Annotated in this window: 91 protein-coding genes and 1 pseudogene (2 of these 92 cut by a window edge); 11 read left to right on the top strand and 81 right to left on the bottom strand. The window is 48.4% G+C overall.

Annotated elements, in window-relative coordinates; genetic code table 11:
* Positions 1-1,366 carry the 3' portion of an extracellular solute-binding protein gene (locus DXC51_RS02870; RefSeq protein WP_025489903.1) on the top strand. It extends 224 nt beyond the left edge of the window, so 1,366 of the gene's 1,590 nt are visible here — the last part of the coding sequence; its start codon lies off the left edge, out of view; it ends in the stop codon at positions 1,364-1,366.
* Between the two features lie 99 nt (positions 1,367-1,465).
* Positions 1,466-2,917, top strand: a complete 1,452-nt coding sequence (locus DXC51_RS02875; RefSeq protein ID WP_025489902.1) for a sulfatase family protein — start codon at positions 1,466-1,468, stop codon at positions 2,915-2,917.
* A gap of 28 nt (positions 2,918-2,945) precedes the next feature.
* On the opposite strand, the gene DXC51_RS02880 is transcribed toward DXC51_RS02875, so the two are convergent.
* On the bottom strand, positions 2,946-3,755 hold the full coding sequence (locus tag DXC51_RS02880) for a helix-turn-helix domain-containing protein (protein WP_162162474.1): 810 nt from the start codon (positions 3,753-3,755) through the stop codon (positions 2,946-2,948).
* 139 nt (positions 3,756-3,894) lie between these two features.
* Between DXC51_RS02880 and DXC51_RS02885 the strand changes: the two genes are divergently transcribed.
* A complete protein-coding gene (locus DXC51_RS02885; protein WP_117530937.1) occupies positions 3,895-5,214 on the top strand; it encodes an alpha-L-fucosidase in 1,320 nt (439 codons plus the stop codon).
* Positions 5,215-5,364: 150 nt separating this feature from the next.
* On the opposite strand, the gene DXC51_RS02890 is transcribed toward DXC51_RS02885, so the two are convergent.
* From DXC51_RS02890 to DXC51_RS02905, 4 genes are all read right to left on the bottom strand, one after another.
* On the bottom strand, positions 5,365-6,738 hold the full coding sequence (locus DXC51_RS02890; RefSeq protein ID WP_117530935.1) for an MATE family efflux transporter: 1,374 nt from the start codon (positions 6,736-6,738) through the stop codon (positions 5,365-5,367).
* Positions 6,739-6,938: 200 nt separating this feature from the next.
* Complete coding sequence (locus DXC51_RS02895; RefSeq protein ID WP_117530983.1) at positions 6,939-7,769, bottom strand: MerR family transcriptional regulator; 831 nt, start codon at positions 7,767-7,769, stop codon at positions 6,939-6,941.
* Positions 7,766-8,338 carry a chromate transporter gene (locus tag DXC51_RS02900; RefSeq protein WP_025489898.1) on the bottom strand — a complete coding sequence of 191 codons (573 nt, stop codon included), beginning with the start codon at positions 8,336-8,338 and terminating at the stop codon, positions 7,766-7,768. The genes DXC51_RS02895 and DXC51_RS02900 overlap by 4 nt, the downstream gene beginning before the upstream one ends.
* On the bottom strand, positions 8,335-8,904 hold the full coding sequence (locus tag DXC51_RS02905) for a chromate transporter (protein ID WP_025489897.1): 570 nt from the start codon (positions 8,902-8,904) through the stop codon (positions 8,335-8,337). Before DXC51_RS02905 ends, DXC51_RS02900 begins: the two co-directional genes overlap by 4 nt.
* A 273-nt stretch (positions 8,905-9,177) precedes the next feature.
* Here DXC51_RS02905 and DXC51_RS02910 point away from each other — a divergent pair, with 273 nt between their 5' ends.
* The gene (locus DXC51_RS02910; protein WP_025489896.1) at positions 9,178-10,050 is read left to right on the top strand and encodes a LysR family transcriptional regulator; all 873 of its coding nucleotides are present in this window, start codon (positions 9,178-9,180) and stop codon (positions 10,048-10,050) included.
* A gap of 206 nt (positions 10,051-10,256) precedes the next feature.
* A complete protein-coding gene (locus DXC51_RS02915; protein ID WP_117530933.1) occupies positions 10,257-11,381 on the top strand; it encodes an anaerobic sulfatase maturase in 1,125 nt (374 codons plus the stop codon).
* Positions 11,382-11,386: 5 nt separating this feature from the next.
* Here the strand turns inward: DXC51_RS02915 and DXC51_RS02920 are convergent, their stop codons facing one another.
* The 4 genes from DXC51_RS02920 to DXC51_RS02935 form a co-directional block, all read right to left on the bottom strand.
* Positions 11,387-12,235 carry an ABC transporter ATP-binding protein gene (locus tag DXC51_RS02920; RefSeq protein WP_025489894.1) on the bottom strand — a complete coding sequence of 283 codons (849 nt, stop codon included), beginning with the start codon at positions 12,233-12,235 and terminating at the stop codon, positions 11,387-11,389.
* An 81-nt stretch (positions 12,236-12,316) separates the two neighbouring features.
* Entirely contained in the window at positions 12,317-14,632 is a 2,316-nt protein-coding gene (locus DXC51_RS02925) for an FtsX-like permease family protein (RefSeq protein ID WP_025489893.1), read from the bottom strand.
* The gene (locus DXC51_RS02930) at positions 14,622-15,902 is read right to left on the bottom strand and encodes an MFS transporter (protein WP_025489892.1); all 1,281 of its coding nucleotides are present in this window, start codon (positions 15,900-15,902) and stop codon (positions 14,622-14,624) included. The genes DXC51_RS02925 and DXC51_RS02930 overlap by 11 nt, the downstream gene beginning before the upstream one ends.
* Before the next feature lie 13 nt (positions 15,903-15,915).
* Complete coding sequence (locus tag DXC51_RS02935; protein WP_021639206.1) at positions 15,916-16,572, bottom strand: TetR/AcrR family transcriptional regulator; 657 nt, start codon at positions 16,570-16,572, stop codon at positions 15,916-15,918.
* Between the two features lie 154 nt (positions 16,573-16,726).
* Here DXC51_RS02935 and DXC51_RS02940 point away from each other — a divergent pair, with 154 nt between their 5' ends.
* Entirely contained in the window at positions 16,727-17,173 is a 447-nt protein-coding gene (locus tag DXC51_RS02940; protein WP_117543652.1) for a DUF3788 family protein, read from the top strand.
* Between the two features lie 116 nt (positions 17,174-17,289).
* Here DXC51_RS02940 and DXC51_RS02945 read toward each other — a convergent pair whose 3' ends face one another.
* From DXC51_RS02945 to DXC51_RS03110, 34 genes and pseudogenes are all read right to left on the bottom strand, one after another.
* Positions 17,290-17,526, bottom strand: coding sequence for a hypothetical protein (locus DXC51_RS02945; RefSeq protein ID WP_117543654.1), 237 nt, complete (start codon positions 17,524-17,526; stop codon positions 17,290-17,292).
* Between the two features lie 135 nt (positions 17,527-17,661).
* Complete coding sequence (locus DXC51_RS02950; protein WP_181970018.1) at positions 17,662-20,712, bottom strand: fucose pyrophosphorylase domain-containing protein; 3,051 nt, start codon at positions 20,710-20,712, stop codon at positions 17,662-17,664.
* A gap of 123 nt (positions 20,713-20,835) precedes the next feature.
* The gene (locus DXC51_RS02955; RefSeq protein WP_117544012.1) at positions 20,836-21,675 is read right to left on the bottom strand and encodes a Uma2 family endonuclease; all 840 of its coding nucleotides are present in this window, start codon (positions 21,673-21,675) and stop codon (positions 20,836-20,838) included.
* A 213-nt stretch (positions 21,676-21,888) separates the two neighbouring features.
* Complete coding sequence (locus DXC51_RS02960) at positions 21,889-23,262, bottom strand: right-handed parallel beta-helix repeat-containing protein (RefSeq protein WP_117543658.1); 1,374 nt, start codon at positions 23,260-23,262, stop codon at positions 21,889-21,891.
* A gap of 79 nt (positions 23,263-23,341) precedes the next feature.
* Positions 23,342-25,258 carry a hypothetical protein gene (locus DXC51_RS02965; protein ID WP_147332330.1) on the bottom strand — a complete coding sequence of 639 codons (1,917 nt, stop codon included), beginning with the start codon at positions 25,256-25,258 and terminating at the stop codon, positions 23,342-23,344.
* A gap of 30 nt (positions 25,259-25,288) precedes the next feature.
* Positions 25,289-27,163, bottom strand: coding sequence for a hypothetical protein (locus tag DXC51_RS02970; protein WP_117543662.1), 1,875 nt, complete (start codon positions 27,161-27,163; stop codon positions 25,289-25,291).
* Positions 27,164-27,224: 61 nt separating this feature from the next.
* Positions 27,225-28,862 (bottom strand): response regulator transcription factor, encoded by a 1,638-nt coding sequence (locus DXC51_RS02975; RefSeq protein WP_117543664.1) that lies wholly within the window; start codon positions 28,860-28,862, stop codon positions 27,225-27,227.
* Positions 28,855-30,633, bottom strand: a complete 1,779-nt coding sequence (locus DXC51_RS02980; RefSeq protein WP_117543666.1) for a sensor histidine kinase — start codon at positions 30,631-30,633, stop codon at positions 28,855-28,857. Before DXC51_RS02980 ends, DXC51_RS02975 begins: the two co-directional genes overlap by 8 nt.
* Positions 30,634-30,774: 141 nt before the next feature.
* Positions 30,775-31,692, bottom strand: coding sequence for a carbohydrate ABC transporter permease (locus DXC51_RS02985; RefSeq protein ID WP_330413795.1), 918 nt, complete (start codon positions 31,690-31,692; stop codon positions 30,775-30,777).
* A 24-nt stretch (positions 31,693-31,716) separates the two neighbouring features.
* A complete protein-coding gene (locus tag DXC51_RS02990; protein ID WP_117543668.1) occupies positions 31,717-32,643 on the bottom strand; it encodes an ABC transporter permease in 927 nt (308 codons plus the stop codon).
* A 137-nt stretch (positions 32,644-32,780) separates the two neighbouring features.
* Positions 32,781-34,529, bottom strand: coding sequence for an extracellular solute-binding protein (locus DXC51_RS02995; RefSeq protein ID WP_117543670.1), 1,749 nt, complete (start codon positions 34,527-34,529; stop codon positions 32,781-32,783).
* A gap of 543 nt (positions 34,530-35,072) precedes the next feature.
* Positions 35,073-36,014 (bottom strand): acyltransferase family protein, encoded by a 942-nt coding sequence (locus DXC51_RS03000; RefSeq protein WP_181970019.1) that lies wholly within the window; start codon positions 36,012-36,014, stop codon positions 35,073-35,075.
* 30 nt (positions 36,015-36,044) lie between these two features.
* The gene (locus DXC51_RS03005) at positions 36,045-36,746 is read right to left on the bottom strand and encodes an acyltransferase (protein ID WP_025489881.1); all 702 of its coding nucleotides are present in this window, start codon (positions 36,744-36,746) and stop codon (positions 36,045-36,047) included.
* 8 nt (positions 36,747-36,754) lie between these two features.
* Positions 36,755-38,281: an MATE family efflux transporter gene (locus DXC51_RS03010; RefSeq protein WP_025489880.1), complete on the bottom strand. Its 1,527-nt coding sequence runs from the start codon at positions 38,279-38,281 to the stop codon at positions 36,755-36,757.
* Positions 38,282-39,091: 810 nt separating this feature from the next.
* Positions 39,092-40,186, bottom strand: a complete 1,095-nt coding sequence (locus DXC51_RS03015; protein WP_025489879.1) for a glycosyltransferase family 4 protein — start codon at positions 40,184-40,186, stop codon at positions 39,092-39,094.
* A 5-nt stretch (positions 40,187-40,191) separates the two neighbouring features.
* A complete protein-coding gene (locus DXC51_RS03020) occupies positions 40,192-40,920 on the bottom strand; it encodes a glycosyltransferase family 32 protein (protein ID WP_025489878.1) in 729 nt (242 codons plus the stop codon).
* Positions 40,917-42,230 (bottom strand): hypothetical protein, encoded by a 1,314-nt coding sequence (locus tag DXC51_RS03025; RefSeq protein WP_025489877.1) that lies wholly within the window; start codon positions 42,228-42,230, stop codon positions 40,917-40,919. The genes DXC51_RS03020 and DXC51_RS03025 overlap by 4 nt, the downstream gene beginning before the upstream one ends.
* 21 nt (positions 42,231-42,251) lie before the next feature.
* Positions 42,252-43,286: a glycosyltransferase family 2 protein gene (locus tag DXC51_RS03030; RefSeq protein WP_025489876.1), complete on the bottom strand. Its 1,035-nt coding sequence runs from the start codon at positions 43,284-43,286 to the stop codon at positions 42,252-42,254.
* Positions 43,287-44,317: 1,031 nt separating this feature from the next.
* Complete coding sequence (locus tag DXC51_RS03035; protein WP_117543672.1) at positions 44,318-45,361, bottom strand: Coenzyme F420 hydrogenase/dehydrogenase, beta subunit C-terminal domain; 1,044 nt, start codon at positions 45,359-45,361, stop codon at positions 44,318-44,320.
* Positions 45,362-45,406: 45 nt separating this feature from the next.
* Complete coding sequence (locus DXC51_RS03040; protein WP_025489874.1) at positions 45,407-46,561, bottom strand: polysaccharide pyruvyl transferase family protein; 1,155 nt, start codon at positions 46,559-46,561, stop codon at positions 45,407-45,409.
* A gap of 2 nt (positions 46,562-46,563) precedes the next feature.
* Complete coding sequence (gene pssE / locus DXC51_RS03045) at positions 46,564-48,135, bottom strand: PssE/Cps14G family polysaccharide biosynthesis glycosyltransferase (RefSeq protein WP_025489873.1); 1,572 nt, start codon at positions 48,133-48,135, stop codon at positions 46,564-46,566.
* Positions 48,135-48,608, bottom strand: coding sequence for a PssD/Cps14F family polysaccharide biosynthesis glycosyltransferase (gene pssD, locus DXC51_RS03050; protein ID WP_243003113.1), 474 nt, complete (start codon positions 48,606-48,608; stop codon positions 48,135-48,137). Before pssD ends, pssE begins: the two co-directional genes overlap by 1 nt.
* Positions 48,609-48,610: 2 nt before the next feature.
* On the bottom strand, positions 48,611-49,933 hold the full coding sequence (locus DXC51_RS03055; RefSeq protein ID WP_025489871.1) for a nucleotide sugar dehydrogenase: 1,323 nt from the start codon (positions 49,931-49,933) through the stop codon (positions 48,611-48,613).
* 44 nt (positions 49,934-49,977) lie between these two features.
* Positions 49,978-50,189, bottom strand: a pseudogene (locus tag DXC51_RS30515) (glutamine--fructose-6-phosphate transaminase (isomerizing)); the annotation flags it as partial.
* Between the two features lie 278 nt (positions 50,190-50,467).
* Entirely contained in the window at positions 50,468-51,217 is a 750-nt protein-coding gene (locus DXC51_RS03065) for a hypothetical protein (RefSeq protein ID WP_117530921.1), read from the bottom strand.
* A 16-nt stretch (positions 51,218-51,233) separates the two neighbouring features.
* On the bottom strand, positions 51,234-52,211 hold the full coding sequence (locus DXC51_RS03070) for a polysaccharide biosynthesis tyrosine autokinase (RefSeq protein ID WP_117530919.1): 978 nt from the start codon (positions 52,209-52,211) through the stop codon (positions 51,234-51,236).
* Positions 52,212-52,309: 98 nt separating this feature from the next.
* Complete coding sequence (locus tag DXC51_RS03075) at positions 52,310-53,047, bottom strand: YveK family protein (protein WP_117543674.1); 738 nt, start codon at positions 53,045-53,047, stop codon at positions 52,310-52,312.
* 72 nt (positions 53,048-53,119) lie between these two features.
* Positions 53,120-53,920, bottom strand: coding sequence for a CpsB/CapC family capsule biosynthesis tyrosine phosphatase (locus DXC51_RS03080; RefSeq protein ID WP_243003114.1), 801 nt, complete (start codon positions 53,918-53,920; stop codon positions 53,120-53,122).
* Positions 53,921-54,051: 131 nt separating this feature from the next.
* Positions 54,052-54,468 (bottom strand): helix-turn-helix domain-containing protein, encoded by a 417-nt coding sequence (locus tag DXC51_RS03085; protein WP_117530502.1) that lies wholly within the window; start codon positions 54,466-54,468, stop codon positions 54,052-54,054.
* 387 nt (positions 54,469-54,855) lie between these two features.
* A complete protein-coding gene (locus tag DXC51_RS03090) occupies positions 54,856-56,028 on the bottom strand; it encodes a tyrosine-type recombinase/integrase (protein ID WP_025489867.1) in 1,173 nt (390 codons plus the stop codon).
* Positions 56,029-56,769: 741 nt separating this feature from the next.
* Entirely contained in the window at positions 56,770-58,401 is a 1,632-nt protein-coding gene (locus DXC51_RS03095) for a glycoside hydrolase family 13 protein (protein ID WP_025489866.1), read from the bottom strand.
* A gap of 272 nt (positions 58,402-58,673) precedes the next feature.
* Positions 58,674-59,711, bottom strand: a complete 1,038-nt coding sequence (locus DXC51_RS03100) for a LacI family DNA-binding transcriptional regulator (RefSeq protein WP_117530503.1) — start codon at positions 59,709-59,711, stop codon at positions 58,674-58,676.
* A 160-nt stretch (positions 59,712-59,871) separates the two neighbouring features.
* Positions 59,872-61,146, bottom strand: a complete 1,275-nt coding sequence (locus tag DXC51_RS03105; protein WP_025489865.1) for a competence protein CoiA family protein — start codon at positions 61,144-61,146, stop codon at positions 59,872-59,874.
* 71 nt (positions 61,147-61,217) lie between these two features.
* Positions 61,218-63,155: a beta-L-arabinofuranosidase domain-containing protein gene (locus DXC51_RS03110; RefSeq protein ID WP_117530504.1), complete on the bottom strand. Its 1,938-nt coding sequence runs from the start codon at positions 63,153-63,155 to the stop codon at positions 61,218-61,220.
* 229 nt (positions 63,156-63,384) lie between these two features.
* Between DXC51_RS03110 and DXC51_RS03115 the strand changes: the two genes are divergently transcribed.
* Together DXC51_RS03115 and DXC51_RS03120 are read left to right on the top strand one after the other, a co-directional pair.
* Positions 63,385-64,344, top strand: a complete 960-nt coding sequence (locus tag DXC51_RS03115) for a glycoside hydrolase family 43 protein (RefSeq protein ID WP_025489862.1) — start codon at positions 63,385-63,387, stop codon at positions 64,342-64,344.
* Positions 64,345-64,407: 63 nt separating this feature from the next.
* The gene (locus DXC51_RS03120; RefSeq protein WP_025489861.1) at positions 64,408-65,427 is read left to right on the top strand and encodes a Gfo/Idh/MocA family protein; all 1,020 of its coding nucleotides are present in this window, start codon (positions 64,408-64,410) and stop codon (positions 65,425-65,427) included.
* Here the strand turns inward: DXC51_RS03120 and DXC51_RS03125 are convergent.
* The 8 genes from DXC51_RS03125 to DXC51_RS03160 form a co-directional block, all read right to left on the bottom strand.
* Positions 65,424-67,997 carry a GH116 family glycosyl-hydrolase gene (locus tag DXC51_RS03125; protein WP_025489860.1) on the bottom strand — a complete coding sequence of 858 codons (2,574 nt, stop codon included), beginning with the start codon at positions 67,995-67,997 and terminating at the stop codon, positions 65,424-65,426. The two genes, DXC51_RS03120 and DXC51_RS03125, sit on opposite strands and share 4 nt — an antisense overlap.
* A 12-nt stretch (positions 67,998-68,009) precedes the next feature.
* Positions 68,010-69,083 (bottom strand): glycoside hydrolase family 172 protein, encoded by a 1,074-nt coding sequence (locus DXC51_RS03130; RefSeq protein ID WP_025489859.1) that lies wholly within the window; start codon positions 69,081-69,083, stop codon positions 68,010-68,012.
* On the bottom strand, positions 69,080-70,267 hold the full coding sequence (locus tag DXC51_RS03135; RefSeq protein WP_025489858.1) for an MFS transporter: 1,188 nt from the start codon (positions 70,265-70,267) through the stop codon (positions 69,080-69,082). Before DXC51_RS03135 ends, DXC51_RS03130 begins: the two co-directional genes overlap by 4 nt.
* A 36-nt stretch (positions 70,268-70,303) precedes the next feature.
* Positions 70,304-71,698, bottom strand: a complete 1,395-nt coding sequence (locus DXC51_RS03140; protein WP_044915391.1) for an L-fucose/L-arabinose isomerase family protein — start codon at positions 71,696-71,698, stop codon at positions 70,304-70,306.
* Between the two features lie 89 nt (positions 71,699-71,787).
* Positions 71,788-72,744: an aldo/keto reductase gene (locus DXC51_RS03145; protein ID WP_025489856.1), complete on the bottom strand. Its 957-nt coding sequence runs from the start codon at positions 72,742-72,744 to the stop codon at positions 71,788-71,790.
* Positions 72,745-72,801: 57 nt separating this feature from the next.
* Positions 72,802-73,752, bottom strand: coding sequence for a carbohydrate kinase family protein (locus DXC51_RS03150; protein ID WP_025489855.1), 951 nt, complete (start codon positions 73,750-73,752; stop codon positions 72,802-72,804).
* Between the two features lie 11 nt (positions 73,753-73,763).
* Positions 73,764-74,609, bottom strand: coding sequence for a class II fructose-bisphosphate aldolase (locus DXC51_RS03155; protein WP_025489854.1), 846 nt, complete (start codon positions 74,607-74,609; stop codon positions 73,764-73,766).
* Between the two features lie 219 nt (positions 74,610-74,828).
* Positions 74,829-76,289 carry a sulfatase family protein gene (locus DXC51_RS03160; protein WP_117530505.1) on the bottom strand — a complete coding sequence of 487 codons (1,461 nt, stop codon included), beginning with the start codon at positions 76,287-76,289 and terminating at the stop codon, positions 74,829-74,831.
* Positions 76,290-76,628: 339 nt separating this feature from the next.
* On the opposite strand from DXC51_RS03160, the gene DXC51_RS03165 reads away from it, so the two are divergent.
* Positions 76,629-77,582, top strand: coding sequence for an ArsR/SmtB family transcription factor (locus DXC51_RS03165; RefSeq protein ID WP_021640160.1), 954 nt, complete (start codon positions 76,629-76,631; stop codon positions 77,580-77,582).
* A 20-nt stretch (positions 77,583-77,602) separates the two neighbouring features.
* Positions 77,603-78,232, top strand: coding sequence for a DUF624 domain-containing protein (locus DXC51_RS03170; RefSeq protein ID WP_025489853.1), 630 nt, complete (start codon positions 77,603-77,605; stop codon positions 78,230-78,232).
* Positions 78,233-78,283: 51 nt separating this feature from the next.
* Here the strand turns inward: DXC51_RS03170 and DXC51_RS03175 are convergent, their stop codons facing one another.
* The 9 genes from DXC51_RS03175 to DXC51_RS03220 form a co-directional block, all read right to left on the bottom strand.
* Positions 78,284-79,219, bottom strand: coding sequence for a glycoside hydrolase family 43 protein (locus DXC51_RS03175; protein ID WP_025489852.1), 936 nt, complete (start codon positions 79,217-79,219; stop codon positions 78,284-78,286).
* 49 nt (positions 79,220-79,268) lie between these two features.
* Positions 79,269-80,120 (bottom strand): carbohydrate ABC transporter permease, encoded by an 852-nt coding sequence (locus DXC51_RS03180; protein ID WP_021640163.1) that lies wholly within the window; start codon positions 80,118-80,120, stop codon positions 79,269-79,271.
* Positions 80,120-80,989, bottom strand: coding sequence for a carbohydrate ABC transporter permease (locus DXC51_RS03185; protein ID WP_025489851.1), 870 nt, complete (start codon positions 80,987-80,989; stop codon positions 80,120-80,122). The genes DXC51_RS03180 and DXC51_RS03185 overlap by 1 nt, the downstream gene beginning before the upstream one ends.
* A 74-nt stretch (positions 80,990-81,063) precedes the next feature.
* On the bottom strand, positions 81,064-82,446 hold the full coding sequence (locus DXC51_RS03190; protein ID WP_025489850.1) for an ABC transporter substrate-binding protein: 1,383 nt from the start codon (positions 82,444-82,446) through the stop codon (positions 81,064-81,066).
* Positions 82,447-82,991: 545 nt separating this feature from the next.
* Complete coding sequence (locus DXC51_RS03200) at positions 82,992-83,687, bottom strand: DinB family protein (RefSeq protein ID WP_021640167.1); 696 nt, start codon at positions 83,685-83,687, stop codon at positions 82,992-82,994.
* Positions 83,684-84,118 (bottom strand): ACT domain-containing protein, encoded by a 435-nt coding sequence (locus tag DXC51_RS03205; RefSeq protein WP_025489848.1) that lies wholly within the window; start codon positions 84,116-84,118, stop codon positions 83,684-83,686. The genes DXC51_RS03200 and DXC51_RS03205 overlap by 4 nt, the downstream gene beginning before the upstream one ends.
* Before the next feature lie 102 nt (positions 84,119-84,220).
* Positions 84,221-85,228, bottom strand: a complete 1,008-nt coding sequence (locus DXC51_RS03210; protein ID WP_025489847.1) for a Gfo/Idh/MocA family protein — start codon at positions 85,226-85,228, stop codon at positions 84,221-84,223.
* Positions 85,229-85,271: 43 nt separating this feature from the next.
* Positions 85,272-85,514, bottom strand: coding sequence for a ribonuclease HII (locus DXC51_RS03215; RefSeq protein WP_243003115.1), 243 nt, complete (start codon positions 85,512-85,514; stop codon positions 85,272-85,274).
* 107 nt (positions 85,515-85,621) lie between these two features.
* Positions 85,622-86,545, bottom strand: coding sequence for an AraC family transcriptional regulator (locus DXC51_RS03220; protein ID WP_117543676.1), 924 nt, complete (start codon positions 86,543-86,545; stop codon positions 85,622-85,624).
* Positions 86,546-87,086: 541 nt separating this feature from the next.
* Between DXC51_RS03220 and DXC51_RS03225 the strand changes: the two genes are divergently transcribed.
* Entirely contained in the window at positions 87,087-87,680 is a 594-nt protein-coding gene (locus tag DXC51_RS03225; RefSeq protein WP_117530507.1) for a TetR/AcrR family transcriptional regulator, read from the top strand.
* A gap of 51 nt (positions 87,681-87,731) precedes the next feature.
* Here the strand turns inward: DXC51_RS03225 and DXC51_RS03230 are convergent, their stop codons facing one another.
* The 21 genes from DXC51_RS03230 to DXC51_RS03335 all read right to left on the bottom strand — a co-directional run.
* Positions 87,732-89,027, bottom strand: a complete 1,296-nt coding sequence (locus DXC51_RS03230; RefSeq protein WP_147331816.1) for a coiled-coil domain-containing protein — start codon at positions 89,025-89,027, stop codon at positions 87,732-87,734.
* Between the two features lie 55 nt (positions 89,028-89,082).
* Positions 89,083-90,498, bottom strand: a complete 1,416-nt coding sequence (locus DXC51_RS03235; RefSeq protein ID WP_025489842.1) for a DUF4832 domain-containing protein — start codon at positions 90,496-90,498, stop codon at positions 89,083-89,085.
* The gene (locus DXC51_RS03240) at positions 90,491-91,174 is read right to left on the bottom strand and encodes a DUF4956 domain-containing protein (protein ID WP_021640177.1); all 684 of its coding nucleotides are present in this window, start codon (positions 91,172-91,174) and stop codon (positions 90,491-90,493) included. The genes DXC51_RS03235 and DXC51_RS03240 overlap by 8 nt, the downstream gene beginning before the upstream one ends.
* Positions 91,175-91,222: 48 nt before the next feature.
* Positions 91,223-91,984, bottom strand: a complete 762-nt coding sequence (locus DXC51_RS03245) for a polyphosphate polymerase domain-containing protein (RefSeq protein ID WP_025489840.1) — start codon at positions 91,982-91,984, stop codon at positions 91,223-91,225.
* Positions 91,971-93,752, bottom strand: coding sequence for a CotH kinase family protein (locus DXC51_RS03250; RefSeq protein ID WP_025489839.1), 1,782 nt, complete (start codon positions 93,750-93,752; stop codon positions 91,971-91,973). Before DXC51_RS03250 ends, DXC51_RS03245 begins: the two co-directional genes overlap by 14 nt.
* Positions 93,749-95,206: an exopolysaccharide Pel transporter PelG gene (gene pelG, locus DXC51_RS03255; RefSeq protein WP_025489838.1), complete on the bottom strand. Its 1,458-nt coding sequence runs from the start codon at positions 95,204-95,206 to the stop codon at positions 93,749-93,751. The genes DXC51_RS03250 and pelG overlap by 4 nt, the downstream gene beginning before the upstream one ends.
* Positions 95,182-96,606, bottom strand: a complete 1,425-nt coding sequence (pelF, locus tag DXC51_RS03260; protein WP_117530508.1) for a GT4 family glycosyltransferase PelF — start codon at positions 96,604-96,606, stop codon at positions 95,182-95,184. Before pelF ends, pelG begins: the two co-directional genes overlap by 25 nt.
* Positions 96,607-98,478, bottom strand: coding sequence for a DUF2194 domain-containing protein (locus DXC51_RS03265; RefSeq protein WP_117543678.1), 1,872 nt, complete (start codon positions 98,476-98,478; stop codon positions 96,607-96,609).
* Positions 98,479-100,356: a DUF2194 domain-containing protein gene (locus DXC51_RS03270; RefSeq protein ID WP_117543680.1), complete on the bottom strand. Its 1,878-nt coding sequence runs from the start codon at positions 100,354-100,356 to the stop codon at positions 98,479-98,481. It abuts the gene before it with no gap.
* A complete protein-coding gene (locus DXC51_RS03275) occupies positions 100,340-101,251 on the bottom strand; it encodes a hypothetical protein (protein ID WP_021640184.1) in 912 nt (303 codons plus the stop codon). The genes DXC51_RS03270 and DXC51_RS03275 overlap by 17 nt, the downstream gene beginning before the upstream one ends.
* Before the next feature lie 4 nt (positions 101,252-101,255).
* Positions 101,256-103,382, bottom strand: a complete 2,127-nt coding sequence (locus DXC51_RS03280; RefSeq protein ID WP_021640185.1) for an NAD-dependent epimerase/dehydratase family protein — start codon at positions 103,380-103,382, stop codon at positions 101,256-101,258.
* Positions 103,383-103,633: 251 nt separating this feature from the next.
* Positions 103,634-104,794, bottom strand: a complete 1,161-nt coding sequence (locus tag DXC51_RS03290; RefSeq protein ID WP_117543684.1) for a sensor histidine kinase — start codon at positions 104,792-104,794, stop codon at positions 103,634-103,636.
* Positions 104,788-105,471, bottom strand: a complete 684-nt coding sequence (locus tag DXC51_RS03295) for a response regulator transcription factor (RefSeq protein WP_117543686.1) — start codon at positions 105,469-105,471, stop codon at positions 104,788-104,790. Before DXC51_RS03295 ends, DXC51_RS03290 begins: the two co-directional genes overlap by 7 nt.
* Before the next feature lie 62 nt (positions 105,472-105,533).
* Positions 105,534-105,878, bottom strand: coding sequence for a hypothetical protein (locus DXC51_RS03300; RefSeq protein ID WP_117543688.1), 345 nt, complete (start codon positions 105,876-105,878; stop codon positions 105,534-105,536).
* Between the two features lie 206 nt (positions 105,879-106,084).
* Positions 106,085-107,002: a homoserine O-acetyltransferase MetA gene (gene metA, locus DXC51_RS03305; protein ID WP_021640190.1), complete on the bottom strand. Its 918-nt coding sequence runs from the start codon at positions 107,000-107,002 to the stop codon at positions 106,085-106,087.
* Positions 107,003-107,008: 6 nt separating this feature from the next.
* Entirely contained in the window at positions 107,009-108,973 is a 1,965-nt protein-coding gene (ligA, locus tag DXC51_RS03310) for an NAD-dependent DNA ligase LigA (RefSeq protein ID WP_117530510.1), read from the bottom strand.
* A 21-nt stretch (positions 108,974-108,994) separates the two neighbouring features.
* Positions 108,995-109,717: a pseudouridine synthase gene (locus DXC51_RS03315; RefSeq protein WP_117543690.1), complete on the bottom strand. Its 723-nt coding sequence runs from the start codon at positions 109,715-109,717 to the stop codon at positions 108,995-108,997.
* 126 nt (positions 109,718-109,843) lie between these two features.
* The gene (locus tag DXC51_RS03320; protein WP_243003116.1) at positions 109,844-110,329 is read right to left on the bottom strand and encodes a superoxide dismutase family protein; all 486 of its coding nucleotides are present in this window, start codon (positions 110,327-110,329) and stop codon (positions 109,844-109,846) included.
* Positions 110,330-110,504: 175 nt separating this feature from the next.
* Positions 110,505-112,097, bottom strand: a complete 1,593-nt coding sequence (locus DXC51_RS03325; RefSeq protein ID WP_025489828.1) for a DEAD/DEAH box helicase — start codon at positions 112,095-112,097, stop codon at positions 110,505-110,507.
* 148 nt (positions 112,098-112,245) lie between these two features.
* Positions 112,246-113,952: an NADH-dependent [FeFe] hydrogenase, group A6 gene (locus DXC51_RS03330; protein WP_021640195.1), complete on the bottom strand. Its 1,707-nt coding sequence runs from the start codon at positions 113,950-113,952 to the stop codon at positions 112,246-112,248.
* A protein-coding gene (locus DXC51_RS03335) for an NAD(P)-binding protein (protein ID WP_035324326.1) crosses the window boundary here: on the bottom strand, positions 113,946-115,343 show its 3' portion. It continues 453 nt past the right edge of the window; only the last 1,398 of its 1,851 coding nucleotides appear in the window; the start codon falls outside the window, past its right edge; it ends in the stop codon at positions 113,946-113,948. The genes DXC51_RS03330 and DXC51_RS03335 overlap by 7 nt, the downstream gene beginning before the upstream one ends.

Genomic DNA, 115,343 nt, shown 5'->3' on the forward strand with positions numbered 1-115,343 from the left:
GGTGGCTCCTGATACAGATAAGGTCATTGAAAAGCTGAACGAGTATACCAGGGATAAAATCGGAGTGGAAATCGATTATACGGTTATTGCCAATCCGGACTACAAAGAAAAAATGCCCACACTGATCAATTCCGGTGATTATTTCGATATCTGCTTTACTGCGAACTGGACCACGAACTATCTGCAGTTTGCAGCAAAGGATGCCTTCATGGATATCTCCTCCCTCCTTCCGGAATATGCAAAGGAAACTTATGAATTTATTCCGGAATCCCTCTGGCAGGCGGCTTCAGTGGATGGTAAAATCTTCGGAGTGCCTTCCTATAAGGAAATGGGCTGGCAGTCAGGCTTCTTCGTAAATTCCGATATGGCTGACGAATATGGGATTGATTTAAGCACTGTTAAAACCATGGAGGATTATACGGAAGTACTGAAGACCGTTCATGAAAAATCTGCGGCAGCAGGCAAGAACGTAATCGGCGTCAGCGGCCTGAGCTTTAGCCTGACCACTCCTTTTGAAAGTCTGACAGGGGATCCCAAGCTGCCCGGCGCATCTCCCGTAAAGGAATTCGGCAATTTCCAGGGTGAGGATGAAATCTTTAATCAGTATGCAAGCCAGGAATATATGGATTACTGTAAGCTGGTGCGGGGCTGGTATAATGACGGTTATCTTTCCAAAGACCCTGTAAACTACGATACCGACACTGCTAACAGAGACAATGATTTCAAAAACGGCAATCTGTTCTCCTATGTTATCTCCTATGCTCCGGGAGCCGCAGAATCAGAAGCAGCAAAAACCGGACACGGCGTAACCTTTGTTCCGCTGATGAAGCCTTTGTTTGAAACCAGAAATGCCATGGGCGGACTGCTTGCCATCTCTTCCGCTTCCAAATATCCTGAAAAAGCGCTGGAATTCATTAATCTGCTCAATACCGACCAGTATGTGGGAACCTTAATCCGTCACGGAATTGAAGGCGAGCATTATACTGCAGTTGGCGACAATCAGGTTGACAGAACCATGGGCGGAACCCTTGATCCTGCGGATAATGGCTATGATTACACCTACGGCTGGCAGTTCGGCACACCGTTTAACCAGAAATGGGATATCTCCTATCCTGAAAACATTATGGATATGTTCATGGAATATAACGACTCGGCTGTCACTGCTCCTCATAACGGCTTTACCTTTGACAATGCACCTGTGGAATCTGAAATTGCCGCTCTTACGAGCACAGTTGAGGAGTATGCCAAGGCTCTGGAATCCGGTATGGTGGATCCGGAAGAAAATATTCCCAAATTCCTGAAAGCCCTGGAGGATAACGGCACAGAAACACTGTTGCAGGAAATAGCGACACAGCTTGGCAAATAAGCTTTCCATTTTTCAATCATACATGTATGGCAGGCAGGGAGCGGACGCTTCCTGTCTGCTGTTATTTTAAAATATTCCGAAAGAAAGGAACGACAGAAAATGAAACAGGAAAAACCAAACATTCTTTTTATTCTTACGGACGATCAGGGCGCCTGGGCCATGCGCTGCGCAGGAAATACTGACATCCATACGCCCAACCTGGATCGGATAGCTTCACAGGGGTATCGGTTTGAAAACTTCTTCTGCGCTTCCCCGGTCTGCTCTCCTGCCCGGGCCAGCCTGCTGACAGGGAGAATTCCTTCCGCGCACGGCGTACAGGACTGGATCCGCTCCGGCAATCTGGATCGGGACGGCCTGAAGAAGGAAATCAGGGAGGATCCTTATTATCTTTGTGAGGAAAAGCCCATCCAATATCTGGAGGGGATGCTGACCTATACGGATGTGCTTAAGGAAAACGGATATACCTGCGCCCTTTCCGGGAAATGGCATCTGGGCGACAGCATGACGCCTCAGCACGGGTTTGATAAATGGTTTACCATCGGCAGAGGCGGCTGTTACTACAATAAGGCGGATATTGTGGAAAATGGTGAAATCAGCTTTGAAAACAGATATATTACCAATGTGATTACTGACAAAGCGCTGTCTTATCTGGAAGAATTCAGGACGCAGGACAATCCCTTCTATCTGAGCGTGCATTACACGGCGCCGCATTCTCCCTGGGAGGAGGATCAGCATCCCGGTGAATACATTGAGATGTACAGGGACTGCGGCTTTACCGCCACGCCGGATCTGCCGGTACATCCCAATCAGATCCCCAGCGCGCCCTCCGGGACGGGAGAAGTGCGAAAATCCCTGCTGCGTGGATATTATGCCGCCATAACGGCTATGGACGCGGATGTGGGACGGCTGCTTGATAAGCTGGAGGCGCTGGGAATTGCGGAGGATACCATCGTCATGTTTATGGCGGACAACGGCATGAACATGGGGCATCATGGGATTTGGGGAAAAGGCAACGGCACCTTTCCCTTTAATATGTACGATACGGCTGTAAAGGTTCCGTTCCTCGTCTCCTGGCCCGGCCATTATCCATCAGGGGTAGTCTGCCGCAGAATGTGCAGCCAGTATGATTTCTTCCAGACGCTTTTAGATATGGTTGGCATCAGAAGGCAGCTGCCGGACGGGCTTCCCGGAAGAAGCTTCGCGGATGTTTTTGACGGGAATACGGAGAAAGCGGGCGCTGTGGTGGTCTATGATGAGTACGGACCAACCCGCATGATACGGACGGAGGAATGGAAATATATCTGCCGCAGTCCCTATGGGCCTGACGAGCTGTATCATCTGAGCGAGGATCCGGAAGAAAATAACAACCTGTCAGCCGACCCGGAATATGCCACTCTTATTAACCGCATGTATATCCAGCTGACACGATGGTTTTATACCTATGCAGATCCGGCAATGGATGCCTCCCGCGAGGGTGTGACCGGCTATGGCCAGCTGTGCAGGCCGGGAATCTATGCGGATCGGAGAAATGTATTTTATAAACAGCCGTAGCCCTGATTTTTCTTGTCATGTAAGTTAATCAGTTTCCCCGCATCTGCCTGCGGTAGGCGCTGGGCGGCATATGCATTTTCCGTTTAAAATACTTGGTAAAATAAAACTGATCCGAAAAATCCAGCTCCTCCGCTATCTGCGCCATGCTTTTATCCTCTTCTATCAACAGGCGGCAGGCCTTCTGAATGACCAGCTGCTCCAGATAAACACCGGGGGACATGCCTGTTTCCGCCCGGAAGCGTTTGGACAGCGTGCTCTCCGATACATGCAGCCTGTCCGCCAGGGAGCGTACATGGTTTCCTGCGCTGACCGGATTCTGGGCCAGGCGGAAAACCTGCTCCACCATACCGGAATATATTTTTGTCTGCGCCTCCTGCAGATCCGCCATCTGGATAAAACGTCCCAGCTCCTCCCACAGAAGTCCCTGAAGGAGAAAGGCGTCCTCCATCCGCTGGGAGCGGTAAAGCGCAAGCACCTTTTCCAGGTCCTCTGCCGGAGCGTCATGTTCATACACGGTGTCGCAGCCATAAAAAAGATCCATGCCGTTTACCTGGGTAATATTCACATGAAAGTAAAGCTGCTCCATGCTGGCGTCGCACCGGTAATTGTATAAAAGGCCTGCCGGGATCAGGTAAACGCAGCCCTCCTTTAACGGGATTTCCCTGCCGCGCAGGGTGAGGATGCCGCCGCCGTGGGAAATGAAGTATAGCCGGGAATAGGGGGAGCAGACATTGACCATATTCCAGGTGGTGTCCACCTGGGCAAGGCCGGAGTCTGCAACCTCCAGCCGGAGTGATTTCCACAGTGTTAAAAACCTGGGATTCGTTAAGTAAATCATGCTGAAAACTCCATATTTTTTCTCTATTTTGACATGTTCCTTTCTGCCCTTTTTCACTACAATAAAGCCATAAAATATCCTGCCGGACAAAAATAAGGCAAAAAAGGATAGCCGTAAATTACGGCGGAACGGAGGAATCATGACAAGCTATGTAACACGCAAAACTCCCGGAGACACCAGCTGGTTCACCCATGACCGGTTCGGCATGTTTATCCATTTCGGGCTTTACGCCATGCCGGCGCGCCACGAATGGGTAAAGACCAATGAAAAAATTTCCGAGGAGCATTACGATCTTTATTTCAAATATTTCAATCCGGATCTGTATGATCCCAGGGATTGGGCAAGACAGGCAAAAGCGGCCGGCATGAAATATGTGGTCATGACCACCAAGCATCACGAAGGCTTCTGTCTCTTTGACAGCCAGTATACGGATTATAAGTCCACCAATACGCCCTGCGGAAAGGATCTCATTAAGGAGTATGTGGACGCATTCCGTGCGGAAGGGCTGCGCGTGGGCTTCTATTACTCTCTCATTGACTGGCATCATCCGGATTTTCCAATCGACGTCCTTCATCCCCGCAGGGACGATGCGGATGCTTTCGAGCAAAGCCAGGGCCGCGATATGCATAAGTACGCCGAATACATGAGAAACCAGGTGACGGAGCTGCTGACCAATTACGGCAAGATCGATATTCTCTGGTTTGACTTCTCTTACGACGGCAGGGACGGCGATGGCGCACAGTCCTGGATGAAGGGCAAGGGGAAAAACGACTGGGAGGCTGACAAGCTGATTGCCACCGCCCGTTCTCTGCAGCCTGACATCATTATTGACAACCGTACGGACATAGAGCAGGATCTCTGGACTCCTGAACAGTATCAGCCTGTGAAATGGGTAACCCATCAGGAAACAGGGGAACTGGTTACCTGGGAGGCCTGCCAGACCTTTTCCGGATCCTGGGGATACTACCGTGACGAGCAGACCTGGAAATCCCCGGAAATGCTTATCCGGATGCTTGTAAATACCGTCTCCTGCGGCGGAAACCTGCTGATGAATGTAGGCCCTACCTCAAGAGGATATCTGGACTACCGCGCTGAGGAGGCGCTGAAGGTTTACGCGGACTGGATGAAATACAACAGCCGTTCCATTTACGGCTGCACCATGGCCGAGCCGGAGTTCACCGCTCCTGCCGACTGCCGTTATACCCAGAGCGTGGACGGAAGCCGTCTGTACCTGCATATGTTCGCATATCCCTTCGCCCATCTTCGTCTGCCCGGTCTTGCCGGCAAGGTAAAATATGCCCAGTTCCTGCATGACGGAAGCGAAGTCCTCTATACGGAAGGATCAATTGACCATTTCTCCGCCAAGGACGAAAATGGTGACGCTGGGGATCTGATTCTGTATCTTCCTCCGGTAAAGCCGCATACCCTGGTTCCGGTAATTGAATTGATTCTGGAGTAAATTTGGTAGCGGCAGCCGTTATTGCCAATGCTAATTATAGTGTAAAAAAAGCGCCATTGCAATGTGTTTCCGCAATGGCGCTTTTTGAATGAAGGGCGAGGGAGGGAAAGAAAGGGCAGGGAAAATATAGGGTGGGTAAATTTTCTTTTATTAATGAGTGGATTGGGACATGGCTCTTTTTTCATGGCGGTAGCTGTGGATGAGGTATAAGGAGGTGTAGGCGGCCATGAAAAATGAGACTGCGGGGGCTATGGAGCCGATTCGGGTGAGGTTGTCGGGGGTGTGGGTGGATACGAGGTATATGAGGGGGATGCGGAGGATCAGGGCGCCGAAGCAGCTGCTTATCATGGTGAATATGGTCTGGGAGCGGCCGTTGAGGTAGCCGTTCATGCAGAATACAAGGGTGACTGCCAGGTAATCGTAGCTGCAGGCGGTGAAAAAGGGGATGCCGGTTTTTATGATGGCGGGGTCCTGGGAGAAGACGGCTATCATAGTCTGGGGGGACAGTTGTGCCCAGAGCCAGAACAGGGAGGAGGCTGCGAGTGCAAAGGTGAGGCCGGCGAGGAGGCTTTTTCGTGCGCGTTCGGGTTTCCCTGCGCCGTAATTTTGGGCGGTGATGGCGGTCAGGGCGTTGGCTATGGAGGTGGCGGGGAGCATGGCGAATATGTCGTATTTGCTTGCTACGCCTACGGCGGAGGCTGCGTAGATTCCAAGGCGGTTGGTGATGCTGGTGAGGTAGAGGAAGGATAGTCTGACCATGCATTCCTGTAGGGATATGGGGATTCCTACCGTTGCGAGTTCTTTTGCTTTTTTCCAGTCAATGCGGAGGTTTTGGAGGCGGAAGGTGAAGATAAAGCGTCTGCGGTTGAGGTATAGGATGGCGGCGATCATGCTTACAGCCTGGGAGCCGATGGTGGCCAGTGCCACTCCTGCTACGCCGAGGCCTGCTCCTTTTACGAGGGCAAAGTCACCGATGATGTTGAGGGCGCAGGATAAGGCAATGAAGAGCATGGGTCTGCGGGAGTCGCCGTAGCCTCGGAGGATGGCGCTGATGGCATTGTAGCCGCAGATGAAAAAGATGCCGCAGAAGCAGATTTTTACGTAGGTGCGGGCCAGGTCAAAGGAAGGGGCCGGTGTTTTGAGCAGCTTCAGGATGGGGTCGGCGGCCAGGAGCATGGCGGCTGTGAGGATAAGTGCGGCTGCGGCAAAGATGGTGAGGGTGGTGCCGATTGTTTTCTTAATGTCCTCTTCTGCCTGCATGCCGGTGTATTTTCCCACCAGGATGGTGCTTCCCAGGGTGAGGCCGGTAATCATGCTGGTGATGATCTGTGTGACCTGGGTGCCTGTTGATACCGCTGCTACGCTTTCCGGGGAGCAGTATCTGCCGATGACGAACAGATCGACTGCGCCATATAGTGCCTGGATGAGGTTCGCTGCGATGAAGGGGAGGGAGAACGTGAATAGTATGCGCAATACGTTTCCTTTGGTCAGATTGTTTTCTGTTATTGTTTTTCCTTTTTGCATTTTCTGGCTCCTGATTGTTTGGTTGGTTATAGATTGTGATTTTTGATGTCTTTGGTGGGTAAATATTTGCTTTGATTTTTGTAGTTTAATGTGAAACAGGAATCTTTGGCAGGAAAACTTTCCTATGAGATAAAATAAACCCTCCAGTTGCTGGAGGGTCAATTACTTTTTTTACGAATCAGGTTTTTTGGAAGGATGGGTTAAAGATGGGGGACTTTTGCGCGGACAGGGAGCTGCAGCTCTGTTACGTATTTTTCGGTGTCGTCCGTGAAACCGGAATCGATCCATGTGATTTCCACGGAATCGCCGCAGCATTCCAGGCCGAGAGTATCCATATGGGCAAGGAGTTTTTTGTAGTATATGGCGGAGTCCTGATGGGTGCCGGCATACCATATGGCGAGGAAATCTCCTTCGGGAAGCCAGGCTGTCTCTCCTTTATAGTTGTCCTCCTCTTCTATCAGGACAAAAATGGCGGAAAAACGGTCGAATTGTCCTGCCAGCAGATTTTCCCGGCGAATGGAGACGCCCACCTTTCCCAGGAACATGGCCGGGGGAAGCTGGCTGGTGCGTTCCAGCTCCCGGATGGGGTATTCCAGATTTTCTCCCTGGCGTATTTCTTTTTTGAGGACGGCGGCGGGACGGGCGGGCAGGTGCTTTTCGTGGATTTGGTCCAGTTGGGCGTGCATGGCGTAGTCCAGCTGCTCCAGCCGGGTGGTCAGCTTGCGTTCTATGGCCTGCAGACGGGCAAGCTGGGCTCTCGTTTCCTGAAGCTGTTCTTCCAGGATCTGCTCCATAACAAGCGTATCCCTGTTTTCAAAAAAGGCTTTGATTTTATCCAGGGGCATGTTCAGGTTACGCAGGTATTTGATGGTGTTCATGCGTTCAAACTGTCTTGCAGAATAGTAACGGTAGCCGGTTTTGGGGTCTACAACCTCCGGCTTGAGAAGCCCGATATCATCATAATAACGCAGGGTACGGATATTGGTACGGAACAGTCCGCCCATTTCACCTATGGTAAAGAGGTTTTTTATATCCATTTCATCACCAGTGTACAAACTGTTTCAAATACGCCGCACAAAACCATGACCAGGATGGGATCCATTTTCTTTTTGCGCAGCAGGATTACTGCAATGATAAACCATATGATTGCACGGATGGAAACGTTGTCTGTCCGGAATTCCACGGTGCCGTTTGTGAAGACTGCGGAAATCAGGATCGTCACGCCGGCTATGGCAATCAGGGAAACGACTGCGGGGCGAAGGGAGCCAAGAATGCCCTGGAGCAGGCTCATCTTCCGGTATTTCATATAAATATAGGCAAGGGCCGTTACGAAAATACAGGACGGCAGGATGCAGCCGAGGGTGGCAACGAGCGCACCTAAAGGCCCGGCTATCTGGATGCCGACGAAGGTGGCCGAGTTCACGGCAATCGGGCCGGGGGTCATCTGGGAGATCGTAATCAGGTCTGTAAATTCCTGCATGGTAAGCCAGCCGTGGAGATCCACCACCTGGCTTTGAATCAGGGGCATGGCGGCATAGCCTCCGCCGAAGCTGAAGGCCCCGATTTGGAGGAAGCTTAAGAATAACTGTAAATAAATCATGCCTTCGCCCCCTTTCTTTCGCGCAGGAGCGTACGCACAGCGCCGATGATGGCGGCCGCAATGATAATCAGCACCACGTTGATGTCGAAAAGATAGCTGATGAGGAAGCTGGCTGCCATAATTGCGATATTCAGCCAGTCTTTTTCCTTTACCACATTGCTGCCCATATCAAAAACAACGGAAGCAATGACCGCGGCCACGCCGGACTGCATACCCTTGAGCATGGTTCCCACAATCAGGTTGGAACGGAAGGCGTCATAAAAAAAGGATATGGCGGAGAGGATAATCATGGGCGGCAGAATCGCTCCCAGAATGGAAAGCAGCACGCCCGGAAGCCCTGCCAGCTTGTAGCCGACCACGATTGCGCCGTTTACTGCAATTGCGCCCGGCGACGACTGTGCGATTGCCACCAGATCCAGCATTTCCTCTTCATCAATCCAGTGAAGCTCGTCAACAAACTTGTTTTTCATCAGTGTGACAATGACATACCCTCCACCAAAGGTGAAGGTACTTAAGTACAGGGTTGAAAAAAACAGTTTTTTCAGCACCTTGCTTTTCTTTTCCATGATAGCGCCCCTTTGTTCTTTTATTGTTATTTTTAAGGCCGGATTTGTGTTGCCGTTCCTTTGGCAACCGGATTCCCATCCGACAGATTGAGTATACACCCCCTTGTTATATAAGTAAAATAGTATTATATTATATATTACATAATGAATTTGTTATGAATTAACTTTACCCGGGCCTTTACCCGGCCAGGGAAAGCCGGAAGGAATTCATGGGGCCGGAGCCAAGGCCAAGGCAGCGCCTGACACAGGGAAGCACAGACAGGGGGTACGGATATGACTTTACGGCATCTGCGGATTTTTGTAGCGGTATATCAGGAACGGAGCATTACCAGGGCGGCGGACCGGCTGCATCTGGCCCAGCCCTCCGTAAGCCTTGCCATTAAGGAGCTTGAGGATAATTACAGCATCCGGCTCTTTGAGCGGTATTCCAGGCGGATCTATATTACGGAGCAGGGGGAACAGCTGTATAATTATGCGCTTCATATCATATCCCTGTTTGATGAAATGGAAGAAAAAATTCCGGCCTGGAAGCAGGCGGGCACGCTCCGGATTGGCTCCAGCGTAACTATCGGCAATTTCCTTCTGCCCACCCTGATCCAGAAATTCCAGGAGGAAGCCCCTGCCGTCCGTCCGCAGGTTACCATCAATAATTCGGGTTTCATTGAAGAGGCGGTTTTGAATAATCAGCTGGATTTTGCGCTGGTGGAAGGCTGCTCACAGAATCCGCAGCTGATATGCGAGTCCTTTATGGAGGATCGGATCTGTTTTATATGTGCGCCGGATCACCCGCTGCTTCAGAAAAAGAAGGTATCCCTGAGGGATATCTCCGCCTGCCCTTTTGTACTCAGGGAAAAAGGCAGCGCCGGCCGGGAGGCTGCGGAGGATCTGTTAAAATACAGCCAGCTGCCCATGACAATTTTGTGGGAAAGCGTGAGCACCCAATCCCTGGTGCGCGCGGTGAGCCGGAATATCGGTATCTCCGCCCTCCCCTGCCTGCTGGCTGAGGATGCGCTGGCCCAGGGCATTGTGGCGCAGATTCCTTTCGACGCCCCTGCGCTCCACAGAAGCTTTTCCATTATCTATCACCAGAATAAATATCTGACGGAAAATGCGCTGCGCTTCATGGAAATGTGCCGCCGTTTTTAAACGGCCTGTACGGAAAACAATACCCGGCCGCATCGCCGGGCCAGGAACAGACGGCCCGGGCGCAGCGGCGGAAAACAGATGTCCGTGCCGGAATGGAATGTACCATTGCGGAAGCTGCGTTTTTGTATTATGCTGGACTATATTGTTACAAAAGGTAAATGGCAATAATTACGACAAAAGATACTTTGAGAGGAGCTTACTTTATTATGGCAAAACAGCCTGCTATCACGCTGCTGATCAAACCGGCATCCGGCAGCTGCAATCTCCGCTGCCGCTACTGCTTTTATGCGGATGAGATGAATATCCGGAGTGAACGTACCTACGGAATGATGTCCTTAGAGACACTGGATACGCTGGTGGAAAAAACCCTGAATCAGGTAACCCACATGGCAACCTTCGCCTTTCAGGGCGGGGAACCTACGCTGGCCGGCCTGGATTTTTACCGTTCCTTAATTGAAATTGAAAAAAAACATAACCACAAAGGGATTGAAATACATAATAGCCTACAGACCAACGGTATCGTCATTGATGAGGAATGGGCGCAGTTTCTGCATGACAATCAGTTCCTGGTGGGCCTGTCCCTGGACGGGTATCAGGAGCTTCATGATGAAAACCGGAAATTTCCCGACGGCACAGGCAGCTTTGGGCGTGTGATGGAAACCGCGCGGCTGTTCCAGAAATATCAGGTGGAATTTAACATCCTTACGGTGGTCACCGCGCAGTCCGCCCGCCGTATCAGGCGCACCTATCAGTTCTTTGAAAGCCAGGGATTTACCTATCAGCAGTACATTCCCTGCATTGATCCCTTTGAGGAGAATAAAGGGAGCCTCTCCTATTCCCTGACACCGGATCGCTATGGGAAGTTCCTGAAGGATCTTTTTGATTACTGGTATCAGGACTGGAAGGAAGGCCATCCGGTCTATAACCGTACCTTTGAAAACTGGATCGGGATGCTGCATAATTATCCGCCGGAATCCTGTAATATGATGGGAATCTGTTCCGAACAGTGGGTGGTGGAGGCGGATGGCAGCGTTTATCCCTGCGATTTTTATGTGCTGGATGAATGGAAGCTGGGGAATATCCGCACCGCATCCTTTGAAGAGATGAATGAAAAGCGGGAGGAACTGGACTTTGTCAGCCTCTCCCGCCATGTGCCGGACAAATGCCGGGACTGCCGCTGGTATCCGCTCTGCCGTAACGGCTGCAGACGCGACCGCGAGCTTCTGCCCGACGGAAGGACGCCGGGGCTTAACAGCTACTGCGCAAGCTACCAGGATTTCTTTTCTTATGCATATCCGAGAATGCTGGAAATGGCCAGGAGCATCAGATAGGCATTTCAGATGCCAAGAACGCGCATTTTTTCCAGGATGCAGTCGATTCTGTCCTGAAAGCGGAGTTTGTCTGCATCCGAGGATGCCTTTGCTGCAACGGATACTTTTGCGGATGCCTTCGTTGTATTGGTTGCTTTTGCTGTATCAGATACTTTTGCGGATGCCTCCGGAAAACGCAGCTCTCCTGCTGTCCTGCCGTCGGCCAGGAATAGGATGCGGCCGGCCCTGGCAGCGATTTTCGGGTCATGGGTTACCAGCATCACGGCCGTGCCCTGCGCATTGATTTCCGAGAAAATGTCCATAATTTCCTCAGCTGCCGAGGAGTTCAGCGCTCCGGTGGGCTCATCGGCAAAAATAATTTCCGGATCGCCCATCAATGCGCGGCAGATTCCGGCGCGCTGGAGCTGGCCGCCGGAGGTCTGGGTAATGCTTCTTCGGGCAAGGGGCAGGATGCCAGTGCGTCCCATGAGAGCCTTTGCCTTTTCTTCCGCCTCTGCTCCATTTCTTCCATGAGACCGCAGAGACGGGAAAATAATATTGTCAAGAAGATTCAGGTTTTTCAGTAACGCGGGCTGCTGGAAAACAAAGCCCATCCTGGTTCTGCGTAAATCGGCCAGCTCCTCTTCCCGGCAGGCGGCCAGGTCCCTTCCGCAGAAGGAAACGGTGCCTCCGTCAATGGCATCCATGCCGCTCAGGGTATACAGGAGCGTGGATTTCCCCGAACCGGAAGGCCCCATTACTGAAAGGAATTCCCCCTTTGCAACGGATATGTCCACTTCATCCAGTACCTTTCTTTTTTCACTGCCCTCTCCGAAAAATTTCACGAGTTTTCTGCCGCATATAATTTCTTTCATTAATCTGTAATTCCTTTCCCGGCTGAAGCCGGTTTGCTGTGGGCTTTATGCAGCTGCCGCCGGCGTGTGCCTGCAGCCGTCTTATTCTTTTATAGTTTCCGATATTTTAATGTTTCTCACATCATGTGCCGCCGCTGCTGTTGCTCCGGCTGCCAGAAGAGCCATCAGCAGGAGGCAGGCGGTATAGGCCGGGCCGGGATTCCCAAGAAACCGGAAGGACGCGGCGCCGAAGGCGGAAAAAGCAAAAGAGGCCAGCCCTTCTCCTGCGGTATTTGTAAACAGGATTCCCAAAAGGATGCCTGCCGCCAGAAGGACGGCGGAACGTGCCATATACTGGATGCTTAAGTCACGGTTTGTAAAACCGCAGGCTTTCATGACCGCATTGGAATACCTGTCTTTTGCCGCCAGCAGCTTGACAAACAGTAAGGTAATAAAGGCCGTTACCATCAGGGCGGCCGCAGCGGCTGCAAAAGCGGCGAGCTTTACGGAATGAAGGGTCGGGCCATAGGTTTTGTTAATGTAGCTGCGGATATCTGTCACCTTGGCAAAGGGGAAATAACGCGAATACGCTTCCGTTTTTTCTTCCACAAGGCTGTGCTCGTTCAGTTCGGCATAAATGATGCTCCACATCATGGTTGCAGAGGACGGGAAGGCGGCCTTTGCCGTTTTTCCTCCGTTGGTTATGTCTGAATATATGCCGCAAATGGTAAGCTGTCTTTCACCTTCCTCCGTCAGGATGGTTATGGTATCGCCGATGCCTTTTTCCAGCTCTTTGCTGTTTAGGGCGGAAAGGGCAAGCTCATCTTCTTTTGCAGGGGCGAAGCCTTCTGTATAGGCGACCGGAAAACTGCTGTGGTCACCCAGTTCAATTTTCAGCTGCTCCAGGGTGCCATCCTCCTTCCGGATGGAAAAAGAACCGGTGTTGAGCACCGTAAAACTTGAAATGTCCGAATCCTGTGCCAGGACCTGGGCTGCTTCGGCTGTTTTTTCTGAAATCCGGTCTGTCTGCTGGATATCGATGCGCAAATCGCAGCTGCCGATTCCCATATAAGCTGCAAAGCCCTCCGAAGACAGGGTTTCATACAGCTTTTGCGGAAAAATGATGATAAAGGAAGCAAAGATCAGTATGACAAGGTAGGCTGCATATATCTTTTTCCGGGAAAGGATATCGTGAAGTCCATAAGAAATATTGGCTCCGGGCAGACGGCGCCTGCACAGCCGCAATTTCCCTGCGATACCGTTTTGCTCCTGAGGCGCGCCGAAGCGGAGCGCCCCGGAGGCGGATATCTTTCCGAAGCGTTTGAGAATATTCCGGACAAAGAGCAGGATAACGCAAAATAAAAGGAGGGCGGCCAGGAAACCGAGGAGTATGGAAAAGGTCGTTTTACCGCTCTCCCCCATTACCAGCTTTATATTTGCAAGGAGCATATGCCGGCAGGGAAAGGAAAGAAGAAAGCCTGCCATGCAGCCCAATGCGGCTAAAAGGGCATATTTGGCCAGATAAATACGCCGTATGCAGGAAAGGCGGAGGCCAAGGGCCTTCATTACGCCGATTTCCCGGTAATCCTCTTCTATTTCGGCAAGCAGCGCGAAGCGGATGCATAAAAGAGCGATCAGCACGGCTGCTGCGCTGACCAGCAGGATTACGGCGATCATGATGCCGTCGGAAAGCGCGTTTATCATACGAAACAGCGGGTAGGTGATGACAGGACCGTTGGCGGGAAGGCCGGAGGCCGTATAGGCCGCGGCAAAGCTGCCCAGCGCCTTTGTATCCTTCAGCCGGAACTCAATGAGGTATTCCACGTTCCCGCATCCTTCCAGCCGTTCATAATCGGCATTGCTGACCAGAAAGCGTTTGGAGGAGGCCAGCATGGAATTCATCTGGGAATCCCGGAGAAAGCCGGCAATTACAAACGGCTCGCCACAGATCTCAGCCCGATCGCCCACGCTGGCAGTATGATCCTGCAGGTAGCATACGGGTACATACAGTTGTCCGTCCTCCGGTTGTATTATGTTCCCTTCCAGATCTAAAAGATAGTCAAAGCTTCCACTCTGCATGGACAGGCCATTGTCCTGGGTACTGTCCGTAAGAAGCTCATCTCCCAGGCGGATAGCGCCACCCTCCAGATTCAGGAACCGGAGCACCTGGAATTTATCCATGTCACTGTTGTTAGAGGCAAAGGCGCTGAGCTGTTCCATATCAATATCTCCCGAATGCATCTGGAGAAAATGGGGTGTTTCCGCCCGGGCCATCAGCGCATTTATGGCATCTGAGAGATTGACGGCCAGGGCCGCCGCCAGAGAAGCAAGCAGAGAGGCGCAGGCAATAAAGAGCACCAGCGTAAGGGTGACAAGCTTATTTCGTTTCAAATCATTTTGTAGCATTTTATTCTGCATGGCAGGCTTCCTTTTCCGTTATTTTTTCAAGGGACCGGATCGCTTTGATATGGTAGAGAAGAAAAGCTGTGGCTGCCAGCAGGATTCCTGAGGCAGTGATGAGTTGGGCAGCCCCTCTTCCCACGCTGACACCCATTATCCTGGCGGTGGCATCTGCCAGGACACCTGCCAGCGCATAAGCGGCCACATAGCCAACCTGTGAAAGCACGCCAATCAGTCCCCAGGCCCTTCCCTGGCAGGTGTTGTCAATATTGGTACGGAGCAGATAATCCAAAGCGGTGTTGGCAAAGGGAAGCATGGCAAAAAAGAAAAAGCCGGAGGCACACATCAGCGGTATGCTCTCCTTCAGGCCAAATACTGCCATAAAAAAACCGGCGCCTGCCAGGGATAGGGATAGAATTTTCACATATCCTTTTTTCAGGGAGACCATACCGATGACGATGCTGGATACCAACATTCCCAGGGCGCAGATCGTTTCCGCCGTGCCCAGCGTGGCGCTGTCTGAAAAGGCAAGCACCATAGGGGTGAATAAGGTCTGCAGGTAACCGAGAAAAAAAGTGATTACTGAAGAAAGAAGGACAAGCAGCAGAACACCGCTGCGCTGCGAAACTGCCCGCCAGCCGGTTTTCAGTTCCCTGAAGAAAGCCTTTTCCCGATTCTTCTTGCTGGAAGCCGCCGCAGCGCCTCCTGCCAGAAGCATGCCGCGTACGGCAAGCGTGGTAAAAACGGTCAGGAAAAAGGTGCAGATATCAATAATAAGAAGCAGCCTGATATCAGACAGCGTGAGAAGGAAACCGGCCAGGATGGGTGATACCAGGTATTTGGCGGAGCCGGCGATTCCGATCAGCCCGCTGGCTTTGGTATATTGCTCCGGAGTGAGCAGATCCGTCACGGTCGCTTTGTAGGCCGGATCCATCAGCGCCGAAAACAGAGAGCTGATGGTGACGCCCACACAAATCTGCCATACCTGTGCCCCGCCCCGGAGGACGCAGATAAGTATAAAGATAAGGCCGACGGCGGACAACCCATCACCCAGAAGCATCAGAAGCCTTCTGTCATACCTGTCTGCCAGGACGCCTGCCGGCACGCTCAGGAGAAGCCCGGGCAGAAACGCAAGGAGCGTCACCAGGGCCATGGCTGAGGCCTGCCCGGTCTGTTCAAATACATAGACACCGAGTCCGAAGGAGGTCAGCCCGCTTCCCACGGCCGAAATAAATTCTCCCGACCATAAAAGAAGGAAGTTGTAAAAATTTTTGTTTGGGTTATGCATTTATCTCTCCTTTTTATTCATCGGTATCCGAAGCGGGAACCGGGTTTCTGTCAAACATCCGCAGCATGCAGGAAGCAAGCCTGCCGTTTTCTGTGCCAAGCAGCCGTTCCATATTGAAGATAAATGCCCGGATGCGCTGCGAACGCTCCTCCTCCGACATATCCATGGCATCATCAAAAAAGGTTGTGGCGTAAGCCATGGTCATTTCCATGCATTCGGCAGGATAAGGGGTGGAAAAAAGGCCTTCCCTGATACCCTCTTCAATAAGGCCGGTCAGTACAGGCGTCAGCCGCGTCAGGGTGAGCTGCTGTGTTTTCTGGTGCATCAGGGCATTCTGCGGCTTATGCATCTGCTCCACAAGGGCCTTACCGCCGTTTTGGCTTACATTCATGGCCAGCACCACGCGGATCAGGCGTTCCGTTACCGGAAGGCTGCCGTCTTTTGCAGCAGCGGCAGCGGCTGAATACATCTGTTCCTCATACCGCTGTATCAGGGCGTCCAGGATATCTTCCTTGGATTTAAAATGATAATACAGTGTGCCTCTTGCGATACCCACCTTTTCCAGGATATCATTCGTGCTTGTGCCGTCAAAGCCTTTCCGGCCGAAGAGTTCATCCGCCGCATCCAGGATTTCATTTCTGCGTTCTTCTGCTTCCTTTACAATTCTCATTTAATAATTCCTCTCCAAAATAGTAGACCGACTGTCTGTCGGTTACAGGATAGCATATATGGATGCCAAAGTAAACAGCAAAGTGAAATTTCGTGGTAAATTGTTCCCATACATGATAAAATGATGTATCCGGGCGAAAATAAGGAGGAAATAAATGTACGAAAGAATGTTGGATAAGAAGGCGGAGCCCTCCATGCCTGAGTTGGTCGCCCACTGCGGCATCTGCGGAGATATGTTTGCTGATATCAATGGTTATCTCACGAAGGAATTCGAAACGGAAACCGAGATTCGCTTTCCTTACGGCAATCATTACGGCTGGAGTGTGAAGCACAAAAAGAAAAGCAGGCTTATCTGTGATATATTCGCTGAAGCCGATGCATTTACCGTAATGCTTCGCCTGACGGATAAGCAGTTCGCTGCTGTTTATGACGGGCTATTGGATGAGACAAAAGAAGTGGTCGACAACAGATATCCCTGCGGAGAAGGCGGCTGGATACATTACCGGGTGACGGACAGGAAACAGCTGGAGGATGCAAAACTGCTGCTTCGTGTTAAGCTGGGATGCCTTGCATCAGGCGCTCAGAGGCGCGGACGGAAGTGATATTCCTATCGGCGGGCCACCTGTTCAGGTTTTAGGCGGCAAAAAAAGCGGCGTTCCTTTTTCCCTTAAGTGGGAACAAGTGAATGCCGCTTTTGCTTTAAAATAGCCGTCCGTTCTTACCTTCTCCAGTTTCTGTCCTGCTTAATCCGGGTTTCATAGGTGACTGCATCCACTTCCATATCCATATTGGACGGGCCTTTTTCTTCCGGAAGCCGCATATTTTTCTTTGCCTTTCTCTCCGGCCGTTTGCCGCTTATCTGCCGCTCATAATCCCATTTCCGCAGGAAATGACCTGCTGTCGGGACAAGGATTATAAGTGCGAAAATCAGTAACAGACATTGCAGTGCCGACATAACCGTCCCTCCCTTTTTCCCTTTTCCGTTTCCTTTTCTGATATCCTGTCTCTATCCTATCATTCCGGACGGAAAGGTTCAACGGCTATGCCCTGAAATGTCACTTTTTGTCTGTAAAAACCGGATTTTCGCTGTTTATACAAAAGTGCTGTCCCAGACATCCACGCCGCTCTCCTGGAAAATCTCGTGCAGGCGGGCTTTCAGCATCTCCTTTGTAATCCCTTTTTTCAGGATCATCTGCAGGAATCCGCCGCCGCCGGCTCCCGCGATAAAACGGGCGTCGATCATATCCTCACAAGCCATGAAAATCTGTTCGATGCAGGTATTGGTTGATCCTGCATCCAACTGCTTGGACAGCTCCCAATGCTGATTGAGCAGATCGGTAAAAGCCTCCATATTCCCGCGTTCCAGCGCAAATTTCATGAGAACGGCAAGGCTCTGCATTTTTTCCAGGGCATCGATGGATTCCGGCCGGCCTCCCAGATAACCGCCCACCACATCACGGAGCAGGTTGCGGGCCAGCCGCCGCTGGCCGGTATATACGAGGGCAAAACGCTCCTGGAGCTCCTGTCTCGTTGCTTCCGGGATTTCCACCTTTTCCACGCGTATTTTCTGATCGATACCGGACATGGTGGAAATAAATTTAATGCCGGGGGTCAGGCCGCCGACCTGATCCTGCCAGCCGCCGCCGGTGCTCATGATCTGTTCCATATTCAGGACGATATCGTAAATCTCCTCCTCCGAAGCTTCTCTTCCCAAAAATTCAAACAGTCCCTTCACGCAGGCGCCGGAAAGGATGCTACTGGTGCCAAGCCCGGAGCCCTGAGGGATTCCAACAACCCGGGTGGAAAGGCTGATGCCGCCGCCCAGCCGGCTGCAGATTTCCTGAAGGTTCCCGCCGCTTAAGGGAATGATGCCGCAGGCAATCAGCGCCGCCTTGTGCAGGGCAAAGGAGTCGTAAGGATTATGGCAGTCCTGGATTTCTTCCACGGTTTCCACGCTGCCTGCGGCGCCGATATCCGTGCTTGCAAATTCCACATGCAGTTCCTTAAGCTTCTTTACCTGGATCTGAATGGGGTAAATGCCGTTCAGCTTCAGAGCGGCATTCAACACAACACCGCCGCATTCGTTGCAGTGAGGAGGAGTATCGGTCCAGCCGCCGCCCCAGTTGACGCGGACAGGCAGTTCCACCGTCACCTCATCCTTCGCTATCCGGTAATCCTGGCTGGAGGGCAGCTTGGCCGCCGCATTGTCATAAATCGTCCTTTGGATGGTTCCGAAGCACATGGCTTCCAGGGCATCATAGCCTGTCTGACCGAAGGTGATCCGGTTTTCCTTCATGTACTGTGCCAGAGCGTAATAGATACGGATTTTCAGGGAAAATCCGGCTTTCCCGGCATCCTCCAGCAGCATTTCATAGATATCCTGGCTGATGCCATGGGCTCCGAATACCTGCAGTGCTTCTTTATAATAGGTGCCTGCCTCAATGGCCCATACGAATTTGCTGGCAAGGATCCGGCTTTCCAGCTCATGCTGCCATTTGCTGATGGCAAGGACATCCGCTCCGTTAAAGCTGGAATACAGGCTCATGCGCTCCTTATTTTTCCAGGCTTCTATCTCTTCCGGGGAAGCGGAATGCTCCGCCATTTTTTTTACAAGAAGGGCAGAACGGATCGCTTCCTCCATCGTATCAGCCGCAGGGTAAAGGGCGGCAAACCAGAGATAATGCTCTCCATCCTTCCACAGCGCTTCGGGCGTCAGGCCGTTGTCTGAAAGGAAGGCTGACAGTGTTGTCCCCAGGAAGCAGGCGTCTTTTTCCAGCGTTCCCTTGGGATTGTCCTCCACGCCGTAGATACGCACCACATACCTGCCGTCAAGAAGCTTCAGCCCGTGCAGCACCACATTCTCAGGAACCGTTACATTGCGAAGCTTTACGTTGGAAATTACGCTTCCTTTGCCTACCACACTTTCATCCAGCACGTAGCTGTCTTCCAGATAAGCGCCGCAGGCGATGCGGGCGCGTTTTCCCACATAGCTGTTGTGGGCGGCATAGGCCGAGTTTTCCGGGGCTGTGGTGGAAACCTGCTTTTTCCAGTCCAGGAATTCATAGTCCTCCACATCCGCCGTTACCAGCCTGCGCAGCTCTGTTGTAGTCCCGAAATGGATGAATTCCGCAGGAGAAAGGCATATGAGCTTCATGGAAAACGGGGACAGCGCCTCCCATATTTTGGCACGGCAGCCAAGGAGCCGCTCATTGATCGTTCCCTCCGCCGCTTCCCTGTAATATTGTTCCAAGGTGGCGGAACGGGCCAGCGGATAGAGGAAATCGCCGTAAAAGCTGATTCTTGCCTCTTCGTTGACGAATTCGGAGAATTTCTGTTCATCCGTCCTTCCGTCCGTGCTGATCAGGCCAAAGAGGGACTGAAGCAAATCCGTGTCCATTATGACCGCCCCGGTATCCAGATCCACGTTGTCCTGGCTGTTGACGGCGCCCAGCTCACGAAGGCGTTCTTCACTCTGCTTGTGAAGGAACTGGCCCACATAATCATTGCCGTCATTGAGGAAAACACCGTGCTCTTTTCCTGTCTGCACATGCTCCTTCATGGAGATTGCGGCAGCGCCGTGATAATTGAAATCGATCTGCAGCGGGTTAAACAAAAGAAGCACATCCCCTGAAAGCACAAGCATTCCTTCCGGAATCCGGGAAGGCACGCCGGACATACCTATTACAAACTCATCAAACAGCGTGGAGGCATATCCGTTGGGCAGCTGCCTTGGAACCGGGGAAAACAGCTTCCCGCAGGCAGAGTACTGGGGCACTCTCTTGCTGTCTCCGCCGGAATGGATGACGAGAATCCGGCGGCCCTTGAATAAACCGGCAGGATCGGCCGACGGCTCCTGCTCTGCAATATATCTGAGAACATTAAAGGTTGCGCCGCCGGAGCCTACCCGTTTGCCGTCCGGATCGGGAAGCACCGCATAATGGGTGCCCGCGGGAAGCAGTCCCTGTGCCAGCCTGTAATCAATCTGTTCTCTGTATGTACGCGCCTGTTCCTCGTTGGATGCGGTCAGAATCAGATAGTCCCATTTGATAAAGCTGGGCTTCCTCAGGCTGTTTTCATAATCCTCCCAGGAATCCAGATAGGATTGCCTGAGGAAGAGGTTTTTCATTTTCTTATAATTCAATGGCTTGTCCCCCATTCGTTTTTGCAAGGGGAGGAAATCGCAGCTTCCCTCCCCTGCTTTTTCTATTTTATCTATTTATGAAGAAGAAATCAAGAAGCTGTCCATATCTCTTTTCATTCTTTGTTATTGTTCGCTTTCGTACAGGAATCGGATGTTCTCATAAATTTTTGAAAAATCGATGATGCATTTCCTGTCAAAAATGCAAACTGAAACTTTATCCTCAAAAGTATAAATGGAGGGCAGTTCATTATGTTCCAGATCATAAACAATAACCTTTTTCTTATCCGGATCGACAAGCCAGTATTCCCGTACGCCGGCCGCGGTATACTTCGCAAGCTTCAGGCTCATGTCCCTGCGTCTGGTGGATGGAGAAAGAATCTCTGCGATAAAATCCGGCGCTCCATAAATGATACCCTTTTTCAGCTTGTTCCGATCACAAACTACCAGAACATCCGGTTCCACCATTGTGCGGTCATCGCAGTCAAGCTGTACATCCAGCGGTGAAATCAGAGGAATACAGCTTCCCTGGTTCTGCCGGATATAATTCGCCAGTTCACGGTAAACCTCTCCTCCCCAAAGCTGATGTATACTGGTTGGGGAAGCCATATCATAAATAACGCCGTCAATCAGCTCCACCCTGTGTTCTTCCGGTATCTTATAGTAGTCTTCCAGCGTATACTCTCCCCGCTTCTTCCCGCCATAGGCCGCGGCGGTTTCCTGTACAACAGAGGTTCCCGAAGGGCCGCCGGGATAAATGCCACAGGATCCCTCTTTCCCGTCTTCCGCGGGCAAATTACCTGCAAGCGCCGTTTCCAGGGCTCTTCGTGTTTCATAACGCGGAGTCTTCGTGATACCGCCCAGAATTTTCTGCACGGTTCCCAAAGGAATGCCTGAAATCTCTGCCAGCTTCTCATAAGAATACCCCAACTCCCTCTTACGTTCCTGCATCTCTTCTATCGTCATCACAATCATCCCCTTCCTGATATCCAAATAATATCATAAATAAAACCGTTATTCAACCGTTTTATCCATTTTCTGATAAGATATCCATTATCGCAGCGAGATGATTTTCTGCATTTTTTTACACAATAACATCAGACTGCCCAGCCAGTGAGCAGTCTGATGTTAAGCTGTACCATGATATATACCTGCATTACAGGCAGTGTGATTTCTTCCTTAATTAACAGAAGCCTTTGTTTCCACGAGCGCTGCAAGACGGTCCCAGTATCCGCCGCAGGCTTCCCTGGATTCGGGAACATGCTCTGTAAGCTCCTCCAGAGAAAAAGGCAGATCCGTCATGGCCTGGCTGTCCTGTCCGGGCAGCTCTGTGCCGCCGCTGTACCAGTTTTTATGGAAAGAGGATTTCTGCCAGCCGTCGCGGGGGCTTTTTACAAAATGAAATATGTTTTCGGTGAAATGATGGGACTCCCCTTCCTTGTGGCAGCAGATCGCGGGGCCTTCCTTGGTATTCAGGAACAGGTTCCCATAAATTTCCGCGGGCAGGCCATAGTCGTCCTGCACCAGGCAGCGTTCATCATTGATGCTGATATTATACCGCAGGATGGTCCGGCCGCAGTCCCGGTTCCGGTTGATGCCCATGCAGTCCAGCCAGAAGCCGCCTTTATTTCCATGGGTATAGTTGTATTGGAACACCGTATCGCCTGCGGTTCCCCAGTCCGTATCAAAGGCTGTCCCGTCATTTTCAAACAGGCTGGTTCCTGCCACTTCATTTCTCTGAATCAGCGCATTGGAGGTTGCGCAGACCCAGATCCCTGCAATGAGACGGGTATCCTCCAGGCTGCCCAGCGCTCCGGCATCTATGCAGGTATTCCCGTCTATCAGGGGAGAAATACAGTTGGCAACGATAATGCTGTCGCTTCCGATCCGTTCGATGCGGTTGCCTCGTACCACAACGTGAGTGTGGTGGATGTCATTGATAAAATCCTCCTGCTGGTTCACACGGATGCCGCTTGTGAGGACATCGTGGATATAGTTGTTTGCGATGACTATATTATGAAGGCGGTTTTCGTTACAGGAACGTCCCGGTATGGTGACATAGATCCCAGAATTCCAGTACATGCTCTGATAAACGTCCCTGTTTCTCCGATTTTCCCCGGTGACGTCGCTGATTTCGCAGCCCTCCACAACAATGTCCCTGGTGATGCCAAGGGGGCTGGCGCAAATACAGATTCCCTGCCTTACCGCTCTCTCCTGCGCCCGATTGGTCACCCGGATGCCGCGGACGATCCAGAAGCTTACACCCTCCAGCAGGATGGCTGCATAGCTGCCGTCGCCGTGGATAGCCGGCATGGCGCCTTCCCCGAAGCTTTCCAGGATTACCGGCGCATAAGGTGCGCCGCTGCCTTTGGGAGCGAGCATACCATGCCATTCTCCCCCTTTTTTCAGCCGGATGGTGTCTCCGGAACGGAAAACCTCCGCGTTCACCCGTTCCAGGCTCAGCCAGGCTTCTTTTTCCGACAGGCCAGAGAACGAATCGTTTCCGGCACAGTCATCCACATAAAAAATTCTTCCCTGCTCTGTTGCTGTCATACTGTTTTCTCCCTTTCATTTTTCTCCCTTTTATTTTTCTCCCTTTTATGTTTGCAGGTTTTGCTGCGGCCTTCCTGCATCAGCTCCACAGGGAAGCCGCGTCCTTTTCATTTTTCAGCCTGCGCAGCGCCTCCATGCGGAAGGAACCGGGCCAGGCTACCAGCCACCCGGAGGCAATGCCCCGTTTGCCCTGTCTTGTTACCGTATAGCTTTCATCCTGGCTTCCCTCCGGGCGCAGCCTGCCGTCAATGACCAGGCTGCCGTCGGAAATATGCTGACAGCCGTTTCTCCAGACAGCCCTGGCGCGCTTCAGCCACCGTTCCTGTCCGGTAGCCTTAAAGAGCTGATACAGCTCCGGGATATAGCACAGCGCAAAGGGATCGATGCCTTCGTGCACTGTGGATACCAGAGTGCCTCCGAATGAATCATAGCCGGTCTGGCCAAGCACCGATTCCGGGCCGAAATGGCAGGTATGGGTATACTGCCAGGTGGACAGATACCAGGCGCTGTCCAGGGCGCCGTCCAGCCATTCCTTCTCTCCGGTAAGCTCATAAAGCGCCATTGCCCCCTTCAGCAACGGGATACCGGATTCCTTATCAATGGAAAAAATATCAAGGGCGCCGGCTGTGGTATAGCCGTATTCCTTCAGCTCCTTCAGGTAACGGCGAAGGCCTTTCACCGCCGCCTCCTTATAACTTTCCTTTCCGGTTCTGCGGTAGCCTTCGATCAGAGGCATGACGAGAAAGGCTCCCACGGTGCCGTCTTTGATGGCGGTTCTGCCATCTGCGTGCCAGCATTTGGCGAAGCTGCCGTCCTCTCCCTGCATCCTGACCGCAAAGTCACAGATTTCCAGCGCGGCCTCATAATAGCGGGCGGCCTTTTGCCGGATACGTGCCGGATCGGCGGAGTCCGTCTGTTGCGCTTTCTTCCCTTCACCGCATAAAATACGGCCGCTCAGTTTTTCCGTAAGATCGCAGGCTTCAAAATAGGCCAGACCTGCGGTTCCCAGATCACAGGCCTCCAGATATCTGACCTGTCCCGGATCATAATAGCTGCCTGTCACGCCGGCCGGGACCCTCGCCATTTCCAGCCAGCTGTCAAGCACGGAAAAGCCCATGGCTTCTGCTTCCTTATCGCCGGTCCGGAGGGCTTCGCACAAAAGTGCATTGGCAAACATGGCATTCTGGCCGCACCAGCCGATTTCGTATTTGTTGTATTTGCGTTTTTCCCAGCCGCCGTTTTCCCAGGCAAGGCCGATGTTAATGCCGCAGAAGCCGTCAGGCTCTTTGGTATACAGCTGTTTGGCATAAGCGATTCCCAGCTCCCAGATCCGTTCCGGCGGATAAGGGCAGTCCCGCTTCCTGTCATTTTGTTCCCAGGCGGCATCCAGCGCCTTGCGGTAGCCGGACCTGGGAACAGCATCCTCCTCCAGGACGATCCAGGCGGTAAAGCTGTCCATTTCCTTTTCCTCCCCCTGCCAGGCCGGGCCAAAGCGATAGAGAAAAAGCGTTCTGGGCGCTTCTGTCTCCGGCCAGACGAGGCTGTGCACCTCTTCCTCCCGGTCCGAATACAGCTGGCAGCTGTTGCCGCCCTCCTCTTCTCCGAACAGGGCAACGCTTACGGTACGGCCGGCAAGCGTTTTTTCCGAATAGGTCATGGCGGCTACGGAGGAACGGTGCCAGCCATAAGTCCAGGGAACGCCGTGATAGCGGTCAGAGGTATACTCACAGAAGGTTCCCCAGCCGTTTCCGTCATAATTTACGCCCGGAACCATGGTGAAGTCCGGAAGATAGGAGGCCCGCAGCTCCATCCGCATTTTTGCCGTCCCTTTATTCCCCGCCTCGGAGGCCGGAAGGCGGCGGATCCAGCGGTATACGCCGGGCGCCTTCTCTTCAAAGCTATCCAGCCAGCCTTCTTTACCGACCGCCCTGGCCAGTTGGATTCCATCACTGAAAAAACAGGTGTCCGGGCCTTTTTTTATTATCGTAATCATCATTTATCTCCTTTCTGCGCGTTCCGGGGCTGGTTACTGCAGCAGCCCGTTCAGCAGGTTCCAGTTATCGCATTTGCGCAGCACCTCCAGGCGGAAGGCGCAGGGCCAGGCAACCAGCCATTGGGAAACGCTGAAAATACCTCCCCAGCCGCCGTCCTTGTTTCTGCGCAAAGCACCCCAGCGTGTATGGAGATAGGCTTCGTCACAGCTTCCGGCAGGCCTGGGCGCTTTATCCATAATCTGCAGCGTCCCGTCCGAAATCCCCTGCACCCCGTTCCTCCAGACAGCCAGGGCGCGTTCCTTCCACTCCTTGTTTCCGGTCAGCTCCGACAGCTCCAGCAGCTCAGGAATATAGCAGAGAGCAAAATCATCAATATGGAGATGGGAGGTGGAAACCGCCGTACCACCGAAGGTATCATAATGCATCATGCCGAGTACGGAATCCTCCGGGTAATCCACGCTGTGGTGCCACTGCCAGGTGGACAGATACCAGGCCGCTTCCTCCGCCATCTGCAGATTGGAGTCAAAACCGGTGGCGCGGTACATCAGGATGCCGCCTTTGAGCAGGGGAATGACGGATTCCTTGTCAATGCAGCAGGTATCCAGGGCGCCGCTGGTGCCGTAGCCGGTATTATGGAATTCCCTGTAATAATAGGAATAAGCGCGGACAGCAGCGATATTGTACCGGTCCTCTCCTGTGCGCAGGAAGGCCTGTGCCAGGGGAAGAATGAGGAAGGCGCCCGCCGTTCCGTTCAGCTCATGGGCAGAGCCGTCCCGGTTCCAGCTCATTCCGATTCCGCCGTCCAGCCGCTGCCGGTTCATGGCAAAATCACAGATCTCAAAGGCCGCATCCAGCCAGGCCTTTTTTTCAAGCCCCAGCAGCCTGGCCTGATCGTAAGCTTCAAACAACTGTACGCCGTAGGTGCCCAGATTACAGGCGTCTATCAGGCTGTCCTGTGGATCATAGCGGGTCAGGAGAAAACCGTCCTTACTGCGCGCTTTTTCCACCCAGCTGTCCAGTACGGACACCGCAATCTGCAGGGATTCTTCCCAGTCCTTCGTTTCGGCGCCGGAGGACTTCCTGCGCTGGCAGTCATACAGCAGGGATACTGCCAGGGAAGCGTTCTGGCCGCACCAGCCGATTTCATATTTGAAATCCGGCCGCTTGCTCCATTTCTTCCCATCCCAGCTGAATCCGATGCTGAAGGCCTGGAAACCATCTTCCTCTTGGGTATACAGCAGTTTTGCATAAGCCGTGCTCAGGTTCCAGACCTCTTCTGCCGCCCTGACCGGTTTTTTGCTTACATAGTTCTGTTCCCAGGCATGATGCAGCATGTTCCTTTCCGCTTCAATGCCGGCGCCGGGGCACAGGTAGGCGGTAAAGGTGTCTGTCGGCTCCATATGTCCGCGGTATGCCTCCGCCCAGTCGTCTGCATAGAGTACCTGGGGTTCCTCCGTTTCCGGCCAGATCACCCGGTAAACCGGTCGCTGATCCTTCAGAAATATACTGCCGGAGCAGCGGCCGCTGCCGAAAAGTGCCAGGCCGTCCTTTTGGTTCCAGGAACAGGCCGCCCCGGGAACAGCGCAGCGGTGCCAGGCGTAGGTATAGGGAACGCCGTCCTTTTCCAGCCCCTTATATTCATGATCCTTTCCCCAGGGATTGCCGTCATAGGAAATGGCGGGCACCAGGGTGTGTTCCGGCTCAAAACAGGCGGCGGCTTCCATTATCATGTGATCCACAGGCTCCTTTGTGCGCCTGGTCCAGGTGATAAGGGTGCCGTCCTCCGATATATGAAAGCTGTCCTCTGCGTTTTCCGGCGTTTCAATGCAAAAGAGCGGCCTAGCCCCATCAGGGCCGTCCTGCCGCCGGAATATGTGTTTTTTCCCTTCCTCAACAATATGAAGCATTTCGTTCTTCCTCCTCTTTTCTTGGCAGCCATGCAGCAGTTCTGTTTTTACTGCTGCATAATTACGTTCTTTCCCCGTCTGTGCCTGATACCCCGTCTTTTTCCTGTCCCAGAAGCTTCATGCGGTACTCCTGGGGAGACATACCCATGCTTTTTTTGAAAAAATGGGTGAAATAGGATGCCGTATTCAGGCCTACCCTTTCAGCGATGCTCTGAATACGGATGGTGGGATCCTGCAGAAGCGTTTTTGCCGCATTCAGCCTTTGTGCGGTGATATACTGGCCCAGGGAGTTATCCGTCACCTTTTTATACAGTCTGGATAAATAGGCAGGATGCAGGCCTGCGATTTCTCCAATCCGGGTCATGGAGAGATCCTCGGAAAGGTGCTCCAGAATATAGGTGTTGACCTTATGGACGATATAGTTGTCCGTGTCCGTATGTATCTCCTGACGGCTGCGGAAATATTTTTCCGCCACGGTTTCCAGATAATAGCAGGCGTCCCGAAATCCGTGGTGAGTATTGTAATTCGCCAGCTTTTCCAGACTGATTTGGGTCAGCAGGCTGCTTTCCCTGGGCAAATAATTAAGGATGGCCTGAAGCAGCAGGGAGGCCAGCGTTGTATATATTGTGATCTCCGCCGCAGGACCGGAGGCAGGCATACCAGCCTTTATTTTGGCAAGCACTGCCATAAAATCGCCTTCTTTACCGTAAACCAGGCTGTCCGAAAGCTTCTCAACGTTGAAGGCGCCCATGACAGGGCCTTCCCTGCGCCAGGTATAGGAAGACAGGGCATCCTTTTTGCCGCACAGAAGGATGCCGCCGCCCTCCTCCATTTCAAAGCGTTTACTGCTCAGTATGGAGAAAACCTCGGACAAACCTTCAAGCCCGGTTTCCTTTTCATACAGATAGACCGCGGGAGGAATCAGCTCCACCCTCTCACACATGCTCAGGGCAATTTCCAGAAAACCCTTCAGCCGAAGCGGCCGGTTGTCCTCCGACTGGGCAAGAAGCAGCATAATGTGTTCTGAAACGTAAGCAGCTCCGGCCCGAAAGGCTCCCTTTATATTTCCCAGGATAATACTCTGTATCTGTCCGGTTACCGAAGCATCCCATTCAGGCTCCATACAGATAAGCGCGGTAAGAAAACCGGACTGCAGATCAAAGGAAATACCTGCTGCCTGAAGCTTCGCATAAAGCTGTGCTTTGTCCGTTTCCTCCCACCGGACGGTGGTTACCATCCGGCGGAAGCACTCCCTTCGCAAAAGAGGCGCGGCCTCCTGCCAGGAAGCGTTCAGCTTCAGCAGCCGGCTTTTTTCTTCCTGTTCCTTCTCCAGACGGTCATAAGCTTTGTCGATTGCCCGGCGCAGAGCTTCGTCACCGTCCAGCTTGAGGACATAGTCGATCGTCCGGCTGCCCACGGCCTGTCTCGCATATTCGAACTCACTGTGTCCCGTAAGGAAAATGGTGAGGCAGTCAGGCCATTCCTTTTCCACGATTTCCACCATCTCCAGGCCGTCCATGCCAGGCATACGGATATCGCTCATCAAAAGATCCACACGGCTGTTCTGGAAGATTTCCAGCGCCCCTTCGGCGCAGTCCGACTGATAAATAAGAAACCGGTTTCCATAAGCCCTCTCTATCATACGACAGAGTCCTTCTAAAATCAAAGGTTCATCGTCCACAATCAGTAAATTATACATATTTTTCTTCCGTAAGCTGTATTCTGGCAGTTACCCGGAAGCCTCCCTCCTGCCTGTTCTCAAAATATAAACCGCTGTTTACCCCATAGTGGAGCTTCAGGCGGATATTGGTATTGGAAAGGGCGTGTATTTCCTCTTCTTCGATCCGGCCCTCTTCCATACGTTTTTTCACCCGGGCCAGCTCTTCCGCTGTCATACCCGGCCCGTTATCCTCCACCGTAAAGTAGAAAATACTGTCCTCAAAGTGCATTTTGATGTGTACCTCCCCGTCTCTGACACGATTCTTCATACCATGCTCATAGGCGTTCTCAACCAAAGGCTGCAATGTGAGAGGCATGAGTTTGGCATCCGCAAGCTCCGGCGGAACCTCTCCCAGAAAAGCGCGGATCCGGCCGCCGAACCTGGTTTCCTGGATGGCGAGATAATTGCGGATATGCTCAATTTCCTGGCTGATTTTTACCTTGCGGTCGCTGACCCTGGTGATGTACTGATAATATTTTCCCAGATGCTCCGCATAATCGGCGATAGGCTCGTTTTCATCCATCTGCGCCATGCGGTAAATCAGGAAAATGCTGTTGTACAGGAAATGGGGCTGGATCTGATACTGCAGCGCCCTCAGCCGCGCGATGTGCACACGATATTTGGAATCCAGGTTTTCGCGGATCAGGCTTTCCGTACGGAGGACCATCCGGTTGTATTTGTCATAAATGATGGCCAGCTCGTCCTTTCCTTTTTCCTGGATCAGGAAGGAATTCTTATCCTGTTTATCCTCCATGGCCTGGAGTATCCGGCCGAGAGGTCTTGCAAAGGATTTTCCCGCATAAAAAGCATAAGCGCCCAGAAGAGCCACTACCAGAATGGTCAGCGCCGCATTGAAGATCCGGAAAAAACGGAGCGGCTTTTCCACCACCTGATTGGGATAACAGTAAACCAGCCAGATTCCCAGGCGGAATAGCAGCCGGCCGGAAGCAAAACCATCCCTGGAGGCGTGAATGCTTTCTTCCTCTCCTGCTGTGCGGATTTTCTCCTGAACTAAAGCGAGAACCGGAACGGAAGCGATGTCCTCCTCCAGCTTTTTCCCGGAACCGGCCAGTACGGTGCCGTCCTGGTTCAGCAAAAAAACGTTGCCCTCATCCTCTCCCAGCATTTCCTCCAGTTTGCCCTGCAGCGTTTTCGGCGTGATGGTGGTTCTTATGTAAAAATGGGGGATTTTCCGGTTGGACGGATTCATATTGTAAGGGAAAAAGATGGTCAGGCAGATGCTCCCGTCCTCATTCAGACAGGCCTGCCTGAAATCTCCGTAATCGTCCTCCTCATAGCTGTCCAGGATGGGGCTGTCGGCGCTGATTACGATTTTCCTGTCCGGGAAGTAGGTCTTGATGGACGCGGCAATGCTGTGGAGTACCTTTACATTCAGCAGGCGGTAGGAAAACTGCTTCACCGCTTCATAACGCTGGTAATTGCTCAGGCTGTCCCAGGCCACATGGAGCTTGAGAAGGCTGGCGTCATTCGTCAGGCTGCTTTGCGTCAGCAGAAGGCTGTCGGTTTCCTGCTGAAGCTGTTCCTCCCAGAAATGGACCTTGGAATCCAACGTGTCCTGGATCTGATGGGACAGCACATTCCTGTTGTACTGATTGCTGAACAGTCCGATCCCATAGAAACAAAGGCATACCAGTGTAATGGAAATCAGCATTTTATGAAATGTTCTGGAATGGTACATCTGCCTCCCCCAATCTGCCCGGCCGTCCTGCAGGACGGAAGCGTTTTTCACTTGCTTCTTCCAACGGTAATTATGGCCGGGCCAACACTATTTTAGCATAACGGCCTGTGATTTTGCATTTTTCCGGAAGACAGCCAGCGAATGCCGGCTGCATTACTGCAGCAGCCCGGCTATCCGGAGTGCTTCGCTTTACTACCCTTTTACAGAACCCATAACCATTCCTTTTACAAAATATCTCTGTAAAAAAGGATAAGCTGCCACAATAGGCAGGGTGGACAGAAAAATCTGCGCGCATTTTACGGTTCTGTCGGAGATCAGCGCCATTGTCTGCCAGTCCGTGGTGCTGTTGACGGAGGTGTCCCCCTGGATAATAATGGTCTGCAGATAGCTCTGCAGGGGATACTGTGTGGGTTTGTTCATGAGGATGATGCCGTCAAACCAGGAATTCCAGTGATAAACAAGTACGAACAGGCAGATGGTGGCAATACTGGCCTTGGACAGCGGCACATAGATCCTGGCCATGATATTCCAGTGGCCTGCTCCGTCCATGAAAGCGGCCTCCTCCAGCTCCTCCGGTATCGCCCGGAAAAAATTCAGCATCAGCACCACGCTGAATACGGGCACTGCTCCCGGAAGCACCAGCGCCCAGATGGTTCCCAGCAGATGCACGCTCTTAATCGTCATGTACCATGGGATAAGTCCCGCATTGATCAGCATGGTGATAAAAAAGAACCAGGTATATACCGTGCGCAGCTTCAGCTTGCGGTTATCCTTGGACAGCGGATAGGCTACAAGGACGCACATGATGACGTTCAGCGATACACCCAGCAGGCACCGGATCACCGTCACCCCAAGGGATTTCCAGAAGGCCGCCCTTTTTGCCACGTATTCATAGGATTTCAGGGTAAAATCCACCGGCAGCAGCTTCACCAGCCCGGCTGTGGCCGCGGCATTGGAGCTGAGGGAAATCGCCAGGATATTGATCAGGGGAAGGATGCAGATCAGCGCCAGGAAGGCGAGAATCAGGGTATTGATAATTGTAAAAATACGGGAACCCACGGATTCTCTGACCTTCACACCGCTTTTTTGTGTTTTTGTATTCATTTTCATAAGGCTTGCCCCTCCGTTTTTACGTTAAAAGATCCGGTAATCGAAAAATTTATATGCAACATAGTAGGATACGGAAATGAAGAGACAGGATACGGCGGACTTGAACACGCCCATTGCCGTCGCCGGCCCGAATTGCGCGTCAATCAGGCCGATGCGGTATATAAAGGTATCAATAATATCGCCGGTCTCGTAAACCTGGGGGCTGTAGAGGTTCAGAACCTGATCAAACCCGGCGTTCAGTACATTTCCCAGGGAAAGCACACACATGAGCACAACGATCATCCGTATGCCAGGCAGTGTCACGTGCCACATTTTCTTGAAGCGGTTCGCACCGTCCATCGTCGCGGCCTCATACAGGCTGAGATCAATTCCGGTGATGGCGGCGAGATAAACAACCGTACCGAAGCCGAAGCCCTTCCAGACATCCGTCATGATGATAGTGGGCTGAAACCATTTATTGCTGCCCAGAAAGAAAATGGAATCTATTCCAAAGAAATTCAGGACCTGATTCAGGATACCCTGGGAGGGAGAAAGAATATCTATCATAACGCCTCCGAGAACGACCCAGGACAGGAAATAAGGAAGATATATGGCTGTCTGCACCGTTTTCCTGAATTTATTGGAACGTACTTCATTTAAAAGGATGGCAACGGTAATCGGCACAATCAGGCCGAGAACGATTTTAAAAAAAGCAATGACAACGGTGTTGCGTAAGGCTGACATTGCTCCCGGCATATTGAACAGATATGTAAAGTTATCAAAGCCTATCCATTTCTGGTCTCCGAAAAGGCCTTTGGCCGGAATGAACTTCTGGAAGGCGATTACCATGCCCGCCATTGGGATATAACAAAATATAACAGTGAAAATAATTCCGGGAACCAGCATGAGATGCAGGGGAAGTTCCCTTCGGATCGCATTTTTCTTTTTTTGTTTTTGTCTGCCAGCTGCCATATAACAGTCCTCCATGCTGCCGGTAGCGAGGGCCGCTGCCGGCACAGATTTTTATACTTACGGACCGGAAAAGCCGGAGGTTTTGTTTGTATGCCCAAAGCCTCCGGCTGTCACAGGTCACAGGTTACCTTTTCCGCTTATTTTACAGAGGAATACCATTCATTTACTTCTGCTGTCATATCGCTTCCGCCCAGCTTGTTGAAATCCTCAACAAAGGTATCGAATTCATCGATGGAAGCTTCGCCGATAATGATTTTGGTGTATACCTCATCCCTCATGGTTTCCAGTGTGGAAAGCTTTTCTGTCATGGTCTCGGTGGGCGCTCCCACAAATTTATTGATCATGATGCGGTTATCCTCGCTCATGGCGTTGATTGATGAATAAGAGCTGGGATCGGGCCCGTAAATCCTTTCCCATCCCCAGAGAGCAAAGCCTTCATCGCTTCCGGAATAATAGCTGTCCAGCTTATCCTGGATGGATTTCGCTTCTCCTGTCAGGGAAGAGGTATCGCCGGACTGGCGGGCCGCTTCGATGTCCAGGTAGGCCTGCAGATTCTTATGAGGCATGGAGCACTGGATAGGAGAAAGCTTCCATACGCCTTCTGCTTCCGGCGGCGCATAATATTTACCGTTGTCTCCGGTCTCGCCCCAACATTTCTCGATAAAGAGATTTATCATTTTTACAACTGCTTCCGGATGTTCAAAATTTTTGTTTACGGCGATCCATCTGTTGGTGCCCAGATCCGCCTGTGCAACAGCCGGTTCGCCCGTTGCGGAAGGAAGCGGATATGCGGACCACTGGCTGTCCGGATCGTTGTCCTTACAGGACTGGAAGGGAGTGAGGGAAAGCCACTGCTGTCCGAAGGTAAAACCACATTTTCCGGCTGCTGCAGCCTCTCCTGCCTTGGTGGAATCCTTAACGCCGAATTCTGTGTCAATGTAGCCCTTTTCATACATATCATGAAGCGCTGCGAGTGCTGTTTTACATTCCGGCTGGATTGCGCCGTAGGCCAGCTGGCCGTCCTTTTCCACCCAGATTCCCGGATATGCGCCATAAGCGTTGAAAAAGCCTCTCAGACCGCCGAAGCCGCCGCCCAGCATGCTGGTTCCGGCCACGCCGATACCTACGGTATCCTTGGCGCCGTTGCCGTCAAAATCAGCATTTACAAACTGGTCAACCATGGTAAGGACTTCGTCCATGGTGGTGGGGACCTCAAGATTTAATTTCTCCAGCCAGTCTGTCCGGATCCACATCAGGTCAACGGAGTCCACGCTTCCGCCGGTTACAGGCAGGCCGTACTGCACGCCGTCCTTCTGGCCTGCAAGGAACGGGGAATCACCCTCCTGGTTCATAACCTCTTTGGTGAAATCGGTGGCATACTGCTCAAAAACCGGTCCCATTTCCTGCACCAGGCCTGCGTCGATGAGCTGCATCATCTGTGTCGCCGTTACGCACATCACATCAGGAAGCTCTTCGCTGGCCATGGATACGTTCATTTTCTGGTTGAATTCGTCGTCGCCTTTTACAATCCAGTCATAGACTATCTTGATGCCAAGCTCGTCCTCATAGGTATCAAGCCAGAAGTTATCCTCCAGGGTCTGGCCCGGCAGGTTGGCGAGAACGTTTGTCTCAATGGTGTCATCCGTGGCGCGGACGAAATGGATTTCCAGCGGGTCGGCGTATTTGCCGAAGGGATCAGCCTCTGCGGTGTCTGTGCTGGCGTCGGCATCGGATGATGAGGCGTCTTTTGATGCTGTTGTTGGGGTTGATGTGGATGATGAAGCTGAGTTTGAAGTCTGGGCTTCATTGTTGGAATTGCCGCAGGCGGTAAGAGAAAATGCCAGGGCGGCGGAAAGAAGAATGCTTAGTAGTTTTTTCTTTTTCATTTGGGTCCCCTCCTTTATTTGATGGGTTTATTATAGATTGTGGGAGGGGGAGGGGACAATTGTGATATTTTGATATTTGTTGTGTTATTGTGACTTTTGGGGTGGTGGAAATGTGAATTGCTCAATTTTTCAGCGAATATTACCGAACAAAGCCAATATGAATGAGGCTTGAGAGGACAACGGAACTTGGTTCTAAAGTCTTTGAGCATACCAACATGCGTTACAAATAGGCTTCCGGCTTATAACTTTGATGGAGGGATGGAAATACATTTATTCCTGTCAACAAAATGGAATTATCTCTTAAATCTAATACCTTTAGACTTATTTTCCCTAAATATTCCGACATCGTAAAACCTGTCAGAATCATTGATGTGTGGTTGAATAGTTGTTATATTAAAGTCATTTCAATTATTTTTAGCAAGATGCTCTGAAACCGAGCATCACATCTCCTTCCTCTTTTCAAAGCCATATTTGTGAATATATTAAAAATAAAATAATTATCTTTCCCTTAGATGTGTACAAAAGATGTATTTCCTTGTCCGTTTAAAACACTCGGATATAAGAATTATCACAATAACAGCAATAACGGGTAGAGTATACCCCCCCCCATTTTTGGAGTGGACTCCTGTCTATTATATATATTACTGGTAAGTGTATACAATATATGATGGTAGATAGATCCTTGCCAATGTGATGAATAATCTTACTTAGATACATCTCGCGCTTAACAACGGCAAGACACATCAAGCCGATACTTATCATAATCGTTGACAAATAAACATCTAAATAAGTTTTGTATATAACGTATTCAGTAAATGCCATTAAAAATCCTATTATAATAATCGCCATAAACTTGAGCGAAGCTTTTTTTATGCCACAAATTTTATCCTCATGCTCTTTTAGTATACCTCCGATCATAATGAATGGAATACCTTGTAAAATAAATGAACGGAAAATGTAAATCACCTCGTTAATGTCATATACACTTTGCCAAAACAAACGACCATATACTTCAATCGTAAGTAGAAGTGGAATAAGAAAATAAGCTGCTTTTTTTCTATTATCATAGCCCCAGGCTGAGAAGATAACCCAAACCCACAAAACAGCATAAAGATACCACAATGTACCATTAAATATTGTTCCCAAAAAGATTGTTCTAATGGGATGGTGGATAAATTCAAATTGCATAATCCATTCTGCTATCGATATAACTCCACTAGTTAACCAGTCATCAGTTAAGATTACTGTGCCCATAAGAAGTTCCGATATTAATATCAATATAAAAATATATTTTGCTTTATCCCTATACCATTGTTTTGATCTGTTTGAGGCGAAATATCCAGAAATCATAAAGAATACTGGAACAGGAAAACGCATAAAATAACCAATAAACCGACCAAGAAATCCAGGAAAACTGCAATGCAATAATATAACGGTTATACATGCAACACCCTTAAGTGTATTTAAACTTTTGTATTCTTCCACTATTTTATCCCTACCTATTTCAATTATACTCTATCGGTCAGGACAACCGATGTCCCATGTTATTTCGTTCTTTATAACGACTGCCGGATTCCCTCCAATAACACATGATGTCTGTTTATATTTTCCATGGACAATGCTACCTGCTGCAACCACAACATCTCTTCCAATGTAGGTTCCTTTCAAGACCGTGCTCTTTGCTCCTATCCATACATGATCATCTATTGTTACGGATTTACTTTGATTCTTCTTACCGTCAGCTCCGACAATAGTATGTGCATCTGAATCCATAAATAATGTATTCCACGAAATCAAATCACGTTCTCCAAATGTTATCCGATTTCTACATACAACTGTTGAAAGACCGGTAAAGTTAGTCCCTTTTTGCAATTCAAGCACCCCCTCTTCACCAATTTCAAAGCGGCAGCCTTTTCCGATATATATTTCCTCGTTAATCCTTAATAAACCATCCACACGAATGACTGTGGCTTCACGTTCGTCCATCCATTGCAAAGCTTTGCCTCCTATATAGATATGCGGGTTGCTTTTTCGAGGGTAGGAGATTTCAATGTGGCCGCGGCCACTTATCTTTGTGTTACGGCCGACAAGCATAGGCAACTCAATTGCGCACTTCCATGGTAAATAATTAAAATTATAACGAATCGTACGTAAAATGCTCCCATGACCTAATGAAACAGCCTTAAGACGTTTGAAAAAATAAATGAAATTCCCCATTGTATACCTCATTTCCTAAGTTTTATAAGTTTTCTGACAAGCTTATACGCTGGAGGAAACTCCCTGCTTTTAAACAAGACGGCTATCATTATCATTCCCGAAATCCCTACCGTCAAAATTAGACGAATAACAAGCCCTTGCAAACCATTTATATTAATTTTACTACATATCAAATACGATGCGACACATGCAAGAAGTGTAGCAAATATATTTTTTAGAAGCAGCAAAATATATCTTCTGACAGACATGCCAAAAAACAATTCATGAAACACGTTAAAAAGTAGCCAGGGCATACTGAGAACAATGTAACTAATAATTGTCGAATACAGCACACCATAAAGTCCCAAGAATCTAATAGTAATTATATTCAATGTCAAATTTAAGATTGCGCTTAACAGCGGGCGGTATCTATCCTGATACCAGATTCCAGCGGCATCCTTGTATGTGCTGATTAATTGATCAACTTCATAAACGTAAAAATATATTACAAAGCTAATTATTAGAGAAATTGATAACAGGTTTTCATCACCCACCCACAGCTGTATGAAAGGCTGGTATAAACAAATAAAGCAAGCGCAACAAATTCCGATCAGTATTCCAGTAAGAAATGTCAACGTACAAAAATCTTCATAATTTTTCTCTTTCCTCTCCGTAATAATACTATTTCCTATTCCCGCTACACAGGCCTCAAATATAATTGTAAAAATGCTAATTACTGCAGACAAAATATAATAATAATTTTGATATTGTGCAAGTACAACAAGTCCAAGAAATGCTGATATAATAATAGAATCGGCTGACCGAAAAATTACCCCTCCAATTTTATTAGTAACAAGCCCCTGGACTTTCTTCTTGATATCCACAACTACAACTGACTCAACCTTGCCGACTGGTTTATAAGGATAAGTCTTGTCAACAACCATTGCGGAAATAAGGTTCAGAAGTATTTGTGCTGCAATTGAGGATATTACATATAAATAATAGTTGTGAAGTTTTAAAATCACAAGTGCCTGCAAAAAATATTGTATCGAATATGTCACCAGCGAAATCTTACTATTAATATCATTTCTCTGAAAAGCATATATTAAACTCTTTTTATAAGAAAAAAGCCAATACGAAAGAACAGTATTAAGAAGATACAAAAAATATAAATGTTGCAAGTTCAAATTATCTGGAACATTACCATTTACCAAATATTTAAGAAATGGCATGCACAGAAGCCCTAGAGCAAAAATGATACCTCCTATAATTTGAAAACACTTACGGTACAGATTCAGAAGAGCGGAAATCTTTTCCGATTCATCCTTTGCGATTGGCTCATACATGCTAAAAGTCAATGCCGCTCCGATTCCTAACTCAGCAAGGTTTAATACCTGAAATAATGAAGAAAACAGATTATTTAATCCCGCATATTCCATCCCCATCTGATATATCATCAAAGTACGCATCAGGAACGGTATAACAATATTATATACTTTTAACACTGTTCCAAAAACAATGTTTCTACCTGCATTTTTCGTTCTTTGTATCTTCACTAAATATGTACTCCTTCTTAAAATCAATATGAAATCGTTTCTTTGGGTGACAAAATAAAATGGTTAATTTCATCCTGCCCAATAAAGCTGTTCTTACTAAAATCTGATTAAAGCGGCTTTTTACTGCGGCTTTATTCATTCTGATTTCTCGTAAGACAGCTACTAAAGTCTGTTCATCGTCCTCGGTGGTCTTTGTTTATATATACAAATTAACTGTCCCCAAACAGCAACGCATATGTACTATTGGAAATTATTCAGTAATGTCATATGTCTTCAATGCATCTTCAAGAGCGTGTAATATCCCTTCATACGCATTCGTATGGTTATAATCTTATTACAGTTAAGAAGATAATCTAAATAATTTGCCGAATATACAAATTACTTTGTATATTGAAATGCATCTGAATAGTCAATGTCTAATTCATCATCGTTTTTCTCATAGTAATTAAACACAATCAAATCACAATCTTGGCATTCAGTCGCCATTTTAACAATCGCCTGAAAGGAATTATGATCTACATAGTCATCGCGCTATATCAATAAATGTTATTTACCGGCCTCTCGTATCCCCCTCCGACATTTTGAGCGCCAGAAACACAAAATTTTTTTTATACAACGCCTTAAGATTCTTATATCACCTAGATAGTCCATCTAGGATCTTGCCTGCCCTATCTTGTGAACTATCATCAATACAAATCACTTCACAGAATTTTTTCAGTGATTTTCTCCTGAAGGCTTTCAACGCACTATGTAATTGGATTCTCTGCGTTATAGCACGAGATGATGATTGATAAGAAGATATTCTCAGTTTTAATTATTAAGAATCGCCTCAATCAGTCCAACCCATTGGAGTGTAACTGAATTTAAATTGAACCTTTTGACAAAACTTCTTGACTTTTGAGACATTCTATCTGCTCTCTCCTTATCTTTAGTAAAGTCAAGCATTGAATTTGCCAATTTCTGAATATTTGCCTCATCAACCAGATATCCGTTTTCACCATTGCAAACCAGATCGTGAGGACCAGTCTTGCAGTCAAAAGCTATGATAGGCAGCCCATACACCTCTGCTTCAAGCAGAACCATTGGAAATCCTTCGTACCTTGACGAAAGAACATAAGCCGAAGCTGTAGAATAGTATTTTCCTACATCTGTGGTATGCGGAATAAATTCAACGTTCTGCAATCTCAGATCATCCTTCTGCTTTTTGAGTTTTATCTCATCTTCCCCGCTTCCTACAATCCTCAATTTCCAATCAGGGATGTAATTTTCTATTCTGCTCCACGCCTCAAGGAGCCAATCATATCCTTTTGGAGGAGTCAATCTGCCTATGGAAAGGAATATTTTTTTATCGAAATCATAGACTGAATCCTGTACCTCCATGCATGGATTTGGTATTGCTGTGATAAGATTCTCGTCAAAACCCAAATGCTTAATATGTGCCTCCCTATCCTGCTCTGTTAATACAACCAATTCAGTTGCGTATTTTTTAATTAATTTTTTTGCTCGAAAACGGCGTGCCTCTTTCAAACGGAGCATTGTCCAGTAATTAAAATGTTCCCATGAGATTAATTTACATTTAGTTCCTCTGATTGCATACGCTGAATGTCTTGATAAAACAGTATCTATATCAACAATGATGTCTATATCGTTATTTTGAATAAATCTATGTAACTTAATAATAGGATAAATTCCAGTGCGATAAAACTTACCCTCAATTTTGTGATTCAACAAATAATGCACATGAACCTCATCCTCAAGATGGAAATAGGGTTTACCTTGATTCCAAAAGCTAAGCAGGAAAACATCATATCCGGCTTTGCTTAAAGAATTGGCAATAATAGATCCGACTCTTTCAGTCCCCCCCGATCGTGCGATTACCCCGCTTACAAAACAAATTTTTCTCATGAAATTTACTTCCCCTTACGGATAATCTTATTTTTTACATCAACCAATTTGAAATATAATTTGTCACCGATAATACGTCTTACCTTCAGCATCCTTTTCTGATGTGGAGTTTTCCACGAGGCATTGAACCAGTGTATACTGATTGTATTATCAGTAATTTTCATTTTGCCGGAATGATAATCTCTTGGACAAAATACAGCCTTGGGATAAATTGTAATTCCTGCAACCTCTTGTTTCATATTGTTTTGACACAATCCCTTCTTTACAAGACGTTCTGTGTTCATGATAGGACTTGGAGTCGTATCCATACTTCCATCAGGCTTAATGAAATCTCTACCTTTATAGATGTCCATTAATTCAAAGATAGTTTCGTGCTTAGCTTCTGCCGCAATAATCAGTCCTGGGTTAACACTCCTCCCATCTTCAAATCCCATTACTGCTCGATTAGATAATATATCGTCTAATGACTTTATCAATTCAACATCGGTATCCAAATAAATGCCACCGTGATTGTAAATTATGTCCAAACGTGCATAATCTGGAACAAAGCCCCATTTTTTAGCCTGATATGCCTGATACATATAGGCATTTTTTGTAATATCATAATTCTCTTCATTCCATTGTATAATCTGAAAATCAGGGCAATATTTTTTCCAACTTTCAATACACTTTCTGTCTTTTTCTGGAATTTCCTTACCTCCAAACCAACAGTAGTGAATTATTTTAGGTATCATATTCTATCTCCTTCATAATTATTGTCTTCATTGTAAGTTTCATAATTACAATTCTTCACGGCAAAAGGAATTGCTAATATAGCATATAAAATATATGCGCAAAATTCATTTCTCATTGTGGTATTATAAAATACCAAAAACACCATAATCATTACAGTAATCATATAAAATTTTTTCCATTGTGTACCTTTCAATACTTTAATCCCTCTCTTCAATGAAGATATAAAAATCATAAGGTAGCTAATCAATCCCAATAGTCCAGTTTCAATAAACACAAAAGCGTGTGTAAAATACTGATAATGCAAATAACCATATTGATTATAAAATGTACTTGTAAGCATTTCATTGGATTTCGAATATTCTGCAGAACCTATACCGTAGCCGAACAATAATCCAAACAAATCATTACGAAAGAATTTATCTATCAATTCCTGTATGGCTGTAAAGCGATTTAAGTCACCAACACCATCGTATCCCTCTGTTCTGGTTGCATATTTAATCATGCTTTCAAATGAAAACAAATCATTTGTATAATAGGATCTGCCTCTTGCGTTAATTGATACAAATCCCGTTATTATAATATTAAAAGCTAGTATTCCGACGATAAAAAGAGTAATTGTTTTCCAACTTACTTTACTAATAATCATTGCAACTACAATTACAACCAACATTTCAACGATAAACAATTTTAATTCTGCAAGGATTGCCATCCACATACCGGCTGCAACGGTTATTATCATTTTCTTAAAACTAATCTTTCCATCTAAGCACCATAAAATAATATAAACCGAATAAACAACCAGTATAATATTCAATGGAGCATTAGCACTCCCTGTCCTATAGTATATTCCACCGACCATATCACCAACAATTGTCCCTTGCGGATACGTAACAAATAATCCCTCATAGGTGCATAATGGAACAGAAATCCAAAATATAATCTCAATTACCTTTAATATAGTCCGTATGTTTTTTTCAGTCATAAAAATGGCACAGCTGTAAAAAAAGAACAGATAGCGAGAGGTCTGTCTTATTCCCCATATTGTCAGTATAGGTGATGTCAAATTTATAATGCTGCCCATAATCCCAATAACTATAAACAGAATTACCCATAAAAAAACTGGTTGTTTGGTCATAGAATACCTTTGACTGCGAAATGCAGACAAAAAAAGCCAGGCGTTCAGGGCATCCGTAAAATAAAGTATAGAACGAGGAACTCCGAGAAAGGCAATTAACACAGCGGAAAGAATATTCCATAAAATTATATAAACTAGTAAATTGTCTCTGATTTTAGGTATTTTTATTTTCATATCTGTGCTATTCACCTCCTGTTATGATCGACTTTTTACTTTTAGCAAAAGATAAACTAATAGATAATTTTTATGTTTAACCAATAAAGCAAACACTCTAATTGGCAATCTATATTCACGGCAGTTAATTCTTTTTAACATATTTTGAGTTGGGTCGTCAGATATTATTCTTTTTATATACCTCACCTTCTCTTTGAAAGAGAGCGACGAAGAAATAACGCGAATTAAAAGACTTCGTACTTTAGAAAAGCCGCAACGATGAACTCTCATACGCACATCCTCTGTAATGTTTTCAAGTGAAGTCAACTCTTGTACTTCCCTATAAAAATTGTAAACTCTGTCTAACTGCGCCGAATTAAATGTATGTGATATAGAAACAGGATTATTTCTATACATATATCCATATTCTTGGATGATTGTAACCCTTATGGATTTTAACATATAGCGATAATTAAAAAAGAAATCTTCTGAAACACAATATCTCTCGGACGGGAAATTTATGTTATTTTTTATAATTAGTGATGTACGATATAAGCTGAAGCAAACACTTGCTGGAAGTCCCAAATCTTGCTTTGACTTAGGTGAGGCTGCCACAAATTCTGGCAGTACCTTTTCAATTACCGAACGCCCCTCATAGTTTCCATATATTGGAAGTTCAATTTTTTTGTATTGTTCTTCTTTATTTTCATTATACCTAGTTCTCGATCCAATTGTAAGATCAGCATTGAACGCTTTCGCAGCTTGAACAAGGTTAGCTATGTGATCAATATCAAACCAATCATCTGAATCGAGAAACGTCACATAATCTCCAACAGCATACTCCAATCCCTTGTTACGTGTATATCCGAGTCCCTCGTTTGTTTTATGAATAACCTCTATTCGAGAATCCTTGCTTTTAATCCTATCGCACATAGCGGATGTTCCGTCTGTAGAACCATCATCCACAAGAATAATCTGTAGGTTTGTGTAAGTCTGATTTAATACACTATCCAAGCATTTTTCTAAATATTGCCCCGTATTATAAACCGGAACAATTATTGAAACCATCGGTTGCATAAGTTTTATTTCCTTCCTATTATAACAATCCCTAAACCAACGCTATTTAAGGCTTTTCCTCTATCGGTTATGGGAATAATGGAACCGAGGATGATGAACAGTCCTCGTATCGAGTACAGAATAATCAGATCAGGGTTCGCAAATAATGCATCTTTGCGTTGCTCTATAAAGGCCAATTACCTCTGCTCAACTATGGTGAACCTTCCGTGCCTATAGAAGTCGTGTTTTAATTTCCCTGTACCCACCGGTACATTTATCGTGTGCGAACTAAACTTTTCAATGGGATCGAGTCTCACGGAGAGAACTACTGGCCAGCTACAGCTCTTGTTTCTCAATTAGATTTTTACCAAACAACCTTGCCTTCCAGATACTAGATTCAGTGGACGCAACATCATCTCTGGCTTCATTGCTAATGCAGCTTCTTACAGCTCCATTGTGTTGGGACTCTTTCTAGAATCCTGCCCGATTTCTGAGTTTCAGGAACTCGATAGAATTCTAGATTTTTTTTATTTATTATGCTGCCATTGCCATAACCTGTTTTTGAGGGCGCTTGATATCTCGTAGCATTTTCTGAGGATCATATAGACTTCCATTCTTTAAAATGGTGTATATCACCCGTATTAGCTTGAATGCAATAATAATCAGAAACTGCATTTTCTTAATCGGATTCACCCCTCTTGTCGTGTAATATAGATGGATTACTTAAAATTCTTTGCATGTGCCACAATAGATTTAGCAGCTTGGAATAGCCAATATCTAAGGTACTTGCGTCCTTTCGCAATTATAAACAATTTTAACGTAACAACATAAAGAAATTCCTCCAATTTAATCAAACTCGTTTTTCATTTCTTTCTGAACACGCGTTGCCAGTTCGACACGCATATCACTACGTTTAGCTTGTTTTAGTCGTAATCCCTTTGATATGTGTGTTGAAATTACTCTCGGTAGATGGTTTATTATTCTTCTGAACATATTAATACCCATCTTTTTGAGACTGTTTGGCTCGTATAGTTTTATTAGTTGTGCGTAACTTAAACGGATTGAATCATTAAAGAATTCCCTTCTATCAGGAGGTAGCGGAATTTGGTTGCCCCCCCACATATATTATTACAAGTGTTTATAATACTAGTTACTCGCATCTGAAATGTTAATTCTTTGAAAATTTGCATTCCTCGCTCAGTGTGTATCCACATGCGAGTAGTCCCTTTATTATCGTCCATCGTTTTATTGAACTGACCAATATTAACACAATCTCCTATGGTAAAGTCACTTACTCGAGGTTTTTCTCTATATACACATTGATAGCAAGACGGTCTAACGTCATAAAAGTGTTTGAAAAACATATTGCTATGAACCTTAGCATCGTAGGACTGTTCAATTATTTTGCCATTAGAAAATTGAACCCTTATATTAGGCACAGCATAACCGTAGCTTTTATCACGAAATCTTACATACGAAACCTTAGAGTCATATTTTTGATTTAAATAGTCAATCCATTTTGAGAACAGACCCGGAGAAGATGTTCCAAGGCAAAGCAAATCAATAATTATTAGATTGGGACTTTCTCCAATATATCTTTTTAGCCCGTGTGCCTGACATGGCGTACCTACAAACAATACAAATTTTCCTATTTTAAGGTGAGTCTTAATTTCTTTAAAGGTTTCATTAAGTGTGCTCTGAACATATTTGGAACCGCACAACTCCCTAAGTTGATCCTGTTCTGTGCACTTTTTATGACATACCACCATTTCGCTATATCCCACAGCATAAACTATCCCGTTATGCTGTAAAATATAGTCAGCAATCAAAGAGAACGCGCCTCCGGCTGTGCTAATATTCCTTCTATTATCATTTTTATTTTGTATTGCAACGCAAGTGCTGCAATTTTCTTCTTTTGTCAAAACAGTATATGGACACACTTTTTCACATAATCCGCAATGCTTGCAGTTCTTCTTGTTCACAACTGGATACAAGAAACCTTCCTCATCAAATTCCATTTTTATTGCATTTTGGGGACAAATAGAATAGCAAGCTGTGCACCCGCAGCACTTATGTTTTTCTCTGTTATCTATCATAATGTTCTCCTTCTTAGAAAGAGCATCTTTTTACTGGATAATTTGCTATATTTGCTTAATGGCGCTGCTAATAAAATCCACCGCATATTTCCGCAATTTAATTAATCTTTTATCCACATCAACGTAGTCGATAATGTCATTGATGTTCTTCACAATATCGCCTTTGAATCTTCTCTCAATCCCAAGTTGATAAAACAAACTATCCAATCGTGAGTTACGTGAATTCTTGTTATTATCTCCATACCTATTAAATGAAATAAACTGCTTGTGGTTAATAATAGAAAATACACTTCCATGGAAAGAATCTGTGCAAACATAGGTCGCGAACCGGATAAGATTAATAAACTCTTCCGGTCCTATATTATACAGTGTGCAGTCTCCAAAGTTTTCATCTGAAGCGATATATTCATCCAAGTGCTTAAGTACTACAATTTTTAACCCCGTATTTGCACGAAGCTTTTCTACTTCTTTACGTTGTTCCAAGTTGTTACCCAGAAAATAACAGAATATGTAATCCTCATCGACAATCCTTATGTTGGGTATATTTTTATCCCAGTCCTCTTTAGTAATCACCAGAGTTGGATCGACAATAACAGGTACATCCCTTCCGGTCAAATCCTTTATGAGTTTTTGACCGGAATGCTCGCGAACGCTAATAAAATCTATTCGATTCAAATAATTTTTGGTTTTATTTATCTGAATCTTAGGTATCTCACCGACACCAAAGCTGGCCGCATAAGCAATTTTTTTTATCTCATCAGGCACAAACATTAAGTTATAAAAATTTGTGTCAAGGCCAGATGGAAGCCAAAGCTGATCACTGCCCACCATAATCGCGTCAAAATTACGTGAATACTCTTGTAATACATTATAGGAACCAATAACCGAAGAAAAATTATCAAAATTACGATTTACAAAAGACTCAAATCTAGCTGCCCTTATAGAATCATTCTTAGCAAAACTCTTATGTTTTTTCTTTCCTATTTTCTTTTTCAAATTTCTATACTTCGAATATCTCATATCCGATAGGAGAAGCCTCGGTATCGAGTTAATATAAAAACTTAAATCTTTTTTTCTTTCATAGCGAAGTATCTCGTAATCCACATTCAACTTTCGCAATTCAATCAGTGTAGCAAATGACTGGAGCATACTTCCGTAATTCCAGTTTTTGTATACTATACACAATCCGATCTTGTTCATTTTTATTCTCCATACAAGCTGGTCCAAATTTTATCTATGCGTGCAAACATGGTGTCCTCAGAAAATTTTTCAATACAGATCCTTCTTGACTCCCTAGATTGCTTCTTCCACAGCTCATCATCAGCAACAAGTTTAGTGATTATTCTTTCCAGCGCCTCAACATCACCAGGGTTATATACATACCCGTTTAGGCCATTATTTACAGCTTCATTAATACTACCTACGTCTGTACTCACAATCGCTAAGCCGTATGACATTGCTTCAAGAATTGCCATTGGGAGTCCTTCATTATATGAGGGTAAAATCAGCACATCACTTTTCATCAGTAGATCATTCTTCTTATCTTTATTGATCCAACCGAGAAACTCAACCTGTTCTTCTAGGCTATTTTTTTTTACATATTCCTTCAAAGCTACTTCTTCTTCGCCAGAACCTGCAATAAGCATGTGCCAACCATTTATGCCATTCTGTTGCATTTTATTCAAGGCCTTCAACAAATCCTGCATGCCTTTCCTTTTAATTAAAGCCCCCAGGAAAAGCAGTACTCTTTCCTGGCTTTCTTCCTTCTCGCCTATCTCTGGAATATGGACTGCATTATTAATTACTACAACATTTGATTGTGGAGCAATTTTATTTATAAATTGCTTCCACTGTTCACCTAGAACTATTGTACAATCAGTAATTGTAAACAACTCCACTATCATCGACTTTCTTTTTTGGTCACCATTATTATAGAAATCCTTAAACTCGGATCCGTGGAGATGTACAATGACCTTTTTTCCATACTTCTTGCATAATTTTGTCACGTAATATTTTCGATAAAAGCTCCCTTTGTATGACATGTGAATATGAATAATATCAAATTCGTCTTCTTTCAATAATTTTTTTAATTTTATATATGCTTTTCCAAAAAACAAAATCTTTTTAATTGCATTTCCTGTTATATGCGTAGCAAGATAAGACAGTTCAAAATTAGTACCCCAATCATGATTCATTAGTTGGTCTATTACACTATTCATACCACCTTTTTCTTTTCTATCAGAACTGCACATCAAAATACGCAATTTACTTTTATCATGTCTTACATCCACATTAGTACATGATGTAATCATCGCGTCTATTGAATCTATGATATTTTTTGTGTTTGAAACATAGGGCATAACTTCTTTTTCTTTTGAAACTTTTATTGCTTCACCAATTTTATCGCACTCATAACATCCCGTAACCATTCCAAGTTTTTCAAATGCCTCTACAAGTTGTATTTGATGATCATCCACGACTTCATGGTATTGAACTAATCTTGGAACAGCAACTACTCGTTTTCCCAGTTTAATTGCATTAACAATAACCCCTGTTCCACCATGAGTTAATACAACATCACATTCATTTAACTTCTTGTTAAACTCTTCATGATTAAGGAAATCGACAGTTTTGTAATTCTTAACCTGATATGTACTAGAACCAACTTGAGCAAAAACTTCATCTGAAATTTCACCTTTTTCAATAGCCAGATCCACTGCCTTTAGTAATCTCTCAAATTGAAAACTTCGTGAACCTACTGTAATAAAAATCATTAGTAGATTCCTCCTTTACAAATAGCATTTGGATAAAACTTCTTCATACTTTCCCATTGTACATAGAATTGATCTGCAAATTTATAAGCAATTTTTCCTGATATATTTGGGGAATAAATCTTTGCAAAAGATTCTATATAAATAACCTTTCCTCGAAATATTTTCGTCCACATCATAAGAGGAACTGCTGCCAGCGCCCCTGTCGATATAATGAAATCTGGTTTATTACCAATAATGATAAAAAAAGACTTAATCACATTACAAAGAAATTTTAGTATAAAAGCCTTGTCCGTTCGATTAATTGGCATTACATATTTTACCGGAATATTGTCGACCTTTATATCATATCCAATTTTTTCTGTAACCACATAACCATCATATTTTTCGATAAGTGGTTTTAGCATCATCAACTGTTCAAAATGACCACCTGAAGATGATGCCAAGCAAATTTTGATTTTTTCTTGTTTTTTCACTCTTACAGCCTCCAAAAGCGCATATTGGATCCTTTTAGTTCTTCTACTCTATAGAGACCTTTTACATCAATCAGAACCTTTTCAACATCGGGACTAACCTTAAATAATTTTTTAATATCATCTAAGCTTATAGCTTTAAACTCATTATGTGCGACTGCAATAATTACACAATCTGCATCATAAACGTCATCCAATTTAGTAAGTGTTACACCATATTCAGACATTGCATCTTTTTCACTTGCCCACGGATCTACAACTACTGGTTTAATCCCATATGTATTTAACTGCTTAATAATATCGTTAACTTTACTATTCCTTGTATCTGGACAATTCTCCTTAAATGTTAATCCCAAAATAACTACCTTTGATTTTTTAGGTGCCTGTCCAGCTGCAATCATCTGTTTTACTGCACTATCTGCAACATACTTTCCCATGCTGTCATTTACAATACGGCCATTAAGAATAATCTGGCTATGATATCCAAGTTTCTCAGCCTCATATGTAAAATAATAAGGATCTACACCGATGCAGTGACCGCCAACCAATCCCGGGCGGAAACCAAGAGCATTCCATTTAGTGTTCATGCCGTCCACAACCTCATTTGTATCAATACCCATGCGATCAAACACCATCGCCAACTCATTCATAAAAGCGATGTTGATATCACGCTGACTGTTCTCGACAACCTTGACAGCTTCAGCTGTCCTTAAATTTGATACTGGATAGGTTCCAACTTCAATAACAATATCATAAATATTTTTGATTTCTTTGAGTGCCTCCGCGTCACAGCCAGAAACAATTTTATGAATATTTTCCAAACGATGTACCTTATCACCGGGATTGATACGCTCTGGGCTATAACCGATCTTGAAGTCTACACCGCACTTGAGTCCTGATTCTTTTTCCAGAATAGGAATGCATACATCTTCCGTACAGCCTGGATAGACGGTAGATTCATAAACAACGATAGCACCATTAGTAAGATTACGACCAACAATTTTAGATGCACCAATAACAGGAGTTAAATCTGGCGTATGATCTGTATTCACTGGTGTGGGAACTGCTACAATCAGGAACTTAGCAGTCTGTAATGCCTTTTCGTCTGCTGTAAAATCTACAGAAGAATTCTTAATTACTTCATCGCCAACTTCTTTTGTTGGATCACTCCCTGCTTTATAAAGGTTAATTTTTGCTTTGTTAAGATCAAATCCAACAACTTTTAAGCCTTTTTTAGCAAAAGCAACAGCTATTGGCATACCAACATAACCCAAACCAACCAACGCAAGTTTTTCTTCACCATTAATTAATTTCTCATACAATGACATTTCTTTTTCCTCCAAATGTAACTCTTTTATTGACATACATAAAGCTACTCCACTGTCACTCTCTTAGCCAAATTTCTCGGTTTATCAACATCAGTCTCTTGGCGACACTTACGTAATATCCCAGCAACTGTAATGGTATTACAGCCAGTGAAGCCATAAATCTCTCATCCACCTTTAGAACGCAAGTTACAAAATCAGTGATATTCTCAATCTCATATTTACCATAAGAAGTTACAGCACATAGATACGTCCTACGACAACTTTTCGATTTATAAATCACAATACTTTATAATATTTTACAATTATACTAATGGTATGGTATTTAATTAATTTGTACACAAAATTTTCTTGTGCCAATGCTCTTTTTCATACCAACCCAACACCTACTGTCTCTTTATACCGAGCACTCGCTTTAAATAGAGAAATATATTAATCAATGAATATACCACTACACTGATATTTCCATTTAACTTTTGTACGTATAGTAGCAATCGCTATAATCTTTTAAATTAGTGAGCAGCTGTTTAGATTACTTTAGACAACTCTCACTACCAAATTACTAACCTCAGATCTATTTCCATCCGTATCCACCGTATACAACGTCACTGGATACTCCCCTTCTTCATTCAACTTGACCTGTCCTTCCAATTTCAAATTGTTATAAAGCGTATTATAATCATCCTTATCATCACTCATCGTCTCTATCACTTCATTCCAATTTGGCGCCACCCCTTTTTTGGTTTCTATCACATCTGCATTCAACACCAATACCGGATTAGGGCCCGCTGGTTCTCCCTCATTATTTCCTTCTCCCTGATTCTCGTCCTGACCTTCTTCCTCTCCAGAACTACCTTCCTCGTTACTTCCCGTCTCTGTTTCTGTAGCTCCTTCTGTTCCGGGCATATCCCCAGTCTCAAAAGTTTCTTCTTCAACAGGAATGTCTCCTCCCCCATAACTGCCAGCTACCGTAAAAGCTCTTGATGCCTTCCCCACATTATTCGCCCCATCTCGCGCCACATATGTCACTATCACTTCTTTCCCATTTGTCCCTGCCACCTTCTCCACCAGCAGGCTGTCACTCACATCCCCATCCTTCTCATCCACTGCCGTGACCCCTTCCAACAGCAGTGCTTCATCCATTCCCTCCGCATATTCTATCTGCTTCTCTTTATCAAAGAATATTTCCGGTCCTTTCCTGTCTTTCCCCATATACAGAACCAGACATACCACCAGCAGTACCACATCTATCGCACCAACCACAGCTACTATCTTTTTTGCTTCCATCTCCCGTCTCCTTTACCTACTTCCCTGCCTCTGTCACTTCTGTATCTTCTTCCAATTCTTCAACCTCAAGCTGCACCATGTCCACATCCAACTGTATCATGTCATCCTCTTCATACAGGCTCTCAGCTTCCTTTTCCACTTCTCCGGCCATCAGTTTTACATTCCCATCTGCCTTTGCTGCCACCTTACCTTCATGCACTTTTGAACCAGAACCGCTTTCCTCCTGCTTTGCTCCAGTCTTCGCCGGTTTCAACCCTTTCTGCACCACCGCAGAATGCAGTCCGCCTTCCTCATTTCCGCCATAATACTTCCCATAATATTTCCCGTAATACTTCCCATAATAAGCGCCGTAATACCCCTTGCCGCTCATATTCACCTTATTCAGTATCACTCCCAGGATTCGGCAGTCCACCTTCTCCAGCTGTTCTTTCACCTTCTGTGCAAATTTATAGCTGATAGCCCCACTCTCAATTACAACTACCGTTCCGTCACAATACTGTGCAGCTACTGCCCCATCAATAACACTTCCCAACGGTGGTGTATCCACAATCACATAGTCGTACTCATTCCTCAAATACTCCAATAATAGCCGAAATGCATCATTTCCCAACAACTCACTGGGATTCGGCGGTACCGGCCCAGAGAAAATAACATAGAAATTCTCAATATTTGTCTTACACGTAACATCCGCAATCGAAGCCTGCCCACTCAGATAATGAGACAGCCCATACCTGGAAGCATTCGTCTTATACCTCCCCTTCAACACCGACTTTCTCAAGTCAGCATCCACAAGAACAACTCTCTTCCCGCCTTCCGCAACCGACAATGCCAGCTGAAAAGACACACTCGTCTTCCCTTCATTCGGCGTACAGCTGGTTACAGAAATTACCTTCCTGTCCCTCCCGGAAAATTCCAAATTAGTCCTTAACGTCTTATAACTTTCCTTCGTCCTAAAATCCAGTTTCTCTATCGCATTAAAATTTACCGTCTGCATCCTCTCTCCGCCTTCTCCTTTATCTTCCAGTTTTCAATCACCCATATGATAACAGCAGAAAAGTTTCCCTCACGCTCCGCTTTCCTGCCTGTCCTTTTCTAACTTCTTTTCACTTTCTTCTTTTTCTTCTTCCCGTCAGCTTCCCCCTCATTCAAAGGAATTACCGCCAGCGTAGAAAGCTGCAGATATTTCTCCACATCCTCCGGGGTCTTTATTGTGTCATCCATCAGATAACGAACCAGCACAACAGCAATTATCAGGAATACTCCCAGCACACCGCCAAGAAACGTGTTCTTCAGCACGCTGGGGCTGGCCTTCTTCATCGGCATATTGGCAGTCTCTGCCACATTTACCGCCTGGATATCCATCACGTTCATAATATGCACCGAGGCAGCTTCCCGGATTGCATTGGCCATCTTCATTGCCATAACCGGATCTTTATCCTTCACCGTAATCGCCAGAATACGAGTATCCGTAGGCGTCGTAACTGAAACCTTCTCCTTCATCTGCTCATACGTCAGATCCAGCCCCATCCCCTGCACTACTTCCTCTAAAACGAACCGGCTCTGAATCAATTCCGCGTAGTCCTTCGTCAGCTGCGTCCCCAGCTGAATATCCGAATAAGTCACCGCACTGTTCTCCTGCTTATTCAGGATATAAATCTTCGTAGTAGACTCATAAGAAGGCGTCACCAACAGCTGTGTAAACAGAAAAGCCCCCAGCGCCACCATAATTCCCACAGAAACAATCAAAGCCAGGTTATGTATCAGCACCAGACAGATTTCCCACAAATCAATCTCAATTTCATCTGTCTGCCGTATCGTATTTTCTTCCATTCCTATTTTCTCCCGCACATTTCTCTTTTGTTCTCAGTTCCAAATATCATTAACTAAAAATATGAATACTCCCTACAAAACCCGATCCTCCAGAATAGCCTCCGCATTCTCCCGCATCAGCTTCCCAGCCATGGTTTCTCCATATTTCTTCTCCAAATACCCAGCGCACTTCCTCAGTCTCGGCGCCCGGCTCCCATCACTATGTGCATCAGTCCCCACAAAGTCCACTAGCCCGGCTTTCAGCAGCTTCTTCACCACATTCTTCGCCGCAAATCCCTGTTCGCCGACAACACTTGAGGCATTCACCTGAAAATAACACCCGGCATCTTCCTTCAGCCGTTCCGCCTTTTCCATATCCTTAATCACATTCACATACCGTTCCACATGGGCCACCACCGGCCAGTATCCAAAGGAAGCCACTCTGCCTATCGCATCTCTTATGTACGCATAATCCTCCCCCGGCAAAAACTCTATCAGCACATAATGGGAATTCGCCAGTGTCCGGATCTTCCCCTGCTCCAGCAGCTCTGCCAGGCCATGGCGGTAAAAAATTTCATTTCCCGGAAATAATTTAACAGGAATTTTAAGCTCGTCCGCTTTTTTCTGCAGGATTTCTATCCGTTTCACAATTCCCTCGGGTGTTACACACCTTCTATCCGCCTTCTGATGGGGCGTCAATATCATTTTCCAGATGCCTTCGTCCGCCGCAATCCGCAGCATATCCAGCGCCATTTCCGTTGATTGTGCCCCATCATCCACCATAGGCAGTACATGGCAGTGAATATCTATGAATCCGGGGATATCCTTTGATTCATGAACTTTTTTCACTCTATTCATAATTTTTGAACCATAGATATCTTTCAATTCATCCATATCTGCTGTCTCATCCTGCCTTAGTCCTTTTCCTGTTTTATTAATTCTGTACATGCCTGGGCCTTACTACCTAAGCACTGCGATATTTCATCCGCTATATTTCCTTTTACCTGCGAAAAAAACGTATGCAATCACTTCTGATACCTGCCGCCATTCCCCGGGGCCTCTTCCTCCTTCAGTCCCACATCACTGCACGCAATCAAAAAAGTCCGCAGTACCTTCGCCGCATACATACGCTCCCGCTTCGACACATTATTCAGAAGCTGATACACCGCTTCCGTTTCTTCCGTCCGGCTTACATCCTTCTCCGCCCCTGGCTGATTTTCCTCTTTCCCAAGTATCAGATAATCCAAAGACATATGATAAAGCCTGGAAATTGCGATCATCGTTTCCACCGACATCCCGCAGTTTCCCCTCTCAATATCCGCATAATAAGTAGGCACCCTGCCCAGCTTTTCCGCAGCCTCTTTCATGGTAATTCCCAGCTGCCTGCGCTTTTCCCGGATCCGTATGCCTGCTGCTTTTCTGTCGTACGTATCTTTTTCCATTGTTTCCCACCTTCCGACATTCCCTGTTCTGGTGTAAAATCTTTACTATCCGGGCCGCTTTTTTGCTTTCCGGTATTGTTTCCCGGCTCTTTTCTCAGGGAACAAACAATAAAATCAGAATCTGTTATGTGTTTTCGCTAAATTTAAACTTTTGCGAAACACAATCCATAAAAGCAGCACTTATCTACATTTCAGTTGTACAACTGACCATTTTTTTGACGGCTCAGAAATTAAAATCACCTTCCTGAGCCGTCGCATTATGCATCTTGCTAAGCCACCGCAATGTGTGCGCTCTAAGCCGCCGCATTATGCCCCTGCTAAACCAACACAATGTGTGCGCTCTAGGCCACCATAATATGCGCCCTGCCAAGCGTCGCGATATGCGCCCTAAGCCACCGCCATCCGATACCCGGCCATCAGCTGTTTTTTCCTCTCCATATCCGAATGCACATAAATCCTCATCGTTGTACTCACATTGGAATGCCCCAGTATTTCACTCAATGATTTCATATCAAATCCCTGCATAATACAGTTCGTGGCAAAAATATGCCGCAGCATATGGAAATTAAAAGCAGGAATTCCCAGTTCCTTCAATATCCTCTGAAACCGGTACTGAAGGGTTCTCGGTTCCGTATATTCCTTCTTTTTTCCCGGCATAACATATCCTTCCTTTACACCGCTCATTTTTTCCAGCAGCTTCAGCAGATGCTCCGGCAAAGGGATTTCCCTGTTGGAATTCCGGGATTTCGGTCCGGCCACCACCACCTTTGTCCCGGTTCTGGTTACCGGTTTTCCTTCAGCCCACACCGTTTCAAAGGTTCGTATCCTCTGCATCGTCTTACGGATTGCCAGTGTCCCTTTTTCAAACTGAATATCCTTCCATTGCAGTGCGCACAGCTCCCCAATCCGTATCCCGCTGCATCCGGACAATAATATTCCCAGGCAGGTATGATCTCCATGCTCCGCTTCCTTCAGCAAATACGCCTCCAGCCTTCGAATACTGCCTTCTTCAGGCGCATGGGAGGCGGCCGGCGGCGGCCCCTTTTTTACAGCAAAACAAGATGAGGGAAGCTCCGGCAGCCTGCAATGATATTTTTCCTCCAGCACCCTGAAAATCTGTCCGAATAAAATATGTATCTGGTGCAGATATCCTTCTGACAGGCAGCTTCCGTCCCCCCGTACTCTGTATTTTTCAAAATATCTCTTATACAGCTCCCCATCCAGCGCCGCCACCGGAGTTCTTCCCAGTTCTGGTAAAATATGTTTTTCCGCAATCGAACGGTAAGTCGCCAGGGTGGATTCCTTCCATCCGCCTTTGCGTTCCTCTATCCATAAATCCACGGCTTCCCTCACTGTTATCCCTGCAGGCAGCCTTCCGCCAGCTTTTTTTCCTGCCAGCTGCTCTCCCTTTTTTACAAAAAGTTTTTCCTTAACCTCTCTGTAAGACTTCCCATAAACGGAAATATATCCTGCCTTTCCGCCGGACAGCCGCCCGGTCCGGCAGCGCCCTTCCCAGCGCCCGTCCTTCCTTTTATATATATTTTCCCCTTTTCTTGCCATAGCTACCTCCATCATCCTGACGAATAAATTGACGGTTTATAAATTAACTGCACCTATGGCAGAGTAAACAGACACTGCGATGTATTAAATAACGAACAAAATAATGCGCCATAGGAACCTTGTGTTACTTGCTTCCAGAAACCTTCCGACAAAAAATGACATTTCAGTATTATTTTTTACGCATTAATTGACAAAATACAAAACTTGTCTTACAATAAATTCCAGTGTCGAGTTAAGAATTACCATAAAATGTCAGTTTAAAACATATAATGATTTTCGCATAAGTTTAAATTTTGCGAAATAATAATACGGAAAATCGGAGCCATTTCCCACGGGATATTCCGGTATAAACAAAAAGCAGATGCCATAACAGCACCTGCTTTTTTCAATAAATATGGATGTTCTCAGCATTTCCGTCATCTGAAAGCCCTGATACCTAATCCTAATAACCGGTAAAATTGTTAACTTGACAAAAAAAGATCCCACCAGACCAGTGGAATCTTTTTTGCCAGGATCAATATATGCTTTCCTACGCCAATAATGTTGAAAATGTATGTTTAAAACTGACCAGAAATAAATTATTTTCCTGAAAATGATTTTCTGGAAAAAAGTATTATAAGATTCGTGTCTGCTGCTTGAGCCACAAATATGAATGCTCAATTAGCAGACACGAATGAAAATCAGTGCAAAAGGGAAAACTTGCAGCAAAAGTACAGCACCTGCTGCTGGTTTACTCTCCTGTTACCCTCTCTTAATCTTCACCATCATAGCCTCATAAGGCCGAAGGCTTCCGTCAGGTTTGCTGTCCGGGTAATTGGAAATCAGCACTTCCCCGCCGTTCCATTCCTCAGGCAGAGTCCGCGTCTGCGTTGTATCACCGAAATTGCAGTATACCAGCAGCTTTTCCAGCTCATTGGTCCTTGTATAGGCGAAAATATTTTCATCCTCTTCCATCAGCGGCTCATACCAGCCGTCAATCAGGACTGCCTCCTGTTTTCTCAAAGCGATCAGCTTCTGATAATAATGGAATATGGAATCCTGGTTTACCAGCGCCTCCTGCGCATTGATCAATGTATAATTGGGATTGCATCTAATCCAGGGCGTTCCTTCGGTAAAGCCTGCGTTTGCGCTCTCATCCCACTGCATGGGAGTCCTGGCGTTGTCCCTTCCCTTGGAATAAATGGAACGCATAATCTCCTGTTCCTCATACCCTTTTTCCATACGTTCCTTATACATATTCAGCAGCTCGATATCCCGGTATTCCTCAATGTCAAATCTGACATTTGTCATACCCAGCTCTTCACCCTGATAAATGTAAGGGGTTCCCTGCATTCCGTGGATCATGGTTGCCAGCATTTTGGCGGATTCCACACGGTATTTTTCATCATTTCCGAAGTGGGATACCGCGCGGGGAAGGTCGTGGTTATCCAGGAAAAGGCTGTTCCATCCCTTCTGATACAGCGCCTGCTGCCATTTGGTAAATACTTTTTTGAATTTCACAAAGGGGAACGGCGCCAGATCCCATTTTTCCTTCCCGGGCTGCTGATCCAGGACCATGTGTTCAAACTGGAATACCATGGAGAGCTCCGAACCGTCCGGGTTGCTGTAAAGAAACGCTCTTTCCGGCGTAGCGGACCAGGCCTCTCCCACGGTCACCAAATCGGCCCGCTGGAATGTATGGCTGCTCATTTCCCTGATAAACGGATGAAGCATGGGGCCTTCCGCCATGACACAGTTGTCCGTATCCTTGCCGATGAGATCGATAACGTCCAGACGGAAGCCGCCTACGCCGCGGTCTATCCACCAGTTAATCATATCATAAACTGCCTGACGCAGCTTCGGGTTTTCCCAGTTCAGGTCCGGTTGTTTTACAGAGAACTGGTGAAGATAATACTGGCCGCATTCCGGCACCCATTCCCAGGCAGGCCCGCAGAAGGCGGATTTCAAATCGTTGGGATATTCCCCCTCCACGCCGTCACGCCAGACATAAAAATCGTGATAAGGATTCTCCCTGCTTTTCTTTGCCTCCAGGAACCAGGGATGCTCGTCAGAGCTGTGGTTCAATACCAGATCCATGATGATGCGGATTCCTCTCTTTTTGCCCTCCGCAATCAGCTCGTCCATGTCAGCCAGGTTTCCGAAAATAGGATCAATATCCTGGTAATCGGAAATGTCATAGCCATTGTCGTCCTGAGGGGAGCGGAATACGGGAGACAGCCAGATAGCGTCAATGCCAAGCTCCTGCAGATAGGGAAGCTTCCGGATAATTCCCTGGAGATCGCCGATGCCGTCTGCGTTGCTGTCGTAAAAGCTTCTGGGATAAATCTGATAAATTACCGCCTTCTGCCACCACTTTGTCTGCTCTTTTTCCATAATTATTTCCATCCTTTCCGTCATGCTGCATAAGGCAGCATAAACAATCCATTTTGACTGATACTATACTCATCACGAAAGCTGTGTAAAAACAATATCCACGCCGCCGCTTTTTCTAAGAAAAGCTTAGTTGGTTTTGTCTGGTTATTCAATAAGTGTTGTGAAAAACCAATTTTCTGCACAAAAAAACAGCCTGATATCGGGCAGGATGCACAACATCAGGCTGTTTACTATAAATAATGATACCTGTAAGGGTATTGAAACGGTTACTCTTATGGCAAGGGCAGCGGCAAATCCGGAATCACAGCTCTTGTGCTTTCCCTCACAATCAGTTCCGTAGGGAGGGCGAGCGAACGCACGGGGGTTTCTTCCCCCCTGATCCGTTTCATGAGAAGGCTTACCGCCTGTCTGCCCTTCTCCTCCGGCAGCTGGCGTACTGTGGTGAGCGCCGGCCGGGAAAGCCTGGCATAGATGTTGTCATCAAAGCCTGTTACGGAAATATCCTCCGGCACTCTCAGCCCCTTGGAATAAAATATGGTGATGGCTTCATTGGCATAATAATCGGAGACAAAAAAAGCAGCGCTGTAGCGTTTCCCGGATTTCCTCACGAACTGCCGCAGCACCTCGTGGCGCATTGTTTTGTTTTCAGGAAGATAATAAAAATCATCCCGGCAAAAAGACAGGCCAAAGCCCAGCAATGCGTCCTGAAAGCCGCGCAGACGTTCACCGTTGCTTGCCAAAGGCTGTTCCTGATCACAGAAAAAAGCAATGGAACGGTGCCCCAGGCGGAGCAGATAGGAGGTCAGTTCAAAGGCACCCTCGTAGTCCTGCAGTCCGATATTGTCATATTCTTCACTGTCCGCAAAGCAGGAATCAATAAAAACCATGGGTTTTCCGGTCTTTTTCGCAAGCCTTGCGCACTCCTCCGGCTTCCAGCCAAGAACTATCGCGCCGTCGATATTCCAGGGGGCGCACAGACGGAGTATGTCCTCTTCCGTTTCCGGTACGTCATAAACGATGTACCTTCCCTGTTCCTTTGCCGCTTTCTGGATGGCACCCAGAAGCTCTCCACAGAAAGGATCAGTAAGGACGTTGCAGTATCCTCCCATGCAAAAGCCCACTGCGATCATATTTTCTCCCGACGATGCGCTGCTGCTTTTTCCTGCTGTCTCATAATGGTTTTCCCAGAGCGCTTCTTCGATTTTCCGCCTGGTTTCCAGGGACATTTTCCCGGTGCGTCCGTTTATTACATTGGATACGGTGGTTGGGCTTACGCCGAGTTCTTCTGCAATCTGTTTAATGGTGGTCATAGCCGGCTCCTCTATTTCAACTTTCTCTCACTGCCCGGAACTTTTTTTAGCATATAACTGTTCCGCAGCTTCCTGGCTACATCAGTATATTCTATTTTTCCACGAAAAACAATCCGTCCCTTTCGGAAGTATCCCGTGTATCTTTTCAGTCCCTTCGCAGTTATTTCAAATCATCCGCCGCCTTAAGCCAGGTGCCGCTTTCCCTGAATTCCTCCAATACCTGAAGAACTCTGCCGGCCCAGTCCCCTTTATCCCATTTCCCGGGAGAACTCATCAGTTCATTGTCTACGTACTCCAGAAAACAATCTCTGATCACAGCCGCATTTTTTCTTTCCTGGGAACTGCCTTTAAGCTTCTTGGGAAGCCAGTATAATCCGAGGGATTTCATATAATGGGCCTGGCTGTAAACATTCGGCCCAATAGCCATGTAATCCTCCTGGAATATGCGGAAAACCACCTGATCCAGGGAATAGCTTTGCCGGGAATTTCCTGACTCTTCTGCTAATTCGAACATGCGGGCAGCCAGAAGCTTTCCGAAGGACAGCTTTTCGTAACTGCCAGTTTCTTCACAGTTAGCTTTTTCATAGCTGTCAGCCGCCGTATAGTTGCTTTCTTTTTCATGGGTGTCACCTTTTTCCAGGCGCTCCCTTCCTTTTGCATTCTCTTTTGCTTGCCCACTCTGTCCATCCGCTCTCATCTGTGCCGCAGTCTGGCCGGCTGGTTCCGTTTGTTCCCGAAATACAATTTGACCCTGCTCATTCAGTCTCACTTCAGAGAGGGGATAAGCTTTTTCCCGGATTACCCGGATTCCCTTATCATCACACTTTTTTATGTAAATAAGGCTGTTTTTGCAGTCAATGCTTAAAAGCAGCGGCTGCTGTGTGCTGATCTGGTATTCCGCCGTTGTCAGCCGCTCCTGCCCGTCGGGGCGGCAGGGTGTGAACCATATAGGCAGGATTCCCATTTCCTTCATGCAGCCCATCTTGTTTTCCAGCTGCGTATGCTTGACAAAATCGGAAACATAATTCAGGGCAATTTTAATTTCTTGCTTAATTTCTTGTTTCTTATCCTGGGTATGCACCATGATCTGGCTGCGCAGGCTTCCACGGAGAGGCTCATATTGCAGGATTGTCGCATCGGGAAAGCTCAGGGAGGCGAAATAAAGCATGGCATCGCGCATACGGCGGTTCCGTTCTCCCTGCTCTTTGTTGGTCAGCACACATTCACTGCCGGTATAGTGGCTGAAATAGGGCTGTCTGATATTTCCGGCGTTCAATATCAGCGGCTCCCCGCACTCCGGGCAGATAAATTTGCGGTTTTGGCTTTCTGTTCTCATTTTCAGGCGCAGCTCCTGAATGTAGTTACCGTTCCGATCCTTCAAAGAAGATGCTTTCCATAAGGCATCCTGATAAATGGCTTCTTCACACTCGTACATACTCGGCCTCTTTTCTCACGCTGTGGGAATTTGATTTATGGGATATTTAAGGAATATCATATCACATCTGCTCAGGGGCAGACAGTATTTACCGGAAAATACACTGTATAGCATTCCCTGCCGATATTTTTAATCGGAAGCAGGCGGAAATTCTCCTGCTGTCCCACCGTACGGAAGCCTTCCTTCCAGGCCTCCCATTCCCGCTCGTGATCCGGTGCAAGGAAGGATTCCGGCCGGTTCCGGTTTCCGTAAAGCATATGCGCATGCTCTGTCAGCCCGGCAAGCAGCACAGGCCCGTCAAGAAAGGCGACAGTGTCAGGTTCATCCGCCAGAGGCCAGCAGGTCAGCCCCTTAGGCAGTTCCAGGATGAGCTGCTGCGTACCGCTCCACAGCCGGGTTATCTGAAGGTATCCGTTTTCTTCCGGGGAAAATATCTTTTTGCCCTGAGAGGAATTTTCGTCCTGAGAGGAATTTTTGTCCCGAGAGAAATTTTCTTCCTGAGAAGAATTCTCGCCCTGATTATCGCCCTGAAAGGAAACAACCACCCTATCCTTTAACCACCAGGGAAGCCGCAGTCGCAGGGTAAATGCCGTTGGCTCCGGCGCGGATACCGTAATCTGTATTCTCCGGAAAGCGGGCCGGCTTGTTATTTCTCCGGCAACATCATGATACCGCAGATAATTCCCTCCCAGATCGCAGTCCTCCATACGGAGGAGAATCTTTTTCCCGTCAATTTCAGCCTCTGTTTCAGAAGGAATGAACTGTTCGGCCGAAATCACTGCCCCGGACTGGTACCAGATCCATTCCCGGTATCTGGCATTTGCCTGTACGGCCGTACAGTGGCAGCACCAGAAATCTTCCGTTTTTCTTCCCCATTTTTTGACGGAGCCGGGCGCCAGAGGCAGATAATAACAGACAATGCCGGAATCGGGAATATGGGGCTCCAGCGCGCCGTCCAGGGCCCTGGCCTCCCAAAAGCCCTGGGCAAGCAGGCCGTTGACGAGGTTGAGTTCTATGTAATCCTGGTATTTTTTCTCACCGGTCCAGCGGTACAGATAATCTGCGAGCCGTATCATATTGTAGACGACGCAGTGCTCCTGGTTCATATCAGAGAGCCGGGCGGCCTGTTTTCCCGGAGGGGCCCAGGTTTCCGCATCGGTCTGCCCTCCTGTGGCAAAGGGAGGCCGGTCGTCCACCGCCAGCCTCCAGTAGCTTTCGACAATCCTTAAGTACCGTTCCTCTCTTGTCACCTCATAGGCTCTGGCGCATCCGTGGATTTCCGGTATGGTGGCGTTGGCGTGCATGTTGGTCAGAATATCCCTTCCTTCTAAGAGAGGGCCGGTAAGGCGAGGGCGTTCATATTTTCGCATCAGCTCCAGGTGCTGTCTACTGCGGGTAATGCCATAAAGATCCGCCCACAGCTCCATGAGCCCGCCCGTTTCCTCCAGATCCATCATATCATCCATGGTCTCTCTGCTGATATCCGCGGCAAAACGGGAGAACCAGGCCGCGCAGCCCTCCAGAATCTGTAGCGCCTGCCGGTTATCCGCATACTGATACATATCCAGAAGCCCCATCATGACCTTATGGCATACGTACTGCGGCGCCCAGAAATGGCGTCCCTGCTTTAATCCCTGAAGATATTTTTCAGGTATCGGGAAGGCCCATTCGCCGCCGTTTGCTTCCTGGCAACGCCCGATTTCAGCCACGATATAATCCGCCTTTGCTTTCAGGCGGATATCGCCTGTCTCCTGGTAAAGTCTGGCGGCAGCGCTCAGCCAGTGGCCGGTGAAGGTGCCTCTGATTTGGCTGAGAGGGCTGTCCCACCCTCCGTGCAGCCAGGGCTCCGGGCGGTAGTTCAGCCTGCCGTTCAGCCCCGCTTCCGTATAATAGGGAAATAAAAGGTTTTCCTCCTTCAGTTCCATCAGATAAGCCAGATCCCGATCCCTTTTCAGGCGGTATTCGGAGGGCAGCAGCCTTGTCTGTCTGATAAGTGCATTCAGTTGCATAATAACTCCTTCCGCCGCACCTGGCCGCGGCTTCTGATTGGAATAAGGAAGGCCTGCGGCACTGGTGTAGCTTTTTTGTAGTTGTTGTTCCAATAGGATATAAAATTGCTGGAGCTTGCCAAAACGGTTCCTTAGCGCACCGGCATTTGCTAAAATAAGGACAGGCGGTGCTTTCCGCCTGACACACAGATATGTTTATGTCTGTATAAAAATAAGGGAGGTATTTCTTATGGCAATGGAACAGACGAATCACCCGGGCGGACCCGCTGCCCAGGCGTGTCAAATGTTCGTGAATCCGGTCCTGGACGGCTGCGCGGATCCGGATGTAATTTTTTATGAGGGGAAGTATTACCTTTATGCTACCAATACGGATATGAAGGATGCTTCCGAAATGGGCTTCAAGGTTTACACCTCCGAGGATCTGGTTCACTGGACGGACGCCGGCATGGCGCTGAAGGCCTGCGATTCCTGGGGTGAAAAGCAGTTCTGGGCGCCGGACATTGTATATGTGGACGGAATCTTTTATCTGTCTTATTCTGTGGAGGAGCATCTTTGCATCGCCACCAGCCGCTCCCCTCTGGGGCCCTTCGTACAGGAGGTAAAAAAGCCGCTGCATGAAGATATTAAAGAAATCGACAGCCATTTTTTCCAGGACGGGGACGGCGCCTGGTATCTTTATTTTGTCCGCTTTTTTGACTCCAATCAAATCTGGGGCGCGCGTTTGGCCGATGATATGATGAGTATCCGGGAAGAGACCCTGACCCGTCTGCTGGTGCCCGACACGCCCTGGGAATGCAAACAGTGGCCGGTAAATGAAGCGCCTTACATGATCAGGCACAAGGGCCTGTATTACCTGACCTATTCCGGCAGCCACTGCCTGTCCGACTATGGCTCCGGCTATGCGGTTTCCGATTCTCCCCTGGGCCATTATGAAAAATATGGAAACAATCCGATACTGCGCTCCAACGACAAGGTACACGGCGTCGGCCATCACTGCATCACCTGGTCCCCGGACAATAAGGAAATGTTCATCATTTACCATCAGCATTATGACCTGACCCGCATGAGCCCCCGCCGCCTCTGCGTGGACCGTATCCACTTTGAAGCGCAGGAAAACGGTCCTGATATCCTTGTGGCAGAAGGCCCTACTACGGAACCTCAGCCCTGTTTTTTTCAGCAGGAACAGTGAAGAAAAAAGCAACCGTTGCCCGTACAGGGAAGGAACCCTTATATAAGAAAGGATGATCTAATCATGCCGGAAGAGAAGAAACAGCAATCAAAGCAGCTGCGGGTGGCCGTTATCGGTGCGGGCGGCTGGGGCTATCAGCATGCCAGAGCCTTTTGGAGCAGAAAGGACACACAGCTGGCGGCCATTGTGGGCCGCACAGCCCAAAGGACACAGGAAAGGGCCGATGCCTTTCAGGTCCCCTGGTATCTTGATATCAGGGAAATGCTGGAGAAGGAAAAGCCTGATTTCGTATCGGTATGCCTGCCTGCGCAGCATACCTTTGAAGCCACAATGACCGTAATTGAGGCCGGCATTCCGCTGATGTCGGAGAAGCCGCTTGCCTACCGGCTGGAGGAAGCGAGGGAACTGACGGCCAGGGCGGAAGAAAAAAATCTGTTCTATGCCATTGATTTTAACCAACGTTACAGCATTCCCTGTCTGAAAGCAAAGCAGGATATTGATGCAGGGCGGCTGGGAAGGCCGGTTTTTGCACACTGGCGTTTCGGCCACGGGTGGGATACGCAGCTTCTGGATCATCCCTATCTGAATCTCATTGAGGCCCAGTGCCACGGGCTGGATCTGCTTGAGCATCTGTGCGGCCCCATACGTTCCTGTATGGCGGAGATGACCGATAACGGCGGGCGGAACAGCTATTCCAGCTTCACGCTTTCCCTGCGGTTTGAAAACGGCGCTGTGGGTTCCTTCCTGGCAACCCTGGATGCCAATGAGCATAACCGGCTTTCCCAGCTGATTGAAATCGGCGGCACGGATGGCAGAATACTGATCGAAGACAATGTACGCTCCTATACCTTCCAGGCTACGGACAGCGAAATGGCGGAAACCTGGCAGGCAGGCTTCTTTGAAGACGGGCTGCGCAGCTTCGGGCACAATCTGGACAGGCACCTGGATGCGCTTATCCCGGCGCTGCTTGCCGGGCAGGAACCGCCTGTTCCCGCCAGACGGGGGCTGCGGGCGCTGGAGCTTGCATATGCGGCAATCGAGTCCTTCCAGACCGGACGCCGTATAGAAGTGAAGGCGGATTAATCCGCCTTCAGCTCCAGACTTTTTTCTATTCTTACTTTTTCTGTAAATGAAATCCTGTCCTTCTCCCGGGTAAATTTCTGTTCTTTCCCATCGCAAGATACCTTAGCTATGTTCCCCTCTGTCCCGGTTACAAACTGCTTCAGGAAAAGGCTGCCCCGGATAATTTCCAGGATGATGGAACCGTCGCTTTGATAGCGCACCCTGCCCCAGCCGCTTCCGGCGGACCAGAAGCTGGTGAAGCTATCGTCTGCGCAGCGGCGTCTCGGCCGGAAGCCAAGAATTCCCTGATCCAGGTCACAGGTAAAGCCGCTGTAGGAAAGCAGAAGCGCATAGCTGGCCATGGAGCGGGCATAGTAGCTTCCGCATTCGATCTCGCACCAGGGGTTTCTGTTATCTCCCCGGTACTTCTCTCTTACCGCCTTCACAATGGTTTCCCCCTGCTCCAGCATCCCTTCCCAGATCATATGCGACGCCGTCTGATACTGCATGCCATCCATGCACTCCTGGGCATAGGTGAGCGGAATCGCAGGCTTCAGCGTCCCCTCCGGCCATTCGCACATGATTACGCCGCCCTCTTCGTCAATGGCAAAAATACGCCAGGGATTATAAATTTCCCCCAGGGAAGGTTTGTAATTATAGTGGAAAATGGCATCCAGGGCACAGCGCGCCTTATCCTGTTCGAAAATCTCCGGCAGCCCGCACAGGTTTCCATGCCACTGGGCAAGCACCTGGTCAATGCCGCAGCCGTCAGCGATCTGGTACTTTATCTGCCCCTTTTCCTCGTTCCAATAGTCGTCCTGTGCCTGGAAGCGCTCCACGACAGAGCGGTCGCATACGTCAACTTTCTGGTAGAAATATTCTCCGTTAAAAAGTTCCCTGTTCAGGTACTCTTTCGCTTTGGCGGCCAGCTCCCGGTATTCCTCCTCCGCTTCCCTGTCTGCTAAAACGGCAGCCATTTCAGCGGCGGCGCTCAGCGCGCCGGCGTAAAAGCCCTGGAGCCAGGCGTTAGGGCCGAAAAGTTCCATATCCAGCGTGTGATGCTGCCGTCCGTCCAGATATCCCTTTTTTCCCCGATCCCAGGCATCCGGGTTCTCTTCCGACCATGCATAGGCAAGAGCCTTTTTCACGGACTCCCATTTGGAGGCCAGCCATTCCCTGTCGCCGCTGATTTTATAATCCCTGTAGGTAAGCATAATACTGCCAAGCTGGCCGTCCGCACAGGAGTGGAACCATTTGCCCGTACTGCCGACAGGCAGTCTGAGCCTGAATTCTATGCCGCCATCCGCCCGCTGGCTGTACCGGAATTCCAGATCCCTGATGCTGCGCGCCAGCGCCGGGAAAAGAAAAGGCAGCGCATAGGCATAATTCCATACATGGGTGCAGGTTCCCTCACAGCTTCCCACATTGTCAAAGCAGCCTTCCCAGCCATAGAAGGAACCGTCCTCCAGGCGGAGGCAGGTGGGCGAACGCAGAATCGCCAGGTTGGCTGTAACCGCATCCAGAGCCGCTTCAGGTATGGTGGTTTCATACATGGCGTCCATAAACGTCAGGGTTTCCCCAAGCAGCCGCTGTCTGTTATGCAGCGCATAGGAAGCGCTTGCCCAGGAGTCCTCAAAAAGAACGGCATAGTAATTCTTCCAGGGTGTCCGGTCACATACATCATAATGAATATTGGAGGTGCTGATATCCAGACCGCTCCAGTAGTTGTTGCAGTTAGGCACGTTCCAGGTCAGCACGTAATGGAATTCCTGCATTTCTCCCGGCGCAGTCTCCTTAGAGATACAGAGCATGCCCGTATCCTTGTAATCCTTTTTCCCGTTTTCATAACGGCGGTTTTCAAGAGGCTTTGCCGAGGCAAATTCCCGCCAGTAGGTTTCCACATGATCCCGCCAGTTCCCGCGGAACCAGTATTCCTGACAGGCAGCCTCCGAATCTGCGGCAAGCGTAAAATCACTGTAGGAAACATCCCCTTTATCGATCTCTTCCGTAGTGAAATGGATTCCGCGGATGCCATTTCCTTCCCGGAAGCGGTTGCGGGTAAAGCTGCTTTGGCACGGATTTGTTATGATTCCCGCCGTGGTATAGGTAATGGGGCGATCTGTGGTATTCTCCACCAGAATGTCTGCAAACAGCGCCGGAATGCTGGAATCCCTGTCATTGAGAGGGATGAACGGATTATAGTAACGCACGGTAACCCTTCCAGGGAATCTTTCATCCAGGAAGGAAAGCTCCGCCATAGGGTATTTCCCCTCAAATACCAGCTCCCGGAAATGCGGCATGCCTAGCATGGTTCTTTCGTCCACCTGTCCCAGATAGGGCTTTCCCAGATCCGAGACCAGTACCCTGGCATCCAGCAGCTCATCACCCGCCTGCGCTTTCACGGCAAAATGGCTGTATCCGTTTCTCGTTCCCATGGCGGGGCGGTTATAAACCTGCCAGTCGATCAGGCAGCCGTTTCCCGCAATGCCGATACTGCCGCTTCCCAGCCCTCCCACGGGAAAGGATATGGCCCGCTGCCGGTCCTTTTTATAGGTAAAAGTATTGTAAGTGTCAGTTTTAATCGTGCTCACCTCTTTTCCTGTTTAATTCACTTCCAGCGCGTTGGCATCCGGCAGCGGCGGAACGGGTTTGTGCGGCTCCAGCTGATACCAGTAGCCTACGGAAGCGATATCGTCCTGCAGGGGAAGATACCTGCCCTCGCTCCTCCAGCCAAGGGCCTGGATTTCCACATGCAGATCCGTATCGAACCGGATAGGATCCGTCAGATGAAAACGGTACATGCCAAAACGCTGCTGGGAGCAATACAGGCCGTCGGGCCTGATAATCTGATGCAGCCCGGAATAAGGTGTGGAGAAACGGCAGTATTCTCCTCTTGGATATTCGAAGTTCCAGGCGCCGCCGATATAGTCCTCCGTCCCGGTCCCGCATATGGTAGGAAAATCAGTGTCCCCGTCAAGGAAAAACTTGATTTCACCCTCGCCCCACCAGCGGTTACTGTTTACGCCCCAGGCAAGATAGGTTCCCACATACTGCCCTTTGCCCTCGGCCCGATCGACAATCACATGGTTTTTCATATATTCCAGCGGATTGTCTCTCCTGAACTGGGCGTGAAGATAGGGGGTATCCTCTTCTACGGCTGTTTCCGCATAGGTGATCTGATAGTAGACCACACTTTTTTTATCCGTCAGGTTTTCCAGTGTGATTTTTGCACCTGTCCGGAAAGGCATCTGCCAGTAACAGTTCATCCCGCCACTGGGATTAACGCAGACAGGAAGCGACTGCAGAAGCCCTGTTTCGCACCAGCCCATGCAGAAGAAATCTCCCAGGGGCACCTCTATGGAGGGCGTCTCCTCCGCATCCCAGTAAAAACGGAGCACTAAAGAACGCCAGTCCTCATGGGGGCAGGTCAGCCAGATGTGCTGGATTATGCCGCTGCCCTGGATGTCAGCCAGAAGCAGGGTTTCCTTACCGGGAATTTCAACGGAAGGGGAAATCTTCCAGCCCTGTCCCAGCTCTCTTGCGCACTCCTTTCCCGTTCCTTCCACAGCCATGCCTCCCTTTCCCTTTTCCCCATGGAAATTTTCCGGGCTGATGGATCTTGTTTTTGCGTCTGCCAGGCAGGTCAGGCCTGCCAGCAGGGAATGTTTTTCGTTCATAAGAAATCCGTCTCCTTTTGCTTTGCTATATCTTTGTGGAAATGGCTTCTGAGCACAAAGACGCAGAGAGCCGTTACGGCAAGCAGAACCAGTCCATAGAGGAAATAGGTTTTAAGCAGCCCGATTTTTCCTCCCAGCCAGCCGCCCGCGATGTTGCTGAAGGTACAGGCCAGGCCGGTCTGCACCATATAAAACAGGGATTGCCCCGTGCCATGCAGCTCCTTTGACAGGTTCTGGTTCATAAACATGACACAGCTGTAATACATGATCATATAGGTGACGCCCTGCAGGGACTGGCCTATGAAAATACCGGCTATGCTCCCTGTCAGCGGCAGCCAGATTCTGATGGTCATGGCTGCGCCTGCAATGAGGAGCAGGTATTCAATCCGGATCTTGCGTGAAATATAGCCGATGCACAATAGCACGGGGATTTCGCTCAGCGCCGAGACGCACATCAGCCGGCCGATTGTAGCGTTATCATACCCCATATCCGTCACCACCAGCCCCAGGAAGGATCCGTAGCAGCCCAATACGATCTGGAAAATACATGCATAAAACAGGACAAACAATATCTTCTTGTTTTTAAAAACAGATAATATCCCCGTCCGTTTTTTACATTTGTATTTCCGCACCTCTTTGTTCATAAACAGGGTAACCAGCAGCATGATGCACCAGACCGCGGCCGTAATCCCGAAGGAGGCGGTGGGATTTGTTTTCAGGTACATCCCTGCAAAAACCACTGTCGCCGCATAGGCAAGAGTCCCGCCCAGCCGGATGGAAGAAAACTGCAGGCCATTTTCCAGGGCCATATCCACCACGATGGAATCCCCGATGGGCCCGACTGCACAGTTGAAAAAACTGTAGACGGACACGCATACGGCAAAAAGAAGGAAGGTGTCCGCCCGGTAATAGCACAGGACACCGGCGGCGGAGCCTGCAAGGGCCAGGCGGAGCACTGCCATGTGGCGGCCCCGCCTGTCGGAAAGAATCCCCCAAAGCGGCTGCAGGATAAGCGCAAGAAGCGGCCCAATGGCCGACAGCAGGCCTATCTGAGATACGTTCATTCCCTTTGATCTGTAGTATACACCGATATATGCGCCGAAGGTAGCCCCGGGCACATAAAATAAAGCATTAAAGGCAAACAGTGTCCAGAATATCCGGAGAGTCTTTTTACTGCCTTTCATAAACGCTCCTATCTGCCTGCCGAAGCGGGCGGCTCATCAATACCGGTTCGGCATATCCGGCAGATCAATCCGGATTCCTAGATAACGGCAGGCTTCCTGGATGATATGGGAATAGCTTCCATGGATGCCGACCACATGATGGATAAAGGGCCCGAAAATAAATTTTTTCTCCCATTTTACCCAGTTGTCCGTTTCGATCCACAGATAATTCCCGTTGGTAACCGGCCCGTCCACGCCTTTGGCTTCTCCTGCGAACATATAGTACTCTCCATGGTTCCCGTCAAAGCGCAGTACGGTGACCGGCCCGCCCTCCAGTTCATAAAAGCCCTTCCCCTCTTTCACAATCCGTCCGTTTGCATCCGTTTTCTTCAACTTCTTGGCAAAGGAACCGCAGTGCCACAAAAGCTCCGCATTGTCATTTTCGGGATGCCTTATGGTGAGATCCGCCACAAAGGAGGGCGTTTTGTATCTTGCGGCGGCTACCGCCATTACGGAGGTGATTGCCGCGTGGACGTCGTTTTCACAGGCGGCAGGCAGGCCGCGGTCGTTCAAATCCCCCAGGATAAAGCAGGGGGATACACCGTATTTTTTGCGGAACAGGTTCCAGCATTCACAGGAAAGGGCATTGCAGTCGTTTGCTTCGGCAAAGTCCATCAGCGCCAGCTCAATGGCGGCCAGAGGATATCTTTTTTCTCCCAGCGCGCTGATATCAAGCCCTGCGTCCACCAGATCCTGTAAAAGCGCCTCCATACGTTCCCTGTCCTCTGCCAGTATCCGGTCCACCCTGTCCAGAATCACCGTCGGCTCCCCGGGCACGATTTCGATATCGTATTTTTCCAGAAGCTCCGCCTCATTGACCATGACGCTTAAAAATTCCTTGGGGCGGCTGCTGATCCTGGCGATGCGCAGGGCGCGGAAGGCCTTTACCACATTGGCCGCGGCCAGGAAATCTGCCAGCTCTTTTTTCAGGATATCACTGTCAATTGCGCAGTTTTCTATGTAGGAAAAGGTTACGCCGTAATGCATGAGCAGTTTGGTGGTGGCGAACATGCCGCACTGGCTGTCGGTGGGCCGCCATTCCAGGCCGTTGGGGCAGCCGTCCCTGGGCCCCCAGATCAGAACCGGCAGATTCATATCCTTCGCCAGCCTGCCCACAGCCTCCTCCTGGCCGAAATTACAGTGGGGGAAGATCAGGGCGTCCACGCCGGCAGCTGTCAGCTTTTTGTAAGCCGCTTTCACATCGTGATATGTCATCAGCAGGCCTTCTTCATTAATGTCCTCAATAGTAACGATTTCAAAATCCAGTTCTTCCGCCAGCTCCCGGAAGCGTTTAACGACGGCTTCCTTCTGGCGGGTGGTAGTTTCATTGGCAAAGGCCTCTCTTCGGGTAGGAACCAGGCCTATTTTCAGCTGTTTGTCCAGATTTTTCATAGCTGCTCCCATCTGCCCGTACCAACGGGCATGTGAAATATGTCTGTAAGTAACCGGTAACTGTCCGTTTCATATACCGTTACCCTGCACTATACAATGGTTTTGTCAAACAACGTTTTATAATTCGGCAGGCTGTAGGCGAAGTCCCGGCTGTACTCATCCAGATACTTCATATCCTCTGCGGAAAGCTCCCATCTGCATGCGCCTGCGTTGTCATTTACCTGTTTCCTGTTCCTGGCGCCCACAATCGGCGCTGTCATGCCTTTACACTGCATTACCCAGCGGATGGCGGTCTGCGCCGGTGTTTTGCCATATCTGGCGGCGACCTCCTTCACCCGTTCGGTTACGGCCAGCGCACGTTCAAAGTTTTCCGGTGCAAACAGCGGCGTATTCTGTCTGGAATCCCCTTCCCTGAAGGTATGGCCCGGCTGCATGGAGCCGGTAAGAATCCCCTGTCCCAGAGGCGAATAAGGGATTACGGCGATTTTGTTCTCAATGGCAAAGGGCAGGATATCCCTGTCAATAAAGCGCCAGAGAAGGCTGTAGCAGGGCTGTATCACATCAATCTCCCCGAAACGCAGCGCCTCCTTCATCTGTTGCAGGCTGAAATTGGATACGCCGATGGCTCCGATTTTTCCTTCGTCCTTCAGACGCATAAGCGCTGTCATGGTTTCTTCGATCGGCACGGTTTCCGAAGGATAATGGATGAAGAAGACATCTATATAATCCGTCTGCAGCCGCTGCATGGCCTCTTCCAGCCCTGGCTGCACCCTTTCCCGCGCCATATCTGTTTTCCAGAGCTTTGTAATGATAACGCATTTATCCCGTACACCACGGAGCGCTTCCCCGAGCAGCTCCTCCGCATGCCCCTTTCCGTAAATATAAGCTGTATCAAAGGTATTGATTCCGTGTTCCAGCGCGCATTGTATCGCCTCTGCGGATTCCCTGTCCTCGGCCCCTCCCCAGTAATCCTTTCCCATGACCCAGGTACCCTGGATGATTTCGGATACCTGAAGCTTTGTTTTACCCAATGACACCATTCCCATAAAATAACCCTCCATTCTGCTGGAGGACGGCGTGCCGTATACGGACACGTCCTCCGTTTATAAATTGTTTCTGTAATAAGCCAGTCTGCGCTGTGCCTCCGTCCGGTCGATTTCTCCTGTTTCCAGGAACCTTTGCACCGTCTCCCGGTTGGGAATCCCGGTTCTTCCTCCGAAGCAGGTGCATTTTATGGCGGAAACCGCGCTGGCAAACCTGGCGCATTCCGGCGCGTCCATCCCTTCCAGCAGCCCCACGATATAGGCTCCATGAAAAACATCCCCGGCGCCCGTGGTATCCCTGACCGGCACCTGGAAGCTTTCCGTCCGGAAAAAACCATCCTGCGCCGTCATCCCCACGCTTCCCCTGCTTCCCAGCGTAACTATCGCTGTAGACGGGCCGGCCTCCAGCAGCTTCCTGCAGCCCTCCTCATAGGGCAGATTCCCGAACATATCCCGGTAGAAAAATTCCGAGGCGATAAAAACATCCAGACAGGGAAGCAGCTTTACAATCCCCTCCTGATAATTGTCCGCATCCATTACCGTTACAATGCCGTGCTCCCTGGCAAAAAGAGCTGCCGCCGCGCTGGCGGGTCTGCCGTTTTCCAAATGAAGGTATTTTGCTTTGCCCAGATATTCATAATCGATTTCCTCCGGCAGCAGTTCTCCTGCGGTGCCCTCCTTGCCGATAAAAATCCTGGTTTTGTGCTCCTCCTCGGAAAGAGACAGGCAGAAGGGACTGGAGGTCCCCGGGGCATCCACGATGATGGCGGAGGTGTCCACACCATTGTAGCGGAAATCATTGATGATAAACTGGCCCCTGTGGTTTTCGCCCACCTTGGCCATCATGCCTGCGCTTCTCCCCAATCTGGCGGCAGCGGCCATTGCGGTCGCCACCTTGCCTCCCCCCTGGTAAAAAGCTTCGTTGGCGCCCGCCGCACCGTCCAGCCCGGGCATTTTGCTCACGTTGATCACCATATCATAGTAAGGGGTCCCGATTCCCACAACATCCATAGTTTCCCTCCCTATAATGAGAAATGGTAAGGATTAATCCGGGCAATCCGTCCTCTGACAAAATCGATTACCTCTTCCCCTGCTTCTTTGTAATGATCCAGGACAAATCCGTCCTCTCCCATATGCGCTGCAATGCAGTTTTTACACTTTTCAAAAAATTCGGTTCCGATATTTACCTTATTGATTCCATATTTTACGGATTCGATCATCTGCTCTGCCGGAATGCCTGAGCCGCCGTGAAGGACCAGAGGGGTATCGATGGTTTTATTGATTTCATCCAGCCTTCGGATATCCAGGTGCGGCTCGCAGACATAATGTCCATGGCTGTTGCCTATGGCGACGGCGAGGGAATCCACGCCCGTCCCTGCAACAAAATCCCTTGCCATTTCAGGCTTTGTATAAAGCTCCTCGTTGCAGAAATCCTCTTTTCTGCTGCCCTGTCCCACGGTTCCCAGCTCTGCCTCCACATCCACTCCCAGCAGATGGGCGCATTTTACCACGCTTGCCGTAACCGACAGGTTCTCTTCAAAGGGACGCGCGGAGCCGTCATACATAATGGAAGGAAAGCCTGCCGCAATGCCGCCCACCGCTATCTCATAGGATTTGCCGTGATCCAGATGGACGCCTACCGGCACCTTTGCCTGCCTGGCAAGATCCACCGCAATGGCCGCCATAGTGCTGAATGGAATGAACCAGCTCATATCCGGGTAAAACATCAGCAGTACGGGCATATTTTCCCTTTCCGCGGCCTCCACCACCCAGTGCGCGGACTGGTAATCGAATACATCGATGGCCGCCGCCGCAAACCGGTTTTCATCCGCCATTTTCAAGATACTTTTTACATCCATAAGTCCCATAGAAACCCTCCGTTTCTCCGCATAGTGCGGTTACATCTATGACCGGCCGGCTTTGTGCCTGCCGGTTTCCCAAGCGCTGGTTTCTGATTCCAGGCTTTGTTCCCTGTATTTCCGCGGGCAACGAGCCAAACGGATGCACTCGTGCGTCCACTTGGTGACTGCCGCGAGGGTCAAATGCCCCGTTGCTTACGGCGGGGTGTTTGACTTGTGTTTTTCGGCCTACCAGCAGGATTTCCTTACCGGAAGCGGGTCACAGGTCTGCGCCATCCGGTCGCACATGGTTTCCAGAAGCCGGATCCTGATATTTAAAAGCTTCGGGTCTTCGTAGTGGTTTACCCGCTCCAAAGGCTGTTCCTCCAGATCATACAATTCTCCGCAGCAGCCCTCTTCACCTTCCTGTTTATGTACCTTCACCAGCTTGTAGCGGCCGTCCGAAACCATGGTGGCAAAGGCAAGCGGGTTCCTGTGGTTAATATTGCTGTTATAGTATTCGCTGTACACGCTGCTTCGGTGTGAATGCAGCTCTGCCTCCCCTGTCAGCAGCTTCCAGAAGGATTTCCCCTGAAAGCCTTCATAGGGAGCGATGCCTGCAGCTTCACAGAGGGTTGGCGCCAGATCCGTAAGTTCCACCAGCGCCCGGCTCCTGCGGCCCTCCGGTATTTTTCCGGGCCAGCTGATGATCAGGGGTACATGGACATTATTTTCATAAAAATACGGCCCCTTCAGATACATGCCGTGATCCCCCAGATTTTCCCCATGATCGGAATGGAACAGAATCAGTGTATCCTTCCGTTGTCCGGTTTCCTCCAGATAATCCAGCAGGCGGCCAACCTGGTGATCGATCAAATCGACCATAGCCCAGTAGGCGGCCCGGATCAGGCGGTGGTCCTTTTCACTCATTTTTTCATAAGCATAATAGTCCTTCGTATCATAGGCTCCTTCATGATCCTTCTGCTGGAAAACCGGCTTGTTATTAAGCTCCCCCTCTTCGTAATTGGGCAGCGGAATTTCATCCAGTCTGTTCAGGTATCTCTCCAGATACTCTGCCGGAGGATCAAAGGGATGATGGGGATCGAAGCAGTTCAGGGAGAACATCCATTCCTTCCCGAAAATCCGTGCGCTTTCCATAAAGTGTATGGCTTCGTTGACGCACCAGGCAGTCTGGTGCCATTCTTCCTCCACGCCGGTTTGTACATAGGGGCAGTCCTCTCGGTCCGGCGTCAGATAATCCCTGCCGTTTTGCATCAGGAACTGGTTATAGGCATTGGCGGGCCAGTTCGTACCGTGGTGCGGCTGCGGATGATGGGACCATTGGAAAAAATGATAGCCATCGTCAATGCGGGGTTCCATCAGCCTTCCTGTATTATCGTGGCAGGCCGACAGGTGAAGCTTGCCTGCCAGGCCGCAGTAATAGCCGTTATCGGCAAGAATTCTGGGAAGCAGCCGTTCCTTTGCATCAATATCCTGCCCGTTCTGCCTGGGGCCGCAGGTCCTGGGATAACGGCCGGTAAGGAAGCTTCCCCTGCTGGGCGCGCATACGGGGCTTTGTGCATAAGCGTTTTCAAACAGCACCCCTTCGGAGGCAAGTCTGTCCAGATTCGGGGTATGAACCCATTCGCTTCCCGTGCAGCCCAGTGTATCGAACCGCTGCTGATCCGTACAAATCCACAAAATATTCATAAATTGCTCCGATCTGTCTGCATTAGCAGACATTGAAATCAGGAAGGCCGATGGCAGGATTCACGCCCCGACACAGCTGTTTTCCTGAAATATACATCCAAAAATTATGTACCTATACTTATCTTGATTATATAAATTACACATTAAAATTCAATATAATAAATTAATAATATACATTTTATATGCAATGCATTCATTTAATACATTTTTTATGTATCTATCTATTGATTTTTTGACAGTGATTGTCTATACTTTGTTTATAATCACATAACATATGCGGCCCGAAAGACGGCTTCCATCGCAGGGCTGACGTTTCACCCATTATTGAAGGAGTATCCTATGTACGAAGAAGTCAAAAATAAAAAAGACATCGTTATGGATCTATCGGATACGGAAACCACCGCCAGGATATGCCGGGCCCTTTCTTCTGAAACCCGTCTGGAAATTCTCAAATGCCTGGTGGCGAAAGCCATGACCATCAGCGAACTGGCGGAGGCCTTCTATCTGCCCATGTCTTCCATGTGCCTGCACATCAAGACACTGAAAGAGGCCAATCTGATTACGGTGGTGCCCAAGCCTGGAATGCGGGGCTCACAGAAGCTGTGCGGCATTAAGACGGCCAATGTTTCCCTGGATGTATTTGCCCATGTGAACAAAATCACACGGAAGCCGCCGGTCTTTGTCAATATGCCAATCGGGCACTACTGCAACTGCGAAATTTCTCCACCATGCGGCATTGCCTCCGCTGTTTCCTATCTTTATTATGAAGACAGCCCCTATGGCTTTTATTCCCCGGATCGCACAGATGCTTCCCTGCTGTGGTTTACCAGGGGCTTTCTGGAATACCAGTTTTCCAACTACTCCCTGCTTCAGGACAAGGTCTCCCAGATTGAGTTTTCCTTTGAGGTATGCTCCGAGGCACCCGGCTATAACAATAACTGGCCGTCCGATATCACCTTTGAGCTGAACCATAAGAAAATCGTCACCTTTCTTACCAAAGGGGATTATGGCGGAAGGAAGGGAATCTATAATCCCAGCTGGTGGAGTGAATCCAACACACAGTTCGGTGAATATAAGAAAATTTATGTCACTCACAGCGGCTGCTACATGGACAATCAGAAAATATCGGATGAAACCATTGAAAGCCTGGGGCTGCTGAATGATTATTTCTTCTCCTTCATCCTGAAAGTGGACAGTGACAGTCAGCATGTAGGGGGCATGAATCTGTTCGGGAAGCATTTCGGCGACTATGCCCAGGACATTGTAATGAAGGTAGAATACGAAAACGGCTGATTTGCCCGGAAAGGAACGTTATGTTTAATCAGGAAAGCACTCTGGTAACAATATTGAATAAAGCGGCGGATATGGTCATCTTAAGCGTGCTGTGGTGTATATGCAGCCTGCCCGTGCTCACGATCGGGGCCGCCTCTGCCGCCCTGTACCATACCTCAATCCGTGTCCTGCGGCAGAACCGGGGATATGCCTTTGCCACCTTCCGGGATTCCTTTAAGGAAAATCTGAGGCAGACGCTTCCTTTTACCGCCCTTCTGCTGTTCCTCTACGCACTGTTCGGCGTCACCGGCTATGTGTGCTGGCAGAGGCCGGACAGCATGATTGCAGGTATGTATGTTTTTTTCTCCCTCTTTTCCATTCTTGTGTGCCTGACGGTTCAGATACACGGGTTTGCGCTGATGGGAAGATTCCGCCTCAGAAGACAGGAGCTGTTTACCCTGCTGGTCAGACTTACTTTCGGCCATCTTGTAAAAAATTTCCTGCTGCTCTGCCTGTTTCTGTTTGCAGTTGAACTTTCCATCTATTATCCGCCGTTGCTGTTTATCGTGCCTGCCGGTTTCTTCTTCCTCTCCTCCTACCTGCAGGAGCCTGTTTTCAAAAAACATATCAATTACCAGGAAGAGGATCCGTTAGAAGAGCTTTCAGAGTGAACAAAAGGACCGGCAAAACCTGCCGGCCCTTTTTAGATACGCTCCAGTCTGTTATCTTGTAACTTCTACGGACAGGACATCTCCGTCTATTTTCATTTCATCAATTCTGGCAGACCGGGCATCCTCCGGCAGTTTTATGTCTCCAATATCACGCCCGTGATACACGATATAGCATGTTCCGTTATCAAAGATCACGCTGTTATGCCCCATCCCTTCCACAAAATCATTTTTGGAAAGAAGCGGCGCGTAGGTGGTATCGTCAGGAAACTTTTTCCAGTCCAGCGTTCGTAAATCCGCGTCCGGATCCCCGTGCGCCACGCTGTAGCCGATAAAATATGTAGGATTCTGGTGGCATGCGCCGGAGTACATCAGATAATGCGTATTCCCTTTACTGAAATAAAAAGCGCCCTCTATGGTATGCCAGTGCTCTCCCTTTTTGAAACGGTCGCGCTGATAAATCTCTTCATCCAGGGTGGGACGGATTACGCACACCGGTTTTCCTTCCATGGTAAACGGATCTGTCATTTTATCGCACATTACTACCGTTCCTACACGCTGGGCCTCATATTCGTTTACACAGTAAAATAAATACATTCCCGAAGGGGTAACTACCATATGGGGATCGATGGAGAACGGAGGGAGAAGGTTCTTCACAAACCGGAACGGTCCCCCGGGGCAGTCAGCAACCGCGACTCTCATGGTCTGGCCATGCTCATCATCGCTGTCTTCATCCATGCTTGAATAATACATATAATATTTACCGTCAATTTCGATCACGCAGGGCGCCCAGCAATTCTTCTGCCCCGGCGCTTCCAGGCAGCAGCCCTTGTATTCCCAGCCGTCAAGCAGGCTGTCGCTGCAAAATAGCTGGGGGCCGGGATTCCCTGTGGCGTAGATATAATATCTGCCGTCGCCGGCTTTGATCATATAGGGGTCCGGCTGGCCGAGAGGAGCCCTGTCATCTGGTTTACGTTTATAAAGCTTCATTGTCTGTCTTCCTTCCTGTATTATATAATATTTGGTTATATTTTAACCGCTATTTTACAGAGCTGTCAATCTGTCCTTCAATAATATATTTCTGCAGGAACAGATACAGCAGGATGACCGGCAGAAGGCCCAGCGCACAGGTAGCACAGGCCTTCGGCAGATTGCCGACGCCGTTCGTTCTGTTGAAGGCTGATTTGATCACCAGGATAATTGTAAATTTGGATTTATCCTGCAGCAAATACATGGGCATCAGATAGTTATTCCAACAGCCGGTGGCGGACATGATAATTCTTGTAACCGTAACCGCCTTCAGCTGGGGCATGATGATCTGCGTGAAGGTCCTGAGCACTCCGGCTCCGTCAATGGCTGCAGCCTCGTCCAGCGCCGTGGGAATGGAAACAACAAAGTTAACATACATAAACATGGTGCCGGGGATGCCTCCCGCCGCAGACAGAAGAGCCAGTCCGTAAAGCGTGTTGGTCATATGGAATTTTACCATCAGTCCGTAGGTGCCGACCAGCAGGGCAACGCTGGGTATCATCATGATGCCCATGTTGATATTACGGATGGATTCCGCGAGCCTGCCGCTGCTTCTTGCAAGCCCGTAGGCGGCAAGCGCGGACAGGACGATTTCCAGAGTGACGGTTTCCACCACCAGAATGATGGAATTCTTAAAGCCCAGCCATAGATCACCGCTTTTGAATACCTCAACATAGTTTCCAAAATTCCAGGCGGCCGGCAGGGACAGCTTGGTGCCCAGATCCTGCAGCGTCCTGAAGGACAGGTTCAGCATGATATAAATAGGGAGCAGATAAATCAGAATCAACAGGATGGCTACAATATAGCACCACCATACGGAGTGGGTATTTGGTCCTTTGGATTTTTTCAGCTTTCCTTCCATCAATACTCAACCTCCTTCTTGCGCAGATATGCATTTACCGGCAGGGCGATTATCATAATGATAAAGAATGTCATAATGCCCACGGCAGATGCATAGCCTGCCTTTTCATCGTTAAAATAAAGCTGGGATATGTAGAATGACAGGGACATGGACTTCCTGTTCGGTCCGCCGTTGGACATGGCCACGATGGCGTCAAACAGCTTGAAACCGCCGATTAAGTTGGTTACAACCGCTGTGGTAATGGACGGAATCAGCAAAGGCAGCGTCACATAAATGAATTCCTTCATTTTGCCAGCGCCGTCCAGCCTGGCGGCTTCCTTATACATGGAAGGGATATTCTGCAGTCCCGCCAGGTAGATAATCATACAAAGCCCCATGTACTGCCAGGAGTTGGCAAGCATAATCATCAGCGTTGAGGAGAGGCCGGTTTTCATCCAATATATGGGGGAGATTCCGATGATTCCCAAAAGCTCATTGAAAACACCGCCCTCCGCCTGTACAAAGTAGTAAAGGATCTGGCCCATGATGAACGCGGAAATCATGATAGGCATATACAGAATTACCCTGACCCCGTTCCTTCCCTTGAATTTGTTATTCAGGAACAGCGCCGCAGCAAGGCCGCACACATTCTGGAAAAAAGTGGAACCAAAGCCGTAGATCATTGTATTCAGCGTCGCGCGCCAGAACAGATTATCCGTAAAAAGATTTACAAAATTTTTCAGACCATACCAGCGCATGTTCTGTGAATATCCATTCCACTTAAAAAAAGAGATTCTGACCGCATTAACAAGCGGCGCCGCTATAAACAGTATCATCAGAGCCAATGCCGGAATAGTCAGGGAAAGATATATCCATTTTCTTTTCTTCAAAGTATGACCCCCTTATATTAAAACTGGTGAGATGGCATTGCCACCCCACCATCGTTTTAGTTTAATCAGTTATTTCAGCCCTCTTTAGCTGCTTCATATAAATCCTGGTAGTTCTCAAGCAGGTATTCGATCACTTCATCCTGTCCTTTTTCACTGTGGTTATCGAAAAGCATGTTGCTTGCATTTCCGAATATCGGCCACATTCCGGAAGGCATATACTGTCTGTCCCAAAGGTTTTCATAGAAGATATCGCAGTCAGCGCATTTTTCCTTCATGTCCTGGAATACCTTCAGGCCGTAGCCGTCGTCGATAGCCATGGTGGATTTCAGACAGCTGATTTTACCGGTTGCCGCATTCATTTCTTTTGCTACTTCAGGGCGAGCCATGTACTCTAAGAAAACTTTTGCCGCATCAGCATTCTTGGTGTCTTTCCAGATACCGAAGGTATCGCCTTCACCGATGCCTACATGCTCTTTTCCGCCTTCTTTGGATGCAAAGGAAGGAAGGAAAATAAAGTTGGCGTCAGGATTCAGGGTAAGACAGGTAAGCATTACGGAAGGGTCGTTGCCGAGGCAGAAGGCGCCCTTGCCGGCTGCAAAACGCTCGGTCAGGTCAGTATCAACCAGTGTAAGGATATCATCGAAGTAATAGCCTGATTCAATCCAGCCGGACATGTATTTAATCAGGGATTCTTTGTAATGCTGCCAGTCATAGGAGCCGTCAAGCATTGCTACGGAATCCTGGAACATTTCGCCGTCGTAGCTTACAAAGGTTCCTGCAAAGTTCGCCAGCAGTCCGGGATTGGATAATACGCAGATGGGAGTGGTTCCGGAGGCTTTGATCTTTTCACATGCCGCTGTGAAATCATCCCATGTATGGATTGCGTACGGGTCAACGCCTGCAGCATCACATACGTCGGTGTTAACCAGTGTTCCGTTAATCAGTTCGGAAATCATCAGAACATAGATTGCGCCGTCGTCGTCCTGGATAACGCCCAGTGCGGAATCATCATAATCGGAAACCCAGGGCTGATCCTTCAGATCCATCAGATACTCTTTATAACGGAGGATTGACCATCCGTGTGTCTGGAATACGTCGGGAAGCTCGTTAGCCGCCATACGTGTCTTTAAGGTGTTTTCGTAATCTGTGCCGTATTCCGCGATATTCACAGTACATCCATATTCTTCTTCGAACTTTTTAACCAGTCCCTGGAAAGTGGTTGCCTGATCACCTGTATAGGTAACCGCTACCTCCAGTGTACTTCCGCTGATATCTGTCCCTTCTGCAGACGCGCTTGCAGCGGGGGCAGCCTCATCGTTCCCTGCTTCGGAAGCAGCCTCTTTGGCAGGTTCCTTGGCGGGTTCCGAAGCAGCCGGAGCACTTGTCGTATTTCCTCCGCATGCCGTAAGCGACAGAACCATAGCTGCTGATAATAATACAGCGCCCAGTCTCTTCATAACCATTTCCTCCTATTTCGAAATTTGATTTACAGTTCCGGCAGGTGACAAATACGGTAATTAACAGCTTTTATTTTATTAATGCAGTATTACTGTATCAATACTGTTCCTTTTCCGCGTTGTCAATCCCTGAATGTAATTTTTAAATTGACTATCAATTCTGCTTATTGTTTGTGTAAAATAATCATTTTGACTATGCGATAGGCCTATCTTAATAGTCTGATCTGTTTATTTATGTATTTATTATATATTTACGTTGCTGTATTTTCAATAGCATTTATTTATTTTATACAAATCATATGTGTAACACATATTTGCTACAATTTTTATGTAGTTATTGCGGTGGTATTAAAAGAATTTCATGAAGATAGGTTGCTTCAGAATTTATGCGGGATAACAGATGACATATAAAAAACAGCGGCGGCGAACCGGAATGCTGCCGTTCCGATCCGCCGCCGCTGTCTGCTGATGCCAAAAAGTGCCGCACATCAGTATCAGCATATAAGATTTATCATATACATATATAACTTCCCAGGTAAAAATTTTCAGCTTCTGAAAAATTTTTTCTTTGTCCGGATTTCCTGTTTCCATCTACAGCAGTCATTCAGGTGAAGCATGACATGCCGTGTGGGCGGCATCAGCAATAAGCCGGCCACATCCTTTTTCCCCCAGAAATCAAGGAGCCAGGCGGATTCCTCCTGCTGCGTGACGCCGCCTTCCTGCCGTATCCTGGCAATATCCTCACAGGAAACCTTCCGTTTCAAAGCTTCGCTGTCCAGTTCCCGAACTATCTTTCTTGTACGCTCTCCCACTGCGTTCCGGTAGCTGATAAGCTCCGCAGTATTTATATTTTTGCTGAGAAGCATGATTTCATCGTCTGTCAATGCATTTCCTGTATCGGTAATGGAGACATTCAGCCGTTTCTGCCATTCCTCATTAAACAGCTGGTTACCCTTTGCGGCAAGGATTCCCATAGTGAGATCCTCTATTCGGGCAATATGCCAGAGTACCCAGGCAATAGTTTCATCCCTGCCCGAAGGCATTACCGCATATTCGCTGTCCGTAAGATCACTCAGAAGGGCATCCACTTCATTGGGCTGTGTCCCGGAAATCCGGGATAAATGCAGGGACGCATGTATTTCCAGGAACAGCTGCGCCGCCTGCTCCAGCATGGACGGCTTGCGTATGATTCTGCTGAGTTCCTTATGTTTTTCACTGAGACCTTCCCCAAAGTATTTCATTCAGCTACTCCTTCTCTTTCGGCGTTTCGTAAGCTGTTGTCATCTGTGCTGTGCGATGGATTATCTGGCAATACCGTATAGCCGTGCCGGGCAAGAAGCGCCATGGCCCTTTCAAAGCTTTCCTCTTTTGTCAGCACATAGTCTGTGTTGTAGGTTGATACCACGAAGATTCCGATTTTATTTTCTGCAAGTATCCCGGATATCCCTGCAAGGATGCCTATCAGGGAGAAATCCAGCACACCCTCTATCCGAAATGCCCGCCATCCGTCTTCCCGGGCAAGGGTGTGCCCGGGAACAGAGCTTGTCGGGCAGACCAGGGAAATCTCTTCATCCGTTTTGCAGAGAAAACAGTAGGTATCCGCGAAAACAGCTGCTGCCGGATCCCCGATCCGGCAGACAGAAAATTTTTCATCAATTATTTTGAGTATCATATTTTTATGCCCCTTTCCGAAAAATACGCAGTTCTGCTTTTTTCAGTGTATCAGAAAAGAGCGGCGTTTACCAATCCTATTTTGCTCATTTCAGGACATTTATCAACGAAGCATATTGACCGGGGCCCAGCTTCCCGTGTCCTTTGATTCCTCCGTCGCCAGGCCGATACTGTTCAGCCGCGCCACTGTTGCGGCATTTCCCTGGCTTGCGTCGCAGCTTTCCACAGCGTCCAGGAAGGCGGAAACGCTTTCCCTTACTCCCGGATAATCAGCATATGGCTCCAGGGGGCAGTCATACGAAAAACGAAGTCCCGGATGCCTTACAGACTGGATGCCATATGCGCCGGTAAAATAATTGATGCAGATATTGCCCTCATCACCGGTCACATCCACCACAATTGAAGTTTCATCCTTGCGGTTAACCTCTGCCTGGAAGATGCCCCAGACACCATCATAATCATAAATTGCCGTGCTTACAGACTGCATGCGGCCCGGATTGCCGCTGCCGTCCAGAAGGAGGACGCGGGAGGGATACGCGCCGATAATCCGGTTCAGCACATCCACGTACCAGCAGGACATTCTGTCTATCAGGCAGACATCTGAATTAACCGCGCTGCCCCAGCCTGCATGGAGGGTTATCGTGATTTTCTGCAGGTTTCCAATCTCCCCGTCCCTTATCATATCCGCCGCCCTGGCAAAACCCGGATGAAAACCAAGCTCCAGATTGGCGAAGGTCACCTGCGGCGCTGATAGGAGGTTGTGCACGATGATCGGGATCCGGCTTCGCCGGATGGAAACCGGTGGTTCATAAAACACGGCTTTCCCGGAAGCAATTGCCGCCGACAGGGCTTCTTCATGTACTTCATCCGGGACGGCTATCATAACTGCATCCGTATCTGATTTTTCCAGAAGCTCCCCGTAACTTCCAAACAGCCGGATCTCCTCTCCCAGCGTCCGCCGGATTTCCTGCCTTGTTTTTTCCGTGGCAGCCGCAGCGGCTGTGATTATGGCTCTCCCATCGTATTCCAGGGCCGGCAGATGGGCGCGTCTGACCCAGGAACCGAAGCCGATAAGGCCAATTTTAATTTTTCTTTTATCCATATCCGACATTTCATACCTCCATGCGTAATTGACTTTGTCAGTTCCTTGCAATTCAGCAGTCCCCTGCATAGTAGCAGACAATTTTCAAATAATCCGCAGGCTCTGCAACGTCAATCCACATTTTCAGGCTGCGCCGGTTGTCCTTATAGTTTTTCAAAAGCCGTTCCTGCAGGCTTTCCTGGTTGTTCATATCCTCTCGTCTTCCGTCCTGGGAGACCAGAACCACCGGCCCGCTGCATTCATTCACTGTCTTCAGGAAATTAATCATATTTAAAATATTCAGCTTTAACATCATATAATTCCCTCCTTATACCATCAGCTATCGGTGACCTGCACTGCTGCTTAGGCTTCCAAAGTCTTTGTATGATGTCATTATAGTGCATGTTTTTTTTCAATGATATCTTATTCCTGCCGATTAATATCACTATTCCGCCATCTGCGCCGGAACTCAACAGGACTGCAGCCCATCCTTTCACGGAATACTTTTCCGAAATAGCTGCTGCTTCCCAGACAGCAGGCCTGGCTGATCCGGGTGATCGGTTCCTCCGTTTCTATCAGCATATGGCAGGCCTGCTGCAGGCGGTAGCTGATAATATATTCCACAGGTGTCAGGTGCACGCATTCCCGGAACACGCGGTACGCTTCTCTTTCACTGATAAAGGCGGAAGCTGCCAGTTCGGCCACTGTCAGCCGTTCCCCGTAATGCTCATGCACATAAGTGAGCATGGCTTTTATTTTATCACCGGCTTTATCCTGTACCTCCTCCTTTTCCAGCATTGGCCGGGCAGTATTCAGCAGATGGCACCATATATCCGACAGCGATTCCCGCAGGCGTATTTCATAACCGAAATCCTCCTCTGAAAAACGGAAGGATTCCTGAAGCTTCTCAAGCAGCAGCGCATGCTCCGGATTGTCAGGGTACAGGCCGATGATGTCTATCCGGGAAGCCGTTATCAGCGGCATGACATACTTCCGGTCAATGGCGCTGCCGCGGCTGCCGCTGATAAAAATCGGATCGAAAATATGGAGCATAGCTGTAACGGTCCGGCAGCTTTCATTTGCCCTTGTCATATGAAGGACGTTGGCATTGACCAGCCCTCCCATGCCTGCTGTAAAGACCTTTTTCCCATGGGGCGTGTCATATTCCAGTTCTCCGTCCTTCATGTAGAAAAGCTCCACTTCCTTATGCCAGTGCCAGGGGGACTGGCGGCCTATATATTTATGCAGCTCCACAAAGGAGGCAATATAGGGAAATTCCGGTGAGAAATCCGGCAGTAACTCCTCCTGGCTTCCCTGTTTAAGCTCTATTCCGCGAATTATTTTCATTTTATTTATACCTTCCCAACAGGCGGTAGCCCTTTTGCGCCGCACTACTTCTGTATCTTACGGCCATTATATCATATCCGCTCCGCGGATATGAGCCTCCGGCGGAATTTAGCGCCTGGATTTCTGCGGCAGGCGCAGAAACCAGAATGCTCAGATATAATGTCATCTTCGACGACATTATATCATACCTTCCTGTTTTTTGGCGATCCTGTGAGAGGATTGCCAGAAAACAAGGAGGGCCTGTACCCTGGTAACCTTCCCTTCCAGTTATTTCGAAATGGAAGGGTGGCGCCGGGACACAGGCCTGATAAAAATCTCCCTGTTTTATGACTTTTGCGCGAGGTGTTGCTTTTTCCTATACAAGAAATCTCCTGTATCGTGTTCCATTTTATCATAAAAACATATATGAGTAAATACTCATTAAGCATTATTGCTTTACAGGTTACCGTTGTGGACGGGCTGTAACCTGTAAATTCTTAAAATTTTTGGAACTAATGTATACAAGTTGACTTTATCATCTTTTGTTTACTATAATGAACTTATGAAAAAACAAACAATAACCCCGGAATCCATTATTGAAGCAACAATTTTATATGTAGCCAACAATGGCCTTGAAAATGTGACAACAAAAAAGGTGGCCCTGGATATGGGAATATCCGAAGGAACCATCTTTAATAATTTTGCCAGCAAAAAGGCCCTTTTAGAGGCCTGCCTGTTTTACATAGACAGGCAGGTTGATGCTGTCTTGAAGGGCATTTCCTTTAAAGAGATTCATATTACGAAAATTATCCGCAAAATGTGGTTTGCCTATTTTTATTATTTTGTGGAACACTGGCCTTATGCCAAGTTCTACTGCCAGTTCCGCCAATCCTCCTACTATGATGAAGAAGTCATGGACGGCCAGGGGAAATCCTTTTCCTTCTTCTCAAAATTTCTCAAGCAGAATGCTCACCGTTTTGGCTTCTGCCCGGATTTTTACTGGGTTTTCATCATTGAAACCACGCTGAACTTTGCAGTTCGGGTTGCCAACGGCACGCTTTCGGGCACGCCGGAGGATGTGGAACGTATTTACGGACTGATTTCACACGGCTTTCTGGGCAGCCTGAAGCTTATCAATCCAGGCGAGGTTAAATGACAGATGATGTCCTCCGGCATTGGTGGACCCTCTGACAGGCAGGCACCGGCTTTATTGCTCAGGTGCTGTCTGCCCGGGGGTTTTTTCGTCTGAGGCTGTATCCAGCTGAAGCTCTTCCAGCAGCCGGGCAATCCGTTCCTGGGCGGTAATAATCGAACGGTTCACATTTTCCGCATGCCTGCGGTACAGCTCCTGCGCGGATTCCATGTCATCTTCCTCCGGATATCCCGGCTCTGGTTCATCTGTTATGACGGCCGGTTCCTCTTTTGGCAACTGCGTATCCAAAGATTTGGTATCCAAAGTGTCTGAAGCATCAGCCTCCGGGAATGTCCGGGCAGTCGTTTCTTCAATGTGAGACGGTGCGGGAACCGGTTCTTCCATAGATGCAGATTCTTCCATTCCCATAAAGCCGGCGCTTAATTCAGGCATTGGTTCCGGCGCTGAAGCCTCCGGTGAAAAAGGGATTCCGGCCTTTCTTTCCTGTTTTGCCGCACGGGCAGCGGGCACCAGCTTTTCCAGCACTCCATTCAACCCACTTTTCCTTGCTTCGCCATTTCCCTTTACAATCCTGTGATCCGCCTCAAGCCTGCGGCAGCGCTCCATAAGCTCATGATTGCTTTTTTTCAGCCTTTCAGCCTGACGCTGGACATCCTGAAGCCGGCGGAGCTTTGTCTCTCCGTCCCGGACTGAATCCCTGAGTCTTCTGCATTCCGCTTCCAGCTTTTCTTTTTCTGAGAAAAGGCTTTCTTTTTCCTGCATCCATCCGGATGCCTCACCCTGAAGACGTTCGTTTTCTGCCAGGCTGCGGGCAAGCTCTTCCTGCAGCCTGCTTTCCTGGTCTTTCAAGCTGGCCAGCTCATCTTTCAGGACTTTTTGCTGCTCCTGTTCCTGCCGCACCTGTTCCCGCAGCTGAGTTACGGCCTGCTCCTGTCCCCGCCGCGTTTTTTCAAGCTCCAGGAATTTCTCCGTCCGCTGCCGCCACTCCTCTTCCTGTGACTTCAGATCTTCCTGCATCCGGGTCAGGCTTTCCGCCCAGGTACTCTGCTTTTTCTGCAGATTGCTACGTTCTTCCATCAGCTGCAGGCGGATTTGCTCCTGCTCTTCTTTTGTTTTTTTTCTTTCCGCTTCCAGCCGGCCCAGCTGTTCTTTGCAGGAAAGAAGGGCATTTTTCAGATCCTCATTTGCTTTCTTTTCCTGTTCAAGCTCTGTTTTTATGCCTGCATTTTCTTTACTGGCGAGAATCTTTACCGTTTCCTTCTCATTTTCAAGGGAACGGACGTAGTCCATCACATCTTCCTTCTGATATCCGCCGAACACTGTGGTCCGGAAAATGTCTTTATTCGCCATTTCCCATTCCTCCCTCTCTGCAGGCACTTCCGCCTGCCTCTGACAAAAACGTCTTTCATTCCTCCCCGAATACGGTACCCGCATTTCCGTCATAGCTGTAAATAATATTGATGCCATCCTGGTAACGTTTGTTCATGGCAAGCTCAATTCCAGGTTCCTCAGTCTGGGGATCCAGAATCCCGATCCCGATAGTATAACCCTTTCTGAAAAGATCATTAAAGGGAATATCATTCACAGTAGTCACCGTTTTACCCGGAGTCAGCTGCGTCAGATCCACATCCACGCCTTCCCAGTAACGTCTGTTTCCTTCCGCATCATAAATATACATCATAACCGGCCATTCAAAGTAGATAGGTGCCGCACCGTCATTTTTCCATACAAGCTCCACCTTAAAGGACTGTCTGAAGTAATCCATTTTAATATCCATATGTGAAATACGGTAACGGTAGCCGAGATGTTTTAATATCTCTGCAGCTCCGTCAGATGCAAGCATTTCTCCTTCCGGAGCACGCGGTCCGATAAAAGTCATATGTGACCGATCAATTAAAGAAAGAGTCTGCTCCAGATCCTCTCCCAGCATCTGTTCCAGGGGAAGCTCTCCGGTAAACTCTCCGCCCACAGGAGCATTGTTCCAGACAGCTTTCACAGGAGCGTAGGGAATCTGCCTGCCAGGTGTTTCATAAGCACCGCCGTTTTCCTGCCAATCCAGCCATTCCAGAGTATCCCCGGGCAGGCCGGTCATATCATTATACAGTCCCATACCCCCGTCTACGGCCATCACATAGTTCCTGCGCATGAGAAGCCTGGCATGTATAAAGCTGTCTGCATACTGGCCGGCATACTTCCAGCATACCTCTGCGTCCGGCATGGGCGGTACGCCATCCTCATACTTTGTGTGCCATTCCCCCCAGTGCCCGAGGCTTCCCAACTGCACATAGGAAACAAAGGTATCCTGACTGCAGTAGCTGCCCAGCGCAGCCAGGGCTTTCCCGTGCGCCTCCAGAAATTCAGGATTATCGTAAACCGGTGCGTATCCCTTTCCATAATCCGTATCATAGAATATGCCGTCGGCTGTTTTTTCATAGAGCCACTGGGGAATGTCCATATGCTTTTCACTTCCGGGCATATCACAGACAAAACGCAGAACCGCATGCTTCCCTTCGTCCTTCCAGCGTTTTATATGGTTCCTTTCTTCCAGCCCTTTTATATCAAAATGCCCTTCCCTGGGTTCCCATTCCGCCCAGGTTACATCAATATAAACGAGCTGTCCCGTCTGGGCTTCTTCGGGATGTCTGGCCCAGTTAACATATCCCATCAGCGGATTTTCATACACCCCGTCTCCGGCTGTAAAATCTACCGAGGCAGACAGATTATAAATGCGGGGGATCATGTAAAAAGCCAGAAGCACGAAAGCCGCCGCCAGCAGGATAACCACCCCTGTAATTATTTTTACTCTTGTACCATTAGCCATGATATTCTCCGTTATACTGTATTAACGTCACATCCTTCACCTGCTCGATTGCCCGGATATTCTCCAGGAAAACCGTGCTGTCAGTTCTACAATAAACCTCAAGCATCATTTCTGTCAAGCTGCCCCGCAGCGTCTTGGACTTCATCTGGTATTTGATTTTTTTCATGGCGCGCAGTACTTCATCTCCGGTAAGCTCTCCTTCATAATGTACCACCATGATGTAAATCATTCCTCTTTTCTGCCTGTGGTAAAGCAGATGGATTAAAATTACCATCAGGACACAGGCCGACAGAGCCAGTACATACATGTTCGCTCCCACGGTAATACCAACCGATATCGCCCAGAACAGGTACAAAAGATCCATGGGATCTTTTATGGCGGTACGGTAACGGACAATGGAAAGTGCGCCCACCATACCGAGGGATATTACGATATTTGTGCTGATGGCCAGCGTCAGCATACAGGTCAGCACCGTCATCCCCACCAGGGTTGTTGCAAAGGAACGGGAAAATACCACGCCTCCGAAATAAATCTGATATATCTTATAAATGAACAAACCCAGTATAAGTGCCGCACTCATTGCTATCACAATCTGCAGCACCACATCCTCCGTCATCGTCTGGCTGTTCATAAAGGATTCCCAGACCGATTTTTTAAAATAATCTTTGATATTCATATCTGCTCCTTATCCTGCGGCGGGAAAGTCATGCTTCCGCCGTCCGTTTTACCAGGTCTTATCAGACCTTGAAATCATAAATAGTGCATCCGTCCGGTGATATAATCTCTCATAGCACATTGTATATTTGGAAATTGCGGAAAACTCATCTCCGTCCGGCGGAAGAATATCCCTTATAAACTGAGGCAGGAATTCTGTGAATTTCACTTCCATCACTGTCTTCCCGAAGGGAACCACCTCGTAGGAGGGCAAATCCGGATCAAAGAAATCCGCATCCGGGACAGCCGCCCTTACATTGGAGTCAAAGGTAATTCTCACATCCCCCTCCTTTAAAATAAAGGGTTCCCTGTCATAGTCCACAATGACCTTCGGGCGCAGCGCATTTGCCATACATTCATAATAAAATTCCTGACAGAGCCGGTTTTTATGCCTGAGCAGAAAATCGTACCTGCCTTCTGTAATCCAGTCGAACTCCTGCCGGGTGATAGAGGCGGAGTCTTTGTGTATGTAGTTGGAGAGTTTTATCTTCCTCTCCAGCTTGATATGGCTGTCCTGGCAGTTATAAATCCTGATTCTGTACTTTTTCCTGAAATCCACTCCTGCCATTTTCTCATTATAAGCGCTGTTCCAATAGTCATCAAAATACAGGCTGCGGATCATATAAATCCCATTTTGGGCATGAGGATCCAGTTCCATCATGTTTGAGAAACGTTCCCGCAGCGCCTGACATTCCCAGAGGGAGATATAGTATTTCCATTCATTGCGGAAAGTGCCGTAATATTTATTCCTGCCGTCCTCACGAATCTTCATTTTCCGTATCCTCTTCTATACTTCCGTCCTCCAGTACATAGAAGCATTTGGTTCCATAAACCTTTCCGTCATCGGTGTAATAATAGTCAAAGGCAGTCTGGGTTTTACCGGACTCATTTTTTGCAGTTACCCGAATAAAATACTGTCCAGCCCCGGGCATATCCAATTCTGCCTGCGGGATACGGATTGCTGAATCGGAAAATAAAATATCCTTAAACAGACAGTCCCTTGCAAGCTCAAAGGTATAGGTAATATTTTCACTGTCAAAATCATAGGCGGCATCCCAATTGACGGTAAGCTTTCCCTCCTGTGGTTCCGGTACTCCAATATAAAAGGGCATTGGTCTTTCCAAAGACTCCAGGTATCTTTGATAATTCTCTTCAATTTCCTTTGGAATATTATCTGCCACCTGCTCAAATTCAGCCTCGGTCAGAGGTGCGTAAAGCACATCAGGCATGCTGTAAAGATAAGGCTTTGTCACGCTTTTATAGCTGTTTACTTTTTCACTCACGCGCTCTGGTGTAAGATAATCCGAACGCAGGGTGTTAATGACATCCGTCAGCTCCCGGCGGTATTCCTCATTCTTAAACATACGCTGATACAGAACATTCCCCCAGTAATTACTCAGACCATATTCCCAGGTATCCCTCAGATCCTTTCCCTTCAGCTGTTCTTCCAGATACTCCAGGGAACCATCGTTATCCCAGGAAATAATGTAAAATTTGTTTACATTCAGCGGACTGTAAAGGTAATAGTTCCTTGAACTGGTATCGGTATTTCCCAGCAGGATTTGAAAACCCATCCAGTAAAACAGGTTTTCCGTGTCAAACCATTTTTCCACCGTTTCCTCTATTGGTATTGAATAATCATTTACATCATTGAGCATGGCAATCAGCTTTGTATGATCGTTATCGCCCTTTATTTCCAGATGTTCTTCAAAGGCCGTCTGATCATAAGCGGGATCAGTTGCCAGTCGGATGGCGTCTTCATAACGCATAAATTCAAAAAAATTCACCTTGTACATATGCCCGTTTTTATCCAGGCCATGGCTTTTCAGAAATGTCTTGTTCATCTGCTCCACCTGCGTGAACAGCCCGTAATCCTCAAAGACACCGCTGCCGCCTTCTGTCTCGTCCTTCACATATAAATGTACAAACTGCGTCCTGGCGGAAATCATCTGAGGAATATCCTTCATAAGATCATAAGCGAGCTTATTCCGGAAGCGCAGGCCTTCAAACATATGCTTATTCAGATTAATCGTCCGTTGTCCCCTCCAGGTATCCTTACCGTCCTTTAGCTCGATTTTATAGTTTTTCTGGGCTCCTTTGCTGGAAGACTGCCCTCTGATTTTTATGATTGCATTGGGAGCGTTTTCGCCGTAGCCCGCTTCCCCTTCCAGAGGGCCGTTCTCATCCCCTACCTGCAGGATTCCTTCCACGGCGTACTGTTCGATATTATTATCCTCATACCAGTATTTGGAGTAGGAATTGATTTCCGTCCATGTATGGTTGGTATGTTCGGCTTCATTCCCTTCTCTTACGGTCAGGTACATGGTAACCACACTTGTTTCATCATCCTGCTCATATATGGTTTTATTTTCCCTCAGATGGTAATCCTCAAGCGAGGATTCCGCTTTTTCCACTGTTTCCGTCCGGACAACCGCCGAAGCCTCTGTTTCCACCGGCTGTTGTTCTGTCAGGCTGCAGCCTGACAGACATATGCACAGTGCGGACGCAAACAGCAGAACTGCCTTTTTCCTTTTTTTCATTCCAAAGTTCCTTCCTTTCTCTCCAGCCAGTTGCAGAGCCTGGAAAAAATGCCCTCTTTATTATTTTGTACAAGTGCCTGTCTGCTCAAGAGAAAATACGGAAGCCTCTTTGTATACCATTCCAGACGCAGCCAGCTCACCAGATAAAACGACAGGCCCCCCAGCAGGAAACCGAAGCCATAATAGTTTACTTCCCCGAACAGGATTTGCCATACGGTAGCCAGAATGCTCACCGCCGCAAAAGCCGTTGTCCCCATCAGCGCCCCGGCATAGTCTTCAAAGTACAGGAGAATCAGCATGATAGTGTTGCTGATCGCATAAAGTCCGTATCCGGCGCACAGCAGGCGGTAAATTCCCATGGAAGTATCATTCATGCCCAGGGGCAGAATCTCCAGCACCAGGGAACCGATTACAATGAACAGAAGCGTTGAAATCAGCTGTTTATGTGCATTGAAGGTCAATTCCTGCTTCAGCACCGCAAGCATTTCCATTTCTGCCTGTTCAATATCCCGTATGGAACCGTTGTCGTTAAACAGGCTGTAATAGTTCTTATATTTCGGATAAAAACGTACTTCCACCGAGGTCACAAAGTTAATTGTAGTAATCAGGATGGAAAAGAATGCGCACAGCGCAGGCACATCATGCATTGGCGCCCCATAGAACAGGCCTTCCACCTGAACCTGCAAAGGACCGAAGTACATGATTACAAGATGGGCGAACAGGCCGAGGTTGACAAAAATTCCGGTAAATGTCAGTGAACGGTATTTATCAAACCACCGCAGGAAGGAAAAACAGCTTCCGCTGCTTTTGGGGAAATATTTGAGCAGCTGCCTGTAATAAAGTGTCATCAGCAGGCCATAGGCGAGTATCACGCATAAAAACAGCGTCGTTATCGTAACCATTCGCAGCAGAACCAGAATAAGGGCCAGAAGCAGGCCGATTCCCAGCGAGGCCGCAAAATCCATCACAAGCACCTTATAATCCTTTAAGGCGGTCAGATAGTTCATTTCCATCCATACAACGATAAGAATTACATAGAACCACAGACAAAGCAGCTTATATACCGGCGACACTCCTGAAAAATGGAGGAAAACACACCAGACAAAAGCTCCGCCCACAAGCAGGATGGCACAGCTGCCATAGAGGCTGGGCATAATTTTTGAGGCTTTTTCTTCGTACAGCATATCCGAAACAAAACGGGTCACTCCCATGTTGAAAATACTGGTAGTGGTAAGGGACGCCAGCAGACAGTAAGTGAGCATACAGTTAAGCAGCTCTCTGTGATGCTGATCCATGCCTGCCAGCTGTGACAGAAAGGCAACTCCCGTCAAAAGAATGACACCCAGGATCATCGGTCCTGCACAGATAAGCCCTGCATATCCATATGCGCGGCACAGATTGAATACCCCTTTTTTATTGAACAGCTTTTTTAGACTGAATCCGATCCCTGCCATTTTTCCATTACCTCTGAATAAACCTGTTTGTAATTTTGAATCATATCCTCATGGCGGTAAAATTGTTCCACCCTTTTCTTCCCGATCTGTCCCATCCGGTAACGTTCCTCCACACGCAGACACATCCGTTCCATAGCGCTGCAGAGGGCTTCCCTGTCCATGGGAGGCACACAGAAGCCCGCGCAGCCAAGCTCATCGCCCTCCATTCCGTTAAGCAGTTCCCGGCAGCAGCCTACATCCGTTGTGACACAGGGCCTGCCTGCAGCAAAGGATTCCAGAACGGAAAGCGGCTGCCCCTCCGAAATGCTGGTCAGAACAGTAAAATCCAGCTTTTTCATATATTCCAGAACATTCACCATACCGGGAAAAAGCACATCCTTTACTCCCAGCTGCCTGACAAGCTCATAGCATTCCTGCGCATACTGCTTATCATCTTCCGGCCCGATAATGTGCAGCCGTACCTTTTCCAGCCGGAATTTCAGCTCATAAAATGAATAGATAAGCGTTTTTATATCCTTGATCGGCGCCAGGCGAACCACCGCTCCGATATCCGTCCAGCCATCCTCTTCCTTAAGAGGGATGTCACAAAAGCGTTTATAATGGATTCCATTGGGAATCACCCTGCAGCGCTCCGGTGCGCAGCCAATATCGATCTGGATCTTCCTGGCATTGCCGAATAGGCTGGTAATCATATCCGCCCTGTCATAAACAGCGGCTGAGAGCATATAAAAAAAACGTACCCAGAACCGTTTAAATGCCGCAGGCACCCATTGCGCCCTGATGATCTCCTCTTCTCTTTCCCTTGTATAAATGCCATGCTCCGTCAGCATGAAAGGGACATGATATTTATAGCTGCCAAGACGGGCCAGTATCCCGCTGTAGCCGGTGGCAATTGCGTGATACAGATCCGCCCTGGGCACTTCCTGACAGATAGTGTACAAAACAGGCAGGAACATGGAACGCAATGTATGAAACATATCTGAAAAGGCCGTATAGGGATAATCATCTTCGCAGATATCCGTAAGGATATCCAGAAATTCCTTACTCATCAGGAAAGACATCGGGGACATCCCTTTATCATTGTACATATGGAACAATACTTCCCAGTCAGGCCTGCTGCAGTGTACGAAATCCCTCAGCGCCTGCAGTTCCTCCTGCTTCAGCCTGTATTTTTTCTTCCCGGGCGGAAGATTCAGCGCATCCTGAAGGAATATTTCGTGAACTTCCGTCACGTTATCAGGCAGCTCATATTTGAATTTTCCCCTGTCCCGGGAGGAGGCGCCTATTGTCCAGAGCACAAATTCATGCTCCGGCATCGCTTTGATATACTGATGCATCCAGGTGGATACCCCGCCTGTCACATAAGGATAGCAGCCCTCCAGTATCACACAGATACGCATCTACTCGCCTCCCCTTGTGATTACAATATTGCTGTCATCGGCTTTGATTAAAAACAGCCCTCCGCCCATATCCGTCAGTTCCCCGCCGCTGATGCAAGACGCGGTATCCACCGGAATTCTGCCGTTGATGCGGATAAGAAGATATCCATCCCCTTTGAAATTCGTCAGGCTCAGCCTGATTTCATCCTCCGTAACCTCCTGCACGGCATCCAGATAAAAATACCGCTGTACTGCACCGGCCATTTCACTGGCGGTCAGGTTCCGTATATCCGGCGCCGCTCCATATAACCAGGCGAGATATTCCTCCAGCCTGCTTCTCATCGTTTCCCATCCCGCTTCAGCACCACGGTCGGGATCGAGGACATCATCGGGATGCTGGAAATGGGAATTAACATAATGCAGATTCAGCTCGGAAAGGGCCGCCATTTCCATATAAGGATCGATGATATAACCGGATATGATACGCGGCGTTTCCACGAGTCCATCGGCAGCCACCTCAAAATCCTGGGTATATTCCACATCGCCTTTAAAATAAATGCTGGCAATGGCCTTAATATCCGGAAATTCTTCAGCCAGTATGCTTCTGGCTTCTTCGGACAGAATATTGGAAGGAGGGACATAGACACTGGCCGAAGCCTGTGGAAACAGTTTCTTTGTAAAACGGACCAGTTCATGCATGGCGGCTTCCATATCTTCTTTTGAATTCCAATAACCATAATCGAACAGCCGATCGTAGGTTCCCTGTACATAGCCGTCCCCGAAGCTTTTATCAAAGCCCTTCAGACAAAGAGGAATGTGATTGTATCCATGCAGACCGATTTCCCCGCCGTTTTTCAAAAGAGAGGAACCGAAATACTGAAAGCGCTGAATATTCTGATTCGGCTTAAAAGGGGCTTCCACCTGATCGTTATAATCCTCAATGACCATGCCGTTGTACCGACAGCCATATTTTTCCGAAAGCTTCAGCAAATCTGGCCACCAGACATTGGTATAGAAATCTTTAACACTGATTCCGTAATCCCGCTGTATATACTCACTGGCGCCGGAAGGGACCGGAGAGGGAAAGTCATCCAGATAAAAAGAACTGCCATTGATTACCGGCCAGGCAAAGGCCTCCCCCAGCAGGCTGTAACCCGCCGCATGGATTCCCCGATAAGCCTTTTCCATAATGCCGAAGTTGTCAAAGACAATCGTTCCATCCTTGTATTTCCTTTCCCACAGAACCGGAAGCTCCCTGTCATCAGCGCTGACAATATGCACGGTACAGTCTTCATTCAAAGACAGGGACAAAGAGGACTCGTATGGCTCTTCCACCATGAAATCCTTTCCTTTGCCTCCCAGCAGAAAATCAGTTTTCATGCGGATTCCGGGAAGCTCATACATCTCCCGTCCCACCTCCCGGATGCCCAGGCCGGCGCTGATTGACTGAAAAACGGAGCCTGCCTGTGGCGGGAAAAAAATCATCAGGTTTCCGCCGTTCCCGACCCAGTCTATCAAATCTGATGCACGCGCTCCCAGCTGGTCATAATCCTCAGCCGCCAGAACCACCTTTTCATAAGCATCATAGGCAGGAAGCTCCTCCCGGGAAAGATCCACATAGTCAGCCCGGACCTTCAGCTGTGAAAATATTCCCTGTATTTCATTGTATGCATGCGCTGAATTTGCTTCTTCGCTGTTGGTCACGACCAGGCATTCCGTTTTTTTCTGCGGCGGCTCCAAATCAAAGCTTTCCTGCTCCAGTATTGCCACCTGTATTTCACGGGGCTGGTAATTTCCATAAAAACGCTGTCCCAACAGGGCCGCTGTGAGGATGACAAACAGGACACAGATAAAAATGACTGATAAAAAACGAAAGAGCTTTTTGGTATCCATTTAATCCCCTCCTGTCTGTTCCGTAAGCTTCAGTACCAGTTCACTGCTTTCGGCCTTCAGAAGATAGAGTCCGTCCGCAGTCTCCACGGCTGTACCGCCCTCCACACTTTCCAGCAGGCCTTCATTGATTCTGGTAAACAGCCATGCCTCATCACTGAAGTTGGAAAGGCTGATGTGAATTTCGTTTTCCTGCCTGGTAATCCGGGGCTCCAGATAATAATAGCGCTGTACGGCTCCTGCCATTTCGCTGCCCGTCAGGTTCCGGATATCCGGCGCCGACTCATACAGCCAATCCGTATATTCCGTCAGCCTGTTTTTCAGCTTTTCCCAGCCCTCCTGTACTCCCCTGTCCGTATCCAGGACATCATCCGGGTGCTGGAAATGAGAATTGACATAATGAAAGTTAAGCTCTGAAATCGCACCTGTTTCCATGTAGGATCCGATGATATAGCCGGAAATGATTCTGGGCGTTTCGATCATGCCGTCTTCAGACACCATAAAATCCTGGGAGTATTCAAATTCACCTGGGAAATAAATGCTGGCGATCGCACGTATCTGGGGAAAATCCTCCACAAGAATCTGCCGGCCCTCCTCCGAAAGAATATTGGAGGGAGGTACATACACCTGGAATTTTTCCTTCGGGAACAGCCAGGTACAGAAGCGGTTCAGCTCCTCAATGGACAGGCGCATGTCTTCCCGGCTTTTCCATTGCCGGTAGGTATCAAACTGGTTTTTATAATCAAAATCTTCAGGGACAAGAGGCATGTGGTTGTACCCATGAAAACCGATTTCCCCGCCGTCATCCAGCAGCTTGTTGCCAAAATAGCGGAACCGCTGCAGATCGTCATTCCCTTCAAACGGCGCCTGGTTTTCATCGGAATAATCCTCAATGACCAGACCCGTATACCGGATTCCATGTTTTTTCCACAGTTCTTCTATATCCGGCCACCATACATTAGTGTAAAAGGTTTTGATGTCCATATGATAGTCCCGTTGGATAAATTCCCCTTCTCCCGCCGGCACAGGGGAGGGAAAATCATCAATATAGAAGGCGGAACCATTGATAACAGGCCATATGCAGATATCGGACAGCAGGCTGTAGGCGGCGCAGTAAAAACCTCTGTATACCTTTTCAAAAAAGTTGAGATTGTAAAAGACTACCTTGCCGTTGCCATATGCATATTCCCATAGCAGAGGCATTTCCTTATCATCCGCACTAACAATATGTACGGCAGCGCCCTCTTCCAGCGTAACGGACAGCGCGGAATCAAAGGGATCACTCACCTCGATATCCCTGTCCTTTCCGCCAATCATAAACCCGCTTTTAAAACGCAGCCCTTCCACACAGTACCGGGTCGCACCCACATCACGGATGCCCATTTTATCGCTGACAAGCTTAAGATAAGTGTCAGGTTCGGGCGGACAGAGCACCAGCATATTACCGCCAGCTTTAATGTGATCAAACAGTTCAAGCAGGGAAGTTCCCAGTTTTTCATATTGATTGACCGCAAGAATAATATTTTCATAACCGAAACTGGCGGTTCCTTTATTCTGTTCCCAGTCCTGCTCTTCAAATGGGATTTTCATTTGGGAAAGGACGGCAGACATTTCCGTTTTGGCATTTACGGAATCCTCCTGTGTGCTGTCCCACAGCAGCAGACATTCCGGATCCTGCTGTACAGATGGTCCGGAAAAGCTTTCACTGTTGAGTATGGGCAGGCTGCTTTCGGATTGTTCATATTTCACATTGCGCCTTTCAAACAGCAGGACCACAATCATCAGTCCGAATAAAATCATCGCCCACTGCATTTTCCCAAACTGGAGCCTCAATATTCTGTTCTTTGGCCGGGTGCTTTCTTTTTCAGCTTTCCGTTTCATCGTTTTCCTTCCAGAAGTCCACCGTTCTTCTTGCAGCTGGAGAAAGATATACTTTATTGTTTTCCAGCAGGCCGATTACCGTCCCAATCTGTTCCGGATTCTTTGTCATTACCCCATGCCGGATTTTCATCAGATAGCCTTCCTCCTGCTGGGGCCAGAGCCTTATGGCGGCGTCAGCCATACGCAGGGCATCTTCATACTCCCCCAGGGCACAATCCTGTTCAAATTTCTTGCAGTACAGGGGCAGCTCCTCATGCCCTTCTTCTTTTCGCTGTGTGAGCTTGCGTTCCAGCAGCCCACACAGTTCCAGTCTGCGGTTTTTCAGCATATTCCCCTCCAGCAGGCCGCTTTCCACATATTTTTCGAGCGTCTGTATGTATTCATCCAGAAGTCCGGCGTCTTCTTCCAGGGCAAAGGCCTCCTTTTGTTTCTGCAGCTTTGTTTCATAGTCCTTCTGCAGTTCTACCATGGCAGTGGTGGCATAATGCACTACCTCGGTATCATCATTCATCCGGGCATTCTTCAGCACTTCTACATATTCGCCCACATCATCATATAAAATATCCATCATAAGCTCTCTTCGCGTGGATGCATCGTTCATAAGAAGTGCTTCCTGAAGCGGCACCATCAGATCCCTTGCCGGATCCTCCTCCATCAGGATGCTTCTGTGGATATCATCATTAATTTTCAGCTTTTCAATGCCGATTTCCTTTTTGTTTTCCTGATCTCCCCTGGATTCCCATTCCAGGAAAAGAAGACAGGAAAAACCGAATACCGGAACCAGAAATACGATCGGAAGAATCATGGGGCGGCTTTTCATAAGATGCGTATACATCAGTATCGCAGCAATCAGGCACAAAACACAATGGAACAACACAAACATCCACAGGCCCATTCTGTCACCCCACTTTCTCTACCACTTGATAGGAAAGTCCGGTTCCGGCCAGCCGGGTTTCCACAAAATGAAAACTTTCCAAATTAACCTGAGTGAGAAGAACATACAGGTTTCCATCCGTTCCTTCTCCGATCACATCCGCCGCCCGGATGATTCTGGAAAGAGAATCGCTGACCTTGTGCCGTTCCTTTTCCTCCAGCTTCACCAGAACGTAGTCCGCTATCTTTTTTTCTTTCATCTCGGACTGGACGGCAAGGATTTCCATAAAACGTTCCCTGCGCACCACATTGGTCTGGGGATAATAGATTTTTTCCTCCGCAAGCTCTTCATAATCCAGTGCCCTGAGAAAAGAGGTCTGGACCAGGCCGCAGAGAATACGGAAAATATTCATATAGTTCATCCCGTACTGATCCGGATTTACTTCGTAGATTACTACGAACAGAACAAGCTTTTCTTCCCGGAAGATTCCGCTGGCGTAAACAGGCATCCCCTCCTGCATTTCCGTGTTTTTGTAAATTTTTCTTTCCCGGACCATCTCAAAAAGGCCTCCGGACTCTTCCAGCACCATGGATTTTGGCAGTTTAGTCCGAAGCTGATCGGAACAGACCACCAGACGTCCAAAGCGTTCATACTGATCCACGGAATAAATCGCAATACTGCGGTTCTCAAGAATATCCTCCATTGTCAGCAGAGCCTCCATAAATATGCTCTGCGGCAGAATATTGTCCAGCCGCTGCACTGCATCGAAAATTCTGCCGAAGCTGTCCTTGAAGCCAAGTATCTGCTTTTTATATTCTCCTTTATTTTCCACGGCGCTTCGGTATACTTCATTCAGGAAGAGGTATTTATCCCGAAGAAGTCCGTATTCTTCCCGTGAGAACTTGATTTCTTCCGTCTTTTTATTTTTTATGTAACCCGTTACGGAACCGGCCATCAGGTAAATCATGAAAGGAATCCAGTTTTCCACATTGTAAAACAGCAGCGTCCAGTCCACGCCGATCCCCAGATACTGCACAAACAGAGCGATACATTCAAGCAGTGCCGCCAGCAGCCCGGTCCGCATTCCATAAATTGTGCCCATGATAACAATAAAAAACAGGCGGATGTCAACGAAGCGGAAATACACATTTACACCCAGATAATGGTTGAGAAGCTCTGCGAACAGAAAAACAACCAACAGCTCCACATATTTGAAAATCCCTTCCTGTCGGTTCAGAAGCTTTTCAAGCCAGTCCCGAAGGGAACGCTTCCCTTTCATCACTTTTTTGCAAAAAAGTTCATAAAGCCATGCAGTCTGTTCCATGACATCTTCTTTGGGAATCCAGCCATAAATTTTCCTCAGTTCAAAGGGATAATCCTCCCTGGGGATTACATCCGCCTTATTTTCATAAAGGATACGCAGGCCAGGTGACAGGGAGGACAAAACAGCCGCCAGATCCCCGTAGGTATGACGGTAACCGCTGCTGACAAAATAACTGCCGCTCTCATCTTCATCCTCTTCAACAATACGCCTGAGAAGCTCTGCAAGATCCTCCTGACTGATAAAATCTACCCGGTCATTCTCTCTGTAAGGCAGGAGTAATTTTTTGTTTTCATAAATATTCCGGAAAAGTTTACCCAGGAAATTTCCATCATTACAGGAATTCGTCAGATACGGCAGCCTCAGTATTATGGTTTTTAATGACATGGTTTTTGAAAAAAAACGGCACATTTCTTCCAGCTGATCGGCGCGCAGGGATGCGGCCTGATAGAAATTCCTGTCCAGTTCAATACCTCCTGTCCCTATGGCAGGAACATAGTTCATGCTTTCAATGGAGGAAAGGATCACCACTTTGTCCACATGGGCATGCGCCGCTTCCAGCAGTACCTTTTCCAGATCGTTCATTTCACCGTAAAAGCCTTCTCCGCCGTCCACATAGCCGGATATAAAAAAGATTGCGGAAAAAGAGTATACATCAAAAAGCTGGCGGAAAGCTTCTTCTTCCGGAGAAATGCTATAGAAGCGGACGTTGCCGTCATTTCGGCGCGGCAGTTCCCTGTCCGCAGCAATAACCCGGAAATCTTTTGCCAGGTCACTCCAGAGAATTTCTTTTATTATTCTGTTGTATCCAGTTACAAGAATATCCTTCATAGTTTATTTTGCCTTCTGAGTATGCTCTTGATCAAAAATAAGTAATTACTTATTTATAATATAATTATATTTCGCCCTCGTCAACAAAATCTGAAAATTTGTTCATTAAATGTATGGTATGCTGTATTCCGCAAAAAGCTAAAAAAACAGAAAATATATTAAAATCCATAAAAAAAACAACAGAACTTGCCAGCCAGTTTAATATCTGGTCCGGGAGTTTTGCTGTTATTCTGTCAGGTTTTTGTCGTTCTTTATTCCGTATCCACAACATATTCCTGAAAATTGTTTTCAGGGAATTCAAGTATAAACACAGTGGATTCATCGGGAGTGCTCTTTACCGTAATATTTCCTCCATGCTTTTCCAGGATGTCCTTTACAAGCGGCAGTCCCAATCCCGATCCGCCCATGGCGCGGGAACGGGACTTGTCCACCCTGTAAAACGGTTCAAATATGCGGGAAATTTCCTCTTTCGGGATTCCGATTCCCGTATCTGCCATCCTCATAATTATTTTTCCTGCTTCTTTTCTGGCTGAAATGGAAATTGTACCGTAATCTCTGTTGTATTTTACCGCATTTTCGAACAGATTGCCCACCGCACGGGAAAGCATCACGCGGCTGCCTGTCAGCTTTAAGCCAGGCATGCTTCCGATGGAAACCGTCAGATGCTTTTCCTGGATCGGCCTGGAAAGCTCCTCTGCTGACTCTGCAAGGAGTTCTTCCAGGCTGACCTCCTCGTTCACGATGCTGCCATTTTCAGAGGTCAGCCTGAATAAATCATCCACAAGCCGTATCATGCGTTCATTATTTGTCCGGATGACCTTCAGAACCTTTTCCAGGCGGGCTGCCGGCGGGGCTTCCTCCAGTGCGAGGACATCAAGATTCACAGCGATGGTGGCAAGGGGGGTTTTAAGTTCATGCGCCGCGCTGGCTGAAAAACGTTTCTGCCGTTCAAAGGATGCGCTTACTTTATCCATCATCAGATTGAAGGAACGTGCCAGGCGACCGATTTCATCCTGCCTGTCCCTGATTTCCACCCGATGGGATAAATCATTTCCGCTGATTTCTTCTATCGTGTCTGACAGCTCCTCCAGCGGCTGCAATGCACGGCCGGCTACCAGCCAGGCCGCTGCGGTACCCAGAATAAGAACAAGTATCAGCCCGGCAGTTCCCCAAAGGTTAAAGCGATTTCCGGCTTCCTTTATTGTAAAAGTGACAGAGGCCAGCTCCATATCCTCTGCCGCTGCACCGGACAGCGTGATTTCGCTGCTGCCGATGAATTCCTGCGGCAGATTGCGGACAAAAATACGGTCCGCCCCAAACAGGAAAACACATGTAAGAATGACGGCGGCGCCGGCCATGACCATGGCTGATAAGAGGGTAAGCCTCATGCGCAGAGATATTTTTTTCAGCATATATCCTCCTTTTTGTCAATCAGATAGCCTGCTCCGCGGATATTCCGTATAATTTCCTCATCTGTGACGGCAAGCAGCTTGCGTCGTATTACGCTGATATAGACCTTGACCTGATTGGAGAAGGGATCTGCCTGGCTGTCCCAGATATGCTCCATGAGCTCTTCTGCACTGACAGCCCTTCCGCTGTTTCTCATCAGGTACTCCAGAATGGCAAATTCACGCATGGAAAAATCCAGTGGGTGTTCGTTAAAACGAACAGTTTTCAGATTGGTTTCCAGGCAGAGGCCCCCTCTTTTCAGGGAAGCCTCCTCCTGGATGAAGGAACGCCGGAGAAGCATACGGATACAGGCCTCCAGTTCTTCGAAATGAAAGGGCTTGGTAAGGTAATCGCTGGCTCCGCCGTCCAGCCCGGCAACCTTGTCTTCCAGCTCTGAGCGCGCGGACAGAATCAGCACTTTTGCCGGCTTTCCAAGGGACTGTATCTGCTGCAGGACTTCCATGCCGTCCAGTCCCGGAAGGTTCAGGTCCAGAACCACAAGGTCATATTCATTAATCTGGCACAGCTGCACTGCATCAGTTCCGTTCCCTGCGGCATCCACCGCATATCCCCGCTTGCGGAGCCCATAGCATAAGGCTTCCTGCATATCCTCTTCATCTTCAACGATCAAAAGTCTCATTTACCGCCATTCCTTCCTCGTCTGTCCATTTTACTCCGTTCCGGCGTCATTATTTTCCTGCCTTAATCCACGGAAGCGCTTCTGGCGGTGCTTACATAAACCCTGCTTCCGTCCTCCAGCTCACTATACTGCATTCCGTTTCCGTCTGTTTTCAGGGAAGGCTTATTCTGTTTTCCATTGCCGTCCGGCGTACAGATGGAAATCCGGACACCCTCGTCTGTGTCATAGTAACGAACCCCGTTTTCATCCGTCTTCATTTCTGTCAATGTCTTCTGGCTTCCTTTTTCACAGACTGTCAGGATGAAATCAGACTGTGTGTCCGTTCCCGCGGCAAATGCGGAAATGGAAAGGGTTGCAACGGCAATGGCCGAGATGATAAGTCCGGTTGTGATTTTGTGTTTCAGCATAATTTTTTACCTCCTGTTTTTGGTGTCGCGACATGGTTTATTATGTGATCACAGGCACATTATACAGAAAGCAAGGTTAAAGTACGGTTAGAAAAAAAATCACAAAAAATCCGGGTAACAAAATAAGGCATTAGGAGCCGCTGCCGGCTTATAATGCCTTATTTTTTCCATTGTCAGCCTGGCTGAAGCTTATGCATATGCATATTTTATACAAGCTGGCCCCATTCGTAGGGAGTTGCCTGGTATACGTAATAATTCAGCCAATTGGTATACAGGTTATTACAGTGGGATCTCCACAGCAGGTTAGGCCGTCTGGTACAGTCGTCATCCGGATAATAATTCTTTGGCACCTGGATGGGCAGTCCCTTTTCCTTGTCCCGCATATACTCATTATGCAGTGTATACCGGTCATATTCCGGATGCCCCATAACAAAAATCTGCCGGCCGTCTCCCGCCATGGCGAGCAGGACGCCTGCCTCTTCAGACTCCGCCATGACCATCAGTTCTTTGCATGCATGGATTTCTTCCGCGGAAACCGCCGTATGGCGGCTGTGGGGAATATAAAAATAGTCGTCAAAGCCTCTCACCAGCGGCACCCTGCGGTTGGATACCTTATGTGAAAACACGCCGAACAGCTTCTGGGGAAGCAGCACCTTGTTCAACCCGAAGTGGTAATACAGGCCGGCCTGGGCGCCCCAGCAGATGTGAAAGGTGCTTGTCACATGGGTTTTGGACCATTCCATGATTTCGCACAGCTCCGGCCAGTAATCCACTTCCTCAAAGGGAATCTGTTCCACGGGAGCGCCTGTGATGATCAGGCCGTCATACTGTTTTCCCCTAAGCTCATCGAAGGTATTGTAAAATTTATTCAGATGCGTCATGGAAGTATTCAGCGATACATGACTGTTCATTTTCATAAATGTCACATCCACCTGCAGGGGGGTGTTGGAAAGAGAGCGAAGCAGCTGCAGCTCCGTATCCTGCTTCACTGGCATCAGGTTGAGAATGCAGATCGCAAGGGGACGCATATCCTGATGCTGCGCCCTGTATTCGTCCATGACAAATATATTTTCATTTTCCAGTATTGTCCTTGCGGGCAGATCGCTTTGTACTTTAATCGGCATTGCTTCTTATACCTCCATATCCAGATATTGCTTCATGAATTCTTCTTCTGTAACGATGGGAACCTCAAGCTCCTTGGCCTTCTTGTTCTTGGAAGAGCCTGAGGCGGAATCGTTGTTAATCAGGCAGGTGGTCTTTCCGGTAACGCTTCCGGTCACCTTGCCGCCTTTGCTTTCGATCAGTTCCTTCAGCGCGCTTCTGCTGTCAAAATGCATAAGGCTTCCGGTAACGACAAACACCATCCCCTTCAGGGTGAGTGCGGATTCGTCCACCTCTATCTGCTCAATTTCCAGCTCCTCAAGCAGCTTCTTCATATTCTCACGGTTCTTTTCGGACTGCCAGTAATCATGGAAGGTTCCTGCGATGACTTCCCCTATGCCGTCTATCAGGCTTAATTCCTCTACGTCCGCCTGCATCATGCGTTCCAGATCATCATGATACTCACGGCAGATCATTTTTGCATTGGCAAGGCCGATATTCGCGATCCCCAGCCCGTAGATCACTCTGGGCAGCGTGGTTTTCCTGGACTTTTCAATACTGTCCGCCAGATTCTGATAGGACTTTTCGCCAAAGCCCTCCATTTCCACGATTTCCTCCCGGTACTGCTCCAGATGGAACAGGTCGGCAAAGGTATGCAGATAACCCCTTCCCAGGAATTTTTCCAGTGTAGCCTCCGACAGTCCATCGATGTTCAGGGCGTCCCTGCTGACAAAAAGAGTGAAGGACTTCACCTTTTTGGCATCGCAGTCAGGATTCGTGCAGTAGAGAGACTGTACATCATTCACCTGCTCGATCCTGGTTTCTCCGCCGCAGACCGGACAGGTATGGGGGATTTCCAGCGTATCGCTTCCAGTGAGGTTTTCCGCGATCTGGGGGATAATCATGTTGGCTTTATAAACGGTAATCCGATCCCCGATTCCCAGCTTCAGCGCTTTTACGATGCTCACATTGTGTACGCTGGCCCTGCTCACCGTAGTGCCCTCCAGCTCTACCGGATCGAATATGGCAACCGGGTTAATCAGCCCCGTACGGCTTGCGCTCCATTCGATTTCCTGAAGCGTTGTTTCCGCGGTTTCATCCGCCCATTTAAAGGCGATGGAATCCCTGGGGAACTTCGCTGTCCGGCCCAGTGACTGGCCGTAGGCAATATCATCATAAATCAGCACCAGTCCGTCCGAGGGAACGTCATATTCCGCCACACGGCTTTCATAATCCTCCACGGCGGACAGGATGGACTGTGCATCCACCTCCTGATATTCCACCACCTCAAAGCCCTGCTTTTTTAAAAATATGAACTGTTCTTTTCTCGAATTCTGAAAGTCCACTCCGTCCGCGCGTACAAGGGCAAAGGCAAAAAAACGGACGTTTCTCTGTGCGGTGATTTCATTATTCAGCTGGCGGACGGAACCGGAACAGAGATTCCTCGGATTTTTGTATCTGGCGTCGGCGTCCTCGATCTGTTCATTGATTTTGCGGAAATCCTCATAAGTGATGACAGCCTCTCCCCGGAGAACCAGTTCTCCCTGGTAAGGAATTGCCAGCGGGACATTCACAAATACCCTGGCATTGCCGGTGATCACTTCCCCGATCTCTCCGTTTCCTCTTGTGACGGCCTTGAACAGCCGGCCGTCGCGGTAGGTCAGGACGATGGTCAGGCCGTCCAGCTTCCAGGACAGCAGCCCCTTCTGCGCGCCCAGCCAGTCCCTCAGCTCTTCCCTGCTCTTTGTTTTTCCCAGCGAAAGCATGGGGCTTTCATGCCGCTCCTTGGGCAGCTCGTCAACAGCCTCATACCCTACGCTGATGGTAGGGCTTCCCGCCATAACGGTGCCCGTTTCCTCTTCCAGTGCTGTCAGCTCATCATAAAGTTTATCATATTCGTAGTTGCTCATGATTTCGCGATCTTCGGCATAATATGCCTTCGCGGCCTCTCCAAGCTTTGCGATCAGTTCCTTCATTCTTGCAGTCTTGTCCATCTGCACTTAACGCTCCTTTTCTCAGGAATGCAGCATTCCATATAGTTCTTCCAATTCTTCTCCCGTCACCAGACGGTAATTGCCCGGCTTCAGCTTCCCGATGGTAATATTCGCCACGCGGACACGCTTGATTCCATGAGCGTCGTAGCCCAGCGCACGGCACATGCGGCGGATCTGCCGGTTCAGCCCCTGTGTGAGGACGATCCGGAATACAAATTTTCCTTCCTGCTCAATTGTGCAGGGACGGGTGGTGACATTGAGCTCCTTGAGAAAAACGCCCGCCGCCATCTTTTCCAGGAAGGTATCATTAATCGGCTTATTCACACGGACCAGGTATTCCTTCTCATGGTAATTGGCCGCCCGCATCAGTCCGTTGATCAGATCCCCGTCGTTAGTCAAAAGAAGCAGCCCCTCCGAATCCTTGTCCAGCCGTCCGGCATAAGTCACCCGGATAGGGTAATCGATGGCGTCACGGATGGTTTTCTCCGCATATTTATCCTTTTCCGTACAGGTAACTCCCACGGGCTTATAATAGGCAAGCACTACCTTACGGTCCTTCTTTTCCAGTATGCGGCCGTCCACCGCAACATCATCCGCCGGAGTGATCCGCATGCCCGTTTCAGCAGGGACGCCGTTTACCATGACCCTGCCTGCTTCTATCATGCGGTCGGCTTCCCTGCGGGAGCAGATCCCGCAGTCAGCCAGATATTTGTTTAACCGTTCCTGTTTTGTATTATCGTCCATATTATCCTCATTTTAACTGTTCAGTGCCCTCACAGTTACTCCTCATTCCGTATTCTTTCCCAAAGCGCATATTGTTTATTATACACTAGGTATTTTTTCCATGCAAACAGAAAAATGTTCTGTTTCCTATTGAATTACGCCGCACGCCATCTTCTCTCCCGAATCCCCGGAAGGCTGGGTATGGTAGTCATCGGGCATGGAATGGATAACTACCGTTCTTCCCAATACATCTCTGGGTGTAAATCGTTCCGTATAAAATGCGAGCCATGATCTTCCCCGGTTTTCTTCAAGCACCGGCATATCCCCGGCATGGGCCGGATGGGGGCAGCCGTCGGGATTAAAGTGGGAGCCGGCATCGGCAAAGGGATCCTCTTCATTTCCCGTGCAGGCGGCCCCTTCATGGATGTGGAAGCCGAAGAATCCCCTTTCACAGGTTTCTTCCTCATGAGGCAGACCGGAAATATCGGCCATCACGATGGTGCCGTCCAGAAAGTCATAGAAGGTGACAAGCCCTTCCACCTGCGGGTATTTTTCGGAGCCCTGCACATGGGCAAAGGCTCTTGGCTGATTTGCAAGGAACTGCAGAATTGAATCCGTCATTAATCTTAACACAGTTTTTCCTCCATAAAAAAGCTTCATAACTTTTTTCTTCCATAAAGTTACGACAAAGTTTCTTTATATATATATTCCTGTGTCCTGTCCATATAACCTCCCGGCTGCGGTTCGGGCATAAATATAGCCGCCGCTGTAGGTTCAGCGGCGGCCGGTTGCCGGTGTTTATGGCTGATTAGCCGATGCGCCTGTCTTTTTCACGGCGCGTAGTTTCCCCGCTGTTACGGCGGGAGGAACTGCCTGTACGGCCGGATCCTGCGGGTCTGCCGGATGCCGAATCGCGGTATTTGCGGCGTTCTCCCCCTTTGTCTTCGGGAAAGCTCCTGCGCTTGCCGTCATTCCTGCCATAACGGGGATTATTTCCACGTCCGTCTTTTCCGGAACGATTGTCTCTGTCCTGACGGCCGCTGCCGAAATCACGGCTGCCGCGGTAATTCCTGCGTCTTTCGGGGATCACCTCCTGGATTTCCTGGGGTTCCTCTCCCATCTGCATTTTCAGGAAGGCGGCTGCAAGCTCGACAGCGCTGTAATCGCTGTCTTCCAGCTTCCTTTCTATCATATCCGTCAGTTTATCCAGCTGTGCGCCTTCCAGTGTCTCAAATGCGGCACGCAGCGCCTTTTCAGCCTTGATGGATACGATATCCGCAGCGGACGGCACCTTTCTTTCCTGAATGGTTGTCTTGCAGCTTCTTTCAATGTCTCTTAAACGGTACATTTCCCGGTTGGAAACAAAGGTAAAGGAACGGCCTTCTCTTCCTGCGCGTCCGGTACGTCCGATTCTGTGAACATAGTATTCGATATCCTGGGGAAGGTCGTAATTAAATACGGCTTCCACATCATCCACATCAATTCCCCTGGCCGCAACATCCGTTGCGATCAGAATCTGAAGGCTGCCGTTACGGAAACGGTGCATTACGGTATCTCTCTGGTTCTGGGAAAGATCACCATGAAGGCCTTCGGCCGTATAGCCTTTATTTTTCAGGGTTTCTGAAAGCTCATCCACCATTCTCTTGGTATTGCAGAAGATCAGGGATCTCTGAATCCCGTAATAATCCAGAAGGCGGCTTGCAACCTCCACCTTAATCTGGCTGTTCACACGGTAATAATACTGCTTTACAAGCGGAATGGTCAGCTCCTGCTTGGTCATCTTCAGATAGACCGCATCCTTCTGGTAGGTATCGGTAATCTCCAGGATGGGCTTGGGCATTGTGGCTGAGAAGAGCGCCGTCTGGTGCTCGGAAGGGATTCCCTGGAGGATAGTTTCGATGTCCTCCCGAAAGCCCATGTTGAGCATTTCATCCGCTTCATCCAGAACCACCATATTCACATGCTCCATCTTCAGCGTATGGCGGCGCATATGGTCCATTACACGGCCGGGGGTGCCTACAATAATCTGTACGCCGCTTCTTAAGGCCTTAATCTGTCTGCTGATATCCTGGCCGCCGTAAATGGGCAGGATCTTTATACCATGCATATATTTGGCAAAACGATGCATTTCATCTGCCGCCTGGATGGCAAGCTCCCTTGTGGGGCAGAGGATGACTGCCTGCAGGCTTCTGTTGTCAGGGTCGATATTCTGTATGACGGGGATTCCGAAAGCCGCCGTCTTGCCGGTTCCTGTCTGTGCCTGGCCTATCACGTCTTTTCTTTCCAGCAATACGGGAATCGCCTGCTCCTGTATAGGTGTCATCTGGTCAAAACCCATTTCCTCCACAGCGCGGAGGATCCGGGAATCAATGTCTGCATCCTGGTATCTCGTTATTTCCATTCAAAAGTCCTTTCTTATTTCCACTCTTTTTTCACGCAAAAAGACAACACCCGTGATATCAGGGTGCTGTCCTTCTTTCTACGAATCTTTTCTATTATACTGTGCCGCTTCGGCAGCTGTCAAGCTTTTTGCAAAAAGCTTTTTCACATCAATTATGGGTATGCAGCAGCTGATGGGCTTTTTCTCCAAGGGGCGCGCCCATATATTCCGCATAAAGTTTTTTGATTCCCGGATTGTCATGGGAAAAACGCAGCGGCCGCTGCTCGTCCAGCTTGTAAAGCCTGGGGCCTCTTACGTCCGCCATCTCCACGCCGTCCAGTATGGGCTGTCCCCCGCCGCCCACACAACCGCCGGGGCAGGCCATTACCTCCACAAAGTCATAATGGACGGTTCCCGCGCGGAGATCCTCTATCAGATCCCTTGCATTTTTCAGTCCGCTTACCGTACATGTGCGCAGCGTCCTTCCTCCCAGAGAAAACTCCGCCTCCCTGCGGCCTTCAAAGCCTCTGACATCGGAAAATGTATCCGCCGGAGGATTGACGCCCTCCACACAGTAGTAGGCCGTTCTTAAGGCCGCTTCCATAACACCGCCGGTTACGCCGAAAATAACGCCCGCTCCTGTGCTCTCCCCCAGCGGGGAATCAAAGGCCTCCTCGGTAAGCAGCGCCGGCGCAATATGCTCCGCCCGCACCAGTCTGGCGAATTCTCTTGTGGTAAGTACAATGTCCACATCTGCGCCTCCTCCGGCGCTGTACATATCAGGAAGCGTTGCCTCCATTTTTTTGGAGACACAGGGCATAATGGAAATACTGCATATTTTCCCAGGATCCGCACCGATTTTTTCTGCAAAATAGCTTTTGGCCACGGCGCCGAACATCTGCTGAGGCGATTTTGCCGTGGAAAGGTGATCCGCCATGTCGGGATACTGGGATTTGAGAAAACGTACCCAGGCCGGGCAGCAGGAGGTGAACATGGGCCATCTCTTCTCTTCCGGATCGGCAAGCCTTGCAAGCAGCTCGTTCCCTTCTTCCATAATGGTCAGATCTGCGGAAAAATTGGTGTCAAACACATAATCAAAACCGATTTTCTTAAGGGCCGCCGCCATGCGCCCTTCCGTGGCCATATAAGCAGGCAGATCCAGCGCTTCTCCCCAGGCCGCTCTGACGGCGGGGGCCACCTGCACAACGGTAATGGTTTCCGGATCGGCCAGAGCGCGGAAAACCTTTGCGGTATCATCCCGTTCCCGCAGCGCGCCCGTTGGACAATGGGTAATACATTGTCCGCAGATGCTGCAGTCAGATTCTTCTATCCTCCGGTTCCGGGAAACATCCACTGTAGTTCTGGAACCGGTGTTCTGTACGTCCCAGATATGCAGGTCCTGTACCTTATCGCAGAACTGTACGCAGCGCATGCATTTGATACATTTGCCGAAATCCCTGATCAGCGGGAAACTGTTATTCCACGGCATCTCCGTAATTTCTTTTTCATAAGGAATGTCAATGATGCCCAGATCGTTGGATAGCTTCTGGAGGTTACAGTTTCCGCTCCTGACGCAGGTGGCGCAGTTGCTGTTGTGCTGGGATAAAATCAGTTCCACGTTTGTCCGCCTGACGGAACGCACCTTGGGGGAATTGGTAAAAAGCACCATGCCCTCCTCCACCGGGTTATTGCAGGCGGTAATCAGTTTGGTTTTTCCCTGCATTTCCACCACGCATACCTTGCAGGCGCTGATTTCGTTGATGCCCTCCAGATAGCAGAGATGGGGAATCATAATCCCCACGGACGCCGCTGCCTTCATGATTGTCGTACCTTCCGGCACGCTGATTTTCCTGTTGTCTATTGTCAGTGTTACCATATTGCCGCGCGGCCTCCTTTCAGGTTCCCATATCCGTAATGATCACAGCGCAGACAGCGTCCGGCTTCCTGCGCCGCCTCTTCTCTGGTCATGCAGCGTTCTATTTCACAGAAATCCTGCTTCCGCTCGTCAGCTTCCCGCTCTTCCATATTGACGCGTCCGCAGGCCTTCTTGTCCCCGTAATTTACCTGGGGGATATCCACATCGCAGGCTATGACATGATGATAGCCCAGGTATTCATCAATATTTGCGGCCGCCACCTTTCCTGCCGCGATGGCACGGATAACCGTGGCGGGACCTGTTACACAGTCACCGCCTGCGAAGATGCCGGGGATATCCTTTACTGTGGATTCCTCCAGCGCTTCAATGGTCCCTCTTTTCACAGGGACGCCGGAATCTTCAAAATGGCGGGATTCAATACCCTGGCCGACAGCAACGATGACGATATCACAGGGGATTCTTTTGGGTTCCACGTTGGCCTTTACCGGACGGGCGCGGCCCCAGGCATCAATGGGGCCGATAATCTGCGGTTCTACCCAAAGTGCGGCCACATTTCCCTTTTCATCAGCTTCCACCCTTACCGGGGCTTTCAGGCTGTAAAGCTCGGCGCCTTCCGCAATCGCGCCCTCCACCTCCTCCGGCAGGGCGGTCATGTCATTCTGGCGCCTGCGGTAAGCGATGCCAACCTTGGAAGCGCCAAGGCGCAGCGCGGAACGGGTACAGTCCATGGCCACGTTTCCGCCGCCTACTACAACCACACGTTTTCCTGTAAAATCAGGGGGATTGCCGTCCCCGATGCTACGGAGCATTTCCACCGCGGATATTACGCCGTGGGCATCCTCTCCCTCCATCCCCACCTTCTTATCGGTATGTGCGCCTATAGCAATATAAACCGCGTCAAATTCCTCACGGAGGCGGCTTAAGGGAATGTCGTTTTCCCCATTCCCGATATTCACATTGGTATGTACTTCCACGCCGGTGGACAGAATCGCTTCAATATCCTCGTCCAGCCGTTCCCTCGGGAAACGGTAGTTGGGAATTCCGTAGCGCAGCATTCCGCCCAGCTTGCTTTTCTGCTCAAAAACAACAGCATGATGCCCCATCAGCTCCAGATAATAAGCGGCGGAAAGGCCGCCGGGGCCGCCTCCGGCAATGGCGATCCGTTTTCCTGTGGACGGCGCTTTGGGAGGCACCGGGACTGTATTGGCCCGCGCATTGTCCACGGCCATTCTCTTCAGGCCGCGGATGTTGACGGAGCTGTCAATCATATTCCGGCGGCAGCGGGCTTCGCAGGGATGTTCGCAGATGAGGGCGCATGCGGTGGGGAAGGGATTGTCCTTACGGATAAGAGATACGGCATCCGCGTACCGTTCCTCTCCCACCAGCGCAAT

Source organism: Eisenbergiella massiliensis (genome assembly GCF_003435485.1).

Coding starts and splice junctions, on each gene's coding strand:
- DXC51_RS02875 (WP_025489902.1), top strand. CDS start 1,466: ATGAAACAGGAAAAACCAAACATTCTTTTTATTCTTACGGACGATCAG.
- DXC51_RS02880 (WP_162162474.1), bottom strand. CDS start 3,755: ATGATTTACTTAACGAATCCCAGGTTTTTAACACTGTGGAAATCACTC.
- DXC51_RS02885 (WP_117530937.1), top strand. CDS start 3,895: ATGACAAGCTATGTAACACGCAAAACTCCCGGAGACACCAGCTGGTTC.
- DXC51_RS02890 (WP_117530935.1), bottom strand. CDS start 6,738: ATGCAAAAAGGAAAAACAATAACAGAAAACAATCTGACCAAAGGAAAC.
- DXC51_RS02900 (WP_025489898.1), bottom strand. CDS start 8,338: ATGATTTATTTACAGTTATTCTTAAGCTTCCTCCAAATCGGGGCCTTC.
- DXC51_RS02905 (WP_025489897.1), bottom strand. CDS start 8,904: ATGGAAAAGAAAAGCAAGGTGCTGAAAAAACTGTTTTTTTCAACCCTG.
- DXC51_RS02910 (WP_025489896.1), top strand. CDS start 9,178: ATGACTTTACGGCATCTGCGGATTTTTGTAGCGGTATATCAGGAACGG.
- DXC51_RS02915 (WP_117530933.1), top strand. CDS start 10,257: ATGGCAAAACAGCCTGCTATCACGCTGCTGATCAAACCGGCATCCGGC.
- DXC51_RS02920 (WP_025489894.1), bottom strand. CDS start 12,235: ATGAAAGAAATTATATGCGGCAGAAAACTCGTGAAATTTTTCGGAGAG.
- DXC51_RS02925 (WP_025489893.1), bottom strand. CDS start 14,632: ATGCAGAATAAAATGCTACAAAATGATTTGAAACGAAATAAGCTTGTC.
- DXC51_RS02930 (WP_025489892.1), bottom strand. CDS start 15,902: ATGCATAACCCAAACAAAAATTTTTACAACTTCCTTCTTTTATGGTCG.
- DXC51_RS02935 (WP_021639206.1), bottom strand. CDS start 16,572: ATGAGAATTGTAAAGGAAGCAGAAGAACGCAGAAATGAAATCCTGGAT.
- DXC51_RS02940 (WP_117543652.1), top strand. CDS start 16,727: ATGTACGAAAGAATGTTGGATAAGAAGGCGGAGCCCTCCATGCCTGAG.
- DXC51_RS02945 (WP_117543654.1), bottom strand. CDS start 17,526: ATGTCGGCACTGCAATGTCTGTTACTGATTTTCGCACTTATAATCCTT.
- DXC51_RS02955 (WP_117544012.1), bottom strand. CDS start 21,675: ATGACGATAGAAGAGATGCAGGAACGTAAGAGGGAGTTGGGGTATTCT.
- DXC51_RS02960 (WP_117543658.1), bottom strand. CDS start 23,262: ATGACAGCAACAGAGCAGGGAAGAATTTTTTATGTGGATGACTGTGCC.
- DXC51_RS02965 (WP_147332330.1), bottom strand. CDS start 25,258: ATGATGATTACGATAATAAAAAAAGGCCCGGACACCTGTTTTTTCAGT.
- DXC51_RS02970 (WP_117543662.1), bottom strand. CDS start 27,163: ATGCTTCATATTGTTGAGGAAGGGAAAAAACACATATTCCGGCGGCAG.
- DXC51_RS02975 (WP_117543664.1), bottom strand. CDS start 28,862: ATGTATAATTTACTGATTGTGGACGATGAACCTTTGATTTTAGAAGGA.
- DXC51_RS02985 (WP_330413795.1), bottom strand. CDS start 31,692: ATGAAAATGAATACAAAAACACAAAAAAGCGGTGTGAAGGTCAGAGAA.
- DXC51_RS02990 (WP_117543668.1), bottom strand. CDS start 32,643: ATGGCAGCTGGCAGACAAAAACAAAAAAAGAAAAATGCGATCCGAAGG.
- DXC51_RS02995 (WP_117543670.1), bottom strand. CDS start 34,529: ATGAAAAAGAAAAAACTACTAAGCATTCTTCTTTCCGCCGCCCTGGCA.
- DXC51_RS03005 (WP_025489881.1), bottom strand. CDS start 36,746: ATGGGGAATTTCATTTATTTTTTCAAACGTCTTAAGGCTGTTTCATTA.
- DXC51_RS03015 (WP_025489879.1), bottom strand. CDS start 40,186: ATGAGAAAAATTTGTTTTGTAAGCGGGGTAATCGCACGATCGGGGGGG.
- DXC51_RS03020 (WP_025489878.1), bottom strand. CDS start 40,920: ATGATACCTAAAATAATTCACTACTGTTGGTTTGGAGGTAAGGAAATT.
- DXC51_RS03025 (WP_025489877.1), bottom strand. CDS start 42,230: ATGAAAATAAAAATACCTAAAATCAGAGACAATTTACTAGTTTATATA.
- DXC51_RS03030 (WP_025489876.1), bottom strand. CDS start 43,286: ATGCAACCGATGGTTTCAATAATTGTTCCGGTTTATAATACGGGGCAA.
- DXC51_RS03035 (WP_117543672.1), bottom strand. CDS start 45,361: ATGATAGATAACAGAGAAAAACATAAGTGCTGCGGGTGCACAGCTTGC.
- DXC51_RS03040 (WP_025489874.1), bottom strand. CDS start 46,561: ATGAACAAGATCGGATTGTGTATAGTATACAAAAACTGGAATTACGGA.
- pssE (WP_025489873.1), bottom strand. CDS start 48,135: ATGATTTTTATTACAGTAGGTTCACGAAGTTTTCAATTTGAGAGATTA.
- DXC51_RS03055 (WP_025489871.1), bottom strand. CDS start 49,933: ATGTCATTGTATGAGAAATTAATTAATGGTGAAGAAAAACTTGCGTTG.
- DXC51_RS03065 (WP_117530921.1), bottom strand. CDS start 51,217: ATGGAAGCAAAAAAGATAGTAGCTGTGGTTGGTGCGATAGATGTGGTA.
- DXC51_RS03070 (WP_117530919.1), bottom strand. CDS start 52,211: ATGCAGACGGTAAATTTTAATGCGATAGAGAAACTGGATTTTAGGACG.
- DXC51_RS03075 (WP_117543674.1), bottom strand. CDS start 53,047: ATGGAAGAAAATACGATACGGCAGACAGATGAAATTGAGATTGATTTG.
- DXC51_RS03080 (WP_243003114.1), bottom strand. CDS start 53,920: ATGGATGAATTGAAAGATATCTATGGTTCAAAAATTATGAATAGAGTG.
- DXC51_RS03085 (WP_117530502.1), bottom strand. CDS start 54,468: ATGGAAAAAGATACGTACGACAGAAAAGCAGCAGGCATACGGATCCGG.
- DXC51_RS03090 (WP_025489867.1), bottom strand. CDS start 56,028: ATGGCAAGAAAAGGGGAAAATATATATAAAAGGAAGGACGGGCGCTGG.
- DXC51_RS03095 (WP_025489866.1), bottom strand. CDS start 58,401: ATGGAAAAAGAGCAGACAAAGTGGTGGCAGAAGGCGGTAATTTATCAG.
- DXC51_RS03100 (WP_117530503.1), bottom strand. CDS start 59,711: ATGACCACCATTAAACAGATTGCAGAAGAACTCGGCGTAAGCCCAACC.
- DXC51_RS03105 (WP_025489865.1), bottom strand. CDS start 61,146: ATGTACGAGTGTGAAGAAGCCATTTATCAGGATGCCTTATGGAAAGCA.
- DXC51_RS03110 (WP_117530504.1), bottom strand. CDS start 63,155: ATGCAACTGAATGCACTTATCAGACAGACAAGGCTGCTGCCCTCCGAA.
- DXC51_RS03115 (WP_025489862.1), top strand. CDS start 63,385: ATGGCAATGGAACAGACGAATCACCCGGGCGGACCCGCTGCCCAGGCG.
- DXC51_RS03120 (WP_025489861.1), top strand. CDS start 64,408: ATGCCGGAAGAGAAGAAACAGCAATCAAAGCAGCTGCGGGTGGCCGTT.
- DXC51_RS03130 (WP_025489859.1), bottom strand. CDS start 69,083: ATGAACGAAAAACATTCCCTGCTGGCAGGCCTGACCTGCCTGGCAGAC.
- DXC51_RS03135 (WP_025489858.1), bottom strand. CDS start 70,267: ATGAAAGGCAGTAAAAAGACTCTCCGGATATTCTGGACACTGTTTGCC.
- DXC51_RS03140 (WP_044915391.1), bottom strand. CDS start 71,698: ATGAAAAATCTGGACAAACAGCTGAAAATAGGCCTGGTTCCTACCCGA.
- DXC51_RS03145 (WP_025489856.1), bottom strand. CDS start 72,744: ATGGGAATGGTGTCATTGGGTAAAACAAAGCTTCAGGTATCCGAAATC.
- DXC51_RS03150 (WP_025489855.1), bottom strand. CDS start 73,752: ATGGATGTTGTGGGAATCGGGACCCCTTACTATGATATGGTGATCAAC.
- DXC51_RS03155 (WP_025489854.1), bottom strand. CDS start 74,609: ATGGGACTTATGGATGTAAAAAGTATCTTGAAAATGGCGGATGAAAAC.
- DXC51_RS03160 (WP_117530505.1), bottom strand. CDS start 76,289: ATGAATATTTTGTGGATTTGTACGGATCAGCAGCGGTTCGATACACTG.
- DXC51_RS03165 (WP_021640160.1), top strand. CDS start 76,629: ATGTACGAAGAAGTCAAAAATAAAAAAGACATCGTTATGGATCTATCG.
- DXC51_RS03170 (WP_025489853.1), top strand. CDS start 77,603: ATGTTTAATCAGGAAAGCACTCTGGTAACAATATTGAATAAAGCGGCG.
- DXC51_RS03175 (WP_025489852.1), bottom strand. CDS start 79,219: ATGAAGCTTTATAAACGTAAACCAGATGACAGGGCTCCTCTCGGCCAG.
- DXC51_RS03180 (WP_021640163.1), bottom strand. CDS start 80,120: ATGGAAGGAAAGCTGAAAAAATCCAAAGGACCAAATACCCACTCCGTA.
- DXC51_RS03190 (WP_025489850.1), bottom strand. CDS start 82,446: ATGAAGAGACTGGGCGCTGTATTATTATCAGCAGCTATGGTTCTGTCG.
- DXC51_RS03200 (WP_021640167.1), bottom strand. CDS start 83,687: ATGAAATACTTTGGGGAAGGTCTCAGTGAAAAACATAAGGAACTCAGC.
- DXC51_RS03205 (WP_025489848.1), bottom strand. CDS start 84,118: ATGATACTCAAAATAATTGATGAAAAATTTTCTGTCTGCCGGATCGGG.
- DXC51_RS03210 (WP_025489847.1), bottom strand. CDS start 85,228: ATGTCGGATATGGATAAAAGAAAAATTAAAATTGGCCTTATCGGCTTC.
- DXC51_RS03215 (WP_243003115.1), bottom strand. CDS start 85,514: ATGATGTTAAAGCTGAATATTTTAAATATGATTAATTTCCTGAAGACA.
- DXC51_RS03220 (WP_117543676.1), bottom strand. CDS start 86,545: ATGAAAATAATTCGCGGAATAGAGCTTAAACAGGGAAGCCAGGAGGAG.
- DXC51_RS03225 (WP_117530507.1), top strand. CDS start 87,087: ATGAAAAAACAAACAATAACCCCGGAATCCATTATTGAAGCAACAATT.
- DXC51_RS03230 (WP_147331816.1), bottom strand. CDS start 89,027: ATGGCGAATAAAGACATTTTCCGGACCACAGTGTTCGGCGGATATCAG.
- DXC51_RS03235 (WP_025489842.1), bottom strand. CDS start 90,498: ATGGCTAATGGTACAAGAGTAAAAATAATTACAGGGGTGGTTATCCTG.
- DXC51_RS03240 (WP_021640177.1), bottom strand. CDS start 91,174: ATGAATATCAAAGATTATTTTAAAAAATCGGTCTGGGAATCCTTTATG.
- DXC51_RS03245 (WP_025489840.1), bottom strand. CDS start 91,984: ATGAAGATTCGTGAGGACGGCAGGAATAAATATTACGGCACTTTCCGC.
- DXC51_RS03250 (WP_025489839.1), bottom strand. CDS start 93,752: ATGAAAAAAAGGAAAAAGGCAGTTCTGCTGTTTGCGTCCGCACTGTGC.
- pelG (WP_025489838.1), bottom strand. CDS start 95,206: ATGGCAGGGATCGGATTCAGTCTAAAAAAGCTGTTCAATAAAAAAGGG.
- pelF (WP_117530508.1), bottom strand. CDS start 96,606: ATGCGTATCTGTGTGATACTGGAGGGCTGCTATCCTTATGTGACAGGC.
- DXC51_RS03265 (WP_117543678.1), bottom strand. CDS start 98,478: ATGGATACCAAAAAGCTCTTTCGTTTTTTATCAGTCATTTTTATCTGT.
- DXC51_RS03270 (WP_117543680.1), bottom strand. CDS start 100,356: ATGAAACGGAAAGCTGAAAAAGAAAGCACCCGGCCAAAGAACAGAATA.
- DXC51_RS03275 (WP_021640184.1), bottom strand. CDS start 101,251: ATGGGCCTGTGGATGTTTGTGTTGTTCCATTGTGTTTTGTGCCTGATT.
- DXC51_RS03280 (WP_021640185.1), bottom strand. CDS start 103,382: ATGAAGGATATTCTTGTAACTGGATACAACAGAATAATAAAAGAAATT.
- DXC51_RS03290 (WP_117543684.1), bottom strand. CDS start 104,794: ATGCTGAAAAAAATATCTCTGCGCATGAGGCTTACCCTCTTATCAGCC.
- DXC51_RS03295 (WP_117543686.1), bottom strand. CDS start 105,471: ATGAGACTTTTGATCGTTGAAGATGAAGAGGATATGCAGGAAGCCTTA.
- DXC51_RS03300 (WP_117543688.1), bottom strand. CDS start 105,878: ATGCTGAAACACAAAATCACAACCGGACTTATCATCTCGGCCATTGCC.
- metA (WP_021640190.1), bottom strand. CDS start 107,002: ATGCCGATTAAAGTACAAAGCGATCTGCCCGCAAGGACAATACTGGAA.
- ligA (WP_117530510.1), bottom strand. CDS start 108,973: ATGGACAAGACTGCAAGAATGAAGGAACTGATCGCAAAGCTTGGAGAG.
- DXC51_RS03315 (WP_117543690.1), bottom strand. CDS start 109,717: ATGGACGATAATACAAAACAGGAACGGTTAAACAAATATCTGGCTGAC.
- DXC51_RS03325 (WP_025489828.1), bottom strand. CDS start 112,097: ATGGAAATAACGAGATACCAGGATGCAGACATTGATTCCCGGATCCTC.
- DXC51_RS03330 (WP_021640195.1), bottom strand. CDS start 113,952: ATGGTAACACTGACAATAGACAACAGGAAAATCAGCGTGCCGGAAGGT.